Source organism: Baekduia sp. Peel2402 (assembly GCF_052567285.1).
Map to the genome: position 1 here is coordinate 171,657 of NZ_CP199582.1, position 109,063 is coordinate 280,719.

Annotated in this window: 115 protein-coding genes (2 of these 115 only partly in view); 62 read left to right on the top strand and 53 right to left on the bottom strand. The window is 71.6% G+C overall.

Going from position 1 to position 109,063, the window contains the following annotated elements:
• A protein-coding gene (locus tag ACT01A_RS00845) for a WS/DGAT/MGAT family O-acyltransferase (RefSeq protein ID WP_445150343.1) crosses the window boundary here: on the top strand, positions 1-1,090 show its 3' portion. The gene continues 443 nt to the left of window position 1, outside the view; 1,090 of the gene's 1,533 nt are visible here — the last part of the coding sequence; its start codon lies off the left edge, out of view; the stop codon is at positions 1,088-1,090.
• Here the strand turns inward: ACT01A_RS00845 and ACT01A_RS00850 are convergent.
• Both ACT01A_RS00850 and ACT01A_RS00855 read right to left on the bottom strand, forming a co-directional pair.
• Positions 1,047-2,549 (bottom strand): long-chain-fatty-acid--CoA ligase, encoded by a 1,503-nt coding sequence (locus tag ACT01A_RS00850; protein WP_445150344.1) that lies wholly within the window; start codon positions 2,547-2,549, stop codon positions 1,047-1,049. The genes ACT01A_RS00845 and ACT01A_RS00850 overlap by 44 nt on opposite strands.
• Entirely contained in the window at positions 2,549-3,355 is an 807-nt protein-coding gene (locus tag ACT01A_RS00855; protein ID WP_445150345.1) for a spermidine synthase, read from the bottom strand. Before ACT01A_RS00855 ends, ACT01A_RS00850 begins: the two co-directional genes overlap by 1 nt.
• 68 nt (positions 3,356-3,423) lie before the next feature.
• Here ACT01A_RS00855 and ACT01A_RS00860 point away from each other — a divergent pair, with 68 nt between their 5' ends.
• Positions 3,424-5,382, top strand: coding sequence for an acyl-CoA dehydrogenase family protein (locus tag ACT01A_RS00860; RefSeq protein ID WP_445150346.1), 1,959 nt, complete (start codon positions 3,424-3,426; stop codon positions 5,380-5,382).
• 523 nt (positions 5,383-5,905) lie between these two features.
• Here ACT01A_RS00860 and ACT01A_RS00865 read toward each other — a convergent pair.
• The 3 genes from ACT01A_RS00865 to ACT01A_RS00875 all read right to left on the bottom strand — a co-directional run bounded on the left by ACT01A_RS00865 (position 5,906) and on the right by ACT01A_RS00875 (position 7,779).
• Positions 5,906-6,304, bottom strand: a complete 399-nt coding sequence (locus ACT01A_RS00865) for a hypothetical protein (RefSeq protein WP_445150347.1) — start codon at positions 6,302-6,304, stop codon at positions 5,906-5,908.
• Positions 6,305-6,409: 105 nt separating this feature from the next.
• Positions 6,410-7,402, bottom strand: coding sequence for a lysylphosphatidylglycerol synthase transmembrane domain-containing protein (locus ACT01A_RS00870; protein ID WP_445150348.1), 993 nt, complete (start codon positions 7,400-7,402; stop codon positions 6,410-6,412).
• Between the two features lie 32 nt (positions 7,403-7,434).
• Entirely contained in the window at positions 7,435-7,779 is a 345-nt protein-coding gene (locus ACT01A_RS00875) for a hypothetical protein (RefSeq protein WP_445150349.1), read from the bottom strand.
• 38 nt (positions 7,780-7,817) lie between these two features.
• On the opposite strand from ACT01A_RS00875, the gene ACT01A_RS00880 reads away from it, so the two are divergent.
• Entirely contained in the window at positions 7,818-8,477 is a 660-nt protein-coding gene (locus tag ACT01A_RS00880; RefSeq protein ID WP_445150350.1) for a hypothetical protein, read from the top strand.
• Here ACT01A_RS00880 and ACT01A_RS00885 read toward each other — a convergent pair.
• Positions 8,408-8,968 carry a GNAT family N-acetyltransferase gene (locus ACT01A_RS00885; protein ID WP_445150351.1) on the bottom strand — a complete coding sequence of 187 codons (561 nt, stop codon included), beginning with the start codon at positions 8,966-8,968 and terminating at the stop codon, positions 8,408-8,410. The genes ACT01A_RS00880 and ACT01A_RS00885 overlap by 70 nt on opposite strands.
• 104 nt (positions 8,969-9,072) lie before the next feature.
• Positions 9,073-9,927, bottom strand: coding sequence for a calcium-binding protein (locus ACT01A_RS00890; RefSeq protein ID WP_445150352.1), 855 nt, complete (start codon positions 9,925-9,927; stop codon positions 9,073-9,075).
• 129 nt (positions 9,928-10,056) lie between these two features.
• Here ACT01A_RS00890 and ACT01A_RS00895 point away from each other — a divergent pair, with 129 nt between their 5' ends.
• From ACT01A_RS00895 to ACT01A_RS00905, 3 genes are read left to right on the top strand one after another with little or no spacing between them, the layout of a single operon-like run.
• Positions 10,057-10,524, top strand: coding sequence for a calcium-binding protein (locus ACT01A_RS00895; protein ID WP_445150353.1), 468 nt, complete (start codon positions 10,057-10,059; stop codon positions 10,522-10,524).
• Positions 10,517-11,224, top strand: a complete 708-nt coding sequence (locus tag ACT01A_RS00900) for a response regulator transcription factor (protein WP_445150354.1) — start codon at positions 10,517-10,519, stop codon at positions 11,222-11,224. The genes ACT01A_RS00895 and ACT01A_RS00900 overlap by 8 nt, the downstream gene beginning before the upstream one ends.
• Positions 11,225-11,230: 6 nt before the next feature.
• A complete protein-coding gene (locus ACT01A_RS00905) occupies positions 11,231-12,556 on the top strand; it encodes a HAMP domain-containing sensor histidine kinase (protein ID WP_445150355.1) in 1,326 nt (441 codons plus the stop codon).
• Here ACT01A_RS00905 and ACT01A_RS00910 read toward each other — a convergent pair.
• Positions 12,553-13,374, bottom strand: a complete 822-nt coding sequence (locus ACT01A_RS00910) for an adenylate/guanylate cyclase domain-containing protein (protein WP_445152782.1) — start codon at positions 13,372-13,374, stop codon at positions 12,553-12,555. The two genes, ACT01A_RS00905 and ACT01A_RS00910, sit on opposite strands and share 4 nt — an antisense overlap.
• Positions 13,375-14,140: 766 nt before the next feature.
• Here ACT01A_RS00910 and ACT01A_RS00915 point away from each other — a divergent pair.
• The 3 genes from ACT01A_RS00915 to ACT01A_RS00925 all read left to right on the top strand — a co-directional run bounded on the left by ACT01A_RS00915 (position 14,141) and on the right by ACT01A_RS00925 (position 17,137).
• Positions 14,141-14,938, top strand: a complete 798-nt coding sequence (locus ACT01A_RS00915; protein ID WP_445150356.1) for a helix-turn-helix domain-containing protein — start codon at positions 14,141-14,143, stop codon at positions 14,936-14,938.
• A gap of 10 nt (positions 14,939-14,948) precedes the next feature.
• Positions 14,949-15,323: a VOC family protein gene (locus ACT01A_RS00920; protein ID WP_445150357.1), complete on the top strand. Its 375-nt coding sequence runs from the start codon at positions 14,949-14,951 to the stop codon at positions 15,321-15,323.
• Positions 15,324-15,517: 194 nt separating this feature from the next.
• Complete coding sequence (locus ACT01A_RS00925; protein WP_445150358.1) at positions 15,518-17,137, top strand: ABC-F family ATP-binding cassette domain-containing protein; 1,620 nt, start codon at positions 15,518-15,520, stop codon at positions 17,135-17,137.
• Here ACT01A_RS00925 and ACT01A_RS00930 read toward each other — a convergent pair.
• Positions 17,134-17,619, bottom strand: a complete 486-nt coding sequence (locus tag ACT01A_RS00930) for a universal stress protein (RefSeq protein WP_445150359.1) — start codon at positions 17,617-17,619, stop codon at positions 17,134-17,136. The two genes, ACT01A_RS00925 and ACT01A_RS00930, sit on opposite strands and share 4 nt — an antisense overlap.
• Positions 17,620-17,624: 5 nt before the next feature.
• Positions 17,625-19,061, bottom strand: coding sequence for an MFS transporter (locus ACT01A_RS00935; RefSeq protein WP_445150360.1), 1,437 nt, complete (start codon positions 19,059-19,061; stop codon positions 17,625-17,627).
• Between the two features lie 64 nt (positions 19,062-19,125).
• Between ACT01A_RS00935 and ACT01A_RS00940 the strand changes: the two genes are divergently transcribed.
• Together ACT01A_RS00940 and ACT01A_RS00945 are read left to right on the top strand one after the other, a co-directional pair.
• Positions 19,126-19,788, top strand: a complete 663-nt coding sequence (locus ACT01A_RS00940; RefSeq protein WP_445150361.1) for a TetR/AcrR family transcriptional regulator — start codon at positions 19,126-19,128, stop codon at positions 19,786-19,788.
• Positions 19,785-20,765 carry a cation diffusion facilitator family transporter gene (locus ACT01A_RS00945; RefSeq protein WP_445150362.1) on the top strand — a complete coding sequence of 327 codons (981 nt, stop codon included), beginning with the start codon at positions 19,785-19,787 and terminating at the stop codon, positions 20,763-20,765. Before ACT01A_RS00940 ends, ACT01A_RS00945 begins: the two co-directional genes overlap by 4 nt.
• Here the strand turns inward: ACT01A_RS00945 and ACT01A_RS00950 are convergent.
• Both ACT01A_RS00950 and ACT01A_RS00955 read right to left on the bottom strand, forming a co-directional pair.
• Positions 20,729-21,865 (bottom strand): serine hydrolase domain-containing protein, encoded by a 1,137-nt coding sequence (locus ACT01A_RS00950; protein WP_445150363.1) that lies wholly within the window; start codon positions 21,863-21,865, stop codon positions 20,729-20,731. The two genes, ACT01A_RS00945 and ACT01A_RS00950, sit on opposite strands and share 37 nt — an antisense overlap.
• 64 nt (positions 21,866-21,929) lie before the next feature.
• On the bottom strand, positions 21,930-22,748 hold the full coding sequence (locus tag ACT01A_RS00955) for an alpha/beta fold hydrolase (protein WP_445150364.1): 819 nt from the start codon (positions 22,746-22,748) through the stop codon (positions 21,930-21,932).
• 34 nt (positions 22,749-22,782) lie between these two features.
• Between ACT01A_RS00955 and ACT01A_RS00960 the strand changes: the two genes are divergently transcribed.
• Both ACT01A_RS00960 and ACT01A_RS00965 read left to right on the top strand, forming a co-directional pair.
• Positions 22,783-23,412, top strand: coding sequence for a TetR/AcrR family transcriptional regulator (locus ACT01A_RS00960; RefSeq protein ID WP_445150365.1), 630 nt, complete (start codon positions 22,783-22,785; stop codon positions 23,410-23,412).
• Positions 23,409-23,825 carry a YunG family protein gene (locus ACT01A_RS00965; RefSeq protein ID WP_445150366.1) on the top strand — a complete coding sequence of 139 codons (417 nt, stop codon included), beginning with the start codon at positions 23,409-23,411 and terminating at the stop codon, positions 23,823-23,825. Before ACT01A_RS00960 ends, ACT01A_RS00965 begins: the two co-directional genes overlap by 4 nt.
• Here the strand turns inward: ACT01A_RS00965 and ACT01A_RS00970 are convergent.
• Positions 23,791-24,519, bottom strand: a complete 729-nt coding sequence (locus tag ACT01A_RS00970) for an SDR family NAD(P)-dependent oxidoreductase (protein WP_445150367.1) — start codon at positions 24,517-24,519, stop codon at positions 23,791-23,793. The genes ACT01A_RS00965 and ACT01A_RS00970 overlap by 35 nt on opposite strands.
• A 48-nt stretch (positions 24,520-24,567) precedes the next feature.
• Here ACT01A_RS00970 and ACT01A_RS00975 point away from each other — a divergent pair, with 48 nt between their 5' ends.
• Entirely contained in the window at positions 24,568-26,076 is a 1,509-nt protein-coding gene (locus ACT01A_RS00975; protein ID WP_445150368.1) for a hypothetical protein, read from the top strand.
• A 78-nt stretch (positions 26,077-26,154) separates the two neighbouring features.
• Positions 26,155-27,501 carry a glycosyltransferase gene (locus ACT01A_RS00980; RefSeq protein ID WP_445150369.1) on the top strand — a complete coding sequence of 449 codons (1,347 nt, stop codon included), beginning with the start codon at positions 26,155-26,157 and terminating at the stop codon, positions 27,499-27,501.
• Here the strand turns inward: ACT01A_RS00980 and ACT01A_RS00985 are convergent.
• Positions 27,447-28,940: a flavin-containing monooxygenase gene (locus tag ACT01A_RS00985; RefSeq protein ID WP_445150370.1), complete on the bottom strand. Its 1,494-nt coding sequence runs from the start codon at positions 28,938-28,940 to the stop codon at positions 27,447-27,449. The two genes, ACT01A_RS00980 and ACT01A_RS00985, sit on opposite strands and share 55 nt — an antisense overlap.
• 61 nt (positions 28,941-29,001) lie before the next feature.
• Between ACT01A_RS00985 and ACT01A_RS00990 the strand changes: the two genes are divergently transcribed.
• The 3 genes from ACT01A_RS00990 to ACT01A_RS01000 are packed head-to-tail and all read left to right on the top strand — an operon-like array spanning position 29,002 to position 31,497.
• Positions 29,002-29,685, top strand: a complete 684-nt coding sequence (locus tag ACT01A_RS00990; RefSeq protein ID WP_445150371.1) for a TetR/AcrR family transcriptional regulator — start codon at positions 29,002-29,004, stop codon at positions 29,683-29,685.
• A gap of 9 nt (positions 29,686-29,694) precedes the next feature.
• Positions 29,695-30,288, top strand: coding sequence for a QsdR family transcriptional regulator (locus ACT01A_RS00995; RefSeq protein WP_445150372.1), 594 nt, complete (start codon positions 29,695-29,697; stop codon positions 30,286-30,288).
• A 36-nt stretch (positions 30,289-30,324) separates the two neighbouring features.
• The gene (locus ACT01A_RS01000) at positions 30,325-31,497 is read left to right on the top strand and encodes a hydroxymethylglutaryl-CoA reductase (RefSeq protein WP_445150373.1); all 1,173 of its coding nucleotides are present in this window, start codon (positions 30,325-30,327) and stop codon (positions 31,495-31,497) included.
• Positions 31,498-31,512: 15 nt separating this feature from the next.
• On the opposite strand, the gene ACT01A_RS01005 is transcribed toward ACT01A_RS01000, so the two are convergent.
• From ACT01A_RS01005 to ACT01A_RS01030, 6 genes are all read right to left on the bottom strand, one after another.
• Positions 31,513-32,001 carry a nitroreductase family deazaflavin-dependent oxidoreductase gene (locus ACT01A_RS01005; protein ID WP_445150374.1) on the bottom strand — a complete coding sequence of 163 codons (489 nt, stop codon included), beginning with the start codon at positions 31,999-32,001 and terminating at the stop codon, positions 31,513-31,515.
• Between the two features lie 196 nt (positions 32,002-32,197).
• Complete coding sequence (locus tag ACT01A_RS01010) at positions 32,198-33,739, bottom strand: calcium-binding protein (protein WP_445150375.1); 1,542 nt, start codon at positions 33,737-33,739, stop codon at positions 32,198-32,200.
• 70 nt (positions 33,740-33,809) lie between these two features.
• Positions 33,810-34,721: a dihydrodipicolinate synthase family protein gene (locus ACT01A_RS01015; RefSeq protein ID WP_445150376.1), complete on the bottom strand. Its 912-nt coding sequence runs from the start codon at positions 34,719-34,721 to the stop codon at positions 33,810-33,812.
• A 10-nt stretch (positions 34,722-34,731) separates the two neighbouring features.
• Positions 34,732-35,112, bottom strand: a complete 381-nt coding sequence (locus ACT01A_RS01020) for a hypothetical protein (protein ID WP_445150377.1) — start codon at positions 35,110-35,112, stop codon at positions 34,732-34,734.
• Entirely contained in the window at positions 35,109-35,807 is a 699-nt protein-coding gene (locus ACT01A_RS01025; protein ID WP_445150378.1) for a hypothetical protein, read from the bottom strand. Before ACT01A_RS01025 ends, ACT01A_RS01020 begins: the two co-directional genes overlap by 4 nt.
• The gene (locus ACT01A_RS01030) at positions 35,804-36,379 is read right to left on the bottom strand and encodes an RNA polymerase sigma factor (protein ID WP_445150379.1); all 576 of its coding nucleotides are present in this window, start codon (positions 36,377-36,379) and stop codon (positions 35,804-35,806) included. The genes ACT01A_RS01025 and ACT01A_RS01030 overlap by 4 nt, the downstream gene beginning before the upstream one ends.
• A 187-nt stretch (positions 36,380-36,566) precedes the next feature.
• Here ACT01A_RS01030 and ACT01A_RS01035 point away from each other — a divergent pair, with 187 nt between their 5' ends.
• Together ACT01A_RS01035 and ACT01A_RS01040 are read left to right on the top strand one after the other, a co-directional pair.
• Positions 36,567-36,827 carry a hypothetical protein gene (locus ACT01A_RS01035; RefSeq protein ID WP_445150380.1) on the top strand — a complete coding sequence of 87 codons (261 nt, stop codon included), beginning with the start codon at positions 36,567-36,569 and terminating at the stop codon, positions 36,825-36,827.
• The gene (locus ACT01A_RS01040) at positions 36,827-37,492 is read left to right on the top strand and encodes a hypothetical protein (protein ID WP_445150381.1); all 666 of its coding nucleotides are present in this window, start codon (positions 36,827-36,829) and stop codon (positions 37,490-37,492) included. Before ACT01A_RS01035 ends, ACT01A_RS01040 begins: the two co-directional genes overlap by 1 nt.
• Before the next feature lie 6 nt (positions 37,493-37,498).
• Here ACT01A_RS01040 and ACT01A_RS01045 read toward each other — a convergent pair whose 3' ends face one another.
• On the bottom strand, positions 37,499-38,218 hold the full coding sequence (locus tag ACT01A_RS01045) for a TetR/AcrR family transcriptional regulator (protein ID WP_445150382.1): 720 nt from the start codon (positions 38,216-38,218) through the stop codon (positions 37,499-37,501).
• A 42-nt stretch (positions 38,219-38,260) separates the two neighbouring features.
• Positions 38,261-38,965: a TetR/AcrR family transcriptional regulator gene (locus ACT01A_RS01050; protein ID WP_445150383.1), complete on the bottom strand. Its 705-nt coding sequence runs from the start codon at positions 38,963-38,965 to the stop codon at positions 38,261-38,263.
• Positions 38,966-39,368: 403 nt separating this feature from the next.
• Here ACT01A_RS01050 and ACT01A_RS01055 point away from each other — a divergent pair, with 403 nt between their 5' ends.
• Positions 39,369-39,797, top strand: a complete 429-nt coding sequence (locus tag ACT01A_RS01055; protein WP_445150384.1) for a hypothetical protein — start codon at positions 39,369-39,371, stop codon at positions 39,795-39,797.
• A gap of 54 nt (positions 39,798-39,851) precedes the next feature.
• Here ACT01A_RS01055 and ACT01A_RS01060 read toward each other — a convergent pair whose 3' ends face one another.
• Both ACT01A_RS01060 and ACT01A_RS01065 read right to left on the bottom strand, forming a co-directional pair.
• Positions 39,852-40,490 carry a TetR/AcrR family transcriptional regulator gene (locus ACT01A_RS01060; RefSeq protein WP_445150385.1) on the bottom strand — a complete coding sequence of 213 codons (639 nt, stop codon included), beginning with the start codon at positions 40,488-40,490 and terminating at the stop codon, positions 39,852-39,854.
• Positions 40,491-40,601: 111 nt separating this feature from the next.
• Positions 40,602-41,330 (bottom strand): hypothetical protein, encoded by a 729-nt coding sequence (locus tag ACT01A_RS01065; RefSeq protein ID WP_445150386.1) that lies wholly within the window; start codon positions 41,328-41,330, stop codon positions 40,602-40,604.
• Positions 41,331-41,584: 254 nt separating this feature from the next.
• On the opposite strand from ACT01A_RS01065, the gene ACT01A_RS01070 reads away from it, so the two are divergent.
• The 6 genes from ACT01A_RS01070 to ACT01A_RS01095 are packed head-to-tail and all read left to right on the top strand — an operon-like array spanning position 41,585 to position 50,016.
• Complete coding sequence (locus ACT01A_RS01070) at positions 41,585-42,895, top strand: MlaD family protein (RefSeq protein WP_445150387.1); 1,311 nt, start codon at positions 41,585-41,587, stop codon at positions 42,893-42,895.
• Positions 42,892-44,241 (top strand): MlaD family protein, encoded by a 1,350-nt coding sequence (locus ACT01A_RS01075; protein ID WP_445150388.1) that lies wholly within the window; start codon positions 42,892-42,894, stop codon positions 44,239-44,241. Before ACT01A_RS01070 ends, ACT01A_RS01075 begins: the two co-directional genes overlap by 4 nt.
• Entirely contained in the window at positions 44,238-45,683 is a 1,446-nt protein-coding gene (locus tag ACT01A_RS01080; RefSeq protein WP_445150389.1) for an MlaD family protein, read from the top strand. The genes ACT01A_RS01075 and ACT01A_RS01080 overlap by 4 nt, the downstream gene beginning before the upstream one ends.
• The gene (locus tag ACT01A_RS01085; RefSeq protein ID WP_445150390.1) at positions 45,680-47,188 is read left to right on the top strand and encodes an MlaD family protein; all 1,509 of its coding nucleotides are present in this window, start codon (positions 45,680-45,682) and stop codon (positions 47,186-47,188) included. The genes ACT01A_RS01080 and ACT01A_RS01085 overlap by 4 nt, the downstream gene beginning before the upstream one ends.
• A complete protein-coding gene (locus ACT01A_RS01090; protein WP_445150391.1) occupies positions 47,189-48,535 on the top strand; it encodes an MlaD family protein in 1,347 nt (448 codons plus the stop codon). It abuts the gene before it with no gap.
• Entirely contained in the window at positions 48,532-50,016 is a 1,485-nt protein-coding gene (locus ACT01A_RS01095; protein ID WP_445150392.1) for an MlaD family protein, read from the top strand. Before ACT01A_RS01090 ends, ACT01A_RS01095 begins: the two co-directional genes overlap by 4 nt.
• Positions 50,017-50,299: 283 nt before the next feature.
• Here ACT01A_RS01095 and ACT01A_RS01100 read toward each other — a convergent pair whose 3' ends face one another.
• Positions 50,300-50,875 carry an NADPH-dependent FMN reductase gene (locus ACT01A_RS01100; protein ID WP_445150393.1) on the bottom strand — a complete coding sequence of 192 codons (576 nt, stop codon included), beginning with the start codon at positions 50,873-50,875 and terminating at the stop codon, positions 50,300-50,302.
• A 92-nt stretch (positions 50,876-50,967) separates the two neighbouring features.
• Here ACT01A_RS01100 and ACT01A_RS01105 point away from each other — a divergent pair, with 92 nt between their 5' ends.
• The 5 genes from ACT01A_RS01105 to ACT01A_RS01125 all read left to right on the top strand — a co-directional run bounded on the left by ACT01A_RS01105 (position 50,968) and on the right by ACT01A_RS01125 (position 56,684).
• Positions 50,968-51,849 carry a flavin reductase gene (locus ACT01A_RS01105; RefSeq protein WP_445150394.1) on the top strand — a complete coding sequence of 294 codons (882 nt, stop codon included), beginning with the start codon at positions 50,968-50,970 and terminating at the stop codon, positions 51,847-51,849.
• Between the two features lie 118 nt (positions 51,850-51,967).
• Positions 51,968-53,185, top strand: a complete 1,218-nt coding sequence (locus ACT01A_RS01110) for an acyl-CoA dehydrogenase family protein (RefSeq protein ID WP_445150395.1) — start codon at positions 51,968-51,970, stop codon at positions 53,183-53,185.
• Positions 53,186-53,207: 22 nt separating this feature from the next.
• Positions 53,208-54,341, top strand: coding sequence for an LLM class flavin-dependent oxidoreductase (locus ACT01A_RS01115; protein ID WP_445150396.1), 1,134 nt, complete (start codon positions 53,208-53,210; stop codon positions 54,339-54,341).
• Complete coding sequence (gene sfnG, locus ACT01A_RS01120) at positions 54,334-55,449, top strand: dimethylsulfone monooxygenase SfnG (RefSeq protein WP_445150397.1); 1,116 nt, start codon at positions 54,334-54,336, stop codon at positions 55,447-55,449. Before ACT01A_RS01115 ends, sfnG begins: the two co-directional genes overlap by 8 nt.
• 26 nt (positions 55,450-55,475) lie before the next feature.
• The gene (locus ACT01A_RS01125) at positions 55,476-56,684 is read left to right on the top strand and encodes an acyl-CoA dehydrogenase family protein (RefSeq protein WP_445150398.1); all 1,209 of its coding nucleotides are present in this window, start codon (positions 55,476-55,478) and stop codon (positions 56,682-56,684) included.
• A 2-nt stretch (positions 56,685-56,686) separates the two neighbouring features.
• On the opposite strand, the gene ACT01A_RS01130 is transcribed toward ACT01A_RS01125, so the two are convergent.
• Genes ACT01A_RS01130 through ACT01A_RS01145 form a run of 4 tightly spaced genes read right to left on the bottom strand, consistent with a single transcriptional unit; the run spans position 56,687 to position 58,590 of the window.
• Positions 56,687-57,343 (bottom strand): RES domain-containing protein, encoded by a 657-nt coding sequence (locus tag ACT01A_RS01130; protein ID WP_445152783.1) that lies wholly within the window; start codon positions 57,341-57,343, stop codon positions 56,687-56,689.
• Positions 57,340-57,723, bottom strand: a complete 384-nt coding sequence (locus tag ACT01A_RS01135; protein WP_445150399.1) for an XRE family transcriptional regulator — start codon at positions 57,721-57,723, stop codon at positions 57,340-57,342. The genes ACT01A_RS01130 and ACT01A_RS01135 overlap by 4 nt, the downstream gene beginning before the upstream one ends.
• 42 nt (positions 57,724-57,765) lie before the next feature.
• Positions 57,766-58,137: a TOBE domain-containing protein gene (locus ACT01A_RS01140; protein WP_445150400.1), complete on the bottom strand. Its 372-nt coding sequence runs from the start codon at positions 58,135-58,137 to the stop codon at positions 57,766-57,768.
• A gap of 9 nt (positions 58,138-58,146) precedes the next feature.
• Positions 58,147-58,590, bottom strand: a complete 444-nt coding sequence (locus tag ACT01A_RS01145; protein ID WP_445150401.1) for a hypothetical protein — start codon at positions 58,588-58,590, stop codon at positions 58,147-58,149.
• 21 nt (positions 58,591-58,611) lie between these two features.
• Here ACT01A_RS01145 and ACT01A_RS01150 point away from each other — a divergent pair, with 21 nt between their 5' ends.
• Genes ACT01A_RS01150 through ACT01A_RS01180 form a run of 7 tightly spaced genes read left to right on the top strand, consistent with a single transcriptional unit; the run spans position 58,612 to position 63,342 of the window.
• On the top strand, positions 58,612-59,184 hold the full coding sequence (locus tag ACT01A_RS01150; RefSeq protein WP_445150402.1) for a hypothetical protein: 573 nt from the start codon (positions 58,612-58,614) through the stop codon (positions 59,182-59,184).
• Positions 59,184-59,912, top strand: a complete 729-nt coding sequence (modA, locus tag ACT01A_RS01155; protein WP_445150403.1) for a molybdate ABC transporter substrate-binding protein — start codon at positions 59,184-59,186, stop codon at positions 59,910-59,912. The genes ACT01A_RS01150 and modA overlap by 1 nt, the downstream gene beginning before the upstream one ends.
• A gap of 12 nt (positions 59,913-59,924) precedes the next feature.
• A complete protein-coding gene (locus ACT01A_RS01160; RefSeq protein WP_445150404.1) occupies positions 59,925-60,758 on the top strand; it encodes an ABC transporter permease in 834 nt (277 codons plus the stop codon).
• Positions 60,695-61,624 carry an ABC transporter ATP-binding protein gene (locus ACT01A_RS01165; protein ID WP_445150405.1) on the top strand — a complete coding sequence of 310 codons (930 nt, stop codon included), beginning with the start codon at positions 60,695-60,697 and terminating at the stop codon, positions 61,622-61,624. Before ACT01A_RS01160 ends, ACT01A_RS01165 begins: the two co-directional genes overlap by 64 nt.
• Before the next feature lie 37 nt (positions 61,625-61,661).
• A complete protein-coding gene (locus ACT01A_RS01170; protein WP_445150406.1) occupies positions 61,662-62,111 on the top strand; it encodes a plastocyanin/azurin family copper-binding protein in 450 nt (149 codons plus the stop codon).
• Positions 62,108-62,698 (top strand): RNA polymerase sigma factor, encoded by a 591-nt coding sequence (locus ACT01A_RS01175; RefSeq protein WP_445150407.1) that lies wholly within the window; start codon positions 62,108-62,110, stop codon positions 62,696-62,698. The genes ACT01A_RS01170 and ACT01A_RS01175 overlap by 4 nt, the downstream gene beginning before the upstream one ends.
• Positions 62,695-63,342, top strand: coding sequence for a hypothetical protein (locus ACT01A_RS01180; RefSeq protein WP_445150408.1), 648 nt, complete (start codon positions 62,695-62,697; stop codon positions 63,340-63,342). Before ACT01A_RS01175 ends, ACT01A_RS01180 begins: the two co-directional genes overlap by 4 nt.
• A gap of 22 nt (positions 63,343-63,364) precedes the next feature.
• Here ACT01A_RS01180 and ACT01A_RS01185 read toward each other — a convergent pair whose 3' ends face one another.
• The 3 genes from ACT01A_RS01185 to ACT01A_RS01195 are packed head-to-tail and all read right to left on the bottom strand — an operon-like array spanning position 63,365 to position 64,676.
• Positions 63,365-63,724, bottom strand: coding sequence for a response regulator (locus ACT01A_RS01185; protein WP_445150409.1), 360 nt, complete (start codon positions 63,722-63,724; stop codon positions 63,365-63,367).
• Positions 63,725-63,771: 47 nt separating this feature from the next.
• Positions 63,772-63,984: a hypothetical protein gene (locus ACT01A_RS01190; RefSeq protein WP_445150410.1), complete on the bottom strand. Its 213-nt coding sequence runs from the start codon at positions 63,982-63,984 to the stop codon at positions 63,772-63,774.
• 20 nt (positions 63,985-64,004) lie between these two features.
• A complete protein-coding gene (locus ACT01A_RS01195; RefSeq protein ID WP_445150411.1) occupies positions 64,005-64,676 on the bottom strand; it encodes a phosphoribosyltransferase in 672 nt (223 codons plus the stop codon).
• Between the two features lie 58 nt (positions 64,677-64,734).
• On the opposite strand from ACT01A_RS01195, the gene ACT01A_RS01200 reads away from it, so the two are divergent.
• From ACT01A_RS01200 to ACT01A_RS01210, 3 genes are all read left to right on the top strand, one after another.
• The gene (locus tag ACT01A_RS01200) at positions 64,735-65,646 is read left to right on the top strand and encodes a pseudouridine-5'-phosphate glycosidase (RefSeq protein WP_445150412.1); all 912 of its coding nucleotides are present in this window, start codon (positions 64,735-64,737) and stop codon (positions 65,644-65,646) included.
• Positions 65,643-66,521: a carbohydrate kinase family protein gene (locus ACT01A_RS01205; RefSeq protein WP_445150413.1), complete on the top strand. Its 879-nt coding sequence runs from the start codon at positions 65,643-65,645 to the stop codon at positions 66,519-66,521. Before ACT01A_RS01200 ends, ACT01A_RS01205 begins: the two co-directional genes overlap by 4 nt.
• 95 nt (positions 66,522-66,616) lie before the next feature.
• Positions 66,617-67,597 carry a hypothetical protein gene (locus tag ACT01A_RS01210; RefSeq protein ID WP_445150414.1) on the top strand — a complete coding sequence of 327 codons (981 nt, stop codon included), beginning with the start codon at positions 66,617-66,619 and terminating at the stop codon, positions 67,595-67,597.
• On the opposite strand, the gene ACT01A_RS01215 is transcribed toward ACT01A_RS01210, so the two are convergent.
• The gene (locus ACT01A_RS01215) at positions 67,594-67,929 is read right to left on the bottom strand and encodes a co-chaperone GroES (protein WP_445150415.1); all 336 of its coding nucleotides are present in this window, start codon (positions 67,927-67,929) and stop codon (positions 67,594-67,596) included. The genes ACT01A_RS01210 and ACT01A_RS01215 overlap by 4 nt on opposite strands.
• 46 nt (positions 67,930-67,975) lie before the next feature.
• Here ACT01A_RS01215 and ACT01A_RS01220 point away from each other — a divergent pair, with 46 nt between their 5' ends.
• Positions 67,976-68,485, top strand: coding sequence for a methyltransferase family protein (locus ACT01A_RS01220; RefSeq protein ID WP_445150416.1), 510 nt, complete (start codon positions 67,976-67,978; stop codon positions 68,483-68,485).
• Here the strand turns inward: ACT01A_RS01220 and ACT01A_RS01225 are convergent.
• Both ACT01A_RS01225 and hrpA read right to left on the bottom strand, forming a co-directional pair.
• Complete coding sequence (locus tag ACT01A_RS01225; protein WP_445150417.1) at positions 68,442-68,819, bottom strand: nuclear transport factor 2 family protein; 378 nt, start codon at positions 68,817-68,819, stop codon at positions 68,442-68,444. The genes ACT01A_RS01220 and ACT01A_RS01225 overlap by 44 nt on opposite strands.
• A 48-nt stretch (positions 68,820-68,867) precedes the next feature.
• On the bottom strand, positions 68,868-72,692 hold the full coding sequence (gene hrpA / locus ACT01A_RS01230; RefSeq protein WP_445150418.1) for an ATP-dependent RNA helicase HrpA: 3,825 nt from the start codon (positions 72,690-72,692) through the stop codon (positions 68,868-68,870).
• A gap of 267 nt (positions 72,693-72,959) precedes the next feature.
• On the opposite strand from hrpA, the gene ACT01A_RS01235 reads away from it, so the two are divergent.
• Entirely contained in the window at positions 72,960-74,090 is a 1,131-nt protein-coding gene (locus tag ACT01A_RS01235; RefSeq protein ID WP_445150419.1) for a winged helix DNA-binding domain-containing protein, read from the top strand.
• Here ACT01A_RS01235 and ACT01A_RS01240 read toward each other — a convergent pair.
• Entirely contained in the window at positions 74,074-75,495 is a 1,422-nt protein-coding gene (locus ACT01A_RS01240; protein WP_445150420.1) for a cytochrome P450, read from the bottom strand. The genes ACT01A_RS01235 and ACT01A_RS01240 overlap by 17 nt on opposite strands.
• Positions 75,496-75,658: 163 nt before the next feature.
• Here ACT01A_RS01240 and ACT01A_RS01245 point away from each other — a divergent pair, with 163 nt between their 5' ends.
• Genes ACT01A_RS01245 through ACT01A_RS01255 form a run of 3 tightly spaced genes read left to right on the top strand, consistent with a single transcriptional unit; the run spans position 75,659 to position 78,575 of the window.
• Positions 75,659-76,711 carry a PspC domain-containing protein gene (locus ACT01A_RS01245; RefSeq protein WP_445150421.1) on the top strand — a complete coding sequence of 351 codons (1,053 nt, stop codon included), beginning with the start codon at positions 75,659-75,661 and terminating at the stop codon, positions 76,709-76,711.
• A complete protein-coding gene (locus ACT01A_RS01250) occupies positions 76,708-77,874 on the top strand; it encodes a sensor histidine kinase (protein ID WP_445150422.1) in 1,167 nt (388 codons plus the stop codon). Before ACT01A_RS01245 ends, ACT01A_RS01250 begins: the two co-directional genes overlap by 4 nt.
• Positions 77,871-78,575 carry a response regulator gene (locus ACT01A_RS01255; RefSeq protein ID WP_445150423.1) on the top strand — a complete coding sequence of 235 codons (705 nt, stop codon included), beginning with the start codon at positions 77,871-77,873 and terminating at the stop codon, positions 78,573-78,575. The genes ACT01A_RS01250 and ACT01A_RS01255 overlap by 4 nt, the downstream gene beginning before the upstream one ends.
• Here ACT01A_RS01255 and ACT01A_RS01260 read toward each other — a convergent pair.
• Positions 78,572-79,618, bottom strand: a complete 1,047-nt coding sequence (locus ACT01A_RS01260; RefSeq protein WP_445150424.1) for an ABC transporter substrate-binding protein — start codon at positions 79,616-79,618, stop codon at positions 78,572-78,574. The genes ACT01A_RS01255 and ACT01A_RS01260 overlap by 4 nt on opposite strands.
• Positions 79,619-79,672: 54 nt before the next feature.
• Between ACT01A_RS01260 and ACT01A_RS01265 the strand changes: the two genes are divergently transcribed.
• Entirely contained in the window at positions 79,673-80,923 is a 1,251-nt protein-coding gene (locus ACT01A_RS01265) for a winged helix-turn-helix domain-containing protein (protein ID WP_445150425.1), read from the top strand.
• Positions 80,924-80,968: 45 nt separating this feature from the next.
• Here ACT01A_RS01265 and ACT01A_RS01270 read toward each other — a convergent pair whose 3' ends face one another.
• From ACT01A_RS01270 to ACT01A_RS01280, 3 genes are read right to left on the bottom strand one after another with little or no spacing between them, the layout of a single operon-like run.
• Positions 80,969-81,808, bottom strand: a complete 840-nt coding sequence (locus tag ACT01A_RS01270) for a TIGR03560 family F420-dependent LLM class oxidoreductase (protein ID WP_445150426.1) — start codon at positions 81,806-81,808, stop codon at positions 80,969-80,971.
• A gap of 37 nt (positions 81,809-81,845) precedes the next feature.
• Positions 81,846-82,163, bottom strand: a complete 318-nt coding sequence (locus ACT01A_RS01275; protein WP_445150427.1) for a hypothetical protein — start codon at positions 82,161-82,163, stop codon at positions 81,846-81,848.
• Between the two features lie 42 nt (positions 82,164-82,205).
• Positions 82,206-82,394 carry a hypothetical protein gene (locus ACT01A_RS01280; RefSeq protein WP_445150428.1) on the bottom strand — a complete coding sequence of 63 codons (189 nt, stop codon included), beginning with the start codon at positions 82,392-82,394 and terminating at the stop codon, positions 82,206-82,208.
• Between the two features lie 90 nt (positions 82,395-82,484).
• On the opposite strand from ACT01A_RS01280, the gene ACT01A_RS01285 reads away from it, so the two are divergent.
• From ACT01A_RS01285 to ACT01A_RS01310, 6 genes are all read left to right on the top strand, one after another.
• Positions 82,485-86,756 carry an nSTAND1 domain-containing NTPase gene (locus tag ACT01A_RS01285; protein ID WP_445150429.1) on the top strand — a complete coding sequence of 1,424 codons (4,272 nt, stop codon included), beginning with the start codon at positions 82,485-82,487 and terminating at the stop codon, positions 86,754-86,756.
• Between the two features lie 35 nt (positions 86,757-86,791).
• On the top strand, positions 86,792-87,115 hold the full coding sequence (locus tag ACT01A_RS01290) for a CU044_2847 family protein (RefSeq protein ID WP_445150430.1): 324 nt from the start codon (positions 86,792-86,794) through the stop codon (positions 87,113-87,115).
• Positions 87,116-87,355: 240 nt separating this feature from the next.
• Positions 87,356-88,771 carry a hypothetical protein gene (locus ACT01A_RS01295; RefSeq protein ID WP_445150431.1) on the top strand — a complete coding sequence of 472 codons (1,416 nt, stop codon included), beginning with the start codon at positions 87,356-87,358 and terminating at the stop codon, positions 88,769-88,771.
• Between the two features lie 36 nt (positions 88,772-88,807).
• Positions 88,808-89,071 carry a nickel-binding protein gene (locus tag ACT01A_RS01300; RefSeq protein WP_445150432.1) on the top strand — a complete coding sequence of 88 codons (264 nt, stop codon included), beginning with the start codon at positions 88,808-88,810 and terminating at the stop codon, positions 89,069-89,071.
• A gap of 41 nt (positions 89,072-89,112) precedes the next feature.
• Positions 89,113-89,958, top strand: coding sequence for a tyrosine-protein phosphatase (locus ACT01A_RS01305; protein WP_445150433.1), 846 nt, complete (start codon positions 89,113-89,115; stop codon positions 89,956-89,958).
• A gap of 5 nt (positions 89,959-89,963) precedes the next feature.
• Positions 89,964-90,281 carry an antibiotic biosynthesis monooxygenase family protein gene (locus tag ACT01A_RS01310; RefSeq protein WP_445150434.1) on the top strand — a complete coding sequence of 106 codons (318 nt, stop codon included), beginning with the start codon at positions 89,964-89,966 and terminating at the stop codon, positions 90,279-90,281.
• A 54-nt stretch (positions 90,282-90,335) separates the two neighbouring features.
• On the opposite strand, the gene ACT01A_RS01315 is transcribed toward ACT01A_RS01310, so the two are convergent.
• The gene (locus ACT01A_RS01315; RefSeq protein ID WP_445150435.1) at positions 90,336-91,733 is read right to left on the bottom strand and encodes an amidase; all 1,398 of its coding nucleotides are present in this window, start codon (positions 91,731-91,733) and stop codon (positions 90,336-90,338) included.
• 83 nt (positions 91,734-91,816) lie between these two features.
• Here ACT01A_RS01315 and ACT01A_RS01320 point away from each other — a divergent pair, with 83 nt between their 5' ends.
• Positions 91,817-92,500, top strand: a complete 684-nt coding sequence (locus ACT01A_RS01320) for a glycerophosphodiester phosphodiesterase (RefSeq protein WP_445150436.1) — start codon at positions 91,817-91,819, stop codon at positions 92,498-92,500.
• Here ACT01A_RS01320 and ACT01A_RS01325 read toward each other — a convergent pair.
• The gene (locus ACT01A_RS01325) at positions 92,497-93,387 is read right to left on the bottom strand and encodes a crotonase/enoyl-CoA hydratase family protein (RefSeq protein ID WP_445150437.1); all 891 of its coding nucleotides are present in this window, start codon (positions 93,385-93,387) and stop codon (positions 92,497-92,499) included. The genes ACT01A_RS01320 and ACT01A_RS01325 overlap by 4 nt on opposite strands.
• A 72-nt stretch (positions 93,388-93,459) precedes the next feature.
• Between ACT01A_RS01325 and ACT01A_RS01330 the strand changes: the two genes are divergently transcribed.
• Positions 93,460-94,155 (top strand): TIM barrel protein, encoded by a 696-nt coding sequence (locus ACT01A_RS01330; RefSeq protein WP_445150438.1) that lies wholly within the window; start codon positions 93,460-93,462, stop codon positions 94,153-94,155.
• Entirely contained in the window at positions 94,155-95,258 is a 1,104-nt protein-coding gene (locus tag ACT01A_RS01335) for a hypothetical protein (RefSeq protein WP_445150439.1), read from the top strand. Before ACT01A_RS01330 ends, ACT01A_RS01335 begins: the two co-directional genes overlap by 1 nt.
• Before the next feature lie 15 nt (positions 95,259-95,273).
• Here the strand turns inward: ACT01A_RS01335 and ACT01A_RS01340 are convergent, their stop codons facing one another.
• Complete coding sequence (locus ACT01A_RS01340) at positions 95,274-96,266, bottom strand: SDR family NAD(P)-dependent oxidoreductase (protein ID WP_445150440.1); 993 nt, start codon at positions 96,264-96,266, stop codon at positions 95,274-95,276.
• Positions 96,267-96,324: 58 nt separating this feature from the next.
• Between ACT01A_RS01340 and ACT01A_RS01345 the strand changes: the two genes are divergently transcribed.
• Together ACT01A_RS01345 and ACT01A_RS01350 are read left to right on the top strand one after the other, a co-directional pair.
• Positions 96,325-96,873: an HhH-GPD-type base excision DNA repair protein gene (locus tag ACT01A_RS01345; RefSeq protein WP_445150441.1), complete on the top strand. Its 549-nt coding sequence runs from the start codon at positions 96,325-96,327 to the stop codon at positions 96,871-96,873.
• Positions 96,870-97,772, top strand: coding sequence for an MYG1 family protein (locus tag ACT01A_RS01350; protein WP_445150442.1), 903 nt, complete (start codon positions 96,870-96,872; stop codon positions 97,770-97,772). Before ACT01A_RS01345 ends, ACT01A_RS01350 begins: the two co-directional genes overlap by 4 nt.
• On the opposite strand, the gene ACT01A_RS01355 is transcribed toward ACT01A_RS01350, so the two are convergent.
• The 4 genes from ACT01A_RS01355 to ACT01A_RS01370 all read right to left on the bottom strand — a co-directional run bounded on the left by ACT01A_RS01355 (position 97,769) and on the right by ACT01A_RS01370 (position 101,194).
• Positions 97,769-99,253 (bottom strand): MFS transporter, encoded by a 1,485-nt coding sequence (locus tag ACT01A_RS01355; protein WP_445150443.1) that lies wholly within the window; start codon positions 99,251-99,253, stop codon positions 97,769-97,771. The two genes, ACT01A_RS01350 and ACT01A_RS01355, sit on opposite strands and share 4 nt — an antisense overlap.
• Positions 99,254-99,297: 44 nt before the next feature.
• Entirely contained in the window at positions 99,298-100,191 is an 894-nt protein-coding gene (locus ACT01A_RS01360) for an NAD-dependent epimerase/dehydratase family protein (RefSeq protein WP_445150444.1), read from the bottom strand.
• Positions 100,192-100,422: 231 nt separating this feature from the next.
• On the bottom strand, positions 100,423-100,965 hold the full coding sequence (locus tag ACT01A_RS01365; protein ID WP_445150445.1) for a cysteine hydrolase family protein: 543 nt from the start codon (positions 100,963-100,965) through the stop codon (positions 100,423-100,425).
• A gap of 7 nt (positions 100,966-100,972) precedes the next feature.
• Complete coding sequence (locus tag ACT01A_RS01370; RefSeq protein ID WP_445150446.1) at positions 100,973-101,194, bottom strand: hypothetical protein; 222 nt, start codon at positions 101,192-101,194, stop codon at positions 100,973-100,975.
• Positions 101,195-101,238: 44 nt separating this feature from the next.
• Between ACT01A_RS01370 and ACT01A_RS01375 the strand changes: the two genes are divergently transcribed.
• Positions 101,239-101,907: a trimeric intracellular cation channel family protein gene (locus tag ACT01A_RS01375; RefSeq protein ID WP_445150447.1), complete on the top strand. Its 669-nt coding sequence runs from the start codon at positions 101,239-101,241 to the stop codon at positions 101,905-101,907.
• On the opposite strand, the gene ACT01A_RS01380 is transcribed toward ACT01A_RS01375, so the two are convergent.
• Both ACT01A_RS01380 and ACT01A_RS01385 read right to left on the bottom strand, forming a co-directional pair.
• Complete coding sequence (locus tag ACT01A_RS01380) at positions 101,885-102,550, bottom strand: response regulator transcription factor (RefSeq protein WP_445150448.1); 666 nt, start codon at positions 102,548-102,550, stop codon at positions 101,885-101,887. The genes ACT01A_RS01375 and ACT01A_RS01380 overlap by 23 nt on opposite strands.
• Complete coding sequence (locus tag ACT01A_RS01385) at positions 102,538-103,662, bottom strand: ATP-binding protein (RefSeq protein ID WP_445150449.1); 1,125 nt, start codon at positions 103,660-103,662, stop codon at positions 102,538-102,540. The genes ACT01A_RS01380 and ACT01A_RS01385 overlap by 13 nt, the downstream gene beginning before the upstream one ends.
• 84 nt (positions 103,663-103,746) lie before the next feature.
• Between ACT01A_RS01385 and ACT01A_RS01390 the strand changes: the two genes are divergently transcribed.
• The gene (locus tag ACT01A_RS01390) at positions 103,747-105,183 is read left to right on the top strand and encodes an NAD(P)/FAD-dependent oxidoreductase (protein ID WP_445150450.1); all 1,437 of its coding nucleotides are present in this window, start codon (positions 103,747-103,749) and stop codon (positions 105,181-105,183) included.
• 8 nt (positions 105,184-105,191) lie between these two features.
• Here ACT01A_RS01390 and ACT01A_RS01395 read toward each other — a convergent pair whose 3' ends face one another.
• On the bottom strand, positions 105,192-106,013 hold the full coding sequence (locus ACT01A_RS01395; protein WP_445150451.1) for a helix-turn-helix domain-containing protein: 822 nt from the start codon (positions 106,011-106,013) through the stop codon (positions 105,192-105,194).
• 653 nt (positions 106,014-106,666) lie between these two features.
• Positions 106,667-107,203 (bottom strand): ribonuclease H family protein, encoded by a 537-nt coding sequence (locus tag ACT01A_RS01400; RefSeq protein WP_445150452.1) that lies wholly within the window; start codon positions 107,201-107,203, stop codon positions 106,667-106,669.
• Between the two features lie 77 nt (positions 107,204-107,280).
• Between ACT01A_RS01400 and ACT01A_RS01405 the strand changes: the two genes are divergently transcribed.
• The gene (locus tag ACT01A_RS01405) at positions 107,281-107,787 is read left to right on the top strand and encodes a cupin domain-containing protein (protein ID WP_445150453.1); all 507 of its coding nucleotides are present in this window, start codon (positions 107,281-107,283) and stop codon (positions 107,785-107,787) included.
• 232 nt (positions 107,788-108,019) lie between these two features.
• Here ACT01A_RS01405 and ACT01A_RS01410 read toward each other — a convergent pair whose 3' ends face one another.
• Together ACT01A_RS01410 and ACT01A_RS01415 are read right to left on the bottom strand one after the other, a co-directional pair.
• The gene (locus tag ACT01A_RS01410; RefSeq protein ID WP_324910849.1) at positions 108,020-108,223 is read right to left on the bottom strand and encodes a cold-shock protein; all 204 of its coding nucleotides are present in this window, start codon (positions 108,221-108,223) and stop codon (positions 108,020-108,022) included.
• A gap of 410 nt (positions 108,224-108,633) precedes the next feature.
• Positions 108,634-109,063, bottom strand: the 3' portion of a protein-coding gene (locus ACT01A_RS01415; protein ID WP_445150454.1) for a sigma-70 family RNA polymerase sigma factor. The gene runs 629 nt beyond the window's last position; 430 of the gene's 1,059 nt are visible here — the last part of the coding sequence; its start codon lies off the right edge, out of view — the gene reads right to left on this strand; the stop codon is at positions 108,634-108,636.

Here is a 109,063-nt window from a genome sequence, read left to right on the forward strand (position 1 = left end):
CAACGAGATCCTCTCCGTCCTGCTCGACCCGTCGCCTGAGGGCAAGGAGATCCCGCCCGACGAGCGGCGCGACAAGCACGGCGAACGCGTCCCGTCCGACGCCGAGATGCTCGCCCGCGGCGTCGCAGGTCTACCGTTCCAGCCGCTGAAGGCCCTTAAGGCGCTCCCGACCACGCTGCCCGCGCTCACCGAGGTCCCCGGCGCCAACGCGTTCCCGGTCGTGCCCGCGCTCTCCAAGGGCCTCTCCAAGCTCCGCGGCCTCGCCGGCGCGCCGACCTCGCCCGAGATCCTGGAGATCACCTCCGCCCGCGCGCCCAAGACCTCGTTCAACGGCCGCATCTCGCCGCACCGCGCCTTCGCGTTCGGCTCGCTTTCGCTCGACACCGTCAAGGACATCAAGAACGAGCTGGGCATCACGGTCAACGACGTCGTCGTCACGCTCTGCGCCTCCGCCGTGCGGCAGTGGCTGATCGACCGCGACGAGCTGCCGCGCACGCCGCTGGTCGCGATGGTCCCCGTCTCCGTCCGCGCGCCTCACGAGAAGGGCACCTATGGCAACCGGATCTCCGCGCTGATCGTCCCGATCCCGACCGACGTCGCCCACCCGCGCGAACGCCTTGTCCGCGCCCATGAGCTGCTGGCCTCCGCGAAGGCCAACCACGCCGCGCTCCCGGCGAGCCTCCTCACCGACGCGACCGCGTTCATCCCGCCCGCCGTCGCCGCGCTCGCCGCCCGTACGACGATCGACCTCTTGTCGCGCACGCGGCCGCCGCTGAACCTGGTGATCTCGAACGTCCCCGGCCCGCGCGAGTCGCTGTTCTGCGCGGGCGCCAAGCTGGAGCAGATGTTCCCGGTCAGCGTGGTGGTCGACGGCGTCGGCCTCAACATCACCGTGATGTCCTACCGCGACCACCTCGACTTCGGGATCGTCACCGACCAGGGCCAGATCCCGGACGCGTGGCCGTTCATCGACCACCTGCACACGGCGCTGGACGAGCTGCAGTCCGTGCTCCAGGACCCGCTCCGACGCGCCGGGCGGACCGGCGTCAGGCAGCGTCCGCAGAGAAGCGGTCGCGCAGCTCCCGCTTGAGCACCTTGCGCGACGGCCCGAGCGGCAGCTCGTCGACGAACCGCACGACGCGTGGGCGCTTGTGGCGCGCCACGCGCTCGCTGGCCCATTCCAAGATGTCGTCCTCGGTAACGTCCTTCGCGTCGGCGTCCTCGCGCAGCACCACGACCGCCAGGACCTCCTCGCCGTGCGTCTCGTGCGGCACGCCGACGACCGCCGCCTCGGCGATTGCGGGATGGCGTACAAGAACCTCCTCGACCTCGCGCGGGTAGACGTTGTAGCCGCCGCGCAAGATGAGGTCCTTCTTGCGATCCACGATCCGGATGAAGCCGCGCTCGTCGCGCGTGCCGAGGTCGCCGGACCGGAACCACCCGTCGATGATCGCGGCCGCCGTCGCCTCATCGCGCCCGTGGTAGCCGGCGAACACGTTGTGCCCGCGGATGACGATCTCGCCGACCTCGCCGTCGTCCTTCAACACGATGGCATCGTCAACGTCGGGGTCGGCGATCGCGACCTCCACGCCCCAGATCGGATGCCCGATCGACCCGGCCTCGACGCCGAACTCGAGTTGGTTGACGGTCGCTGTAGGGGAGGTCTCGCTCAGCCCGTAGCCCTCCTGGATCGTGACGCTGAAGTGGTCGTTGAACTCCTCCAGCACCCGCACCGGCAGCGGCGCGCCGCCCGACACGCAGAGCCGCAGCCGCGGCAGCGGGCCGCCGTCGTTGGCTTTCGCCGCCGCGAGCAACGCGATGTACATGGTCGGGACGCCGAGGAACGCGGTGACGCCGTGCTCGACCATCAGCGACAGCGCGGCCGCCGGCTCGAAGCGCTCTTGGAGGATCAGCGTCCCGCCGACCAGGAACGTCCCGTTCAGCGCGACCGTCTGCCCGAAGGTGTGGAACAACGGCAGGCACCCGAACATGACGTCGTCCGAGACGATGTGGTTGGCCGTGAAGGCATTGGTGAACGCGTTCATCACCAGGTTGAGCTGCGTGAGGACCGCGCCCTTCGGTCGCCCGGTCGTGCCGCTCGTGTAGAAGAGCACGGCCGGGTCGAGCGGCTCGCGGGCCTCGCGGCGCGGCTCGGCTTGCTCCGCGAACGCATCGGAGAAGCGCAGGACCTCGACGGAGGACTCGGAGAGGATCGGCGCCAGGTCGTCGGCCACCAGCGCCACCTTCGCCCCGCTGTCCTGCACCAGGAACGCGACCTCTTCGGGCACCAGCATCGGCGCCACCGGCACGACCACCGCGCCGCGCGCGAGGATCCCGTAGTAGGCCGTCACGAAGTCGATGGTGTTGAGGCCGAGCAGCGCGACGCGGTCGCCCGGCTGCACACCGGCGGCGCGCAGCGCGCCGGCCCGTCTCAGCGCGGCGTCCCACAGCTCGGCGTAGGTCGCGGAGCAATCGCCTCCGACCACCGCCACCTTGTCAGGGCGCCGCAGCGCCGACTCCTCCAACACGGACGCGAGCGAGAGATGCATCACGCTCCATCCTGCCACGGCGGGACCCCGCGACAGAGCAGCGCGACCTCTTCGGGCACCGCGAGCTGCGCCGGCGAGCGCCCGTCCGCCGCGCCGCGCACCCGCAGGCGCTCCAGCGGCAACGGCCCGTGCCCGGCGACCAGGACGACGTTGCCCTGCCGCTTGGCGCGCAGCACCGGCCCGGCGGCCAGCGCGGTCACCACCGCGAAGGACTCGCGCAACCCGGACGCGATCGCGCGCACGTCGTCCATCGGCGGCGAGTCCACCACGTTGATGGCGACGACGCCGCCCGGTGCGACCGCCCGCGCGTAATCGCGTAAAGCCTCCACCGTGGCGAGATGGCGCGGCACCCGCGCGCCCACGAACGCGTCGACCAACAGCGCGTCGATCGACCCGTCGTGGCGCCCCGCGACCCACGCCCGCCCGTCCGCGATCCGCACCTTCAGCCCGGGCGCGCGCCGCAGCCCGAGGTGCTCGCGGGCCACCTCGACGACCGCCTCGTCGACCTCGACCACGTCCTGACGCCGCACGCCCTCGCGGTCGGTCGCGTGCAGCGTTCGCGCCAGCGCGCAGCCCGCGCCGCCGACGTGCACGATCCGCCGCGCGCGCAGCGCCTCCACGACGTCGCGCATCCGGCGCAGGTAGTCGAACTCCAGGTGCCGCGGATCGGCGAGGTCGATGTAGGACGCGTCCATCTCGCCCTGGCGCAGCAGGCGCCCCGACGGCCGGTCCGGATCGCGTTGCACGATCAGCCCGTCGTGCTCGGCGAGGATCTCGGGTCCGGATCGGCGTTGGCGAGGCGACATCGTCGCCGTGCAACGTATTCGCTGCCCGTTGCACATGGTTCCGGTGCGGACAGGGAATGGTGTGCCGCATGGCCGCGACCACGTCTCCCGTCCCAGAGACAGCACCGCCCGCCGACCTCGCGCAGCTCCGCACGCTGCTCGACGGCGAGCACGCTGAGATCCGCAACCTCTGCCGCGCCTGGCTCAGCCTGCCTGAGAACGCGCCGCGGCCCGACCTGCCGCTCGAGGAGCACCGCGCGCAGGTTCTGAAGTGGGCCCGCGAGCTGGCCGACGCGGGGGAGACCGCCCGTGGCTTCCCGTCGGAGTTCGGCGGCCGCGACCAGGTCGGCGGCTCGGTCGCGGGCTTCGAGACGCTCGCCTTTGGCGACCTCAGCCTGCTCGTCAAGTGCGGCGTCCAGTTCGGGCTGTTCGGTGGCGCGGTCCTGCATCTTGGGACGCGCAAGCACCACGAGCGGTACCTGAGCGACATCACGTCGCTGCGCCTGCCTGGCTGCTTCGCGATGACCGAGACCGGCCATGGCTCCAACGTCCAGCAGCTCGGCACGACCGCGACCTACGACGACGCGACCGGCGAGTTCATCATCAACACGCCCGACGACGCCGCGCGCAAGGACTACATCGGCAACGCCGCGCGCGACGGCCGCATGGCCGCGGTCTTCGCCCAGCTGAGCGTCGGCGGCGAGGAGCGCGGCGTGCACGCGTTGTTGGTGCCCTTGCGCGACGAGGACGGCAACGCGCTGCCGGGCGTCCGGATCGAGGACTGCGGCGCGAAGCTGGGATTGGACGGCGTCGACAACGGCCGCCTCTGGTTCGACCAGGTCCGCGTCCCGCGCGACAACCTGCTCGACCGCTACGCGACGGTCGACGAGCACGGCGTCTACACGTCGCCGATCGAGTCCTCCACCAAGCGCTTCTTCACCATGTTGGGCACGTTGATCATGGGCCGCGTGAGCGTGTGTGGCGCATCGATCAGCGCGACCAAGGTCGCGCAGGCGATCGCGATCCGCCACGCCGAATCACGCCGCCAGTTCGGCCCGCCCGGCGAGGAGGAAGTGGTGTTGATGGACTACCGCACCCATCAGCGCCGTCTCCTGATCCCGCTGGCCAAGACCTACGCCTTGCACTTCGCCCAGGAGGAGCTGGTCGCGCGGTTGCATCGGGTGTTCACCTCCGACGACGACCTGGAGCGCGAGCGGCGCGAGCTCGAGACGCTGGCCGCCGGCCTGAAGGCGGTCGCGACCTGGCACGCGACCGACACCATCCAGGAGTGCCGCGAGGCCTGCGGCGGCATGGGTTACCTGAAGGGCAACCGCTTCGCTGCGCTGAAGGCCGACACCGACGTGTTCACCACGTTCGAGGGCGACAACACCGTGTTGCTCCAGCTCGCGGCCAAGAACCTGCTGACCGACTTCCGCGACCAGCTCGGGGAACTGGATCCGCTCGGCACCGCGACGTTCTTCGCGCGCCAGGGTTACGAGGTCGTCGCCGAGAAGTCCGCGATGCGCGAGATCCTCACGCGCTTGGCTGACGACCTGCTGCCGGGGCGCGATGACCAGGAGGATCTGAGCACCCGCGCGGTTCAGCTGGAGCTGCTGCGCTGGCGGGCGGATCACATCAAGGCGGGCGTCGCCCGTCGGCTGAAGGGCGGCATCGACGCCGGCCGCGACCCGTTCGCCGTGCTGCTCGATGTGCAGGATCATCTCATCGCGGCCTCCCGCGCCTACGTCGACTGCGTGGTGCTGGAGCAGTTCGCGGCGGCGGTGGAACGCTGCGCGGATCCGGGGTCGCGGTGGCTGCTGGATCGGTTGTGCGACTTGTATGCCTTGAGCACGATCGAGGCGGAGCGCGGGTGGTTCCAGGAGCATGGCCGCTTGTCGTCGACGCGCTCGAAGGCCACCATCAAGGCCGTGAACGCGTTGTGCGGTGTGTTGCGGCCGCATGCCGAAGGGCTGGTCGAGGCGTTTGGCGTGCCCGAGACGGCGCTGGGCGATGCGGAGCCGGTGGCGGAGGCTCGGCCGGCTGGGTAGGGCGCGGGGCGCCGGGGTTTGGCGGCGAAGGGCGTGAGGCTGTTGAGGCGTGGCGACCGCTAGCGGTGTGGATTGTCGTTGGGGGCACTGCCGGCGGCGGGGATTTACAGCCGCATCAAGACATCAGACTCGGCCTCCCGGGCGGTCCCTCAGCCGGCGGGGTTCGAGGGATCAGGGTTTCGGAGATCCGGGTCGCTGAGAGCTGCATATGCCAGCTCGGAGCGACCCGCACCTCGAAATCGAGGTCCGGGTCGAGTTAGCGTCGATATACGACGCTCAAACGACCCGGATCCCCGTTCGAGCGCCCTTCGGGCCCGAACCCTCAAACCCCGAGGTCGACGGACGCCACTTGAGGCCCAGATTCATGTCTTGATGCAAAAGCCAGCCCGGCCGGCGCCAGCCGAGGCGACGATCCACACCCCAAGCGGTCGCCACGCCCCAACAGCCTCACGCCCTTCGCCGCCAAACCCCCAGCGCCCGGCACCCGGCACAACCCACCGAGCGAACCGAACCCGCAGGAGAACTAGGCAGCGACCAACGCGCCGCGGCGCTCGTCGCGCCGCCGCGCCTCGTGCTCAACATGCTCGCGGAGCACGACGAACTCCATCGTCGGCAACTCGTGGAACGCAAGGGTCGCCGCACCATCAGCCTCGACATCGGCCTCAGCGGCGAACCGCACCACCAACCCCACCGCCGCCAAGCAAATCGCCAGCGACGCCACGTTGCCCAGCGCCAGCGGCGTCGCGTGGTAGCCCACGAAGTTGACGTAGGCCATCAGCGTGTTGACGGTCGCACCGAGCATCCAGCCGAGCGCCGATTGGCCCGCAGCGGAGCGGGCACGCACCATGGCGTACAACTGCGGCAGGGCGGCGGCGAGGCCGATGACGATGGCGGCGGAGGAGAAGAGGGGAAGCAGCGACATGACAGCGTTCGGTTCAGCGAGTCGGACACGCTAGGCCGTTGCTTGAGCAACCGGATGGTGATCTCGGTCACACGACGCCGCTCCGCTCCCCCGTGCGGGTGATCCTCAGGTCGCTGCGGAGACCGAAAGCCGCCGGCGGTGCACGATCCACGCGATCAGGCCGGCCGGGAGCATGAGCCAGTAGCTGACCAACCGGTAGGCCAACACGGCCACCGCCGCGTCGCCGCCGCGGACGCCGGCCAAGGCCAAGGTCGCGGTCAGGCCGGCCTCGACGACGCCGATCCCGCCGGGCGTGATCGGGATCTGCGCGAGCAGCTGCGCCGTGACGTAGGCGAGCAGGACCAGGGAGAAGCGCGGGGTCGCGCCGACGGCCTGGATCGCGGTGGCCAAAGCGAGCAGGTCGAAGACCCAGCGTCCGACGGCTGCCGCGCACGCGCGCACGAAGCGGTCGCCGAGGCGCTCGACGACCTCGTCGCGCTGGACGACCAACCGCTCCGGGAACTCCGGCGCCAGCGTGCGGTCGCCGGGCAGTCGCGCCGACACGCGCACCGCGAAGCGGCCAACGCCCTTGAGCGTCCCCTCGCTCCGGGCCACGCCGATCCCGAGGCCGAGCATCGCGATGAACAACCCGAGCGCGAGGATCGCGGTCTCCAGCAGCGTCTCGGGGACCGTGAACCCGAACAGCAGCACGGGCAGCGCCACGGCAGGCAGCACACACAGCGCCGCGATCTGCAGGACGGTCGCCGCCGCCAGGCCCGTGGCGATCGCCGCACGGGGCACGTCCGCCGTGGTCAGCATGTTGTACTGCGTGGCCGCCGCGGTGGCCGCGCCGCCCGGGATCACGCGCCCCAACGCGCCGCCCGCCAACTGCGACGTCGCCACCGCGGTCGTGTCGCGCGTCCCGATCGACAGCGCCTGAAGCTCCCACAGGCACCAGCACGACGCCGCCTCGAAGAGCAGCATCCCGGCCAACCACCAGGGCTTGAGGTCGGCGACCTTCGGCCAGGCGCCCAGAACCTCGACGATCGCGGGAGCGACGCCGTAAAGGACCAAGGCCGTGAGGCCGAGGGCTACCGCACGCCGGGCGAGGGACGGCATCGTGGCGCGGAGGCTATCGGCGACGGCGGGCGTCAGACCGCCATCGCAGGCTGCCACCCGGCCGCGCCGGGCAAGCGCGGCACGAGCGTGCACTCGAACGCGCCGCAATCCAGGAGCACCTCGGCGCCGAACGCCAGGCCGCTGGTCTGCCACGCGCGCTCAGGCCGCAGCGGGTGCAGGCCCAGCTGGGCGTGTCCGCGCCGAGACGCCGCGGTGCAGAGCGCGCGCTCAGCGTGCTCTTGGGTCAGCCGCCAGCCCGCGGCGACCATGTGCGCACCCAGCCAGAGCTCCCACCGCCAGCGCCGGAGTCCGACGCGGTTGGGCGGCAGAGGGTGGAGTGCGTAGGCGAACTGTGGGCCGTCGACCGTCAGCGGCACTCCTCCAAGCTAGCGCGCCGGCGGTCGATACACGAAGTATGGGGACCAACTCGCGGACCTGGATGGTGCCGCTCGTCATCGTCGGCCTGTTCGCCGCAGCGCTGTACCTACGCGCCCACCCGCAGGCCAAGGCCGGCGCCCAAAGCCGCCAGGTCGGCGAGATCAGCGCCGCCGAGCGCGGGGCGACGTTCACCTTCGCTCCTGGGACCGCGGAGGCCGACAAGGCCGCCATCCAACAGGCGATCGTTGACGCCCGTCCCGAGGCCCAGCAGCTGATCGCCGCCGTCGACGGCCTCGCCACGATCGTCGTCGCCGGCACCGCTGAGGGCGTCGTCGGCACGACCGAGTCGACCACCGGCGACCGCTACCAGGTCACGCTCAACCTCGGCCTCGCCTCGCGCATCCACGGCCAGCGCGGCATCGACCGCCTGGTGCTGCACGAGCTCGGCCACGTCGTGGACTTCGCGCTGGTGCCGTCGGCGCTGAACACGCAGCTCGACGCCGAGATCCCGCGCGGTTACGGCTGCGAAGAGGGCCAGACCGGCGCCTGCGCGATCCCAGACGAGCGCTTCGCCGAGAGCTTCGCGAAGTGGGCGCTGCGCGACATCGGCGTCGGCGTCAACATCGGCTACAAGATCCCGCCGCCGGACGACTTGGAGTCCTGGGGCGCCCCGCTGGCCGCGCTGCTGAAGGCGTAGGTCATCAGGTCGCCGCGGCGGCCGGGGCGCAGCTCGGCGTCGTGCTCGACGCCTTCGAAGACGTAGCCGGAGCGCTCGGCGACCGTGCGGGAGCCCACGTTCTCGGCGTCGATCAGCAGCACCAGCCGCGTGAGCCCCTCGTCCAGCGCCCAGCGCGTGAGCAGACGCACCGCCGCCGTCCCGATGCCGCGCCCGCGGGCGCTCGGCGCCACGAGGTAGCCCAGCTCGACGACGCCCTCGACGCGGTCCATCTCCACGGCCAGCGCGACGCCGAGCAGCTCGTCGCCGGGCGGTGGTCCGACCATCGCGAACAGCTCCCGCGTCCCGGTCGCGCGCCCTACCTCATAGCGCGCCAGCCACTCCTGCGGGAACGTGTCCTCCGGCGGATCCGGGAAGCGCGTGTAACGCAGGACATCGGGATCGTGGGTCATCGGCTCAAACGCGTCCAGGTGCGCGGCCGAGAACGGGACGAGGCGGACGGCGGGCTCCACGGCCCGATCTTCTCACGGCGACGGGGGAGGCGACCCATGCCGTGGGTCGCCTCCCCGCCGCCGAATGTCCCTCCCGATGAAGGACTAGGAGAACTTCAGGCCCGTTAGGACTGCTTCTGCGCGTCCGCCGGGTTGGACTGCGCGTCCTCGGACTTCGTCTCGGCCGGCTTGGGGTCCTTGCGGACGACCTTCTCGCAGGAGCCGTTGGGGTTCTCGGCCGTGGCGTCGGTGATCACGTCGACGTTGTCGAGCAAGGCGATGTCCTTGCCTTCGCCGCAGGTGATGCGGTCGACCTCGCCGTCGCGGGTGTGGAACTTGTCATTGCCATTGCCACCGTTGAGCGTGTCGCCGACCTGGTCGTTGGGACCGCTGACGTCGCCGCGGGCCAAGGCCCAAAGGTCGTCGTTGCCGTCGCCGCCGTTGGAGGTGTCGACGCCGAGGTTGGCGTAGATGCGGTCGTTGCCCGCCCCGCCGTCCTGGGTGTCGTCGCCCGAGCCACCGGCCATCACGTCGTTGCCGTTCTCGCCGACCGAGTTGTCGTTGCCGCTGCCGCCGTAGATGCGGTCGCGCGAGTCGCCGCCCTTGAGCGTGTCGTTGCCCGAACCGCCGAAGATGCGGTCAAACGACGTGCGGTCGCCGGTGTCGTTGGCGTCGCCCGAGATGGTGTCGTCGCCCGCGCCGCCGTTGAGCCAGTCGTTGCCCTGGACGCCGGCGATCGTGTCGTTGCCCGCGCCGCCGAAGATGCGGTCGTTGCCAAGGCCACCGACGAGCTGGTCGTCGCCGCCCCGGCCCCAGATGCGGTCGTTGCCGGCGTTGCCGTCGATCGCGTCGGCGACGTTGGTGCCCCGGAGGCGCTCGTTGCCCGGGCCACCGGTGATCGTGGCGGCCAGTGCCGAGCTGCTCGGGACCATGGCGAGCGCCGCGGTGGCGCCGATGAAGATCTTGCGCTTGGAGGTCATGCCCACAGCGTCACCGGTTCGGGAGGGGTTCTCAGCGGTCTCTCACCTACTCCTCACGCTCCGTGAGAGATTCGTGAGGACCGCCAGGAATAGGCCGCGCGACGGGCAAATGGCGCCATGATCATGTCGATGTCCTTCCGGTACGTGTTCCCCGTCGTCCTCGTCTCGCTGCTCCTCGGCCTGGCGGCCAGCGTGGTCCACGCGCAGACGCTGGCGGGCACGCCGAAGGCGGATGAGATCACCGGGACCTCCAGCGCCGACGTCATCAACGGGCGCGGGGGCAACGACAAGATCTATGGCGGCGGCGGCAACGACAAGCTCAGCGGCGGGCGCGGCAACGACCTGGTCGCGGGCGACGCCGGCAACGACCGCATCAACGGCGGTCCGGGCGACGACACGCTGCTCGGCGGTGCGGGCAGCGATCGCATCACGGGTGGCGCAGGGGCCGACCAGGTGTTCGGCGGCGCCGGGAATGACATCATCAACGTCCGTGATGGAGAGATCGACACCGTGCATTGCGGCGGGGGCAGGGATCGCGTGATCGCCGACGCCGCCGACGTCGTGGGCAAGGACTGCGAGAGCGTCTCACGTGGGTGAGGCCACGTCCGCGGGTCCCGTCGTCCTGCTGATCGACGACGACCCCGCGATCCGGCGCGCGGTGAGCGCCGGGCTGGAGTTGGAGGGGTTCTCGGTCGTGCCCGCGTCCGGCGGGCGCGCCGGGCTGGAAGCGGCCGCGCGCGTGCACCCGGCGGTGGTCCTGCTCGACCTCTCGATGCCGGACCTTGACGGCTTGGAGGTGCTGGAGCGCCTGCGGGCGTCCGGCGACCAGGTGCCGGTGTGCGTGCTGTCGGCGCGTGACGAGGTCGACGACCGCGTCGCCGGCCTGCAGGCGGGGGCTGACGACTACGTGGTCAAGCCGTTCGCGCTGGAGGAGGTCGTCGCGCGGCTGCACGCGCTGCTGCGCCGCCGTCCCGCGGGCGCCGACGAGACGCTCGTGGTCGGCGACATCCGGCTGGACCCGCGAGCGCGCACCGCCTCACGCGGCGAGCGCGTCCTGGACCTCACGCGCCGCGAGTTCGACCTGCTCGCGTTGTTCCTGCGCAATCCGAACGAGATCCTCGACCGCGCGCGCCTGCACGAAGAAGTCTGGGGCTACACGTTCGACCCGGGGACCAACGTGGCGGACGTGTTCGTCGGCTACGTGCGCCGCAAGCTCGAGCAGGACGGCGAGCCGCGCGTGCTCCACACCGTGCGCGGCGTCGGCTTCGTCTTGCGTCCCGAGCATCTGCCAGGCTGAGCGCTCGTGCGCAGCCTCCGCGGTCGCCTGACGCTCGGCGTCCTGCTCGTCCTGGCCGCGGTGATGGTCGCCGCGGGCGCTGCCGCGTTCCATGAGATCGACCGGTCCGAGCGCGAGGCGCTGGACGATCGGCTCAAGCGCACCGCGGAGCTGACCCGGCCGGCCGCGGTCGCCGCAGTGCAGGACGAGGTCCCCGCCGACGACCAGCGGCTCAACGCGGTTCTGCGCGCGACCGGTTCGTCGCTGCGGGTGCGGCTCGGGAAGGCGTCGCTGGTCGACGCGGGCGCGAACCCGCCGCGCCACGGCGCACTGCCGGGCGGCCTGTCGACGTTCACCAGCGACGGGCGCCGCTACCGCGCCTACGTGACGACGCTCGACGACCCGGACCTCGGCGGCACCGCTCGGCTTGAGGTCGTCTCCGGCCTCGGCGGGCTGGAGAACCGCATCAGCGACCTGGAGCGTCGGGTCGCGCTGATCGGGCTCGGCGGGCTGGTGCTCGTCGGGTTGTTGGTGTGGTTGACGGCGCTGGTGTTGTTGAGGCCATTGCGTCGCCTGCGCGCGGTCACCGCGGAGATCGCGCAGGACGAGGACTTGGACCGGCGCGTGCCTGACGACCGCGGGCCGTCCGAGCTGCGATCGGTGGCGCGGTCGTTCAACGCGATGCTCGCGCGGCTGGGGCGCAGCGCGGCGGACCGCGAGCGCGCGCTGGCGGCGACGCGGCGCTTCGCGGCCGACGCCGGCCACGAGCTGCGCACGCCGCTGACGTCGGTGCAGACGACGCTCTCCGCGCTGCGCCGGCATCCTGATCTCGACGCTGAGCGTCGCACCGCCATGCTCGGCGACGCGCTCGACCAGCAGCGGCGCCTGGTCGCCCTGCTCGACGGCCTACAGGCACTGGCGCGCGGCGAGACCGGCCCGCTGGCGCACGCGCCGGTCGACCTGACCGAGCTGGTCGACGAGGTCGTCACGCGCGCCGGCGCCGGCGTCAGCGCGACGCTGCCCGACGAGCCGGTCGTCGTCGACGGATGGGAGCCCGGGCTGCGGTTGGTGGTGGAGAACCTCGTCACCAACGCGGTGCGCCACGGCGGTTCGCAGGTCGCGGTCACGGTGCAGGCCGACGGGCCGGCGCTGATCGTGGACGATGACGGCGCCGGCGTCCCGAACGCCGATCGCGACCGCATCTTCGAACCGTTCGCACGCCTCGACGACACCACCGCGCCCGGCTCCGGCCTCGGCCTCGCGCTGGTCGCCCAGCAGGCCGGGCACCACCAGGCGAGCGTCGCCGTCGAGGCCTCGCCGCTCGGCGGCGCGCGCTTCGTCGTGCGCTTCTAGGACTCCGACGACGACGGCGCCGTCGCCCGCGGTGCCGCCAGCCGCGTCGGCTCCGCCCGGCCGCGCAGCGTCTCCTCGCCGGCGCCCGCCCAGCGCTCGCGCTCCGCGTCGTCGCCCGCGCGATCCATCGCCGCGTGCGACGCGAGCACGCGGCCGTCGTGCTGCTTGGCCAGCTCGGTCAGGCGCGAGGCCTCGTTGACCGGGTCGCCGATCACGGTGTACTCGAAGCGCTGCTGGGCGCCGATGTTCCCGGCGACCGCGGTCCCGGCGGAGACGCCGATGCCGATGTCCAGGTGCGGGACCGCTTCGGCGAGGCGCTCGCGCAGCGTGCGGGCGGCGGCCAGCGCGGCGCCCGCGGCGTCGTCGTGGGGCAGGGGTGCGCCGAAGACGACGAGCGCCGCGTCCCCGATGAACTTGTTGACGGTGCCGCCGTGCTCGTCGACCACGTCGATCACGACGCCGAAGAAGTCGTTCAACAACTCGACGACCTCGGCCGGCGGGCGCTTGTGGGCCAGCTCGGTCGACCCGACCAGGTCGATGAACAACACGGCGACGTCGAGCTCCTCGCCGCCGAGCGTGATCCCGCGCTCCAGCGCCTGGCGCGCGACGTCCTCGCCGACTTGGCGGCCAAACAGGTCGCGCAGCTCCTCGCGCTCGCGCAGGCCCGACACCATGCGGTTAAAACCCGCCTGGAGGAGGCCGACCTCTGAGCCGTCGTAGACGTCGACCTCGACGTCCTGCTCGCCGTCCTGCACCTGGCGCACCGCGCGGCGCACCGTGTCCAGCGGGTCGGCGAGCGAGCGCGCGGTCAGCGCCATCACCGCGACGCCGACGATCAGCCCGACGCCGCCCAGCACGACGCCGGTGATCGCGACGCGGTCGGCCGACGCGTCGATCGTGCCGTGCAGCTCGGCGGCGCCGACCAGCGTGATGCCGAGGACCGGGACGCCGGTCCCCAGCGCCCAGGTCAGCAGCAGGCGCGTGGTGATGCCCGGTAGCGCAGGGTCGTCCGGCACGGTGTCGGCCAGCGCGCGGGCGGCAACGGGGCGCAGCACGCGTTGGGCGAGCAGGTAGGCCACCGAGCAGGTCGCTCCCGCCGCCAGGCCGACGGTGATCGCGACCAGCAGCGCCAGCTCGCCGTTGTAGTGGGCGGTGATGATCGTGAACAGGACCGCGCCGAGCGCCCAAAGCACGCCGTGGACGACAATCTCGCGCGCGGGGGTCAGCAGCACGATCCGCTGCTCCTCGGCCGTCGGCGGGCGGTCGGAGCGCAGCCACCCGAGCACGGGGCGCAACAACCACAGCACCCACAGGACGCCGGCGGGCACGGCGAAGACGAGGTAGCCGACCAGCCACACGACCGTGACGCGCTGCACGTGGTCGGGCTCGTCGATGTCCGGCAGCGGCAGCACCCAGCGGATCAGCGCGAAGACGATCGCGACGCCGACGACGTTGGCGCCGATCATCAGGACCGCGTACGGGACGGCCAGCCTGCGCTCCAGGTCCGACAGCGATCCGAGCATCGGCCAGGAACCTACTTCCTGGCGCGCCCGGATCGCTGCGCCGGGGCGTAGGCTCAGCCCCATGACCACCGCGTGGCTGACGACCCGCGCGCCGCACCCGGCCCTGCGACCGCTGGTCGCGCGCGGCTACGTCGGCTACCACGAGCGGACCGGCGCGCCGCTGGCGCGGGTCGAGACGCCGCACCCGGCGATCGTGGTGATCGTCAACCTCGGCCCGGCGCTGCGGGTCGACGGGACCGCGTTCGGGTCGTTCGCCGCCGGGCTGACCGACGTCCCGGTCCTGACCGAGCACGCGGGCGAGCAGGCGGGGATCCAGCTCGACCTGACGCCTCAAGGCGCGCGGCGGCTGCTCGGCGTGCCGCTGCGCGAGGTGGCACGCAAGGTGGTGGAGCTGGACCGGCTGCTGGATCCGGCACCGCTCGCGCGGCTGCGGTCGGCCGACACGTGGGACGAGCGCTTCGCGCTGCTGGACGCGGCGCTGCTCGCGCGTCTCGCGCAGACCCCGGACGGCCGCCCCGACGTCGCCTACGCGTGGTCGCGACTGATTGAGACGCGCGGCGCGGTGAGCGTCGCGCGCCTGTGTGCCGAGCTCGGGTGCTCGCGGCGGCACCTCAGCGCGCGCTTTGGCGACGAGGTCGGGCTCGGGCCCAAGGCGGTCGGGCGGATCCTGCGCTTCCAGGCGGCGAGCGCGATGCTCGCGGACGGCGGCACGCCCAGCGCGGTGGCCGCCGCGTGTGGCTTCGCCGACCAGCCGCACCTCACGCGCGAGTTCCGCGCCATGGCCGGCGTCACACCGCGCGCGTCGTCACCGCCGTCGCCGTTCCCAAACCTTCAAGACGCGGGCGCGGTGCGGGCGTAAGGTCCGCGCCATGCCGACGATCATCCCGACGTTCCGCTACGACGACGCCCGCGCCGCGATCACGCTCCTCTGCGAAGCGTTCGGCTTCGAGGAGCACGCGGTCCACGAGGACGGCGGCGTCATCGCCCACGCGGAGCTGAAGCTCGGCGACGCCTACATCATGCTCGGCCAGACGCGCGACGAGAACCGCGAGCGCGTCCCGGCCGGCCCGTCGTCGGTCTACGTCGTGGTCGAGGACGTCGACGCGCTGCACGCCCGCGCGGTCGCGGCCGGGGCGGAGATCATGGAGGGCCTCACCGAGCGGGACTACGGATCGCGCGAGTTCGCGGCGCGTGACCCCGCCGGCAACGTGTGGTGGTTCGGGACGTACGCGCCGCAGGACTGACCGCTTGCGCGCGTCCACCCAAGTGCGGTACCTTGGATAGCGGCCCTCACGGGCCAGCCTATGCGCGAACTGATCTGACGACAGCTTCCCCGCTTCCCCGGCGCCTGGATGAGCCCTTGCTCTCCGGCCGGGTGTGAGCCGCTGCCGTCGCACCGCATCGTTCGTGTCCGCCTTCCCTCATAGGAGCTCCCCATATGCCGTCGACCCTTCTCGACGCCCAGAAGATCACCCGCCATCACGGCGACCGCACGGTCCTCGCCGACGTCGACGTCCGCGTGGACTCCGGCACGCGCCTGGCCGTCATCGGACCCAACGGGTCCGGCAAGTCCACGTTGTTGCGCGCGCTGGCCGGCCTCGAGACGCCGGACGGCGGAACCGTCCAGCGCCTCGGCACGGTCGGCTACCTGCCGCAGATGGCCGACACCGACGCCTCCGACGGCGCTTCGGTGCGCGCGACGATGCTCGAGCGCCTTGGCGTGGCGGGCGCCGCGCGCGAGGTCGACCGGTTTGAAGCGCGCCTGGCCGCGGGCGACCTCGATGCGGTCACGCCGCACGCCGCCGCGCTCGAGCGCTGGCTGGCGCTCGGCGGCGCCGACGCCGAGGCGCGTGTCGCTGCCGCGGCCGCCGAGCTCGGGCTGGACGGCGCGCTGCTTGACCGACCGCTGGCGTCGCTGTCCGGCGGTCAGGCGGCGCGGGCTGGTCTCGCGGTCCTGCGCGCTGCGCGCTTTGACGTGGTGTTGCTCGACGAGCCGACCAACCACCTCGACGCCGACGGCCTGGAGCGGCTGTCGGCGCTGCTGGCGCAGCGCTCCGGCGGCGTCGTCCTGGTCTCCCACGACCGCGCGCTGCTGGAGGTCGCGGCTGACACGCTGCTGGAGCTGGACGGCCGCACCGGCGAGGCGACGCACTACGCCGGCGGATGGGAGGCCTACGAGCACGAGCGCGAGAGCGCCCACGCGCGTGCGGTCGCCGAGCACGACCAGGCGCTGGCCAAGCGGGCGGCGCTGACCGACGCGATCCGCGAGACCCGCTCGCGAGCGCAGTCCTCGATCGGCCGCGCCAAGCACCTCGCCCACGACGGCGACAAGCACTCCGCGGAGTTCGTGCGCTCGCGGGCGCAGGGCATGCAGTCGCGGGCGCGCAAGGTCGAGTCGCGGCTGACGCGGATCGAGGTCCCCGACAAGCCGTGGGAGGACCGGGCGCTGCGCCTGGAGCTGACCGCGGCCGAGCGGCGCGGTGGGCCGGTCGTCGCGCTGGAGGGCGCGGTGATCGAGCGGTCGCCCGCGTTCCGGGTCGGCCCGATCGACCTGGCGCTGTCCTACGGCGACCGGATCCTGCTGCGCGGGCCGAACGGGTCGGGCAAGTCCACCATCATCGCCGCGCTGCTGGGTGAGCTGCCATTGACGGCCGGCACGCGGCGGGCGGCGCCAGGCGCGGTGATCGCGCGGCTGGGTCAGGCGCGCGACGCGCTCGCCTCCGACGCGCCGCTCGACGAGTCGGTGCGGGCGCTGACCGGGCTGGACGAGTCCGAGGCCCGCACCGCGTTGGCGTCCTACGGCCTGGGCGCCGACCGCGTGGGGCGACCGGCCTCGACGCTCTCGCCCGGTGAGCGGACGCGCGGTGAGCTGGCGGTCCTCGCGCACCGTCGCGCCGCGTGCCTGCTGCTGGACGAGCCGACCAACCACCTCGACGTCGCGTCGCTGGAGATCCTCGAGCGCGCCCTGGACGGGTGGCCGGGCGCGCTCGTCGTCGCCACGCACGACGCGCGGCTGCGCGACGCGCTGGCGATCACCGAGGTGGTGGACTTGGGCTAGCTGCCGTCGCCGGTCGCGTCGGCCTTGGCGTCCTCGGGCAGGTGCGCGACGAACACCGCGCACTTGGAGTGGTGCAGGACGTGCTGGCTGACCGAGCCGAACATCGAGCCGATGCGCCCGACGCCGCGTGCGCCGAGCAGGACGACGTCGTGGTCGCCGGCCTTGACCTGGGCGACGATCTCCGGGCCGGCGTGGCCGCGGCGCTGGACGCTCTCGACCGGCTGGTCGTCCGGGATCTCTTCGAGGGCCGCGCGGATGATCTTCTCGGCGGCGCGGTCGGCGTCGCCCTGCATCGCGACCGGGTCGACGCCGGCGCCATAGGCCATGGCGGCGGACTCGGTCACGTTGGGGATGACGGTCATGACCGTGAGGCGGGCGTGGTCGCGCTCGGCGATCGCCAGCGCGGACGCGAGCGCGAGGTCGGCGTGACGGGAGCCGTCGACGGCGACGAGGATGCGATGAAATGTGGGACGCGATGCCATGCCCATCAGTGTGCCGCACCGGCGGTCGCGGTCACGCTGGAGGGTTCGTGCGCGCGGCTTCGCGACGGCACCGCCAGGCCGATCAGCACCGCCGCGCCCATCGCCGCCGCCGTCACCCAGAAGACGACCGTGAACGCGTGCTCGGTCGGCACCGCGGTGCCGGCGATCGTGTGCGCGGCAAGGATCGAGGCGGGGATCGAGGCGCCGAACGCGCCGCCGACGGTCCGCATGATGGTGTTGATCGCGGTCGCGGCGCCGGTCTGGCTGTGCGGGACGGCCTCGACGATCAGGTTGGCCAGCGAGGCGAACGCGAGGCCGATGCCCAGGCCCTGGAGGACGAGGCCCGCGACGACCTCGGCGTGCGTCGTGTGGGCGACCGCGAGCAAGGCGTAGGCCAGGCCGGTCAGCGCGGTGCCCAACAGCGCCGGCAGCTTGGCGCCGTGGGTGTGGGCCAGGTGCGCGGCGAAGGGGCCGACGAGCAGCATGGCAAGGGCATTGGGAACGATGTAGAGGCCGGCGGTGAGGACCGAGTCGCCGAAGCCGTAGCCGGTGGTGGCGGGCATCTCCAGGAGAGCGGGGACCAGGACGATGCCCGCGAACATCCCGAAGCCGATGAAGAGCGTGACCGCGTTGGTGGTCCAGACGCCGCGCTGGGCCATGACCTTCATGTCGACCAGCGGGACCCGCGCGCGGACCTCGGCGGCGATGTAGGCGCCCAGGATCGCCAGGCCGGCGAGGACGAAGCCGACGTTCTTGGCCGAGCCCCAGCCCCACGAGTTGGCCTGCGTGATCCCGAGCAGGAGCGTGACGAGGCCGGCGGCGAGGAGGGCCGCGCTGCCCCAGTTGACGGTGGAGTCGACCCGCACCGGTGACTCGGGCACGAAGCGCCACGCGGCGACGGTTGCAACGGTGGTGACCGCCAGCGGGATCCAGAACAGCCAGTGGTAGGACAGGTCCTCGACGATCACGCCCGCGACGACCAGCCCGACCGCGCCACCGATGCCGAGCATCGCGCTCAGCAGCGCGATCGCGCCGGGCACTTTCGGCCGCGGCAGCTCGTCGCGCACGATCGCGAACGCCAGCGGGAAGACGCCGCCGCCTGCGCCCTGCAAGACCCGGCCGACGAGCATCGTGTTGAGGTTGGTCGCGACCGCGCTGATCAGCGTGCCGAGCGAGAGCAGGCCGAGCGCGACGACCAGCAGGCGGTGCTTGCCGTACAGGTCGCCGAGTCGGCCGAAGACGGGGGTGAGGACCGACGCGCTGAGCAGGAACGCGGTGAGGATCCACGTCGCGTTGGTCGACGACGTCCCGAGGTCCTGCGCCAGCGTGGGCAGGGCGGGCGCGACGATCGACTGCAGGACGGAGTAGGCCAGCGCGCCGAGCGCCAGCACGACGAGGACGAGACCGGGCCGTGGCTCGTCACGCAAAGCGGAATCATTCATTCCGGACACGGTACGGAATGACTCATTCCGCTTCTGCGCCGCTCGTCACACTAGGCTTCGTGGTGTGACGCCCGCCACAGGACGCGCTCCGCGGAGGGATGCCCAGCGAAACCGGGAGCGGATCCTGGCGGCTGCGCGGGAGGTCGTCGCCGAGCGCGGCGTCGCGGCCAAGATGGAGGACGTGGCCGCGCGGGCCGGCGTCGGGATCGGAACGCTCTACCGGTTCGTGCCGACCAAGGACGCCTTGTTCGGGGTCATCCTGCGCGAGGAGGCCGATCGGCTGGCGGTGATGGCGTCCGACGCGCTGGCGCTGCCACCGGGCGAGTCGGCGTTCCACACGTGGATGGAGACCGCGGCCGCGTGGCAGGGCGCCAACCGCGCGTTCATCAACGTGCTCGCCGCGCGTGACCCGGAGGTTCCGGTGCCGCAGCTGCTGTCGCGGCGACTGCGCACGCACCTGCGGGATCTCGTCAAGCGCGGGCAGGCCGACGGCGACCTGCGCGAGGACGTCAGCGCCAGTGACGTGTTGATGGTCTTGCTGGCGGTCGGGCGGATCGGCGAGGGCACGGACGGCACGAGCCCGGGTTACGCCAAGCGCTTCCTCGCGCTACAGCTCGATGCGCTCGCGCCCGGCGGCGCGCCGCTGCCCGGCAAGGCGCTGACCGAGCGTCAGCTCGAGCTGACGCTCGACGCGCTCGCCCACAACCGCCGCGGGAGCCGCGGGTGAGCGACGCGACGGACGTCGGAGGCGACGACGTCGACGACGGGCGCGACGCCAGCCTCACCAGCGTCTTCGCCGCGCTGGCCGCGAACACCACGATCGCCATCGCCAAGGGCGTCGCCGCCGCGTTGACGGGCTCAGCCGCGCTCTTCGCCGAGACGCTGCACACCGTCGCCGACGCCGGCAACGAGGTCTTCCTCTACATCGCGATCCGCCGCTCCGAGAAGCCGCCGGACGACAGCCACCCGCTCGGCTACGGCCCCGAGCGCTGGTACTGGGCGCTGCTGGCCGCGATCGGGATGTTCGTCGTCGGCGGGGCGGTGTCGATCTGGGAGGGCGTCAACGCGCTCTTCCATCCGCACGAGCTGGAGGCGTTCTGGGTCGGCGTCGCGATCCTCGTCGTCGCGATCGTCCTGGACGGGATATCGCGGACGATCGCGATCCGCGAGCTGCGGGGGAGAGCCTCCCGCGCCGGCATGCCGCTGCGCCGGTACATCAGCGAGTCGAGCGACCCGACGGTCACCACGGTGTACTTGGAGGACACGATCGACGTCCTCGGCGCCTCGCTCGCCCTCACCGCGTTGGTGCTGCACAAGGTCACCGGCATCGAGATCTTCGACCCGCTCGCCACGTTGATCATCGGCGGCCTGTTGACCTACGTGGCGATCAAGCTGACCGGCCGCAACCGCGCGCTGCTGACCAACCAGTCCGTCGCGCCGCACTACCTCGACAAGCTGCGCGCCGACGTCGAGGCCATGCCCGGCATCGTCGCCGTCCACTCGATCGAGGCCGTCCACCTCGGACCCACCTCGGCGATGGTCGCCGCGGAGGTGGTCCTCCGCGACGGCCTCACCGCCGACGACGTCGCGACGACGTTGCAGGTCACCCGCGACACGCTGTGCAGCACGGTCCCGGCGATCGCGCGGCTCTATCTCACGCCGGTCTCTCAGGCGGCCAGCGACGCCTCGACCGCTCGGACGTAGGCCTCGGAGCGCTCCGAGCCGATGATCCCCGGCGCCATCTTGTTCATCATGTAGGAGATGGTCAGGCGGCGGTCGAGGTCGGCGATGATCAGCGACCCGCCCCAGCCGCCCCAGTAACAGGCCTTGCCCTGCGGCGCGTAGGGGACGGTCTCGGTCTCCGGCAGCGCGAAGCCGATCCCGAAGCGCAGCGGGACGGCGAGCACGAGGTCGGGGCCGTGGCTCTGCTCGTCGAAGATCACGTCGATGGTCTCGGGCGAGAGCAGGCCCGCGCCGCCGAGCGACAGCACGCGCAGCAGCCGCGCGACCGACCGCGCGTTGCCATGGCCGTTGAGCGCACCGAGCTCGGCGGCGCGCCACGCGGGCGTGTTGGCGTTGTTGGCATCGGCGACCGGGCCGGTGAACGTCTTGAACATCGGGCTCTCGGGATCCAAGGCGGACATGTCGATCGGCAGCGGCGGCGGCGCGATCACGGGCGCGATCCGATCCCACGCCGCGGGCGGCGTGCCGATCGTGAAGTCGGCCTCCAGCGGGCCGGCCAGCTCCTGGGCGACGAACTCCGTCAGCGACCGCCCGGACACGCGGCGCACCAGCTCGCCGATGAGATGGCCCTGGTTCTGGGCGTGGTAGCCCGAGGCGGTGCCGGGCTCCCACCACGGCGCCTGCGCGGCCAGCGCGGCGGTGGCGGCCTCGGTGTCGTACATCTGCTGCGCCGTGAACGGCGCCTCCCAGCCCGACACGCCCGACGTGTGCGACAGCAGGTGGCGGACCTCGATCGCCTCCTTGCCGTTGGCCGCGAACTCCGGCCAGTACTTCGCCACCGGCGCGTAGGGATCCAGCAGCCCGCGGTCGACCAGCACCAGCGCGGCGAGCGCGGTCACGGTCTTGGTCGTCGACCACACGTTGACGATCGTGTCCTGCGTCCACGGGACCGAGCGCTCGGCGTCGCGCCAGCCGCCCCAGACGTCGACGACGGTCGCGCCGTCGAGGTCGACGACGATCGACGCGCCCAGCTCCTCGCCGGATGCGAGCTGCTCGGCGAGCGCGTCGCGCACGGGCGCGAAGCGCGTGTCGCAGTGGCCCGAGACCTCGGCCGTGATCATGGTCTTTCTCCTCCTCCGCGGTGGGGACAGTAAGCGCTTGCTTACCCGACGCGGCGTGCGCGTGTCAAGCGGCGATCCGCGCGAGGATCGCGTCAGCGGTCACGTCCGGCGCCTCGTCCGGGATCCAGTGGCTGACGCCCGGCAGCTCGACGTAGGCAAACGGGCCGTCGCAGTGGGCCGGGCAGCCCTCAGCGGCCGCGCGGCCGATCGCGTGGTCGCCGTCGCTCCACACGAACGTCGTCGGGACCGTGATCCGCCCGGCCGCGGCCGGATCGGTCAGCGGCGCGGCGGCGTACCAGCGCAACGCGGCGCGCAACGCGTCCGGCGCTTGCAGCGGCGCGACGTAGCGCTCGGGATGGGGGAGGCCGCCGAAGCTCGCGCGCAGGCCGGCGGCGCCGTCGGCCAGCAGTTCGGCGGCGGCGGTGTCGACGTCGCGGAAGGCGTACATGTACTGGGATCGCTCGCGCTGGTCGGCATCTCCGCGGACCGCGGCGGCGAAGGCCAGCGGATGCGGGACCGAGAAGGCGGTCAGCGTCGCGACGCGCTCGGGGTGGCGGCCGGCGAGGAACCACGCGACGGTCGCGCCCCAGTCGTGGCCGACGACGTGCGCGCGCTCGATCCCCAGCGCGTCGAGGATCCCGACGGCGTCGGCGGTCAGCTCCAGCGCGGCGTAGGCCGCCGTGTCGTCCGGGCGCGCGCCCGGTGAGTAGCCGCGCTGGTCGGGGACGATCGTCCGCAGCCCGGCGGCGTGCAGGCGCGGGAGGACCGCGTCCCACTCGCGCCCGTTCTGCGGGAAGCCATGGAGGAGCAGCACCGCGGGCCCGTCGGTCGGGCCTTCCACGGCGACGTTGAACGTGAGATCTCGGACGGTGAGTGCCGACATAAGCGGGCGCTTAGTTATGACAGACTCCGCGGACATGGCGACCGCCACACCGCCCTACGCCGCGGGGATCCTGACCGCCGCCGACGCCGCCTGCGACGGTCCGCCCAAGGCCCGTGAGCTGTTCGTCGCCGGGGTCGAGGCGTTCGCGGCGCGCGGCTACCACGCGACGACGACGCGCGACATCGCCTCGCGCGCCGGCCTCAGCCCGGCCGGGATGTACGTGCACTATCGCTCCAAGGACGAGCTGTTGGCCGCGATCTGCCGCTTCGGCCATGGCCGCGTGCTCGAGCTGATGGCCGCGGCCGCCAAGATCCGCGACCCCGCCGAGCGGATCGCGGCGATGGCGCGCGATTCGGCGATCTTCCACGCCGAGCACCACACGGTCGCCCGCGTCAACCAGAACGAGTACCGCGCGCTTTCGGACGGGCCGCGCGCCGAGGTCGTCGCCATGCGCCGCGAGATCAGCGCGCTGCACCTCAAGGCGATGCGCGCTGGCGTGCGCAAGCGCGCCTTCCGCGTGGCCGACGTCGACGGCACCTCGGTGGCGCTGCTGACGATGTGCCACGACGTCGCCCGCTGGTTCCCGACCCGGGAGGTCGACGACCCCCGGCGCGTTGGCGACCTCTACGCCGAGCTGGCGTTGCGTATGGTGGGCGCCGCATGAGCTACACCTTGAGCTCGATCGAAGCGACCGTTCGCGCGTCCTGGTCGCTGGAGAGCTGCGACCCCGTCGACGTCCCGGACTGGTCGCCCCAGAACCCGTCGCGTGGCCAGTGCGGCGTCACGTCGCTGGTCCTCCAGGACTGGCTCGGCGGCGAGATGATGATCTGCGACATGGTCCACGCCGACGGTTCGCCGCAGGGCGTCCACTACTGGAACCGCTTCGAGAACGGCCTGGAGGTCGATCTCACCTGGGAGCAGTTCCGCGATGGCGAGCGGATCGTCGCCGGCAGCGAGCGCAGCGTCGGCCATCCCGAACGCCGCGACGACGACCGCATCATCGACCAGTACCGGACGCTCTCGGCGCGGGTCGCCGAAGCGCTCAGCGCGGGTGCATCCCGCCGTCCAAGGCAATGACCTTGGACGTCAGGTAGGCGTTGCGGAGCATGGCGATGGCCATGTCTGCGACCTCGCTGGGCTGACCGAGGCGGCCGACCGGGATGGTGCGCTGGAGGTAGCCGGGGTCGCCCGGGAGCATGTCGGTGTGCTCGATGAGGGCGGGGGCGAGGGCGTTGACGGTGATGCCGGCCTCGGCGACGCGGGAGGCCAGGAAGTGGGTGAGGCCGTGGAGGCCGGCCTTGGAGGCGGCGTAGTGCGGTCCGACGATGCCGCCGGTGAAGCCCGCCACCGACGAGACGAACAGGATCCGGCCGAAGCCGCGGTCCTTCATGCCGGGGATGACGCGCTGGGCGAGCAGGAACGGCGCGCGGAGGTTGATGGCCAACGTCTCGTCCCAGGCGCCGACGTCGACCTCGTCGAACGACGCCCGGTGGGCGTGGCCGTGGTTGGAGACCAGGACGTCGACCGGCCCGAGCGCGGACTCGACGGCGTCGACCAGCAGCTCCGACGCGCGCGGCACCAGCAGGTCGGCTGGGAACGACGCGGCGCGGCCGCCGGCGTCCTCGATCTCCTGGACGATCGACCCCGCCAGCTCGGAGCGGTCGCGATAGCCAACCGCGACGATCGCGCCCTCTGCGGCCAGCGCGCGGCACAGCGCCGCGCCGATCCCGCCGCTGCCGCCGGTCACCAGGGCCACCCGTCCGCTCAGCATCCCGCCCGAACCTATCGCGCGGATCGCGTTTCTGAGATGGTCGAACGCATGTCCCGGGTCGTGTTGGCGTGTTTGGTCGTGTTGTGCGGGTTGGTCGGGGCGAGCGCGGCGAGCGCGGCGAGCGCCGCCGATGGCTCCTGGGACGGCGTGAACGGCGTCCAGCACCTGCACTTCGAGACCGGCCCGATCACGGTCAAGCCCGGCCAGAACTCGATCGACAACGTCTTCGTCCCCGACGCCCAGAAGCCCAAGGTCGACGGCTACATCGTCCGCGCCCGGCCAGACCTGACCTACCTCGACGGCAAGGTCCCGCCGGTCGACGTCATCCACCTGCACCACGGCGTCTGGCTCAACGCCTCCGGCACGTCGCCCGCCTCGCCGGCCGGCCAGGTCCAGCCGATCTTCTTCGGCGGCGAGGAGAAGACGGTCTTCCGCATCCCGCGCGGTTACGGCTACGCCTACAAGAAATCCGACAAGTGGATCTTGAACGAGATGATCCACAACAACACGCCCAACCGCGAGAAGGTCCGTCTCGTCTGGGACCTCGACTTCATCCCGGCGACCTCGCCGCTGGCCAAGTCGATCACGCCGGTCATCCCGTTCTGGCTCGACGTGCGGCGCGGCTGGGGCTACCCGGTCTTCGACGTCGCTCAGCGCACCGGCGGCGCCGACGGCCAGTTTACGTTCCCGGACGAGGTGCCGACCGACCCCTACGCCAACGGGCCGAAGCAGAACGAGTTCTCGATGCCCTACGACGCGACGCTCGTCTCCGCCGTCGGCCACCTGCACCCAGGAGGCCTCAGGGACGACGTGCGGCTCACGCGTGGCGGGAGCTCGAAGCTCATCTTCCGCTCCCAGGCCAAGTACTACGACCCGGCGGGACCCGTGTCGTGGGACGTCAGCCTGACCGCCTCCAAGACCAAGTGGCGCGCCGGTGTCAAGGCCGGCGACGTCCTCTCGATCCACTCCACCTACGACGCCCGCCAGTCTTCGTGGTACGAGAACATGGGCATCGTGCTGGTCTTCGTCGCGCCGCACGACACGTCAGGACCGGACCCGTTCGCGACGCCCGTGAGCCCCGAGGGCGAGCTGACCCACGGCCACCTGGCCGAGAACAACCACCACGGCGGCAAGGCGGTGGTCTACCCCGACGCGCGTCGCGCCGCCGGGAAGGCCGGGGCGACGACCGTGAAGATCAAGGACTACCAGTTCCGTCCTGGCGACCTCGGCCTCTTGTACAACAAGAAGGCCAAGGTCCCGGTCGTCGCAAAGGGCCAGTCGCTGACGTTCGTCAACCAGGACGACGCATCGTACGAGTGGCACTCGATCACCACCTGCCGCGCGCCGTGCAACCGCCAGACCGGGATCTCCTACCCGCTGGCCAACGGCTTGGCCGGCACGCAGTTCGACTCCGGCCAGCTCGGCTACGGCCTCGCGGGCGCCACGCCCGCCGCCAACCGCGTCACGTGGAAGACGCCGAGCACGCTCTCGCAGGGCACCTACACCTACTTCTGCCGCATCCACCCGTTCATGCGCGGTGCGTTCCGCGTGCAGTAGTACGGGCAACCGCACCCGCAGCGAGGACTAGGGTGGCCCCCGATGCCGCGCGCGCCCCCGCGCGGGATCGTGCCCAGCATGCCCCGCTTCCTCATCGCCACGCTCCCCGCGGACGGTCACCTCTCCCCGCTGCTGCCTCTTGCCCGCGAGCTGACCGCCCGCGGCCACGACGTCTTCTGGATGACCGGCCCGACCCGGCGCGCCCGCGTGGAGGCCACCGGCGCCGCGTTCCTGCCGTTCATTGACGCCTGGGACCTCGACTTCGGCGGCCTCGACGAGCGCTTCCCGGCGCGCGCCGAGGCCAAGGGCGTCGCGCGCTTCAAGCACGACATGCGCGAGATCTTCATCAAGATGGTTCCCGACCAGATCGCCGACCTCCAGCGCCACGTCGCCAACGCCCAGCCCGACCTGCTGATCGTCGAGCCGAGCTTCGGCGCCGCCGCGGCCGCGATCGAGGAGCAGACCGGCCTGGCGTGGGCGACGTTCGGGATCGGCGCGTTGATGATGCCCTCGCCCGACGCGCCGCCGTTCGGCCTGGGCCTGCGGCCGCTGCGGCACGGCGTGCTGAACCGCGCCCGCAACACCGTCCTCAACACGCTCATCGACCGCACGCTGTTTCGCAGCATCGAGGGCGACTACCGCGCGATGTGCGCCGGCGTGAGCATCACGCCCAACCCGGGCGGCCTCTTCGCCACCGCGCTCTCGCCGCACCTCTACCTGCACCCGTCGGTGCCGTCGTTCGAGTTCCCGCGCGGCAACCTCCCGGCGCAGGTCTGCCACGTCGGCCCGCACCTGCCGGCGGCGCCGGCGAACGTCGAGCTCCCGCAGTGGTGGGGCGAGATGGTCGCCGACGAGCGCCCGGTCGTCCTGGTCACCCAGGGCACGGTCGCGACCGATCCGGCCGAGCTGCTGCTCCCGACGCTGAACGCGCTCGCCCACGAGCCGGTCCAGGTGATCGCCGTGACCGGCGGGCCGGACCCGTCGTCGCTGCCGTCCGCGCCCGCCAACGCGCGCGTCGAGCGCTACATTCCGTTCGCCGCGCTGATGCCGCACGCCGACGTCTACGTGACCAACGGCGGCTACGGCGGGCTGCACTTCGCGATGAGCCACGGCGTCCCGATCCTGAGCGCGGGGTCGACCGAGGACAAGGCCGACCTCGCCGCGCGCGTGGACTGGTCGGGCGTCGGGATCGGCATGCGCGCGCAGTACGCGCAGCCGGCGAAGGTCCGCGCCGCCGTCCGCCGTCTGCTCGACGAGGACGCCTTCCGCGCGCGGGCCACGCAGATCGCCGACGAGATGGCGGCCTACGACGGCCCGGCGCGGGCGTCGGAGCTGGTGGAAGCGCTGGCGCAGCGGCGCGGGCCGGGCGCCTACGCGGCGGCGGGAGCTGGCGCCGCCGGGGCCTTCGCGGGCGCCAGCTCGTAGGCGGGCGCGTCGAACTCTCGCGTCTGCTTCCAGAAGCGGAACGTGAAGTCGGGCCAGATGGTGGTGTTGCGGCCCTCGGCGTCGATGTACCAGGACGCGCAGCCGCCGGTGTTCCACACCGTCTGGCCCATCTTGGCCTGGATGTGTGCGTTGTAGGCGCGCTGGGCGTCGGCCTTGACCTCGATCCGGCCGGCGCCCGCGGCGCGCATCGCGTCCAGCGCGCCGAGCAGGTACTGGAGCTGGGCCTCGATCATGAACACGATCGAGTTGTGCCCCAACCCGGTGTTGGGGCCGACCAGGAAGAACAGGTTCGGGAACCCGGCGATCGCGGTGCCGCGGTAGGCCTGCGGTGAGCGGTGCCAGTGGGCGGCCAGCGTGCGGCCGTCGGTGCCGGTGACCACTCCGGCCAGCGGGATGTCGGTGACGTAGAAGCCGGTCGCGAAGATGATGGTGTCGGCCTCGTGCTCGACGCCGTCGGCCGTGACGTAGCCGGTCGGCGTCATCCGCGCGATCCCGGACGTGACCAAGTCCACGTTGTCGCGCCCCAGTGCCGGATACCACTTGTTGGACGGCAGGATCCGCTTGCAGCCGATCGTGTACTGCGGCGTGACCTTCGCACGCAGCTCCGGGTCCGGCACCTGGTCGGCGATGTGCTTGCGAGCGACCTTCTCAACCACCTTGAGAAGCTTGGGTCGGTAGACCAGGCCGGGGACGAGCAGCTCGCGGCTGAAGTAGACGCCGGCACGGACCGCGCGCTGTAGCGGCGGGAACGTCTTGTACAAGAACCGCTCGACGCGGGTGATCGGCCGGTCGCGGTGGGGGACGATCCACGGCGGCGTGCGCTGGACGACGTCCAGGTGCGCGGCCTGCTCGGCGATCTCGGGCACGGCCTGGATCGCCGACGCGCCGGTGCCGACGACCGCGACGCGCTTGCCGCGCAGGTCGTGGTCGTGGTTCCAGGTCGCGGTGTGGAAGACCGTGCCGGTGTACTCGTCCATCCCGGGGAGGTCCGGGATCGACGGCGCGCTTAGCGGGCCGGGCGCGGCGACGAGCACGTCGGCGGTGTACGAGCCCTGCGAGGTCTTGATCTTCCAGACGCCTGCCTCTTCGTCCCAGGCCGCGCCCGTGACCTCGGTGTTGAACCGCACGCGCTCGAAGACGCCGAACTTCTCGGCCGTCGCGCGCAGGTAATCGCGCAGCTCGGGCTGCTTGGGATAGGTCCGCGTCCAGTTCGGGTTGGGCGCGAAGGAGAAGGAGTACAGGTGCGACGGGATGTCGCACTGGCAGCCGGGGTAGGTGTTGGCCCACCAGGTGCCGCCGACGCCGTCGGAGCGCTCCAGCACCAGGAAGTCGTCGCCGCGCTGGGCGAGCTTGATCGCGGTGCCGAGGCCGCCGAAGCCCGCTCCGAGGATGGCGATGTGGGTGTGGGTCGTCGTCATTCGGGCTGCTCCGGAGTTGCTCGAAGGAACACTTCTGTCTCAAGTGTACAATGTTGTCTCCATGAGCGTCCACCGCGAACCGACGGACGTCCTGCGCGTCCTGCCCCGTGGCCGTCACGCGGCCCCGCGCGAGGTCGTTGCCGAGTCCCAGCGCGAACGCATGCTGGTCGCGATGGCCGAGGCCTGCGCGGCCAAGGGCTACGCCAACGTGGCGGTCGCCGACGTGATCGAGCGGGCGCGCGTCTCACGCCGGTCGTTCTACGAGCACTTCTCCAACAAGGAGGAGTGCTTCCTCGCTGCCTATGACGCCGGCGTCGGCGGCTTGCTGGACGAGGTCGCAGACGCGGAGGAGGCCGCCCGCAGCGCCGCCGGGCCGACCGCCGGCCTGCTCGTCGCCGCGCGCGCCGGGACCGAGACCTACCTGCACCTGCTGGCCGACAACCCGGCCTTCGCGCGCACGTTCCTGATCGAGGTGCTCGGCGCGGGCCCGGAGGCGCTGGCCCGCCGCGACGCGGTCCACCAGCGCTTCGCCGACCGCCTCGCCGAGGCGCACGCGGCGATCCGGGCGTCCGCCGCGGCCGCGCTGCCTGCGCCGGCGCCCTACGTCTTCCGCGCCGCGGTCGGCGCGATCCACGAGCTCGTCACCCAGAAGCTCCTCTCCGACGGCCCCGAGGCGCTGCCCGAGCTGCTGGACGCGGTCCTCGAGGTCGAGCTGCGGATGCTGGGCGCGCCGCCGCAGCGGTAGGTTGGCGGGGTGGCGACCGAGGCCATCACCCCGTTGCGTCGCCAGCTCGCGGGCGAGGCGGTTGGCCGGCAGCCCTCGGCGCTGGACGCGTTCCTGGCCGCGCGGCGGCGGTTTGTCGCGGGTGAGCGCGTCGACATGACCGCGTTGGCCGTGCAGGTGGGCGTCAACCGCGTGACGCTCTACCGCTGGGTCGGCTCGCGCGAGCAGCTGCTGGTCGAGGTGGTGTGGTCGCTGGCGCGGCGCACGCTCGACGACCTGGAGGCGAAGAATCGGAAGCCCACCCACCCGCAGCGCGCCGTGAAGATCCTCACCGAGTTCCTGGGGGCGACGATCGCTCACCCGGGCATGCAGCGCTGGCTGGCCGAGGAGGGCGAGTCGGCGATGAAGCTGCTGACCCGCCACGACACCGACTTCCAGCCGCGGCTGATCGCGGCCGTCGAGGCGCTGATCGACCCGGCCGATCCCGACCGCCACGAGGTCGCCTACGCACTGGTGCGCGTGATCGAGTCCTACACCTACCTGGACCTGATCACGGGCGAGACGCCGGACGCGGGGCGCGCGCGGCCGATCTTCGCGCGTCTGCTACAAACCAGCGGCTTGTAGCGCCGTCTGTCCCTGTCCGAGGAGGAGCCCCGACCGATGTCCCGCACCCCGGTCCCGCGCGACCGCGCCAACGACTACACCCGCGACGCGGCCACGCTGCGGCGTGACTTCCTGACCGAGCGGACCGGTGCGTCGCTGGAGCACCTCGGCACCTACTCGCAGGACCCGGCCATGCTGCCGGGCAACATCGAGCACTTCACCGGCGTCGCGCAGGTGCCGCTCGGCGTCGCGGGCCCGCTGCTGGTCAACGGCGAGCACGCCCAGGGCGAGTTCTACGTGCCGATGGCGACCGCGGAGGGGACGCTCGTGGCCTCCTACAACCGCGGCATGAAGCTGCTCTACGAGGCGGGCGGGGTCACGACGACGATCGTCGAGGACCACATGCAGCGCGCGCCGTCGTTCATCTTCCCGTCGGCGCGCGAGGCGCGGGCGTTCAGCGAGTGGCTGGTCGAGCGCTTCGACGACGTCGCCGCCGCGGCTGAGGCGACGACGTCGACCGGCAAGCTGAAGGACATCGAGCAGTACTCCGCCTCGCGGATCATCTACACGCGCTTCAACTACACGACGGGCGACGCGGCCGGCCAGAACCTGACCGGCAAGGCGACGCAGGCGGCGTGCGAGTGGATCAAGGCCAACTACCCCGGGATCGAGCAGTACTTCCTGGAGTCGAACTTCGCCACCGACAAGAAGACCTCGCAGGTCAACATGTTGCACACGCGTGGCAAGCGCGTGATCGCCGAGGCGACGATCCCCGACGCGCTGCTGCGCTCGGTGATGAACTCGTCGTCGGAGCTGATGTTCCGCGCGCGCCAGGTGAGCAACCTCGGCGGGTTCATGAGCGGCGTGAACAACAACGGCGCGCACTCGGCCAACGGGATCACCGCGATGTTCATCGCCACCGGGCAGGACGTCGCCAACGTCGCCGAGTCCAGCGCGGCGTTCGTGTTCGCCGAGCTGCGCGACAACGGCGACTACTACTACTCGATCACGATCCCGTCGCTGATCGTCGCGACCTACGGCGGCGGCACCGGCCTGGCGACGCAGCGCGAGTGCCTAGAGATGCTCGGCTGCTACGGCGACGGCAAGGTCCGCAAGCTGGCGGAGATCGTGGCGGCGACGGTGTTGTGCGGTGAGTTGTCGCTGGGGTCGGCGATCGTGGCGGAGGAGTGGGTCAAGGCCCACGACGCCTACGGGCGCAACCGCCCGTAGGCCCGGCGGCGTGGTCTAGCGCCGCTTGAGCACGACCAGCGGGATCTCGCGGCCGCCGGTGCGCGCCTGGTAGTCGTTGAAGGCGGGGTACATGCCGGTGACCTGCGGCCACAGCCGCGAGCGCTCTTCCGGCGTCGCGACATGGGCGAGGACCGGGCGGTGCTCGCGGCCGACCTCGATGACCGTCTCGGGCGAGGCCTTGAGGTTGTGAAACCACGCCGGGTGCTTGGGCGCACCGCCGTAGGAGGCGACGACCACGAGGTCGTCGCCATCGTGCAGGTAGATGACCGGCGCGACGCGCTTCTCACCGCTCTTGCGCCCGACGTGGTGCAGGAGCAGCACCGGCGCGGAGTCGAACGTGCCGCCGAGCTTGCCGCCGCTGCGGCGGTAGATCCAGGCGTTGAAGCCGGTGATCGCGCTCCACGCCTTGAACATCGGCGTGCCCGGCTTCGGCGGTTTGGATCGCGAGGTGATCTGGCCCCAGAGGCCCTTGGAGTGCGCCATTGACCGGACACTAACCCTTCAGACATCCGTCCACGCGCCGATCACCCTGTGCATGCGACACATCTGCAACCGCTGCCTGCGCCTGTGGCATCCCCGGCGCAACGAGCAGCGCTCGACCTGCCGCCACTGCGGCGGAGTCCTGCGACCGCACTAGCGGCCCCCGGACCCCCGCCGCTCCCGGCGGTGCGCGTCCGTCCTACTTCTTCAGCGTCAGGGCCTTGGTCAGCTTCACCGGTTTGCCCGAGGCCCCGGCGACCGAAGCGGTCAGCGTCACCTTCAGCGTCTTCGCGCGCTTCAGCGACCGCTTTGCCTTCTTTGCGACCGTCAGCTTCACCTTCGCGGTCCCGGCCTCCAACAGCGTGGCCTTGCCGGTGGCGATCGTCTTGCCCTTCGCCGTGGCCGTCACCGTGATCCGGCACGCCGCGGCGCATGGGACGGCGACCTTCAGCTTGCCGTTGAGGAGCTGCTTGATCTTCGCCGCGCCGACGAGCGAGATGGTGGCCTTCTTGCCGCCGTCCTTGCCGCCGTTGGCGCCCGGGCCGTTGCCGCCGCTGGCGGCGCCCTTGTTCACCGTCTCGCAGTTGGCCACCACGTCGATCGCGTCGACGTTGGCGACGTCGGTTCCCGGGCCGCAGTCGATGTTGTCGGCCTCGCCGTCGACCGCGTTGATGGTGTCGTTGCCCCACGGCGTCTTGCACGAGCCGTAGTAGCCGATCACGTAGCAGCCGCCGGCCGTCGCGTCGCCGACGATCTGGTCCTTGCCCGGGCCGCCGGTGATCGTGTCGTTGCCGTTGCCGCCGTTGAGGTCATCGTCGCCAGCGCCGCCGTCGATCGCGTCGGGCGAGTCGCCGCCCTTGAGGACGTCGTTGCCGCCAAGGCCGATGATCGACGACGCGCCCTCGGAGACGTTGAGGACCGAGACGATGTCGGCGGCGTCGGTGCCGGTGAACGTCGCATTGACGTGGAAGTCGAACTTCTCGACGCCGGTGACGTTGTCAGCCTCGCCGGGACGGCCGTCGTTGGCGGCGCCGTCGAGCGACACCGTCGGCTGCGGGTGCGTCGGGGCGTCCGGGATGTTCCAGTCGTCGATCTGGTCGTAGCCGGGGCCGCCGTCGATGACGTCGTTGCCGGGCGTCTTGTAGTTGTCGCCGTTGACGACGTCGTCGCCGTTGCCGCCGCGGACCGTGTCGTTGCCCGCGTTGCCGTTGACGGTGTCGTTGCCGTCGCCGCCGTCAAGCGTGTCGTCGCCGTCGTAGCCCTCGATCGTGTCGTTGCCGGCGCCGCCGGAGATGAAGCGCCCGGCCGGGTCGTTGGCGGCGTCCTTGAGCAGGTCGTCGCCACCACGGCCGTCGATCGTGATCGGGTAGCTGGAGGGCAGGTCAGGCGCGTGGTCGACGATCGAGATGTTGTCCTTGAGATCCGTACCGATCAGCGCGACCGGGACGCCCGGGTTGTAGGTGCACAGCACCTTGTCGATGTAGTACTGGTCGGTGTGGCAGACCGAGTTGTCGACGTTCACGCTCGCGGCGCCGGACGTGCCGATCACGAGGTACTTCTCGTTGTCGATCGTGGTCGTCGTCCCAAGGGTCAGGAAGAGGCCGCCGTCGGAGGCCTCGCCACGCGCGGTGAGCGTGCCGTTCTCCATGCCGACGGTCATCGCCTGGGCGCCCGCGGGGACGAGCGCGCACGCCGCGACCGTGGCGGCGAGCAGCTTGGGGAGGGTGGGGAGGAAAGGCATGGCCGCCAATCTCCTCGCCCGCGCCCCCGCGCACATCCGGGGGTTCCCTAGGCGACCCGCAGGTGTGTGGTTATCCGCCCACGGGCGCGCGTGCTGCCTCGACGGCAGCGATGGCCGCCTCCACCGCGCCCGGCGTCGCGTTGCCCAGCGGCAGCCGGACGTCCGGCGTCGGGATCAGACCTTCGCGGTGCAGCACCGCCTTGATGACCGCCGGGTTGGGCTCGGCGAAGAGCGCGAAGGTGAGCGGGAGCAGCGCCTCGGCGTGCGGGCGGGAGGTGGCGACGTCGCCCACGGCGCCGGCGGCGAGCATCGCGGCGAAGCGGTCGGTGCAGAGGTTGGCCGCGGCGGCGATCGCGCCCGCGCCGCCCATCAGGACCGTCGGCAGCAGGTAGGCGTCGTCGCCGCCCAAGACCGCGAAGCCGTCGGGCGCGCCGGCCAGCAGCGCGAGCGTGTCGGCGTCCAGCGCGCCTACGGCCTGCTTGAGGCCGGCGACGTTCGGCGTGGCGGCGAGCTCCAGCAGCGCGTCGGCGCCGAGCCCGCGGCCCGTGCGATACGGGACGTTGTAGAGGACCAACGGCACCGGCGAGCGCTCGGCGACCGCCTGGAAGTGCGCGACGATCGCGGACTCCAACGGGCGCACGTAGTAGGGCACGACCGCCAACGACGCGCTCACTGCCGGGATCGCGCCCAGCGCCTCGTGGCGGGCGATCGTCTCACGCGTGTCGTTGGTGCCCGCGCCGACGATCAGGCCCGCGCCGCGGTCGCCGCAGACGTCGGCCAGCGTCTGAACCGTCGCCGCCCGCTCGTCCGCGGTCAGCGCGGTCGGCTCGCCGGTCGTCGATAGCCCGACCAGGCCCGCGGCGCCCGCGTCCAGCGCCTTGACCGCCAGGCCCTCGAGCGCGTCGAGGTCGACGCGGTCGTCGCCGTCAAACGGCGTGACGACTGGCACGAAGAGGCCGGAGGGGCGGTACTCGGAGGGCATGCGCCCAATCCTATGCGGGGTGCGTGAAGCGCAGGACGGGGCCGACCCGGCGGCCCTCGTAGATCCAACGCACCGCGTAGCGTCCGCGGCGGGCGTGCGGGAAGTGCTTGGTGAAGCGGACCGACGATGCGTAGGCGCCGCCGGAGTTGCGGACCATCTTGAACGACTTGCAGCGTTCAGCGGCGCCGGGCGGCGTGACGCAGACGCGGTAGGCGCCCTTCATGTCGAAGCCCCCGATGTCCAGGAACCGGCGGCCGTGCTTCATGAACGCGCCGACGCACCAGCGGTTGTCGGACGCGCACTTGAACGGGTCGGCGGCCCGGGCGGGCGCCGGCGCGGCGATGAGGGCGAGCGTCGTGGCCAGCAGCGCGGCCGCGAGGACGCGTCTCACCCGCCCACCTTGCCGAGGGTGCCGACCTCCGTCCCGTCGGCGCCGAAGGCTTCGATCACCGGCGGCTGGGCGACGCTGCTGAACCCGCGCGGGAAGAGCGCCACATAGATCCGCGTCACGCCGGTCAGGCGGCTGCGGCGGAGGTTCTCGGGCGGGATCGCCACGGTGTCGACGCGCACCGCGTCCCCGGTCGGGGGCGTGACGCGCACGCTGGCCGCGGCGTCGGAGGTCGTGCCAGCGATGACGGCGAGCGCGTTCGGGGCGATCGGCATCGCCGTGAGCGCGGCCGCGCCGCGCGGCGTGCTGCAGCCGGTCGAGGTTAACGGCCGGTCGTCCCCGCGCCAGACCTCGGTGCGCAGGCATACGCGGCCGTTGGAATTCCAGCCGCCGACCCGCCAGAAGACGTCGCCCGCGTGCCCCTCGGCGAGGCGGACCGACGGCGTCGACGGGTTCTCCTGCAGCGTGACGGGCGCGACGGGGTCGTCCCAGATCGAGCGGGTCGCGACGACCGCACCAGGAACGGCTAGGACGCCGATCGCCGCCAGCGCCGGGATCGCGCGTCGCCGCCAGCGGCGACGCCGCCGGTCGGCGCGATCCTGCTCTGCGCGCATCGTTGCGTCGAGGAGCGAGTCGCCCCAGTCGATGAGGCCGGGCAGTTCGTGGTCGTTGTCGGGGACCGCGGGCCGCTCCGTCACATGAGCTCCCGGATCTCGCCGCCGTCGCCGCGCAGGCGCTCGGCGAGCGTGCGCATGCCGCGCGACACACGGGCGCGCACAGCCTGCTCGTTGATCCCTAGATGCTCAGCCATCTCTTCGTAGGACTGCTCCTCCAGGACCCGGAGACGCAGCGCTTCTTGCTGTTCGTGGGACAAGTCGCTCAAATGTGACGCAACTCGGCGCCTTAGATCGTTGATCCCGGCCAGCTCTTCGAGCCGTTCGAGCTCCACATCACTGAGGTGAGGACGCTGAATGCCTAGGCGCTCCAATGCCCGCGCCTCCGCGCGGTCGCGGCGCACGAAGTGGCTGACCTGGTGGCGCGCGATCCCGTAGAGCCAGCCGATCGCCTCCTCGCGCGTGTGGCCGCGGAACTGGCCGCGGTTGGTGAACGCCTGGGCAAACGTCTCGGCGGTCAGGTCGGCGGCGATCCCAGCGTCCATCGTCTTGCGCGCGATGTACACCGCCATGCCCGGAGCATGTGAGCGGTACAAGGCGTCGAGCGTTTCGCTCGAAATCGCAAAGCGCTGAGATTCTGTGCGACGCCGGAGCAAGGGAGGAGGGGGAACTACGTCACAAGGGAGACAACAATGGCTCTTATTGGGTGCCACCCAACTCACGGAGGAGTCTCGCATGGATCGTCTCGCGCATCGAGCGGCCTTAGCCGCTGCGTGCGCTGTGCTCGGGGTGCTTGGAGTGTTTCCGGGCGCCGCAGCGGCCACGAACAACAGCTATTGCGGGGTGCTCATCAGCAACGGGACATGGTGCGGTGACGGCACCGATCACTTCTACACCTCGAACTCCGCCACCTATCCCGGCACCGGGGACGTCTGGGTCTGCGAGCGCCTGCTGATCGCCAACACGTCCACCCAGCGCGAGAGCCCGGTCTGCGCCTACAACTACGTCTCGCAGACGTTCGGCTCCTACGTCTGGCAGACCGAGGCCGAGGTCACGCATTACACCGGGGTCAACCACACCGTCAACGGGCTGGGGGTCTACTGATGGCATCGCTGCTGCGCTCGCTTGGAAAGCTGACGGCGCTGGGCGCGACCGCCGCGGCGCTCGGCGGCATCGCCGGCGCATCGGAGGCCGCGGCGCCGGGCGCGCCGCCCGCACCGCCGCCCGCGTTCCCGGCCGACCACGCGGCGACGCCGATCGGCGCCGTTGACCGCGATCAGCTCGCGCTGCTGGGCGTCCTGCGGCGCGACGCGCGCGACACCGACGCGGTGCCGGATCGCACGCGCGAGCACGTGGCGCAGGCGCTGGGGCCGGACGTCGGCGCCAACGCCGACCTGGCGCGCCGCGCGCTGCACACGGCGCTGGGCGAGGACATCTACGTCGTCCCGGGCCGCGGGTGGGTGTGCCTGGCGTCGTCGGTCGGCGCCGCACAGTGCGCGCCGACGGGCCGGATCGTGTCGGGCAACGCGGTCGGGTTGCAGCGGATCCCGTCCGGCGTGCGGATCGGCGGGCTGGTGCCCGACGGCGTCGCGCGCGTCGAGGTTCGCGGCCCGAACGGGGAGACGGCTTTCGCGACGGCCGAGGGCAACGCCTGGCGCGTAGACGTCGCCTTCGATCCCTCCACGGTCGCGTGGACGCGCGAGGACGGAAGCGGCGAGGTGTCGGTACCGGTCTCGGTGCCGCCGGTCGCGCCGACGGCGGAGCCCTAAAAGCCCTTAGCCCTCGGCCTGCTTGCCGGCTTTGGGCTTGGAGCGGCGGCGCTCGTTCTTGAGCAGCGACGTCGCCGTCTCCTGGCCCACGTAGGGCAGGACGACCGAGAACAGCAGGTCGGGCAACAGGTCGGGCAGCTCGGCGCCACGCCCCTGCAAGACGCGCGAGTAGACGACCTCGTAGATGCCGCCGACGAGCGTCTCGGCGGTCAGCGCCGGCGGGAGCTTGGCCTTCGGCAGCTCCTCGGCGGCGGCCTTCTCGATCATCTGCGAGAAGGCTTCCATCGTCCGGTTGCGGCGCTCGATCGCGATCGGGCCCGCCGCCATCACCTCGACGATGCACATGTCGGCGAAGGCGGGCTCCTCGGCCACGAACGTCAGGAAGGCGTTGAGGCTGTCGCGGACGCGCGCGACGAGGCCGTCAGCAGCCTCGTAGGAGGCGTAGACGCGCGTCAGAAGCTGCTTGGTGACCTCGTCGTAGGCCGCGAGGTAGACGTCTTCCTTGCCGCGGAAGTTGTCGTAGAACGTCCGGCGCGAGACGCCGGAGGTGACGACGATGTCCTCCACGCTCATCGCCACGTAACCCGCGGACGAGCAGACGTCGGCGACCGCGGCCAGGATGCGCTGACGCTGGTTCTCGACGACGAACGAGCGAGGCAGGCCGTGACGGCCGGCCGGCAACTGGTGCGGCTCGCGTTGCCGCTTCTTGCGGGGCGATTCAGGCAAGGCGGACGGAAACATACATGTCTCGTCGGCCGCCCTCCACGCTCAGGGTGTGGGGAGGGCTCTCTGGGCTGCCGAGAGCGTGGTTCGCTGGTACTCGGCCTCGGCCACTTCGGCGCCGACGAACGGCAGCAGCGCGCTGTGGAGGAGGCTCGGGAGGAGCGCGGGCAGCTCGTGCGTGCGTTGTGATGTCACGCGCGAGTAGATGACTTCGTAGATGCCGCCGACGATCGCCTCGATGGCGACCGGCGGGGCGTAGGCCGTGACCAGATCGTCGTCAGGCGGCGGCTCGAGCAGCGACTGGAAGGCCTGCATCGCCGCGGTTCGGCGCGCCAGTGCTCGCGGGCCGGCCGCGAGCGCCTCGACGACGCAGACCTGGGCGAGCACCGGCTCGGAGGCCAGCAGGTTGAGGAACGCGGCGAGGCCGCGGCGGACGCGAGACGGCCAGGTCTCCCCGGAGGCGAAGGCGGAGGTGACCCCGGACAGCAGCTGGTCGAGGACCAGCTCGTAGGCCGCCAGGAACGCCTCTTCCTTGTTGGCGAAGTGGTCGTAGAACGTGCGCCGGGACACGCCCGCGATCGCGATGACGTCCTCGATCCGCATTGCGGCATAGCCGGAACGGCTGGCCGCTTGGAGCACGGCGTCGAGGATGCGCTCGCGCTGGTTGGAGACCACAAACGCGCGCGGGAGACCGTGCCGACCAGCCGGAAGCTGGTGCGGCGCGCGGTTGTGCGACGTCCGGTGCTCCACGAGTCAAAACATACTGCTGTTTCTCACCTTGCGCCAGTGCTGAGGCCCGACCCGAACACCCGGTCGGGGGACGAGCAGGCGGACGTCAGTGATCGGACCGACCGGTAAAGACGCGTCACAACGGTGCATGATGTGGCTCTTAGGCTCTGTGTGGGTCGATCCGGCGGCTCGGAGCGCCGCCGGCAAGCGAATTTGGGGGAATGAGCTAATGCTGAGCGAGGTCCTGTCCGGGGCGCAGACGTGCTCGCCGGACTGCGTCATCTGTAGGCGCCTGCGTGCCGCGGCTGCGCCTGCGGTGTTGCTGGCGGGGAGAGAGTCGGTGTCGTTGTCGCACTTGGCGACGGCGGCCGGCGTCTCGTTGTCCGTGGCAGCGGGGCACTGCCCCGAGGGTGCGTCGTCGGCTGTGGCCGATGCCTACCGTCGCGCGGCCGACGAGCTGTTCGTCGAGTACGCCGCGTCGTTCCGGCTGGCACAGTCCTGGCCGGACAAGCTGAGCACTGGCCTGGAGCGCCTGCTGCAGCGCCTGGCCGCGGAGCCTGCGGTCGCGCACCTGTGCTTCGTCGCGCCGATGGCCGGCGACGAGGAGCTGTGCGAGCTCCGGGAGGCATTCCGGGCACGCCACGTCGAGCTGCTGGCGGTCGAGCAGGACCGCCACCTCGACGATGAAGAGGAGCTGCTGCCCGAGCTGGCGCTGGAGATGATGGTCGGCGCGGTCTTCCGCACGATCACGTCGCTGGTCGCCGAGGGCCGGGCGCCGGAGCTTCCGGCGCTGATGGAGGACGTGACGTTCTCGGCCGCGGTCTTCGAGCCCCGGGTGGCGCTGGCGGCGTGATCGTTCAGGCGGGTGGTCGGCGCTCCGGAGACGGAGCGCCGGCCGGCCGCTGCCCTACGGCGTCACCGCGGCGCGCCGTTCTGCGGCGAGCAGCGTGCAGATGGCCGGCGCGAGGCGCGGCAGCGAGGCGTGACGGCCGTCGATCAGACGGCGTTGGATGATCCGGTGAACGGCACCGAGGACCGCGTGCGCGACGTCGTCGCGACGCAACGCGCCGGGAGCGCGACGCTCCTGCGGGTCCTGGTAGCGAACGATCGCGGCGGCGAGCTGCGCCATCGTGGCCTCGTGGCGCGCCAGCCCTTCGGGGCCGACGGCGAGGATGTCGATGCACAGCACGCGCGCATGCGCGGGCCAGGCGGCGAAGTAGCGCAGCAGCGCCGTCAGGGACGGCTCCAGCGCGGGGCCGGCCTCTTCGACGATCCGCATCGCGTCGTCGCGGATCGCGTCGTAGGCGGCGTACATGCACTCCTCGCGGTTGGAGAAGTGCTCGTAGAACGTGCGCCGCGAGGCGCGGGCGGCGACGATCACGTCGTCGACCGTGACGTCCAGAAAGCCTGTGATGGCGGCTCGCTGCGCCATGGCGGCGAGGAGCCGGCTCTTGGCGACGGGCGGCCAGCTGCTCGGAACGGCAGCGGCCCCATCGCGAAGGACGACGGGGCGGGTGAGCTCAGCAAGCGCGGTGGCGGTGGGCACGATCGACCTTCCCTGATCTGTGAGCAATTCGCGGCTCCGGGGACCGAGCTGGCTCGGTCCCCGGAGCTCCGCGCTACGTCCGGCCCTATTGGGGCGGACGGACTGCTACTGCTACTTCCTGCACTTGACGGAGTCCGTGTAGGACGCCGTCGCGCCCGTGCTGAGCTTGGTGTCGACCTGGAACGGCCACTTGTTGCCGGCGCCACACGACGTCGTGGCGAGGATGTCCCTGGCGGCCTTCGTGTAGCCGGCGGTGAGCGTCGCGTTGTTGAGCGTGATCGGGATGCCCGCGACGACCTGCAGCGACTGCGGGATCGAGAAGCTGACCTTGTAGGCCCACTTCCCGCTCTGCGGGGTCAGCTTGGCCGGGACGACGGCGCGCACGCGCGCGGGGCGCTGGAGCGTGACGTAGCCCAGGAGCAGGTTCTTGCCGCCGTTGACGATGACGACCTTCGGGCCGGCCTCGACCGTGTCGGCGTTCGCGGAGCCGGAGCCCTTGCCGATGATCGACTTCGCCGGGCAGGCGTCGGGGCCACCACGGGCCAGCGTGGCCGAGGCGCACTTCGTGTACTTCTCGCCCTGGTACTTCGCGCCCTTGGGGACGTAGATCACGCCGCTCTGGACGATCGGGTGGTCGACGTCGCCGGTCGTCGTGACCGTGACCTTCGTGGTGAGCTTGTGGCCCTGCGGCTTGGCCTTGGACCCGCCGTTGTTCGGCGTGGCGGTGGCCTTCACGGAGATCTTCGTCGGACCCTCGTCCTGAGCGATCGTCGTGGCGACCTCGACCACGCCGACGGCCAGGACAGCGGCCACGGTGGTCGGGATCAAGAACTTGCGCATCGGTGCTCTCCTCATTGTTTCTGCGACGTCGGGCACCGTAACGGCTTCGCCGGACGTACGCAAACAGACGTGTCTGCAATATCAACTCGATTCCGGCGCGGAAGTTGCGCAGGATCGTGAAGCGCCGGAGGGGGGTGCGACGGTTCACTTTTGCCCCCGAAAACGACGGCGTGTACATTGCCGCCATCTCAACCGCGGTCCGCCATCCGTCTCGGGCGCCGCGTGGGGTCGCCATTGTTGCTCTCCTGCTCATCGTGGGAGTGGTCGCGTGGCTGCTCCTACGCAGCAATCCCCACGAGTACCGACTCATCTTCCCCAGCGCGGGTCAGCTGGTGAAGGGCGATGTCGTGCGCGTGGGCGGAACCGGCGTGGGCTCGGTCACGAAGGTCGGCCTCAGCGAGGACGACCAGGCGCAGATCGACATCAAGATCAAGGACTCCTACGGGCCGCTGCACCAGGGCACGTCGGCGACGATCCGTGCCGAAGGGCTCACCGGCGTGGCATCGCGCTACGTCGACATCAACCCGGCGCCGGAGTTCAAGCCGGTGATCGACGACCACGCGATCATCAAGGGCGACAAGACGACGTCGATCGTCGAGATCGACCAGCTCTTCAACACGCTGGACGGCAAGACCCGTAAGGGCCTGGCGGACTTCATCAAGGGCTCGGCGGCCTGGTACGACGGACACGCGACCGCAGCCAACGTGTCGGCCGAGGAGTTCCCGAAGACGCTGGCGACGCTCAACGCCGTCGCCGACGAGCTCACGCGCGACAGCGGCGCGTTCGAGGAGCTCATCGTCAAGGCCAGCCAGGCGACGAGCGCGCTCGCCGAGCATCGCGACGCGGTCACCGGCCTGGTGTCCAACACGCGCGAGACCGCCGCGGCGCTGGCCTCCGACACCGCGTCGCTGACGCAGGCGCTCGACGACCTGCCCGGCGCGCTGGACAAGGGCTCGGACACGTTCGTGACCCTCCGCCAGGCGCTGCCCGACCTCAAGAAGCTGAGCGACTCGACCAAGGTCAACGCGAAGGACCTGGCGCCGCTGCTGCACGACCTGACCCCGGTGCTGCAGGAGACCGGGCCGACGTTCGCGCAGCTGCGCAAGATGTTCTCGCAGCCCGGGGCCTACAACGACTTGCTCGACACACTGCGCGAACTGCCCGAGACCGCGCGGCTGTCGGACAGCGCGTTCCCCAGCGGTCGCAAGGCGCTGAAGGACTCCCAGCCGATCTTCTCCTTCGCGCGCCCGTACATCCCGGACGCGGTGGGGTGGCTCACCGGTTACGACCGCGCGGCCGCGACCTACGACGCCAACGGCCACTACATCCGCTCGGTGCCGGTCTTCAACGCCTACACGTTCAACGACGACGGCAGCGGCGGCACGCTGACGCCGCGCCCGGCCGCCGAGCGCGGGACCAACCCGGCGCTGTCGTTCGGCAACACGAACCGCTGCCCGGGCACGTCGGTGTTCGCGCCGTCCGACCGGTCGGCCCCGTTCGTGGACGACGGCCCGCTGGCCAACCCCGACTGCGACACGACCCAGACCGTGAGGGCAAGCGGATGAGCGCCACGCTTCGCCGTCGGATCGTCATCAGCGTCGCGGTCTTCGTCGCGGCCGTCTGCGTCGGCGCAGCGCTCGGCGCGGGTGGCGACGGGGACGGCAAGGGCAAGTACCTGGTCCGCGCGACCTTCGACAACGCCTCGTTCATCATCCCGGGCGAGGACGTCAAGGTCGCGGGCGTGGTCGTCGGCTCAATCGACGCGCTCGACGTCGACGCTCAGAACCGCGCGGTCGTCGTGCTGCGGATCGACGACCCCGCCTTCAAGCCGTTCCGCAAGGACGCAACCTGTCGCGTCGGGCTTCAGTCGCTGATCGGCGAGCAGTTCGTGGAGTGCGACCCGACCAAGGAGCGCGGCGCGGGGAAGGCGCTGGCACCGGAGCTGACGACGATCAAGGACGGCGACCCGGGCGCGGGCCAGCACCCGCTGCCCCTGGGCCAGACCTCGAGCCCGGTCGGCGTCGACCTGCTGCAGAACATCATGCGCGTGCCCCAGCGCCAGCGGCTGCCGCTGATCCTCAACGAGCTTGGCGCCGGCGTGTCGGGCAACGGCGAGGAGCTCAACCAGGCGATCAAGCGCGCGAGCCCGGTGCTACAGAAGGCCGACGAGCTGGTCGCGACGCTCGCGAGCCAGGACAAGATGCTCGGCAAGCTCACCGACGACTCGGACGAGATCCTCGCGTCGTTGTCGGACCGCCGCACGGACATCGGGAAGTTCATCAAGAACGCAGGCGACGCCGGGACCGCGACGGCCCGCCACGGCGACGCGCTCGAGGCGAACTTCGCCAAGCTGCCGGCGTTCCTGAAGGAATTGGGCCCGGCGACCGACCGGCTGGGCGCGTTCTCAGACCAGGCGTCGGCGGCGATCGACGGCTTCGCGTCGGAGGCCGCGTCGGTCAACGAGGCGACGGAGCTGCTGGGTCCCGCGCTGAAGCAGGGGACGCCGACGCTCACGTCGCTGGGCAAGGTCGCCGACCAGGGCCGCAATACATTCCCGGCGTTGCTGAAGGACGCCCAGCAGATCAACAAGCTCGGCACGTCGCTGGAGCCGGTCGGCGAGAACCTCGCGAAGCTGTCGACGAGCCTCGACCAGACCGGCAGCATCGAGAGCCTGATGCGGTTGATCTACTTCTACGTGGGGGCGATCAACGGCGAGGACTCGTCGGGGCATTACACGCGGACGGCGCTCGGGTTCAACTCGTGCGTGGACCGCTCCCCGGCCTTTGAGGACCTCGGCGCCTGCAGCATGCAGTTCATCCCGCCGGAGGAAGGCTCCGAGGACGACGCCTCGGCCGCCCGCGCCAAGACCTCCTCCGCGCTGCTCGGCTACCTGATGGGCGACGGCAAGTGAACCGCCGGCGCAACAACTCGATCGCCGCGAACCCGATCCTGATCGGTGGCGTCACCGTGCTGGTGACGATCGTCGCGGTCTTCTTGTCCTACAACGCCAACCACGGGCTGCCGTTCGTGCCGACCTACTCGGTCGACGTGGTGGTGCCCAACTCGGCGGGCCTGATCGCGGGCAACGAGGTCCGGATCGGCGGCGATCGCGTCGGCATGGTCCGCAAGATCACCGGCTTCGCCCGCGCCGACGGCACGACGGGCGCGCGCATGGAGCTGGCGCTGGAGGACAAGTCCGACCACCTGCCGGTCGACAGCACGGTCGCCATCCGCCCGAAGTCGCCGCTGGGCCTGAAGTACCTCGTGATCAACCGCGGCAAGGCGACGCGGACGATCCCGCAGGGCGGCACGATCACGGCGCCGCGAGAGCCGGTCCGCCCGGTCGACATCGACGACTGGTTCAACACCTACGACGAGCCCACGCGCGAGGGCTCGGCCGACAACCTGCTCGAGTACGGCACGGCGTTTGCCGGGCGCGGCGGCGACATCAACAGCGCCCTGCGCGACCTCAACCCGGCGTTGGAGCACGCCGGCCCGGCGCTGGAGAACCTCAACGCGACCGCGACCAAGTTGGACAAGCTGTTCCCGGCGCTCGCGCAGTCGGCCGCCGAGGTCGCCCCGATCGCCGGCATCCAGGGCCAGCTATTCACCAACCTGGCGCAGACGTTCAAGGCCTTCTCCGACAACACCTCGGCGTTGGAGGCGGCGATCGCCGGCGGTCCAGTCGCGCTCGACACCGCCACGCGCGAGCTGCCGGCGCAGGCGGAGTTCACCGACGAGACCACCGAGCTGTTCCGCCGACTGAAGCGCCCGCTGCGCTCGTTCGCCAACGCCTCGGTCGACCTCGCCCCGGCGCTGCGGGCCGGCGTCCCGGCCCTGCGCAACTCGCCGCAGCTCAACGAGCGGTTGGTCGACACGCTGAACGTGGTCGACGGCTTCGTCAACGACGAGCGCGTCCTGCCGCTGCTCACGCGCCTGACGCGCACCTCCGACCTGCTCGACCCGCTCGTCTCCTATGTGACGCCCGCGCAGACGACCTGCAACTACGTCTCCCTGCTGCTGCGCAACGTCGGCAGCATGCTCTCGGAGAGCGACGTCGTCGGATCGATGCTGCGCGCCACGCCGATGCTGAACCCGCAGGTCGCGGGCAGCGAGGTCGGGCCGTCGGACGTCCCTGCCAATAGCCCGCCCGACCTTAAGGACCAAGCAGGGAAGGGCGACTCGATCCTGCGCAGCAACCCGTACCCGAACACGGCCTCGCCCGGTCAGACGCGCGAGTGCGAGGCGGGCAACGAGATCCTCAACTACCCGAAGGGCCTGTCGATCGGCAACGTGCCCGGTGACCAGGGCACCGTGGTCGACAAGACGACGCGACCGGAGAACGTCAAGTGAGGCGCAACCACAACCTCGGCATGTCGCCGGTACGCGCCGGGCTGCTGACGCTGTTCCTCGCCGCGATCCTGACGTACTTCGGGTTCACGAAGGCGATCCCGCTGCGCCATCACTTCGAGATCCAGGCCGTCGTCAAGAGCTCCAACCTGCTGCGCCCGAAGTCGCCGGTGCGAATCGCCGGCGTCCAGGTCGGCGAGGTCGTGAAGATGGGCCGCTACAAGAAGACCGACCTCGCGGTCGTCACGCTGCGGATCAACGACAACGGCCAGCCGATCCATCGCGACGCGACGGTCAAGATCCGGCCGCGGCTGTTCCTCGAGGGCAACTTCTACGTCGACCTGCAGCCGGGCACGCCAGGGACCGGCAAGCTCGACGACCGCGGGCTGATCCCGATCTCGCAGACGGCGACCCCGACCCAGTTGGACCAAGTGCTCACCGCGCTGCAGTCCGACTCGCGCGCATCGCTGCAGGACACGCTCCAGGGTCTCGGCGACACGTTCAACGCCAAGCCGACGGCCGCAGAGGACGCGGTCCAGGATCCGGCGGTGCGCGGCATGAGCGGCGGCCAGGCGCTCAACGAGGCGCTGAAGACCAGCCCGCGCTCGCTGAAGCAGAGCGCGCAGGTCTTCGGTGCCCTGCAGGGTCCGCATCCGCACGACCTGTCCAAGACGGTCAAGAACGTGACGAAGGCGTTCACCGCCTTGGCCGACGAGCAGGATGACCTCGCGGACTTCGTCGTGGACTTCAACAAGACGCTCGGCGTAACCGCCGCCCATTCCGCCGAGCTGCGGACGGTCGTCCAGCAGCTGGGGCCGACCGTGAAGCACGCGTCACAGGCCTTCACGACGCTCAACGCGGGGCTGCCGTCCCTGCGCAAGTACTCCCGAGAGCTCGCCGTCACGCTGAACGAGGTGCCCGCGACGGTCACGGCGGCCGAGCCCTGGATCGCCCAGGCCAAGCCGCTGCTGAGCGACGAGGAGCTGGGCGGCCTGCTCGACGAGTTGCAGCCCGCCACCTCGAACCTCGCCAAGCTCGGGCACGCCACGCGCGAGTGGCTGCCGAGCATCGACCTGGTCAACCGCTGCGCGACCGACGTGCTGATCCCGACGGGCAACCTGAAGGTCGACGACGGCGCGCTCTCGACGGGCCAGGAGAACTACAAGGAGTTCTTCCACTCCTTGGTCGGCATGGCCGCTGAGGGCGGGGGCTTCGACGGCAACGGCGGGTTCTTGCGGTTGCAGGCGTCCGGAGGCGAGAAGACGATCCGGACGGGCAAGACCAACTTCACCGGGTTGCCCTACATCGGCAAGCCGACGCTGGAGCCGTTGATGACGCGCCCGGCGTACGGCAACAAGCTGCCGCCGTATAACCGCTCGGTGGCGTGCAAGGACAACCCGGTCCCGACGATCAACGACGCCGCCTCCAAGGGCCCCGCCGATGGTCAGGCCGCCAACGCGGCCGCTCCCGATCCGGACGCCGTCGAGAACGGCGGCGGGGGCAACTAGATGCGCGGCGTCCGCAAGCAGCTGCCGAACTTCCTCTGGCTCGTCGGAATGGTCGCCGTCGGCCTGGCGGTCGGCGCATACCTGCTCTCCCACCAGCGCATCCCGTGGCCGGCGTGGGTCCCGGGGTTGGGTCAGGAGTACTTCTACGTCAACGCCGAGTTCGAGACCGCGGCTGGCGTGCTGCCTGGGCAGGGCAACGCGGTGACGATCGCCGGCGTGAAGGTCGGCGAGATCGCCGGGGCGAAGCTCAAGAACGGCAGGGCGGTCCTCAAGCTCAGGCTCGAGGCCGATCACGGGCACGTCCATCCGGACGCGACGCTGCTGCTGCGTCCCAAGACCGGGTTGAAGGACATGATCGCCGAGCTGGACCCCGGCAAGAAGGGGCCCGAGCTGAAGGACGGCGACACGCTCGGCATCGGGAGCACCAACCCGGACGTCAACCTCGACCAGATCCTCGCGGGGCTCGACCTCGACACGCGCGATGCTTTGGTCGGGCTGCTGGCGAACGCCGGTGTGGCGCTGAAGGATGGCAACGGCCGCAACCTGGCGGCGACGCTGAAGCGCCTGGAGCCGCTGTCGCGCCACTCCGAGCAGGCCAGCCGCTACGTCTCGAAGCGCCGCGTGAAGCTGCGGCGGCTGATGGGCAACCTGTCGCTGATCGCCCAGGAGCTCGGCGATCGCGACCAGGACCTGCGGCAGTTCACCAACAGCAGCGCCGCGGTCTTCCGCCGTTTCGCCGCCCAGAACGACAACCTTGGTGAGACGCTGGAGCTGCTGCCGGCCACGCTGAAGAAGGCCGACAGCGCGCTGACCAAGTTGGACAAGCTCGGGACGTCGATGAACACGGGCCTGACCGCGCTCCAGCCGGCCGCCAAGTCGCTCGGGCCGTCGCTGAAGCAGAGCCAGACGTTCTTCAAGAAGACGACGCCGGTCATCGAGAAGCAGATCCGCCCGTTCACCCGCGAGGCGCAGCCGACGGCGAAGGAGCTCGTGCCGGCGGCGGGCAAGTTCGGCAAGGCGATCCCGCATCTCGACACGACGACCGACATGCTCAACAACCTGCTCAACGAGCTGGCGCATGACCCGCCGGGCGACGGGGTGCACGGGAAGAGCTACCTGTATTACCTGCCGTGGGCCGCGCACAACACCAACTCGGTGATGGCGTCCCAGGACGGCATCGGTCCGGTGCGCCACACGTTGGTGCTCATCAACTGCGACGGGCTGAACTTCGTCGAGAGCATCTTGACCGGCAAGAAGCAGCGCAACGACACGCTGACCGGCGTCCTGCAGCTGCTCGGGGCACCGCGGGTCAATGACGTCTGCAGCAAGGACGAGATCGTCGGATGATCAAGACCGCTCCCACCCTCGGTCGCATCGCGGTGATGGCGCTCTTCGCGCTGTCGAGCTTCGCCGCGTGCCTCTACCTGTGGATGGCCTTCGGCGGCTCGTCGCCGCTGAAGCCGCGGGGCTACCAGCTCCACATCGCGTTCCCCGAGGCGACGCAGCTGGCCAGCCAGTCCGACGTGCGCATCGCGGGCGTCAACATCGGCAAGGTCATCAAGTTGGATCCGTCTGAGAACCGGACGGACGCGACGCTGGAGATCAAGCGCGAGTTCGCGCCGCTGCCCGTCGACTCGCGGGCGATCCTGCGCGTGAAGTCGCTGCTGGGGGAGACCTACGTCGAGCTCACGCCGGGCAACCGCAAGGGCAAGATGGTCGCCGACGGCGGCACGCTGGACCCGGGCCACGTGGCGCCGACGGTCGAACTGGACGAGATCCTGTCGACGTTCGACGCCAAGACGCGCAAGGCGTTCCAGACGTGGATGCAGGCCGGCTCACAGGCGGTCGACGGCCGCGGCGCGGACATCAACGCGATCTTCGGCGAGCTGCCGGGGGTGGTCGACAAGCTCGACCAGCTGACGACGGTGCTCGACGATCAGAAGGCCGCGACCTCGAAGGCCGTCGCGCAGACCGGCGAGATCTTCGACGCGCTGAGCCAGCGCGAGGGTGAGCTGCGCGGGCTGGTGTCCGATTCGCAGCAGCTGTTCGCGATCACGGACGCCCGCAACGAGAAGCTCGGGGCGGTCCTGCGCGAGCTGCCGCGCTTTGAGCGCGAGAGCACCGCGCTGCTGCCGAAGTTCACCGCCTTCGGCAAGGACGCGCTGCCGGCGATCAAGATGTTGCAGAACGTGGCGACCGAGGCCGATCCGGCGTTCTCCGCGCTGGAGGACTCGGCGCCGGAGTTCCGCGGCCTGTTCACCCAGCTCCAGCCGGTCATCGACGCCTCCGAGAAGGGGCTGCCGGCGCTGAATCGGATCCTGAAGAACCTGCCGCCGGTCTTCGGCGACTTCTCGCCGTTCCTGCAGAACCTGAACCCGATCGTGGATTACGTCGGGGAGAACAAGCGCGAGGTCACGGGCTTCCTCGGGAACATGACCGCGGTCACCCAGGGCTACGACATCGGCGGCCAGACGCTGCCTCAGGGCAAGGGCTTCGTCCACTACCTCAAGGCGTCCCAGACGCTCAACCCCGAGTCGCTCACCTACTACCCGCGTCAGATCGGCACGACCCGCGACAACCCGTACCCGGCGCCCGGTTCGCTGGTCGAAGGCCTGAAGTCCGGTGCCAGCATCTTCGGGGACGGTCCGTGCCCGGTCGGCAACCCCGACATCCCGACGACGGCAGACCCCGCAGCGTTCGCGCCGCTCATCCAGCCGATCATCTTCCGGACCGCTGATCGCAACGCCGTCAAGGCTCCCTCCTGCAAGATTCAGGGCAACTACGCGGGCCACTCCACGGCCTTCCCGCAGCTTCGCGCTGAGCCGTAGAAACCGATCGAAATCGGTTGACACGGACCCCCGGGTCTGGTGTCATATCGATCGAGAGACGGGATCGTGTCTGGACCGGCACGAGACTCCCTCGCAGCAGACCTTCCGCTCGTCCGGCCACACATAGGCGCGTGGGGCGCCACTCGGTTCGGGCAGCGCGGAAGGGGGACATCACCGGGAGGCCTGCCCACCCCCGAGGGCAGGCTTCCTGGTTTTGTCGCGTCCTCGACCGCTGCGCCGCTCGCGCGAGCGCGCTGAGCAAAGAGCGACGCTCGCTGCTGGATCAGCCGCGGCCGGCGCCGATGGGTGGCGGGCCGAAGGGCTCGTCGCCGAGCGTGGCGAGCCGGAGGACGGCGTCGATGAGGGCGTCCAGGCGCGAGACGGCGTCGTCGCCCGGTACGCCGTCGGTGAAGTCGCGGGAGGTGAGGTAGGCCGACGTCGGCGTGACGAGGGCGCCGAAGAAGGTGAGGATGTCGCGCAGGTGGCGGTCGGCGCCGAGGAAGTGGTGGTCGGAGGCGCCCATGGTCGCGAGCGCGGTGGGGGTGTCGCGCAGGGCGGGGACCGGGATGTGGTCGATGAGGTTCTTCAACGAACCGGTCAGCGAGCCACGGTAGATCGGCGTCGCGAGGAGGACGGCGGAGGCGGTGCTCACCGTCTCGATCACGCGGGCGGTGTCGCCGGTGGGCGGCGCCCCGTCGGCGTAGGGGATCTCGAGTTCGGCGAGGTCGAAGGTGGTGACGACAAGGCCGGCGTGGCGCTCCGCGGCGCGGTCGGTCGCGGTGGAGATCGCGCGGTGCAGGCGGCCCGGAGGCGTGACGCTGCCGAGGAGCACGGTCAAGGTCGATGGCGTGGTGGGCATACGTGCTAATGTCTATCAAGCTTATGGGGAATGTGGACCAGCTCGAGCGGGTCGCACCGCGGTTCGTCCGGTCGGACGACCTGCGGAATGCTATGGGGCATTTCGCGACGGGTGTCTCGATCGTCACCGCCGCAGACGTGAGCGGACGGCCGTTCGGGACGACGGCGAACGCGATCTCCTCGGTCTCGCTGGATCCACCGCTGGTCCTCGCCTGCCTGCGTCGGGAGTCCGAGACGCTGGAAGCGCTGCGCCAGACCGGGAAGTTCACCATCAACCTGCTCGGCGCGGACCAGCGCGAGCTCTCGGACCGCTTTGCGAAGAAGGCGCGGCCGGAGACGTGGGACGGCGTCGGGCACCGCCTGCCGGACGGCGTGCCCGTGCTCGACGCGTCGCTGGCGACGGTCGAGTGCGTCACCCACGAGCTGGCCGAGGGCGGCGACCACGTCATCGTCATCGGCCGCGTCGTCGCGGTGTCGCATCCCGACGAGCACGAGGAGCCGCTGCTGTTCTACCGCGGTCGATACGCCACGCTCGGTGAGGATGCGGCGACGGTGGAGCCGTCCGAGGTCGCGGCGGAGTCCGTCGAGATCGCCCTGCCGTCGGCGCTGGGCGCCTTCCGCATGGTCGCGCTGGACGACGGCGGGACGGTCGAGGCGAGCGTCGCCGTCGTGATCGGCGCGGCGCATCGCAGCGTCAACGCGTTGTTGTACGTCCACCGCGGCTGCCTGCTCGGCGACGCCCTCGGCAGCCAGGTCTGCAAGGGCCGGGAGCGGCTGCACGCCGCGGTACGCGACATCGAAGGCTCCGGCCGCCCGGGCGTGATCGTCTACCACCGCGACAGCGCCCTGGGCTTTGGCAAGTGCTGCATGGGCGGGACCGAGCCGCCGCCGACCGAGTCCGAGCGCGCCGCGGTACGCGAGGCCGTCGCGCGGCTGGGGCTGCGCGATCCCGAGCTGTTGGAGGCGGTGGCATGAGGCGCTGTACCGCGGGGCGCCGTCCCCGCGCGCTCCGGCGGCGCGGGCCGGCGTCCCTCAAGGACGGACGAACGACGAGCAACGCAATCACCACCACTTCCTTAGGAGACCCATCCGCATGTCCATCACCACGACCACCGCTGCGCCGGCGAAGACCGGCGCGCTCTACGACTCGCTCCTGGCCACCGCCGATCGCCTCGCCATCCAATTGCGCGCCACCGCCGCCGAGCGCGACCGCGCCAACGAGACTCCCCGCAGCGAGATCGAGCTGTTGCGCGAGAACGACCTGCTCCAGGTCCAGGAGCCGATCGCCTACGGCGGCTCGGACCTCAACTACGCCGAGGCCGCCCAACTCGTGCGCCGGATCGCCCGCGGCGACACCTCGATCGCCCACCTGCTCGGTTACCACTACGCCCAGACCCGGGTCGCGCGGCTCTTCGGCACCCCGGAGCAGGCCGACGCCCAGTCGCGCCGCAACGGCGAGCAGCGGCTCTTCTGGGGCGGGATCCAGAACCCGCGCGGCGGCAGCGCGATCACGTTGAGCGAGGCGCCCGACGGCTCGTTCCGGCTGAACGGCCGGCGGACGTTCGCGTCCGGCGCGTCGCTGGGCGACGTGCTCTCGGTCACCGCCGACTACGACGGTGAGCTGGCGTTCGTGTCCCTACCGGGCTCCCGCGAGGGCTTCACGGCGCTCAGGGACTGGGACAACATCGGCCAGCGCCTCACCGACTCCGGCGGCGTCGAGCTGCTCGACGTGCGCGTCGAGCGCGACGAGATCCTCGGCGCGGACCCGATCAAGGGCCGCACGCTGACGCCGTACCAGACGCTCGTCACGCCGCACTGGCAGCTGGCGTTCGTGAACTTCTACATCGGCACCGCCGAGGGTGCGATCGCCGAGGCGCTGGAGTGGACCCGCGCGAACGCCGCCCCGTGGGAGACCTCGGGCGTCGAGCGTGCCACCGACGACCCCTACATCCTGGAGACGGTCGGGGAGATCACGGCGAGCGTCCGCGCCGCCGCGCTGCTGGCCGACCGCGCTGGCGACGCGCTGCAGAGCGCGCTGGACGTCGGGCCCGCCCTCACGGAGGACGAGCGCGCCGAAGCCGCCGTCGCCGTCTACGAGGCGAAGGTCGTCACGACGAAGACCGCCCTCGACGCGACGAGCCGCCTGTTCGAGATCCAGGGCTCCCGCGCCACCACCGCCGCCTACGGCTTCGACCGCCACTGGCGCAACGTCCGCACCCACACCGTCCACGACCCCGTCGCCTACAAGGCGCGCGAGGTCGGCGACTGGGCGCTCAACCATCGCGCGCCCGAGTTCTCGCTCTATCGATAAGCCCCGACAGAAGGCCTACACCTTGCCCGTCGTCCTCCACTGGTTCCTGCCCACCAACGGCGATTCGCGCGCCGACCTGTCGCTCGGCAACGCCGTCGGCGTGTCCGGCTCGCGCGTCACCGACACGGGCGGAGTGGAGCGGGCCCCGGACATCGGCTACATCGGGCAGATCGCCCGGTCGGCCGAGCAGCTCGGGTTCCGCGCCGCGCTGACCCCCACCAGTAGCTGGTGCGAGGACGGATGGGTGCTCACCGCCGGGCTGACGCAGGTCACGGAGCGCTTCCAGTTCCTGGTGGCCTTCCGCCCGGGCTTGCAGTCCCCGACGTTGAGCGCGCAGCAGGCGGCCACCTACCAGCGGATCTCCGGTGGTCGCCTGCTGCTGAACGTCGTCACCGGCGGCGACGACGCCGAGCAGCAGCGCTTCGGCGACCACGCCGGCAAGAGTGAGCGCTACGCCCGCGCCGGCGAGTTCTTGGACATCGTGCGCCGCCTCTGGACCGGCGAGACCGTCGACTACGAAGGCAAGTACTACGACATCCGCGGCGCCAAGCTGGTGTCCCCGCCCCAATGGCCGGACATCTACCTGGGCGGCTCGTCCCCGGAGGCGATCGACGTGGCCGCGCGCTACGCCGACGTCTACCTGACGTGGGGCGAGCCGCCTGCCCAGGTCGCCGAGAAGCTTGCTCGGGTGCGGGAGGCGGCAGCACGCGAAGGTCGCGAGCTGCGCTTCGGCATCCGCTTGCACGCGATCACGCGCGACACGTCGGAGGAGGCGTGGGCGGAGGCCCATCGGCTGCTCGCCGGGCTCGATCCGGAGGACATCGCGCGGGCCCAGGAGGTCCAGCGCGCATCTCAATCTGAAGGACAACGGCGCATGACCGCGCTGCACGACGGGCGCACCGACGCGCTCGAGATCGCACCCAACCTGTGGGCGGGCGTCGGCCTGGTCCGCGGGGGCGCTGGGACGGCGCTGGTCGGGAGCCACCAGCAGGTCGCCGACCGCATCGAGGAGTACCACGACCTCGGCATCGACGAGTTCATCTTGTCGGGCTATCCGCACCTGGAGGAGGCCTATCGCGTCGGCGAGGGCGTCATCCCGGAGCTGCGCCGCCGAGGACTGATCGACGACGAAGCAAGGACCCCAACACATGTCTGATGAAGCGCTGAAGTTCGCCTACTGGGTGCCCAACGTCAGCGGCGGCCTGGTGACCTCCACGATCGAGCAGCGCACCGACTGGAGCTATGAGTACAACAAGGAGCTGGCGCTGATCGCCGAGCGCGCGGGCTTCGAGTACGCGCTCTCGCAGGTCCGCTACACGGCGTCCTACGGCGCGGAGTTCCAGCACGAGTCGACGTCGTTCAGCCTCGCGCTGCTGTTGGCGACCACCAAGTTGAAGCTGATCGCCGCCGTGCACCCGGGCTTCTGGCAGCCGGGCGTGCTGGCCAAGTGGCTGGCGACCGCCGATCACCTCAGCAACGGCCGTGTTGCGGTCAACGTGGTCAGCGGCTGGTTCAAGGACGAGTTCCGCCAGCTCGGCGAGCCGTGGCTGGAGCACGACGAGCGCTACCGGCGTTCTGCCGAGTTCATCCAGGTGTTGAAGGAGATCTGGACGGCCGACGAGAGCGTCGGCGCGCAGTTCGCCGGCGACTTCTACCGGATCCGCGACTTCGTGCTGAAGCCCAAGCCGCTGGAGTGGGAGGGGAGGCCCCACCCGGAGATCTTCCAGGGCGGGAACTCCTCCGCCGCGCGCGAGAACGGCGGCCGCTACAGCGACTGGTACTTCTCCAACGGCAAGGACTTCGACGGCGTCCGCGAGCAGCTCGCCGACCTGCGCCGGATCGCCGCCGACAGCGGTCGCGCCGACGGCGGCCCGAAGTTCGGGCTCAACGGCTTCATCATCGTCCGCGACACCGAGGCCGAGGCGCGCGAGCAGCTGCGCGAGATCATCGCCAACGCGCACGTCGAGGCGGTCCACGGGTTCCGTGACGCCGTCCAGCAGGCGGGCGCGTCGACGAGCGACAAGAAGGGCATGTGGAGCGACAGCAGCTTCGAGGATCTCGTCCAGTACAACGACGGCTTTCGCACGCAGCTGATCGGCACGCCCGAGCAGGTCGCCGAGCGGATCGTCGCCTACCGCGAGCTCGGCGTCGACCTGATCCTCGGCGGCTTCCTGCACTACCACGAGGAGGTCGAGCGCTTCGGCCGCGACGTGCTGCCGATCGTGCGCGAGCTGGAGCGCGAAAAGCTCGGGGTCGCCGCCTGACTGGACCGGCCGGGCGCGCCGGTGCGATGCTGCCCGGCGTGTCCGCCCCGCCCGTCCTGACGTCTCACGAGGAGGCCGTCGCCGCCGCGCACGCCGTGGCGGAGGCCATCGCGCCCGGCGTGATCGAACGCGACCGCGCGGGCGCGGCGACGGTTCCGCACGCGGCGCTCGCGGCGCTCGACGGCTCCGGGCTGCTGAGCATCACGGTGCCGCGCGACGACGGTGGCCCTGGCCTCGGCCCGCGCACGCTGGCGGAGGTCACGCGGATCGTCGCCGCGGTCGATCCGGCGATCGCGCAGGTCCCGCAGGCGCACTTCCTGTTCGTGGACGTGCTCGCGGTATGGGGGACGGACGCGCAGCGCGAGCGGATCTTTGGTGACGTGTTGAACGGCGCACGCTTGGGCAACGCGCTCGCCGAGCGCGGCGGTACCCACGCGCAGGACCTCAAGACGCGCGTCGACGCCGACGGCGTTCTTAATGGCATCAAGTACTACTGCACCGGTGCGCTGACCTCGCGCTGGATCGCGGTCAGCGCGCTGGACGCGAGCGATCGCCTCGTCGCCGCGTTCGTCGCGCGCGACGCGCCCGGCGTCAGCGTCGACACCGACTGGGACGTCATCGGCCAGCGCGCGACGATCAGCGGCACCGCGCGGTTCGAGGACGTCGCCGTCGATCCGGAGCTGTTGGTGGACTACGCGCGCGCCTTCGAGGTCCCGCAGCAGCTCGGCGCGCGCGCCCAGCTCACGCACGCGGCGATCGAGGCCGGGATCGCCGGCGGCGCGCTGCGCGACGCGACGAGCTACCTGCGCGAGAAGGCGCGGCCGTCGATGGAGGCCGCCAAGGCGGTCGGCGCGACGGCGGCGGCCGACGACCCGCACGTCCTACACCGCTACGGCCGTGCGGCGACGCGCGTGCAGGCGGCCGAGGCGCTGCTGGAGCAGGCGGCGCTCACGCTCGAAGAGGTCGGGCTGGTGCCGCAGGACGCCGCGGCAGCCGCGCGCGGCTCGCTGGCCGTGGCCGCTGCCAAGGCGTTCGCGTCCGAGGTCGCGGTGGAGGTCTCCAGCGAGCTGTTCCAGCTGGCCGGGACGTCGTCCACCGCCGCGAAGTACGACCTCGACCGCCACTGGCGTAACGCGCGCACCCACTCGGTCCACGATCCGCTGGACTGGAAGTACCACCACATCGCGGCGCACGCGCTGGCCGACGTGCCGCCGCCCAACCACGGGCAGTTGTAGGTCTAGATCCGCAGGCCGTACTCGGCGCAGACCGTGACGAGGTCCGGCAGGTCCGTCGCCAGCGCGACGGGGTCGCCGGCCGCGACGAGGCGGCCGCGCGCCTCGAAGACCGCGTAGCACGGACGGTCGTCGAGGTTTGACCCGAACGTGATCGCGGAGGCGCCGCGCTCGTAGAGCGTGCGGGCGATCCGCTGCGTGACGACGCGCGTGCGCGAGCGGATCTCTGAGAGGTCGAGGTGGCGCAGGCCGTGCTCGGCGAGCATCGCGGCGTGCTCGCGCTCCAGGTCGGCGCGAACCGCCGGCTCGTCGATGTCGACCAGGCCGCCGCCGGTGCCGTCGGCGCCGCCATCAAGCACGAGCGTCGCGGGGGCGAGCACGCGCTCGCGTAGGAACGCGTCGGTCACAAGGCCGGCGGCGGCCTCCAGCCGCTGGTCGGGACCGAACAGCGCGCGGATCTCCGCGAGCGTCTCGGTGTCCGGCCGCAGGTCGGCGAGGACCTCGCGCAGGCAGGTGACCGCGTCGCGGGCGGCGTAGAGCGTGCGGAACGCGCGCCGCGGATCGTCCCAACGGTTCTGCCAGCCGCAGAGCTGCAGCGGGATGAAGTCCAGTGGCGCGTCGCGGTGGCCGAGTCGCCAGACCGCGGGCGCGGGGACGCTCAGGCCGGGCCCCCGGCGAACGCGCGAGCGGCGGGGGCGACGAAGCGCGCGGCCTCGGGGTCTTCGGCCTTGCGCAGGACGGCAGCCGGCGCGTGGTCGTCCAGCCGCGTGTTCGTGCCGACCCACCAGGCTTTCGCGGTGGTCGCGTCGTAGGCCTCGACGAGCATCCTGGTGGCCTTGTAGGCCTCGCGCAGGCGGAGGTTGGCGGCGGCGCGCGGCTGCACGCGACCGAGCGCCCAACGGCCGACCATCTTGGGGTCGTTGACGCCCGCGATGTAGGCGGTGAGCTTCTGCCCGAGCGCGGCCTGGAGGTAGGCCGACACCTTCATGATGTCGAGCGCGACCGCTTCGTGGGTGATGAGCTCAGGGTCGAGAAGCGTCATAGTTGCCCGGTTAGTCTACCAGGAAAGCCACCGGATGGCGCGTTAGCGCTCAACGATGACGTTGGTGGCCTTGATTACCGCGGTCGCGGTCATGCCGGGGCGCAGGTCGAGGTCATCCACCGCCTCGCGCGACATCAGCGACACGATCCGGAACGGCCCGCAGGCGAGGTCGACCTGGGCCATGACGCCGTCGCGCTGCACGGCGACCACGACGCCGGTCATCCGGTTACGGGCCGAGGTGTGCTCATGGGTCGAGCGCTCGCGCAGCAGGCGCGCGAGGTCGTCGGCGCGCAGGTACCGCTGGCCGCCATGGCGCTCGAACGCGAGGCGGCCGTCGCGCTCCCAGCGGCGCAGCGTGTCGACGCTCAGGCCGAGCGCCGCGGCCGCGGCGCCGATGCGGACCATGTTGTCCATGGGCCCACGCTATCCCGCGGTGGGTGAGAAGCGAAGCACGTACGGGAAGTCGCCGAACGAGACGTTCACGACGTAGCGGCCGTGCACAGTGATGGTCTTGGTTCCGGTAGGACGGGCGGCCCGGAAGAGACGCGCTGCGACGCGTCCGGAGGGCGTCTCGAGATCGGCGACGAACGCGGTCTGGCCGGCGAAGTCGAGGGCCGGGTCCTCGGGCGCGTATTGCTCGAAGCGCACGGTGTAACGGCCGTCGAGCGTGATCGGGCCGTGGGTCTGCGGCGAGGCGCTGGCGCGCAGGACGATCTCGCCGGCCTGCCTAGGCGCCTTGGCGAGCGTGGGGTCGCCCTTCAGCGCGGCGTCGCCGCGCGGCGCGCCGCTTGACGCAGCGTCGTCTCCGCAGCCCGCGGCGACGAGGGCAGCAGGGAGGAGCAGGGTGACGAGGAGCTTCCGGCGCATCGGCGGGATAGGATGCCGCACGTGAGCGTTCCTAGGCAATGCATAGGTTCCGGAGTCACCCGCGGCGCGCTGCTGCGCGGTGGCGCGGCGGCAGCGCTGGGCGCGGCGATCGCGCCGGGCGCGGCCCGTGCGGCGCTGCCTGCCCCGCAGCCACAGGGCGACGACGTGGGCTCCCTCCAGTTCGCGCTGCTGGCCGAGCAGGTTTCGGCGGCGTACTACACCGCTGCGGGCGACAAGACGACGGCCAAGCGCAAGGCGCAGCACGTCGCGAAGCTGATCGCCGGGCTCGGCGCCGACGCGCCCGCAGCCGACGACTTCGCGGTCCGGTTGCCGGCGAAGGTGACGCCGGCGCTGGGCGTGCGGATCGAGACGCTGCTCGTCCGGTCCTACACGACCGCTCTGGCCTCGACGACCGACGGCTCCACGCGCCTGCTGCTCGCTCGGCTGCTGGCGGTCGACAGCCAGCTGCTCACGGTCGCCCGCGCGGCGGCCAAGCTCCCGCCGGTGACCGGCCTGCCGGTCCCGATCGACCTCGAGCAGGCCGGCGAAGAGCTCGACGCCCTGTTGTCCGTCCCCAACTACCCGACCACCTAATGCGCATCAAGCTCGCCCTCGCGGCCTCCGTTGCCGTCCTGGCTTGGCCCGCCGCCGCGCAGGCCGCCCCGACCGTCTACGCCGCCGCCTCGTTGAACAACGCCTTCCCCGCGCTGGATGGCGCGCCGAAGTACAACTTCGCCGGCTCCAACACGTTGCAGACCCAGATCGAGCGTGGCGCGCCCGCCGACGTGTTCGCGTCCGCCAGCCCGACCGAGGCCGAGGCCCTCTTCAACAAGGGGCTCTGCACCCGCCCGGTGACGTTCGCGACCAACATCCTGGTGTTGGTCGTGCCGAAGGACAACCCGGCCGGCGTCAAGTCGGTGTACTCGCTGCGCGGCAGCGGCAAGCGTCTGGCGGTCGGCACCGCGGGCGTCCCGATCGGCAACTACACCAGGTTGCTCCTGCGCCGCCTGCACCTGACGTCGATCTTGTCCACCAACACGGTCAGCCAGGAGAAGGACGTGACCTCGGTGCTGACGAAGGTCGCGCTCGGCTCCGCCGACGCCGGGTTCGTCTACCACACCGACGCGCTCTCGACCCGTGGGCGCACGCGCGAGATCCGGGTGCCGAAGTGGGCGCAGCCCGCGGTCCGCTACCAGATCTGCGCGGTCAAGCGGCCGGGCGCGAACACCGCTGAGGCCGAGGCCTACATCAAGAAGGTCGTCGGCGGGGCGGGGCGGACGATCCTCAAGCGCTACGGCTTCGGCCTGCCGCCGCGGGGCTAGCGGGCGTCGCTCGTGCGCGGCCGCGCCTTCGACATCGTCACGGTCGCGGCCGCCGCGCTGGCGCTCGCGTTCCTGACGCTGCCGCTGATCGCGCTCTTCACGCAGGTCCCACTCACCGATGTCCCGGATCTGCTCGGCGACCCGGTCGTCAAGGACGCGATCACGGTGACGTTGAAAACCAACCTGATCGCCGACGCGCTGATCCTCCTGCTCGGCACGCCCACCGCGTTCCTGCTCGCCCGCCGGTCGTTCCGCGGCAAGGCCCTCGTCGTCACCCTCGTCGAGCTCCCGCTGGTGCTGCCGCCGGCGGTGGCGGGGATCGCGCTGCTGGCCGCCTTCGGCCGCGGCGGGCTCTTCGGCGACGGGTTGGCGGATGCCGGGATCGTCCTGCCGTTCACCGAGTGGGCGGTCGTGCTGGCGGTCGCGTTCGTCGCCGCGCCGTTCTACGTGCGCCAGGCGATCGCGGCGTTCGGCGCGGTCGACCCGCAGCTGCCGGCCGCCGCCCGGACGCTCGGCGCGTCGCCGTGGCGGACGTTCCGCCGCATCGACCTGCCGCTGGCCGCGTCCGGCCTGGCCGCCGGCGCGGTGCTCGCGTTCGCGCGCGGGGTGGGGGAGTTCGGCGCGACGATCGTCTTCGCTGGCAGCGTGCGCGGCGAGACCCAGACGCTGACGCTCGGGATCTACGATCAGCTCGAGTCGAACTTCGACGCGGCGATCGCGATCGGCATCCTGCTGGTGGCGCTGAGCGGCGCGGTGCTCCTGGGCGTCAAGATCCTGGCCTCATGGCGCAGCTCGACCTCGACATCGGCGTTGCCCTTCGGGCCTACGCGCTCCGCGTCGGCCTAGCGGTCGGCACGGCCGAAACGGTCGCGCTCGTCGGGCCGTCGGGTGCGGGCAAGTCCACCGTGTTGCGCGCGGTGGCGGGGCTGCTGCATCCGGACGACGGGCGGATCGCGCTCGGGGATGACGTCTGGTTCGACGCGGCGCGGGGCGTGCGGCTGGCGCCGGAGCGACGCAGCGTCGGCCTCGTCTTCCAGGACCACGCGCTGTTCCCGCACCTGACCGTCCTGCAGAACGTCGCGTTCGGCGGTACCGAGCCGGCGGCGCGCGAGCTCCTGGAGCGCTTCGGGATCGCGCCGCTGGCGAACGAGAAGCCGGGACGGCTGAGCGGCGGCGAGCGCCAGCGGGTCGCGCTGGCCCGCGCGCTGGCGCGGGACCCCGGCGTGCTGCTGCTCGACGAGCCGCTCTCGGCGCTGGACGCCCACACGCGCGCGGTCGTGCGCGCCGAGCTGGCGGGGCTGCTGCGCACGCTGGCGATCCCGGCGCTGCTCGTGACCCACGACCACCGTGACGCGATCGCGCTGGCCGACCGGATCGGCGTGATCGTCGACGGCGAGCTGCGCCAGGTCGGCACGCCGGGCGAGCTGCTGCGCGCGCCTGCGGACCCGTTCGTGGCGACGTTCACGGGCGCCAACGTGGTCGGGGGGCTGGCGGTGCAGCCGTGGGACGTGCGGGTGGCGACCGAGGCGCCGGACGATGACGCGCTCGTGGTGGTCGAAGGCCTGGTGGAAGCGATCGAGGACGAGGGCCCGCGGGCGCGGGTCCGCGTCGGCGGCGTGGTCGCCGAGGTCCCGGCGCCGGAGGCCGCGCGCCTGGCGGTCGGCGCGCGGGCGTGGGCGACGTTCGCGCGCTCGGACGCCCATCAGATGTAGCCGGGAAGGAACCGCCGCGGACGGGGTCTTGCCTGCCATGACCCGCCTCTTGCACTCCCTCGCCGTGCTCGCCGCCGCGGGCGCCCTCCTGGCCGGATGCGGCGACGACAACAACAGCGACGATTCCGCCGCGCCCGCGGCCTCCGACACCACCGCCACGGAGGCGTCGACGGGGTCGTCGGCGTCCAGCGGCACCGCGTCGGACCTGAGGCTTGCCGCCAGCGAGGACGGTGGGCTCAGCTTCGACAAGAAGACGCTGTCGGCCAAGGCCGGCACGGTGACCATCACCATGGACAACCCGTCCGGCGACCAGATGCCGCACGCGATCGCGATCGACGGCAACGGCGTCGACAAGGACGGCGAGGTCGTCCAGCCGGGCGGCAAGTCCACCGTGTCGGTCGACCTCAAGCCGGGCAAGTACACGTTCTACTGCCCGGTCGGCCAGCACCGTCAGAACGGCATGGAAGGAACGCTCACCGTCCAGTGACCGCCTCGACGCGGGGCGCGCTCGCGGTTACCGTCGGCGTCGTGGACGCCGGCTCCGACCCTTCCGCTGCCGCCCGGCCCCTGGACCCGCAGCGCCTCGGTGATCACGTCGATCGCCTGTACCGCGCTGCCCTGGCGCTGTGCGGCGGGCACCGGCACGACGCCGAGGACCTGGTCCAGGAGACCTACGCGCGCGTGCTCGCCCGCCCGCGGTTCCTGCGTCACGACGAGGACCTCGCCTACCTGCTGCGCGTCTTGCGCAACACGTTCTACAACCGCGTCCGCAGCGACCGGCGCCGCCCCGCGCCGGTGGAGTTAGACGCCGAGCGCGACGCCATGCCGCGCGCGACCGACCCGCGCCATCCCGAGGCCGCGCTGGAGGTCGCCGAGCTGCTGACCGCGATCGCCGCGCTGCCCGACGATCAGCGCGACGCGATCGTCGCGATCGACGTCGCCGGGCTGAGCTACCGCGAGGCCGCCCGCGCGCTGCAGACCAAGGAGGCGACGATCACCACCCGCCTGCACCGTGGTCGCGCCCGCCTCGCCGACACCCTTTCCGCCACCCGCGTCCCCACGAAGAGCCGATGACCGACCGTCCCGAGCACGAGGCCTTCGCCGAGCAGATCCGCGCGTTGACCGGCGCCATCGAGGCGCCGCCGTCGCTGCGCGAGGGCATCGAGGAGCAGCGGCGAGGCACGCGGTCACGGGTGCCGCGCGGGCGGCGCTGGATCGCGCTTCCGATCGGCGGCCTGGTCGCCGCGGCGGCGGTCGCCGTCGCGCTGCTGGTCGGCGGCGGCGCGGCGGGACCGACGGTCGACGAGGCCGCGGCGCTCGCCCTCCAGCAGCCGAACCTGCCCGCGCCCAAGATCGACACCACCAACATCCACCTCGTCAAGGTCAAGATCGACGACCTGCAGTTCCCCAACTACGGCTACGAGTGGTCGCGCTGGAAGGCGATCGGCCACCGCATCGGCACGGTCGCCGGCCGCGACGCGAAGACCGTCACCTACCGCGGCCCACTCGGCGACGTCGGCTACGCGATCGTCGCGGGCGACCCGCTGCCTGAGCCCAAGGACGCGCGCTACGTGACCGCCGGCGGCCAGCGCTTCGCGGTCGTGCGCCACGGCGACGCCGTCGTCGTGACCTGGCGGCGCGGCGGCCACACCTGCGTCCTGGCGGGACGCGGGCCGGGCATGGAGGAGCGGCTGGTCTCGTTCGCGGCGTGGGCGTGACGCGAACGAGGAGCGGTGCTGCTTAAGCGACGACCTTCTCGATCGCCGACAGCACGCGCTGGGCCTGGAACGGCTTGGCGATGAAGTCCTTCGCGCCGGCCTTGACGGCCTCCAGCACCTTGGACTCCTGCGCGAGCGCGGAGCACATGACGACCTTGGCGCCCGGGTCGATCGCGATGAGCTCCTTCAGCGCGGTCAGGCCGTCCTTCTCGGGCATGGTGATGTCGAGCGTCATCACGTCGGGACGAAGCTCCTGGTACCGCTGGAGCGCCTCGTTGCCGTTCGCCGCTTCGCCGATGACCTCGTGCCCTCCACCCTGGAGGACGTCGATCACCATGCGACGCATGAAGGCGGCGTCGTCCACTACGAGAATGCGGGCCATATCCCCCCGGATGGTCGGCCGGGAAGTTCAGACCTGAAACTTCGCTGTCAGGCGATGACGTCGATCAGCGACTGCTGGGTGTCCTCGTCGGCGTGGACCGCGACGACGTTGGCGTTGATCGCGACCGTCGCGGAGGCGAGGTTGGCCACCTGCTCGGCCAGATCGGTCGGCGCGGCGGCGAAGTTCGCGGTCTGCGCGGCCGTGCGGTCGAGCAGCATGGCGGCGGACTGCATGCCGGTCAGGGAAGCGATCGTGGACACCGCAGGTGGGTCGGCGCTGATCACGGCTCGGCTTGAGCGACCGACGCCAACGCTCGACGAACGTCGTCGTCGCTCGTCTGCTCGAAGTCCGCGTACCAGGCGCCGACCGCGCCGAAGGTCTTCGGGACCAGCGGGCAGATGAGCGCGTCAGCCGCCTCGGCCACCAGCGCGCACGCCTCGTCGCTGCCGACCGGCGCGGCCGCGATGACCCGCGCGGCCTGGAGCTCGCGCAGCGCCATGACCGCGGCGCGCATCGTCGCCCCGGTCGCCAGGCCGTCGTCGACGACGACCGCGGTGCGACCGCGGACGGACGGCGGCGGTCGCGCGGCGCCGCGGTAGATGCGCTCGCGCCGTGCCAGCTCCCGCGCCTCGGCCTCCACCACCGCGGCGATCGCGCGCTCGTCCAGCGCGGCAGTCGCGAGCACGTCCGGGTTCAGCACGCGCACGCCGCCGGAGGCGATCGCGCCGAACGCCAACTCCGGGTGCTCGGGCACGCCGAGCTTGCGGACGAGCAGCAGGTCGAGCGGGAGCTGGAGCGCGCTGGCGACCGCGGCGGCGACCGGCACGCCGCCGCGTGGGAGGCCGAGGACGATGGACGGCAGTTGCGGCGTCTGCGCGGGCGCGCCGAGGGCGTCGGCGACCGGGCGCGCCAGGCGTCGCCCCGCCTCGGCCCGGTCGGCGTAGCCGTCCATGGAAGGCTGATGCCCGGCGCCGAGACCGGTGAACCGCGAGGCGCTACGTTCGGAGGCGATGATCAACGTCGCACCCGAAGTCGCTGAAGCGCTGCAAGCCGGAGAGGCCGTCGTGGCCTTGGAGTCCACGATCGTCAGCCACGGGCTGCCGCGCCCGCAGAACGCGGAGATCGCGCGGCAGATCGAGGCGGCGGTGCGCGAGGGTGGCGCGGTCCCGGCGACGATCGCGCTGGTCGACGGCGTGGTGCGGGTCGGGCTCGACGACGCGGCGCTGGAGGCGATCGCCACGCGCGACGACGTCGTCAAGTGCTCCTCGCGCGATCTGCCGATCGCGGCGGCGCGCGGCGCGACGGGCGCGACGACGGTCGCCGCCACCGCGCACCTGGCCGCGCAGGCCGGGATCGGGCTGTTCGCCACCGGCGGCCTGGGCGGCGTGCACCGCGAGGCGGCCGACACGTGGGACGAGTCCGCCGACCTGGTGGCCTTGGCTCGCACGCGGATCTGCGTGGTCTGCGCGGGCGTGAAGTCGATCCTCGACATCCCCGCGACGCTGGAGCGCCTGGAGACGCTCGGGATCGGCGTGGCCGGCTACCGCACCGAGCAGTTCCCCGCCTTCTACCTGACCGACTCCGGGCACTCGCTGCCGTGGCGGCTGGACTCGCCGCAGGAGATCGCGGACGTGCTGGCGCAGCGCGAGGCGCTCGGGCTGGAGGGCAGCGCGCTGGTGATCGCCAACCCGCTGCCGGAGGACCGACAGCTCGACCCGGCGCTGCACGAGCGCGTGCTCAGCGAGTCGCTTGCCGCCGCGGCGGCCGAGGGCGTGCGCGGGCGTGACGTGACGCCGTTCCTGTTGGGGCGCTTCCACGAGGGCACGGCTGGCGAGTCGCTGCGGGCCAACGTCGAGTTGGTGTTGTCCAATGCGCGGCTGGCCGGAGAGATCGCGGCAGCCGAAGCATCCGCGCGCGGATGACGATCGTCGCCGTCGGCGACCTGATGGTCGACGTCGTCGCGGCCGCGGCGGAGCCGCTGGCGCACGCGTCTGACACCGAAGCGCGCGTGCGCTGGACGGGCGGAGGCGCGGCGGCGAACGTGGCGGCGTGGCTGGCTGATCAAGGCGTGGACATTGCCTTGGTCGCACGGGCGGGCGATGACCTGGCGGGCCGCGGCGCGGTCGAGGAGCTGCGGGCGGCGGGCGTGGAGACGCACGTCGTCTTGGACCCGGAGCACACGACCGGCACGTGCGTGGTGGTCGTCGGCGCCGACGGCGAGCGGACGATGCTGCCCGACCGGGGCGCGAACCTGGCGTTATCGCCGGGAGACCTGCCGTCCGAGCTGTTCGTGCAAGGCAATCACCTGCACTTGAGCGGCTACGTGCTGCTGCACGACGGTCCGCGCGCGGCGGGACTCGCGGCGCTGGAGCGGGCGCGCGCGGCGGGCATGACGATCTCGGTCGACCCCGCCTCGGCGGCGCCGCTTCAGGCGTGCGGGCCGGAGCAGGTGCTGGAGTGGATCGGTCGCGTCGACGCGCTGCTGCCCAACGCCGACGAGGCGCGCGTCCTGACCGGCGAGGACGACCCGGAGGCCGCCGGCCGTGCGTTGGCGCGGCACGTCGGGGAGGTCGTCGTCACGCTCGGCGCGGGCGGCGCGCTGTGGACCGACGGCCACGATGTCGTCTTCGCCGACGCGCCGGGCGATGTGCGGGTCGTCGACGCCACCGGCGCCGGCGACGCCTTCGCCGCGGGCTGGCTCGCTTCGTGGCGCGCAGGGGCGACGCCCGCCGTCGCGCTCACCGCCGGATGCGCGCTGGGCGCCCGCGCGGTAGCGCGGGCCGGGGCTCGTCCCTGACGCCGAGCGGGGCACCGTCCGTTGTCGGACAGGACGCGTCCAGAGCTGTCGAACGCCATACAGCGGTAGGTCGGCTCCGCCGACTGCACGGAGCGATGAGCAGAACCTGGGTCCTCTGCGCGCTGGCCGCCGTCGGCACCGCGCTTCCGGTGGCCGGCGGCCACGCCGCCTCGGCCGAAGGGTCGAAGGCGCCTGCGCCGTCCGCGACCACGTCGGACAAGGGCAAGTCGGACAAGGACGACAAGAAGGACGAAGGCGGGAAGCAGGGCAAGGACCCCGCTCCGCCGGCTCCCGCTCCGCCCACGGCCGCCGTGCCCGCGCCCGCCCCGGCTCCTGCGCCCGACGACCACCCCGGCACGAAGAAGGACAAGAACAAGGGGAAGGGCAAGGACGACGGCAAGAGCGGCGCGAGCACCACCGCGCCCGCGCCGACGGCCGCCCCGGTGCCGCCGCCTGCGCCTGCGCCCGCGCCCGCGGCCCCCGGCGCTTCTGCCACGCCGACCGTCGCGCTCGACACCGCCACGCTGACCCCGACGCTCGGCCAGAGCGTCGGCGTCGTCGCGGCGAAGGGCACCGTCAAGGTCCGCACCGCCGACGGCCGCGACGTCGTCGCGCTCAGCGCCGCCTCGGCGATCCCCACCGGTGCCCGGATCGACGCCCGGGCGGGCACCGTCGAGCTCACCACCGCGGTCGCTCCCGGCGCCCCGGTCCAGACCGCGACCTTCAGCGGCGCGGTCTTCGCGGTCAAGCAGGACGCCGCGACCGGCCTGACGCGGATCGCGCTCAAGGGCGGCGACTTCTCCCGCTGTCGCAGCACCCGGCGCGTCGGCGTGCACGCCGCGGCCGCCAAGCGCCGCAAGCCGGTGCGCAGCCTCTGGGGCAAGGACGACAACGGGCGCTTCGAGACCCGCGGCAAGGGCGCGGTCGGCACGGTGCGCGGCACGCGCTGGCTGACCCAGGACTTCTGCGACGGCACGCTCACGCGGGTCGTCGAGGGGACGGTCGCCGTCCGCGACCTCCGCACGCACCGGACGATCGTCGTGCGCGCGGGCCACTCGTACTTCGCGCGCTACTAGTCGACGACCCTACCCGGCTCGGGGCCGTCGGGGATCTCCTCCATGACCCCCAACAACTCGGCGACGCGGCAGACGAGCAGGCGCTCCTCGTCGACCTCGACCCACGCGCCCGCCGACGCCGGGAAGACCACGTGGTCGCCCGGCTGGATCGGCATCCGGAAGCCGACGTGCTCCCACCAGTCCTGGCCCTGACCGACGGCGAGCACGATCCCGTGCTGGGGCGGTGGCTCGTTGGAGCCGGCGGGCACGAGCAGCCCGGACCGGCGGAACCGCTCCGGCTCGAGCTCCTTGATCACGACGCGGTCGAAGAGCGGGCGCAGGAAGTGCTTCATCCCCGCGCAGCGTATGGGACCCGCGGTGCGGCAAGATCCGCTCCGGATGCGCACCGCCGTGGGGAACCTGGCCTTCGCGATCGCCGGCCCGGGGCTGGAGGCGGTCGTGGGCCCGTACCTGCTGGTGCTCGTCGCCGGCAGCGATGGCCTCGACTGGCCCGTGTGCCTGCGGGTGATCGGCGCGCTGCTGATCGCGGGCGGCGTCGCGGTGCTGGTCGACGTCTTCGCCCGATTCGTCCGTGAGGGCCGCGGGACGCCATCACCCGCAGCGCCGGCCAGCGCGCTGATGCGCGGCGGGTCCTTCGGCCTGGTGCGCCACCCGATGTACGTCGCGACCGCGACGATCATCATGGGGGAGGCGCTGGCCTTCGCGCAGCCGATCCTGTTCCTCGCGGCCGCGGCGTACGTCGCGGCGATGGCCACGTTGAGCGCGCGCGTGGAGGAGCCTCGGCTCGCCCGCCGGTTCGGCGCCGCGTACGACGCCTACCGGCAGGACGTGCCGGGCTGGGTCCCTAGGCGGCTTCCGGGACCTCCACGAAGCCCACGACATCCTTGAGGCGGCCGTCGGGCGTGACCGACGCGTAGTCATGGCCGATCAAGGCCACCGTGTCGGTTCCCGCCGGGCGCAGGTGCCAGCTGAATCGCACGTGCGTGTTGTGGTGGTCGGGCGCGCCCGCCAGGATCAGCTCGACGCCCGGGTGCTCGTCCTGGGCGGCGCCGATCATCGCGTCGATGCCGTCAGCGCCCGTGCCCGTACGGGCCGGGTCGACGTAGGTGGCGTCGTCGGCGAAGACCTCGGCGACCAGCGCGCGGCGGCGCTCCGGCACGCGCTCGTTCCAGGCGGCGAGGTAGGCGTCGACGGTGTTGGTGATGTTCTCGGTGGCGATCATGGACCCCATCTTGCGCGCCGCACCGCGCGGGGTCGATGACCTCCGAGGTCAAGCCGTCGCGAGCAGCTTGCGGATCCGCTTGGCCGACGGCTGGCCCTTGACGCCGAGCACCTGCGCGAACTGCGCGACGCGCAGCTCCTGGAGCATCCACCACGCGTCGCGAGCGGCCGCGGGCTTCGCGCGGACCTCCGCCTCCAGCTCGTGGATCGCGGCCATGCGGTCGCGGTCGACGGGGATGACGTCGGGCAGCTTCTCCAGCCGGCGGTCGGCGGCGCGCAGGTAGCGGACGACGTCGGGCAGCCGCGCCGCGCCGGTCGCGGCGACGAAGCCGGGGTAGACGAGCGAGCCGAGCTGCTGGGCGACGTCCTGGCGCGCATCGCGCAGCGGCGGCGCGATCATCGTCTCCATGCGGCGATGCAGGTCGGCGCGCGCGGCGAGGACCTCGACGACGTCGCGCATGACCGCCAGCGTCCGCTCGGCCAGCGAGCCCGCGACGTGGTCGCGCAGCTTGGCGAACGCCGCGGAGGTCCAGACCGGGCCGCCGGCCTCACCCATCAGCGCGTCGGCAGCGGCGTTGGCCGCATCGTCGACCACCGCGGCCAGCGACCCGTGCGGCGCGGAGGCCAGCGTCAGCTGCGCCTTGTTGTCCAACTTGCCGATCACCCACTTCGCGGGTGAGGGAATGCTGAGCCGCAGCAGGCGACGGGTGCCGGTGCGCATCGCGGCGTCCTGGGCGGCGCGCGACTCCAACATGCGGACGTCGACGTGGTCGCCGCGGTCGATCAGCGCCGGGAACGCGCGGCCCGCCTCGCCGGCCGACGGCAGCTTGATCTCGCGCGGCAGGACGTCGATCGACCACGAGGTCAGGCCGGTGTGCTCGAACTGCGCGGTGGCCGCGGAGAGCGCCTCGCGCAGTCGCGGGCGGACCTGGTCGCGGACCTGCTGGAGGTCGGTGCCGTGGGCGACGACCGCGCCGGTCTCGTCCTCGATCGAGAACGACATCTTGAGGTGGTCGGGCAATGACGTCGGGTCGAACGCGGCCGCGGGGACCAGCGTGCCCCGCAGCGCGCTGACCTCGCGGGCGAGGACCTCGGTCAGCGGGCCCGAGCGCGGCTTCATCCGCTCGACGGCCAGCCGCGCGGTCTCGGGCACCGGGACGAGCGGGCGGCGCAGCTCCTTCGGCAGGCCGCGCAGCAGCGCCGTGACCAGCTCCTCGCGGAACGCGGGGACGAGCCAGTCGAAGCCGACATCACGCACCTGGGCCAGCGTGGCGAGCGGGATGTGGACGGTGACGCCGTCGTGCTCGGAGCCCGGCACGAAGGCGTAGGTCAACTCGAAGGTGTGGTCGCCCTGGCGCCAGGCCGGCGGGCGGCCGGCGCCGGCGAGCGCGTCGCGCGCCTCGGGCCGGACGAGCAGCTCCAAGCTGTAGGTGAGCAGCTCGGGGTCCGTGCGGCGCGCGTCCTTCCACCAGCGGTCGAAGTGGCGGGCCGAGACGACCTTCTCGGGGATCCGCGCGTCGAAGAAGTCGTAGAGCGTCTGGTCGTCGACGAGCAGGTCGCGGCGGCGCTCGCGCTGCTCCAGCGCGTCGACCTCCTCCAGCGCGCGGGCGTTGTCGGCGAAGAAGCGGTGACGCGTGTCCCAGTCGCGCTCGACCAGCGCGCGGCGGATGAACAGGTCGCGGCTCAGCTCCGGGTCGATCGACGTGTAGGCGATCTTGCGCCCGGCGACGATCGGCAACCCGTACAACGTGACGCGCTCGGTCGCGACGACCGCGCCCCGACGGCGCTCCCAGCGCGGCTCGGAATAGGTGCGCTTGACGAGGTGCTCGGCGAGCGGCTCGACCATGGCCGGCTCGATCTTGGCGGCGGTCCGGCCGAAGAGGCGGGCGGTCTCGACCAGCTCGGCGACCATCACCCACGACGGCTGCTTGCGGGCCAGGGTCGAGCCGGGGAAGATCGAGAAGCGCGCGCCGCGGGCGCCCACATATTCACGCTTGGCCACGTCGCGGACGCCGATGTGCGACAACAGACCGCTCAAGAGGGCGGTGTGAATTTGGGTTGGCTCGGCCGGCTGTTGGTTGCGCGTGACGCCGAGCTCCTTGCTGGCCTGGCGCAGCTGGCCGACGAGGTCCTGCCACTCGCGCACGCGCAAGAAGTGCAGGAACTCGCTCTTCAACCGCTTGCGAAACTGGTTGCCGGTCAGCTCGCGCTGCTGCTCGCGGACGTAGTTCCACAGGTTGAGGTAGGCGATGAAGTCCGAGGCCTCGTCCTTGAAGCGCGCGTGCTGCTGGTCGGCCTGGGCCTGGAGCTCCTGCGGGCGCTCGCGCGGGTCCTGGATCGACAGCGCGGCGGCGATGACGATGACCTCGTCCACGCACGACAGGCGGTCGGCCTCCAGGATCATGCGCGCCATCCGCGGGTCGACGGGCAGGCGCGCGAGCTTGCGGCCGATCTGCGTGAGGCGCTTGCCGGGCGGCGCGTCGGGGTCCAGCGCGCCGAGCTCGTGCAGGAGGTTGACGCCGTCGCGGACCTGGCGCGCGTCGGGCGGGTCGAGGAACGGGAAGTCGGAGACCGCGCCGAGGTCCAGCGCGGCCATCTGGAGGATCACCGACGCGAGGTTCGTGCGCAGGATCTCGGGGTCGGTGAAGCGCGGGCGCTCGCTGAAGTCCTCCTCGGAGTAGAGGCGGATGCAGATGCCGTCGCTCGTGCGGCCGCAACGGCCCTTGCGCTGGTCGGCGCTCGCTTGCGAGATCGGCTCGATCGGCAGGCGCTGGACCTTCAGCCGCGCGCTGTAGCGGGACATGCGCGCGAAGCCGGGGTCGACCACGTACTTGATGCCCGGGACGGTGAGCGACGTTTCGGCGACGTTGGTGGCCAGGACGACGCGGCGGCCGCGATGTGATTGGAAGACGCGCTGCTGCTCGGCGGTGGAGAGGCGCGCGAACAGCGGCAGGACCTCGACGCTGTCGCCGAGCCGGCCGCGCAGGACATCGGCGGTGTCGCGGATCTCGCGCTCGCCGCTCAAGAACACCAGCACGTCGCCGTCGCGCGACTCGGCGAGCAGCTCGTCGACCGCGTCGCCGATCGCGTCGGGCTGGTCCTGCTCGGGCGCGTCGTCGTGGTAGCGGACCTCGACGGGGAACGTGCGACCGCTGACCTCCACGATCGGCGCGTCGGAGAAGTGCGAGGCGAACTGGCCGGGGTCGATCGTGGCCGAGGTGATGATCAGCTTCAGGTCCGGCCGCTTGGGCAGCAGCTGGTGCAGGAAGCCGAGCAGGAAGTCGATGTTCAACGAGCGCTCGTGGGCCTCGTCGATGATGATGGTGTCGTAGCGGCGCAGCAGCCGGTCGTGCTGGATCTCGGCCAGCAGCAGGCCGTCGGTCATCAGCCGCACGAGCGTGTCCTGGCCGGTGCGGTCGTTGAAGCGCACCGCGTAGCCGACGGCGTCGCCGATCGACACCTCCAACTCGCTCGCGATCCGCTCGGCGACCGTGCGCGCGGCCAGGCGTCGCGGCTGGGTGTGGGCGATCGTCCCGCGGATCCCGCGGCCGAGCTCCAGGCAGATCTTGGGGATCTGCGTGGTCTTGCCCGAGCCGGTCTCACCGGCGACGACGACAACTTGGTTGTCGCGGATCGCGGCGAGCAGGTCTTCGCGGCGAGCGGAGACCGGGAGCTGCTCGGGGTAGGTGATCTTCGGGACCGCGGCCCGGCGGCGCTCGATCCGCTGCGCGGCGGTGGCGAAGTCCCGGTCTAGGCGGGCCAATGCCTTCTCGTCGTCGGGATGACGGCGTGCGCGATCGAGCCGCCGCTTGAGGCGGTGGGCGTCGAGCAGCGTCAGCTCATCGAGGCGATCGTGAAGGTCGGCGAGGACCACACCTGTTCAGGATATGCGGCGCTAGGCCGACAGCTGGCCCGGGTCGACCAGCGGGCCGCTCGGATGCAGCTCCTCCTGGTCGTAGAGGCGGTACCACTCGCGGATGCGACCGCCCTCGACGCGGATCGCGCCACCGGTCGTGTGGCCGGCCGCGCCGTGGCAGTCGCCGCCCGTGCGCTCGACGAGCCGGGGTGGTGGTCGCGTTGACGTCCTCCATGCCCGTCAAGTCGACCACGAGCCATCGCGGAGCCGTAGGGTCGGGGTGGTATGGCCGGCGCCGTCCTTGACCTCCGCGCGCTCAACCGGGCGCTGCTCGCGCGGCAGTGGCTGCTCGACCCGCCGCGTGCCACGACCGCGCTGGAGGCGATCGAGCATCTTGGTGGCCTTCAGGCCCAGGACGTCAAGGCGCCGTACTTCCAGCTCTGGTCGCGTCTGGCCGACTTCGAGCCGGCCGAGCTCAGCGGCTTGCTGGAGCGTCGGGATGCGGTGCGGATCGTCGCCATGCGCGGGACGATCCATCTCGTCTCCGCCCGCGACGCGCCGCTGCTGCGCGCGCTGGCTCAGCCGGCGTTGAGCGGGCAGACGAACTCCAACCATCGGGTGCCGGAGGACGTCGACCGCGTGGCGCTCGCCGATGCGGGCCGTGCGTTGGTCGACGCCGAACCGCGCACGTTCGCGCAGCTGGCCGCCGAGCTCGGCGAGCGCTGGCCGCACGCGGATGGGCCGGCGCTGGCGCAGCAGGTCCGGGCCCGGGTCCCGCTCGTGCAGGTCCCGCCGCGTGGGCTATGGGGACGGAGCGGCCCGGCCGCGCACACCTCGCTGGCGAACTGGACCGGCGACGAGCCGCCGCCGCACGAGGACCTAAACCTCGCGCCCTTCGTCCTGCGCTACCTCGCCGCCTTTGGACCGGCGCGCCCTGCGGACTTCCAGAAGTGGTCGGGCCGCACCGGCGCCGCGCACGCCTTCGAGCGGCTGCGCAGTGACCACGAGTTAGTGGTGTTCGAGGACGAGCAAGGCCGCGAGCTCTTCGACCTGCCGGACGCGCCGCGCCCCGCCGGCGACACACCCGCGCCGCCACGCCTCACCGGCCCCTTCGACAACCTGATCCTGTCCCACGTCGACACGTCCCGCGTCCTGCCGCCGGCCCACAAGCCGCTCGTCATGACCCAGAACGGCCTGATCGCCGGGCTCGTCCTGCTCGACGGCTTCGTCGCGGGCAACTGGCGGATCAAGGCCACCAAGAAGCTCGCGACCGTCACGATCACCCAGTTCGGGAAGACCTACAACAAGCGCGACGCCGCCGCCGTCGCGCGCGAAGCCCACCGCCTGCTCGACGTCGTCGCGCCCACCGCGGCCGACCGCGACGTCGCGTTCGCCGCGCCTACGCCCGCTTGCTGACGATCCGCACCGTCGCGCCGCCCGACGGGATCATCGTCACGTTGCGGTGCACCGCGCGCTCAGGCTCTGGCGTCTCGTAGGTGATGTCCAGCCGGCGCGCCATCGTCTCCAGCACGACGCGCATCTCGGCCATCGCCAGCGCCGCGCCCAGGCAGCGCCGGATGCCGCCGCCGAAGGGGATCCACGTGTAGGTGCCGGGCTTGTTGCCCTCCCAGCGCTCCGGCCGGAACGCGAACGGGTCGGGGTAGACGTCCTCGCGGTGGTGCAGCAGCAGGATCGACATCGTCACCGGCGTGTCGGCCGGCACCGCGTAGTCGCCCAACCGCCACGGCAGCTTCACGCGCCGCCCGATGATCGGGATGACCGGCCGCGACCGCATCGCCTCCTGGATCGTCTGCTCGACGACCTTGGCGGACTCCGCGTCATCCCCGCCACGGACCGCGTCCCGGAGCCGGTCGTGCGCGTCCGGCGTGCGCACCAGCCGCTCCCACGTCCACGACAGCGAGTTGGCCGTCGTCTCGTGGCCGGCCAACACGAGCGTGAGCAGCTCGTCGCGGAGCTCCTGGTCGCTGAGCGCCTCGCCCTCCTCGGTCCGAGCCTGGAGCAGCAACGACAGGATGTCGCGGCGCTCTTCGAGGTCGCTGGCCTGGCGGCGTTCCGCGATGACCTGGTAGGTCGGCCGGTCCAGGAAGCCGAGCGCGTACTTCGTGATGCCAACCGGCTCATCGCGGCCGATGTTCATCAGCTCGGCGAGCTGCGCGGTCTTCCACGTCGATGCCTCGACCAGGCCGCGAACCGCGCGGCGCAGCGCGTGCTCGGGCGTGCCGCGCTCCGGCTTGCCCTCGATGCCGAAGATCCCCGACATGATCACGTCGAGCGTGATCGCCTGCATCCGCGGCGCGAGCGCGATCGTCTCGCCGACCGGCCACTTGTCGATCTCGCGATCGGCGGCGTCGGCGATCATCTCCATGTACTTGGCGATCGCCTCGCCGTGGAAGGACGGCAGCAGCAGCTTGCGCTGGCGCATGTGGCGCGGGCCGATCGCGGTCAGCACGGAGTTCGGCCCGACGATCGGCCGCAGCGGCGACTCGCCGGTGAGCGAGGGCGCCTGTTCGGGCTTGGCGGTGAACAGCGACTGCACGTGGTCGGGGTGCGACGTGATCACCGGGTCGCCGTCGACGATCCCGGCAAAGCGGAACGTCTCGCCCAGGCGACGGCGCCCGCCGAAGACGAAGTCGATCTGGCGCTGGTTGAAGCGCAGCGTCTGGAGCACGCGCGGGAGCTCGACCATCGGCGGCACCGGGTATCGCGCGGCCTCGGCGGCGTCGATCGGGCCCGCGGGAGACGGCGGGGCCGTCCCGATCAGGCTGGACGCGGGGATGGGGGCTTCGGGCGCAAGCGTCATGACACGAGCGAGTGTTCCATCAATCGGTGTAAAGAATGTGTGCGGTTCCGCACGCAAGCTGACCACGCGGTCAGGAGCGGTACCCCTCCGGGAGATTCCGGAGGCGGCGATGCGGGGACTTCCGACTACCGGCGGCGCGCCTGGAGCACCATGATCTGCAGCTATGGAGACCACGCCGCCACTGACCCGTCCGCGTGACGGCCGCGTGCTCGGCGGCGTCTGCGCCGGGCTTGCCGCGGCGTGCGGGCTGCCAGTCGGCGCGGTCCGGGTCGCGTTCGTCGCGGCGACCTTGGCCTTCGGGATCGGCGTCGTCGCCTACGTCGCATGCTGGCTGATCGTCCCCGGCGAGGACGAGCGCGGCGGACGCACGATCGTCGCGCTCGTCCTGGCCGGGGCAGGCGCGCTCGGCTTGGCGACCCTGGCCGCGCTGGGCGCCGCCGCGACGATCTTCGGCTTCGGCTGGGCGGTCGTGGCGATCGCGGCGGTCGCGCTCGTCGCGGGGCTGGCGTCCTGGCGGCGGCTTGGTCCCGGCTGGGCGCTGCTGCCGGTCGCGGCGCTCGTGCTGCCGTCGGTGGCGGTCGCCGCCGCGGGCGTGCAGGTGGCGCCGCAGACCTCCGACCAGGTCTTCGCGCCCGCCACCGCTGCCGACGTCGCGCCGACCTACCGCTCTGGCCTCGGGTACATGCTCGTCGACCTGCGTCGCACCGCGCTGCCGTCCCACGGCGAGGTCCGGATCCGGATCGCCGGCGGCCTGCGCAGGACGATCGTCGCGCTGCCCCACGACCGCTGCGTCTCGACGAGCGTCGAGTACGACGTGCGCTCGTTCGCCGCGCGCGCGGCGTCCGTCCTGCTCGGGCGGCCCTACCCGCTCTCCGACGACGTGGTGCTCTACGGCCAGACGCTCTACGGTCGGCGCGGCGGCATGGCGATCGGGGACGGCGGCCGCGGGCCGCGGGTCCATCTCGACTTCACCTCGGCCGGAGGCGGCCTCTACGTGCGTGACTACCCCGACGACGTCGATCCCCGGTCCGTCCCGGACTGGCCGCTGGACCCCGGCTACGTGCCATCGATGCCCGACACCACCGGCCTGAGCGCGAAGGCCAAGAAGCGCGTGCGCGCGAAGTGGCTGCCGCGCCACCGGGCGAACGTCGCCGCGCGGGCGACGTACCGGAAGGACCTCGCGGGTCCGTGCCTGGTCGACGGGGCCGGCTCGTGAGCGGCGAGGTCGCGCGCGAGAGCGTCACCGCCGATCCCGCGTGGCGGGCGACGGCGTTGGGCGGCACCGCGATGGTCCTCGGCCTGGCGCTCGCGCTGACCGACGCGGTGTGGCTGCGCGCGTCCGTCGCGGTCGCGCTGGCGGGTGCGGTCGTCGCCGCGTTCGTGCTCGCGCCGCGTGCGCTGGCCGCGGTGCAGCGCAGCCCGTCGCTCGTGATCGTGGCCGCGTTGCTGCTCGCGGGGGCCGCGTGGTTCTTGTTCGGCGCGGTCTGGCCGACGGGATCGCTGTCGCGCGCCGCGGGGGACGTCGCCCGTGCGCGGCTGTGGCCGCTGTTGCTGATGGCCGCGACCGCGACCGGCGGGGTGGTCCTGATCGCCGACGCCCTGCGCGTGCGCCGCGGCTCGCGCTGGCGGGCAATCACCGAGGGCAGCGCCCCGTTCCCGTGGTCGGCGGTCGTCGGCGTCCTGCTGGTCTGCTGGTCGGCGTTCCTCGGGCTAGGGCTCGCCAGGCCCTACATCGGCGATGATCCCGCGCGGTTGTTGATGGTGTTGGTGCTGGCGGGTGTCGGGGTCGCCGTGGTCGTCGGCACGCCGCTGCTGATCGCGAGCTTCGCGCGCGCCCGCGAGGCCGACCGAACGCGCTTTGCCGCGCACCTGCACGACTCGGTCTTGCAGACGCTCGCGCTCGTCCAGCGCCAGGCGAACGACCCGGAGGCCGTGGCGCGGCTGGCGCGCCGGCAGGAGCACGCGCTGCGGGCGTGGATGGCGGGGGAGGCCGAGCTGACGTCGGCGACGCTAGTCGGGGCGCTGCACGAGGTGGTGGACGCGGTCGAGGATGAGGCCGGCGTGGCGATCGAGCTGACCGCGCTCGGCGACCGGCCGCTGGACGCGCGCGGCGAGGCGCTCGTGGCGGCGGCGCGCGAGGCGCTGCGCAACGCGGCGCGCCATGGCGGCGGCGCGCCGGTCGTGGTCTTCGCGCAGATCGACGGCGGTGGGGCGGAGGTCTTCGTGCGCGACTCCGGGCCGGGCTTCGTCGTGGACGACGTGCCGGCTGAGCGCCGCGGGATCCGTGACGCGATCGTCGGGCGGATGGCGGCGGTGGGCGGCCGGGCGACGGTCGAGTCGGTGCCGGGCGAGGGCACCGAGGTGGCGCTGACGCTGTGAGCTCGCTTGCGCCCGCTGATCGTCTGCGCGTCGTCGTAGTTGATGACCATCACTTGTTCCGGGCGGGCGTGCGAGCCGAGCTGGGGGAGGCGTGCGACGTCGTGGGGGAGGCCGCGACGGTCGCCGAGGCGGCGGCGGTGATCGCGGACGCGCGGCCGGACGTCGTGCTGCTCGACGTCCACCTGCCCGACGGCGGGGGAGTCGCGGTGCTGCACGGCCTGGCCGCGGCCGCTGCGCCGCCCGCGGTCCTGGCGCTGTCGGTCTCCGATGCTGCGGAGGACGTCGTGCCGATGATCCGCGCGGGCGCGCTGGGCTACGTCACCAAGACCATCAACACGGACGACCTGATCGCGGCGATCCGCCAGGTGGCCGCGGGCGACGCCTACTTCAGCCCGCGCCTGGCTGCGTTCGTCCTCCAGGCGTTCAGCGCGCCGCCCACCGCGGTCGCCGACGAGGATCCGCTCGAAACGCTGACGCCGCGCGAGCGCGAGGTGCTGCACCACCTCGCGCGCGGCTACGCCTACAAGTCGATCGCCCACCGGCTGGGGATCGGGACGCGCACGGTCGAGTCGCACGTCCGCGCGGTCCTGCGCAAGCTCCAGTTGACCTCGCGCCACGAGGTCAGCCACTGGGCGGCGACGCGCGGGCTGCTCGAGGATGACCCGGGCGACGCCGCCGATCCGGACGCTGGCTCCGCCTAGCTCGCGGCCTTGGCCATCTCCCACGGCGCCTTGCCGGCCACAGCCTCGGCCAGCAGCGGCGTGAGGTGCTGCGCGACGTACTTCAGCGACAGCGGCGTCTCGAAGTACATGGCGCCGCTGAGGATCGGGTCGGTGAAGACCGCGTGATGGCCCTTGACCGCGTCCAGCGGCTTGAACGTCGGGATCTTCAGCAGGTTCTTGACGTCGGCGGGCTTCTCGGTGGCGAAGACCAGCACGTCGGCGTCGATGACGTCGAGGCGCTCGGCGGAGATCTCGGCCTGCGAGCCCGGCTCGGCCAGCGGCTTGATCTTGGGGTTGATCGTGAAGTCGAGCATCTCTAGGAACTCGGTGCCGAGGCCCTCGGGGTAGACGTACAACTTGCCGTCGTAGAACGCGTTCTGGCTGAACGTGACGGTCTTGCCCTTGAAGTCCGGGTGGGCGGCGGCCGCGTCGGCGAACGTCTTCTTGACGTCGGCGATGGCCTTGACGCCGGCGTCGTGCTGGCCCATCGCGTCGGCGATCAACTGGGTCTGGACGTCCCACGGCGAGAAGTACAACGTGCCGCCCTTGGGGCCCGGGATCGTCGGTGCCAGCGCCGACAGCTTCTTGAACATGTTCTTGTCCATGCCCGAGTTGGTGCCGATGATCAGGTCGGGTCGCAGCTTGGCGACGTTCTCGATGTCGATGCCGTCGTCGGCCTTCAAGACGGTGGGCTTGGTCTTCAGCAGCGGGTGCGCCCACGGCCAGGTCGCGTCGGGCTGGCCGCCGTACCATTCGGTGACGCCGACGGGCTGCTGGCCGAGCGCGAGCACGACGTCCTGCTCGGTCGAGCCGACCGTCACGATCCGCTGCGGCGCCTTATCCACCGTCGTCGTGCCGTACCGGTGCTCGACCGTGACGGGGAACGCCGTCTTCTCGGCGTTCGTCGCCGTCGTCTGCACGGCGGCAGAGCTGTTGTTGTCGTCATCGCTGCCGCAGCCGGCGGCGACGAGCAGGGCGAGGAGGAGCAGGACGGTGATGGGGAGGGAGCGAAGCGGACGCATGGTTAGGGGACCCTAACAGTCCGGCGCGTCAGGCAAGATGGTCGTCTCCCCGCAATGTCCCCATCGTCTCCCCGTCCCCGTCGTCGCGAGAAGCTGTCGGCCGCGCAAGCGCGGCGCGTCGCGCTGGCCGCGCAGGGGTTCGCGGAGCCGCCGCTCGAGCGTGAGGTGGATGCGCGGGCGCTGCGGGCGCGGGTGGTCGATCGGGTCGGGCTGATCCAGATCGACTCGGTCAACGTGCTGCAGCGGGCGCATTACCTGCCGGCGTTCGCCCGGCTAGGGGCCTACGACACGAACGCGCTCGACAAGCTCGCGCACTACGCGCCGCGGCGGCTGTTCGAGTATTGGGGCCATGAGGCGTCGCTGATCCCGGTCGAGCTGCACCCGCACCTGCGTTGGCGGATGCGCCGCGCGCATGACGACGCGTGGGGCGGGATGCGGGCGATCGCGCGCGACCGGCCCGAGCTGGTCGCCGCGGTGCTGGAGGACCTGCGTGCGCGCGGGCCGCTGACCGCGGCGCAGCTCGCCCACCACGACGAGCCGCGCGGCAAGAAGGGGCCGTGGTGGGACTGGTCTGACGTCAAGCGCTCGCTGGAGTTCTTGTTCTGGAGCGGCGAGATCACGAGCGCGCGGCGCCGCCGCTTCGAGCGGCTCTACGACGTGCCGGAGCGGGTCATCCCGGCGAAGGTGCTCACGACGCCGACGCCGTCCGACGAGGAGGCTCAGCGCGAGCTGCTGCGCGTGGCCGCCCGGTCTTTGGGCGTGGCGACGGCGACCGACCTGCGCGACTACTTCCGCCTGCCGGCCGCCGAGGCCAAGGACCGGATCGCCGAGCTCGTCGAGTCCGGCGAGCTGCTGCCGGTCGCCGTCGAGGGCTGGGCGCCGGACGCCTACCTCGCGCCGGGCGCGCGGATCCCGCGGCGCGTCGAGGCCCGCGCGCTGGTCGGCCCGTTCGACTCGCTGATCTGGGAGCGCCCGCGCGTCGAGCGCCTCTTCGGCATGCGCTACCGGATCGAGATCTACGTCCCCAAGCCCCAGCGCGTGCACGGCTACTACGTGCTGCCGCTGCTGCTCGGCGACCAGCTCGTGGCGCGGGTGGATCTCAAGGCGGACCGGGCGGCGTCGGCGCTGCTTGTCCAGGCCGCGCACGCCGAGCCGCTGGCCGGCGCCGACGCGCCGCCGCCGGGCGAGATCGCCGAGGCGCTGCTGGCCGAGCTGCGCTCGATGGCCTCCTGGCTCGGGCTCGACGACGTCACCATCGTCGGCGCCGGCGACCTCGCGCCCGCGTTGACCAAGGCGTACGGGTAGCCGCACGCCGAGCGCCCGGCGGGGGTTCCTGTTTAGCCGCTCGGGCTACGCCAGCGCCGGGACCAGCTCGCGGCCGATGCGTTCCACGAGCGCGAGGTCGCGGTGGTCCAAGTGCTGGATGAACGCGCGCGCCACGCCGAGCTGGTTGTAGTCCTTCAGCTGGGCGAGGAGCGCGTCGTAGCCGCCGTCGGGGATCGGTCCCATGGTCGAGAACGGGATCGGCTCCCGGCCGGCGGCGGCGCACGCGGCGTCGATGCGCGCCTTGCGCTCGACGATCTCCTCAGGCGTCGGCATGACCGTGTTGTACTCGTCGGCGTACTGGGCGGCCAGGCGCGCCGCGCGCGGGCCGGCGGCACCGCCAAGGATCAGCGGCGGGTGCGGCGTCTGGACCGGCTTGGGCTGGGCGTCGAGGTCGGCGATCGTGTAGTGCTCGCCGGTGAAGTTGTAGTGGTCGTCGGAGCCCCAGTGGCCGTCGTGGATGACCGCCAGCTGCTCCTCCATGACGTCCATGCGGTCCTTCAGCGGCGTGAACGGGAAGCCGTAGGCCGCGTGCTCGACCTCGTGCCAGCCGGTGCCCAGACCGAGCTCGATCCGGCCGCCGGAGACGTGGTCGGCGGTCGTAGCGAGCTTGGCGAGCACCGACGGATGGCGGAAACTCGCAGGCGAGACGAGCGTGCCGAGGCGCAGCGTCGTGGTCCGGGCTGCGAGCGCGTTGATCGTGCCCCAGGCGTCCAGCGCGCCCCGCTCACGGTGCCCAGAGACCGACACGTAGTGGTCGGACCGGAACAGCGCCTCGATCCCCGACGCCTCGCAGGTCTCGGCCAGCGCCACCCAGTCCTCCCAGGTGACGTCCTCCTGGCCCTCGATCATCAGCGCGATCCGCATGACCTACGTCATAGCGGATCGGCGGCGCGGCGAAGTGCTACTTCCGCGCCGGCTTCTTGTACTGGAAGGCGACCGACCCGGTGCCCTTCTTGCAAAGGTAGATGCCGGAGACGAACGTGCAGCCGAAGCCGTTGGCGCTGTAGCTCTTGCCCTTGGCGCGCTTGGCGACGGCCTTGGCGGTCGTGCACGAGACCTTCGAGGCGCGGATGTACTTCGCCTTGCCACCGTTGCTCGTGGCAACGTTGCCGCACTTCTTGGTGTTCTCCGCGCCCGGTGGAACCTTGGCGGCGAACGCGGTCGTGGAGGCGGCCAGCAGCGCGGCGGCGGCCAGGAGCGGAACGATCCGGGTCGTCATACACAAGACCGTACCTGACTCGCGCCGGCCCGTGTTGAAAATTCAAGCGGTCAAAATCAGCGCCCACAGACAGACGCCGAGCACGCACGCCGCACCGATCCGCACGGCCTGCGTGCGATCGCCTTCGCTGGAAACCGCTTCCTGCACCGCGAGCAAGATTCCGGCCAGCGGAACCACGATCGCGATGACGATTGGCAGCAGCTCTGCCGCGTTGCGCTTGATCCAGTACACGGGGTTGGATGCTGACAGCTCCGACGGCGGCGGTTAGTCTCGCGCCGTGGCAAGGATCAGCCCGACAGGGCAGGCACGCCCGTCAACCGCATGGATCCCGTAGTCCGCTCGACGGCTGGCCGGTCGCCGGCTGAGGGGATCGTGCGGCTGTTGGATGCTGCGGGCAAGACGAAGGGCACCGGGTTCTTCGTCTCGGAGGACGGGCTGATCGTCACGTGCACGCATGTCATCTCCGCGGCGCGCATGCCGGACGACACCGTCTGGATCGTGCCGCACGGGGCACCGGCCTCGACCTCGCCATCACGCGCCGAGGTCGATCGGGATCTGACGCGTGGCGAGGACGGAGAGGACATCGGGTTCCTGCGGCTGCTGGAGCTTCCGCCCGACGGCGTGAGCTGGCTGGCTTTGGCCGACGCCGAGCGGGCGCCGGGGGAGCGGCTGACCACGTTCGGCTTCCCTGGGAGCAAGCCGGTCGACGGGATGCCTGAGGTCGTCGAGGTCGTAGGTGTCACGACCGAGACCGGGTTCCCGGTCGTCCAGGTGCGCAGCAGCGTCGTCTCGCACGGCTTCAGCGGCGCGCCCGTGTGGGACGACCAAGGGTCTGTCGCCGGCGTGATCATCAGCGTCGCGTGCCCGGACGCGCTCGCGCGCCAAGCAGACGTGGCCTTCATGCGGCCGGCCCGGATGGTCGTCGAGATCTGCCCTGCGCTGCGAACCGACGATCCGAACCCCTATCGCGGCCTGGACGTCTTCGATCTCGGCGACGCCGACCTGTACTTCGGTCGTGACGCGGGGATCACCGAGTTGTTGTCGCTCTTGAGTCGCCACTCGATCGTGCCGATCGTCGGCGTCTCGGGCAGCGGCAAGTCGTCGCTGGCGCGCGCCGGGCTCGTGAAGGGCTTGAGGTCGTCGACGGTTCCAGGGCTTGCGGGGCGCGATGTCCGCGTGGTCGTCCCGGGGCCGACGCCCCTGCTCGACCTCGTCACCAGCGCGGTGCCGTCGAGGCTCGAAGGGACGCTCCGCGAGGCTGAGGCCCGGCTTCTCGACCGCTCCGTCGACGAGCTCACAGCGGCGATCCTTGCTCAGCTTGGTGGAACGATCCTGGTCATAGATCAGTTTGAGCGCGTGTTCTATGACCGCACGAGCGCGAAGGTTCGGGACCACATCGTCGCGATCGTGCTCGGCCTGGGCGCGGCCGGAGCTCGCTGCGTGCTGACGCTTCGCGCCGACTACTACGCGATCAGCCTGGCGCGGCCCGGGCTCGATCGCATCATGCAGGAGGCGCAGCTGACGCTGCTGCCGATGACCGACGCGGAGCTCATGGAGGCAATCACCGACCCTGCAGCGCTGCGCCGGCGGTCGTTCGAATCCGGGCTCCCGGAGCGGATCATCGCCGACGTCCGGGGCCGCACCGGCGATCTCCCGCTCCTGGAGTTCGCCCTCACGCGGCTGTGGGAGCTCAACGCCGGTCCTGGACCTCTGACGGTCGAGTCCTACCGACAGCTCGGCTATACCGCCGCGGACGGGCGCCAGTTCCCGGGCATCCAGGGCGCGGTGGCCGCGCGGGCCGAGGCGGTATGGGAGAGCCTTGGCCCCGGCGACCGGGACGCTGCGCGACGTGTCTTCGTCGAGCTGATCTCCGGTGGCAGGTCCCTGGACAGCGGTGACGAGGGCGCAGTGGCCGGGCGTGCCGCCTGGCTGAACGAGCTCGATGAGGCGGCCCAGTCGATCGCCAGGCAGCTCGCCGACGCCCGGCTGCTCACGATCGGGCGCTCGACGTTCGGCGACGAGGCGACCGTCGAGCTGAGCCACGATGCGCTGCTGCGCGCTTGGCCGACGCTGGCCGCGTGGGTGCAGGCGTATCGGCCGTTCACGATCTGGCGCGATCGTGACCTCGATCCGCTCTGGGAGCAGTGGGTGCGATCCGGCCACGATCCCGAGCTGCTCCTGCGGCCCGGGATGCTGTCAGCTGCGTCGCGGTACCTGGACGAGTTCGCCAGCGAGCTCACCGGATCGCGCGAGCAGTACATCCGCGAGAGCCTGGCCGCCGATCAGGCACGGCGTGACGCCGAGGTCGCGTCTGCCCGTCGTCGTGCCCTCCGGGCCGTCGCCGTCGCAGTCGGGTTCGCGGTCATCGCTGCCCTCGCGGTGGGCGGCTTCGCGGTGGCCCGCAACAACGCCCGTACCGCGCGAGAGACCGCGGCGCGGTATGACCGCCAACGCCACGTCGCCATCTCGGAGCGGCTCGCGGCCGCGGCGCTGGAGCAGGTCGGGCAGGACCCGGAGATCGCCTTGCTACTGGCGCGTGAAGCCGCCCGGAACGCCCGCACCAGTGGAGCCGAGAACGCGCTCCGCTCCGCCCTGACCTCGCGGCTGGAGCACACGCTCCCCGGTTCCGGCGACGCCATCAACGGCGTTGCGTTCTCTCCGCGCGGCGATCTCGCGGCAGTCTCGGTGGACGACGTCGTCCGGATCTACGACGTTGAGCGAGCGCGGCTGGTGCACACGATCCGGCCACACGCTGGCGATGGTCTGGCGATCGCGCTGGCGCGGAACACCGACACGCTCCTGATCGCGGGTACCGAGCGGGCCGGCACGTGGAACCTCAGGACCGGAGCGCGCATCGCGTTGGCCAGGGCCAAGACGCCGAGCGGCGACCCGTTCCTCGACGAGATCCACTGCTCGATCACCCCCGACGGCCGGCTGGCGACCTACGTCGGGAAGTCGAAGGCGATCGCCTGGGACACGCGCAGCGGGAGGCCTGTCCGCGTCCCGTGGACGCGGAGCGTGGCGCCGGTCTTCAGTGGCGACGGCTCGACCGTGGCGATCCAGCGTCGCGAACGCGATCTCGTGATCTACGACGCGGTTCACCAGCGGGTCATCCGGACGATCCGCAACGGCGAGCCGTTCTGGGCTCCGGCCTCGTTCGACGACCGCGGCCGGCGGGTGATGACCGAGGGTCACGGGAAGTTGCTCGTTCGCGAGGTTGGCGACGGCCGGGTGGTCTTGCGCCGCCGCGTCAGCCGAGCGGCGACGGCCCTGATCGATCCGTCCGGCCGTACCGTCGTCCTGGGGCCGAAAGGCCGTGGAATAGCCTGGTCCATCGCACTGGACAACGGCCGGCAGACCCGACTTCCCGTCGAGGACGTGGGCTTTCTCACGCTGTCGCCCGACGGCCACAGCGCCGTGGAGGCTCTGGACGATGGATCGCGTGCGTGGGACTTGGCCAGCGGCGTGCGCTTGGCCGACCTGCCGATGCAAGACCCGACGGGCACGGCGTACTTCGACCCTTACCGTCCTGTGATCCTGACCGAGGACAACGACGCGCATCTGCGCGTGTGGCACGTGACGGGCCGCGCGTTCGGGCGGACGCCTCCGACGACGACCGAGGCGATCGCCCTGAGCCCTGGCGGCAAGCTCCTCGCTGCGGTCGAAGGCCGGACGCTCCGGGTGCGCTCGGTGCCCGACGCCCGGTTGGTCAGGACGACCCCGGTGACGACGTACTCGCCGGGATCAGACCACGCGCTCGCCCACGGCTTCCTCTCGTTCGAGAACGGGACGCGGAGTCTACGCGCGGTCCTGGACGACAAGGTTGTCTATGACGTCGACCTGACGAGCGGCAAGGCCAACGCCGCCGCCATCGGGGCTAACGTCGCGACGATGACGACGAAAGGGACGGTCGTCGAGCTCGGGTACGGCGACCGCCGGGCGTGGGCGGACGTGCGCAGGCCAGGTACGAACCACCCCACACCGCGCGTCTACGGGCCCGTGGACAGCAGGGTATACGGCGGCATCGAAGACGCGGCGTCGAGCGACGACGGGCGCCTCTTGGCGATGGTGACGACGAGCGGTGACGCGGAGATCCGCGACTCTGGCACCCAGAAGCTCCTGGGAGCGTTCCGTGGGAAGTCCCTGCAGAAGACGGCCGTCGATCCCTCCGGCTCCAAGGTCGCGTTCGTCAGCGCCACCGGCACCGTGTTCCTCTGGACCCGTGGCAACGGGCGGTTCGTGCCGCTGAAGGACGGCGTGCAGATCCTGTCGTTCCAGAGCGCGTTCGGAGGGATCTCGGATCTGGCGTTCAGCCCCGACGGCGGTCTGCTCATCGCCAGGAACCCGATCCTGTCGGTCGTCGAGGTGCTAAGCGCCGACACCGGGATGCGAATCGCACGGATCGAGCATGCTGAAGACGTCGCGATCAGCCCGGACGGCGCGTACATCGCCGTGGGACGAGAGAAGCATCCAGTGGTCGTCGATCGCTGCGACGCCTGCGGCACATGGAGCCAGCTCGTAGAACGCGCCGATCGTCGGATTCGGCGTGGGTTCAGCGCCGCTGAGCGGGTGCGGTTTCTGCTGCCCGGGTGATGGCTGGAATTATGGAAACGATCAGGAGGATGTAGATGTCGACCCAGATCCTGGAAGTCGAGACGACGGAGGGCATCGCCAAGTTCGAGGTCGAGGACCATCGTCCGCCGGGCCCGGAACGCGTCGCCAGCGACGGGCGGCGTTCGGTCGCAAAGCTGGCGCATTCGCTGGAGGACATCCTGCGGCCGGCTCGGCCTGCGGCCGAAGCGGTCGTGGAGACGTTCCGCGCGATGGCTCCCGACGAGATCGAGGTGGAGTTCGGGCTCGAGGTCGACGCGGAGGCGGGCGTCGTCTTCGCCAAGTCAGGTGCCAAAGCGCACTTCACCGTGTCGCTGAAGTGGACGTCTGCCTCCTCCTAAGCCCCTTCTTCGTGCCCGGTTCACATAACGCTGATTAGCGGGCATTGATGGTGACGAAAGGGCCTGCTCCTCCGCGCTTTCGGGAAGATCCCGCGCATGGTCCGGGCTCGGGTGGTGGCAGTTACGGTGGTGCTGGTCGGAATCGTCTGTGGCGATGCGGTGGCGGCGGTGCGGCTGGTTGGGCCTGGGCATCCGTATGCGAAGCCGTGTGCGGCGATTGCCGCGGCGAGTCCTGGCGATGTGGTTCAGATCGATGCGGCTGGCAACGGCGGTTATGACGGCGATGTCTGCGCGTCGGGTGTCGCGAACCTGACGATCGAAGGTGTCAACGGCCGGGCGCGGATCGATGCGGCTGGACAGAGCAGCGGCGGCAAGGCGATCTGGGTGCTGTCGGGTGCCGGCACGGTCGTGCGCAATGTGGAGTTGAGCGGTGCGAAGGTGCCGGATCGCAACGGCGCTGGGATTCGGCTCGAGGGCGGCTCGCTGACGCTCGTCGGGTCCTCCCTGCACGACAACGAGGACGGGATCCTGGTCGGGAACGTCGGGACGATCGACCTGACGATCGAAGGATCCGAGTTCTCCAACAACGGCTACGGCGACGGGTACTCGCACAACATCTACGTCGGCGCGATCCATCGGTTCACCATGCGCTACAGCGCCTCGCGTGGCGCGAAGGTCGGGCACCTGGTCAAGTCGCGGGCGGCGATCAACGACATCAGCTACAACCGGCTGACCGGCGAGAGCTCGACCGACTCCTATGAGATCGACCTGCCCAACGGCGGGCGCTCGAATCTCGTGGGCAACATAATTGAGCAGGGGCCGAAGAGCGAGAACCCCACCCTGTTGGCCTACGGCCTCGAAGGCGCGTCCAACGCGGACTCGCAGCTGACGGTCGTCAACAACACGTTCGTCAACGACCGGCCCGGGAACGCGACGGCGGTCAACGTCGACGGCAGCGTCACGAGTCCCGCGATCATCGCCAACAACATCGCGGTCGGGACGACGACGGTCGTCACCCAGGGCTCCGCGTCCTTGTCAGGCAACTGCCTGGTCGCCGATCCGGCCTTCGTCGATCGCAATGTCCTTGACTACCACTTGCGCGAGGGTTCGCCGTGCCGTGAGATCGGTGACCCGGCGCCGGCCGGCGGCAGCGGCCTGCCGACCGAGCAGTACGTGTACGACTTGGGCCACGAGCCGCGGGCCACCTACGGCACCGGCCCGGACGCCGGCGCGTTCGAGTGGGCGCCAGCGGGAAGCGGCGGAGGCGGCGCGTTGCCGACGCCCGCGCCCGGCGGCGGGACCACCACGACCAAGTCACCGCTGTCGGTCACCGCTCAGCGCGTGCGCCGTGACGGCAGCCTTCGACTTACCGTAAAGGTCACCGGTGCCGGCCGCGTGTCGGCGACCGCACGCGCCAGGATCGGCGCGACGAAGCGCATCACCTACGCGTCCGGTGCGGCCCGTCGTGCCCGGCGGGCGGGCACGCTCACCCTGACGCTAAAGCCGACGCGCATCGATGCCCGCACGCTGCGCCGCAAGCACCGGCTCACGCTGACCGTGACGACCACGTTCCGACCGACATCAGGCGCCAAGGCAGCGACCCGAACGACGACGCTGAAGCTGCGCCGGACGGCGGCGGCCGTGCGACGCGGTTGATGGCGCGCCCGCCCTCCAGGTGAGAAGATGAGCGGCATGCCGCGGTTCCTGCTGGAGCGCACGCTCGGCGACATCACGAGCGAGGAGCTGGACGCGATGGCGGCCAAGTCCTCGGAGCTCCGTGACGCCCGCTATCCGCAGATCACGTGGGAGCACACGCACGTGGTGCAGACCGACGTGGGTCTGAAGGCGTTCTGCATCTACGCGTCGCTTGATGCCGAGAGCATCGAGGCCCATTCGGCGGAGCTCGGCATGCCGATCGACCGCCTCCACGAGGTCATGGCCGACCTCGCGCCGTGAAACGCGGGCTCCGCGGACACGGGTTCGTAACAGCATCGCGCGTGGAGCTGTCGAAATGGTGGGTGATGACGCGCGTGGATCTCCACCTTCACCTGCTGCCCGGCGTCGACGACGGCGCGCCCGACGAGGCGACGGCGCTGGAGCACGCCGCGCGGATGGCCGCCGATGGCGTGCACGTCGCGACCGTCACGCCGCACGTCGGCTCGCCGTTCTTCGACACGGTCGTCGAGGAGATCGCCGAGCGGACCTCGGCGTTGCAGCGCGCGCTGGACCGCGAAGGGATCGCGTTGCGCGTCGAGGCGGGTGGCGAGATCTACCCGGGCGCGGCGGTGGGATTGAGCGCGCGGCAGCTTGACGTGATCGCTCACGGTCCGTCCAACGCTCGCTGGGTCCTGGCCGAGGTCCCGTTCGCAGGCGTCGACGCCGCGTTCGCTGACAGTCTCGCCGAGATCCGCGCCAAGGGCTTCGGGATCGTCATCGCACACCCCGAGCGCGCCACCGGGCTGCTGACCGACGGCGGCCTGGCCCGGCTGCGGCCGGCGCTCCAGGATGGCGCGGTCTTACAAGTCAATGCCTGCTCGCTGCTGGGCCGCCAGGGTCCGGAAGCCCAGGACGCTGCGCGCCGGCTGATCCGCGCGCGGTTGGCCTACATCATCGCGTCCGACGGCCATCCCGGCACGCGGTCCCACACGCTCGCCGCCGGCGAGCCCGCGGCGCTCCAGGCCGGCGCCTCCTCCGCCCAGGTCGTGCAGCTGACCCAGGCCAACCCGCGCTTCCTGCTGCGCCACGGCCTCCCCCGCGTAGACACGCCCCTCCCCCTCCGCGCTGACGGCCTCCGCCACGCCCGCGCGGCAGCACGTCGCCTGCGCCCTGGCGTGCGAGGATGAGCGGCGTGAGCATCGTCAAGATCAACGCCATCACCGTCCCGCGCGACCGCTTCGACGAGTTCGCGCACCGCTTCGCCACCCGCGCCGGCAAGGTCTCCTCGGCCGAAGGCTTCGAGGGCTTCCAGTTGCTGCGGCCCAACGACGAGCGCGAGACCTGCCTGGTCATCACCCAGTGGGCCTCCGAGGACGCCTTCAACGCCTGGGTCCGCAGCCCCGACTTCGCCGCCGGCCACGCTCAGCACCGCGAGTCCGGCCCGGTCGGCACGAACTCGGAGATCTGGTCTTTCGACGTGCTGGAGACCGAGGTCCCGAGCGCGGGCTGAACGCCACGCTGGCAGCCGAAGCGCAGTCGGCTGGATGAGGCTTCGCGCAGGCGTTCAGACCGGCGGGCGGCGCTCACTCCAGGGCAGGGCGTCCTCGAGTTGGGTGGCGACCCTGAGCAGGACCTCCTCCCCCGGCGCCATCAGCTGGACGCCGACCGGCAGGCCGTCGACGTGGCCGAGCGGCAGCGAGATCGCGGCCCAGCCGGTGACATTGGCCAACGCGGTCCAGCCGGTGGCGGCGGTCTCGACCTCGAAGAAGGCCTCGACGGTGCCGCGCGAGGACGACAGGTCGCCCGGATGCGGCGGCAGGACGTTCAGCGTTGGCGCGAGCAGGACGTCGGCGGTCGTGAACGCGGCGGCCGCTAGGCGGGTCTGAGCGTGCAGCGTGTCGACCGCGTCGGCGTGCTCGATCCCGCTGACGGTCTTGCCCTCGCGGACCATGCCCCACGTCACCGGGTCGAGCTCGTCCGCGCGCGGGCTGCGGCCGAGGTGCTCGGCGACGAACGCGAACGTGCGCGCGTTGTCCACCGCATGGACAACCGAGATCGCGTGGACGACGGCCTCGGCGTCGATCTGCGGGACGTCGGTGACGAGCGTGTGGCCGAGCGCCTCCAGCCCGCGGGCGGCAGCGTCGGCGACGGCCTGCACGCGCGGGTCGACCGTGCCCGGGAACGGCGGGCCGGGCGCGTTCATGACCACCAACTTGCCCGGGTCGGCGCCGACCTCCGAGACGAACGAGGAGAGCGGCCCGCCGACCCCGTACGGATCACCGGGCGCGGCGCCCGCGATGACGTCGAGCAGAACTGCGGTGTCGAGCACGGTGCGGGTCAAAGCGTGCTTGTTGACGAGCCCGTCGAGCGCCTGCCCGGCGCCGGGCGCGAACGACGACCGTCCGCGGCGCGGCTTCAGTCCGACGAGCCCGCAACACGCGGCCGGGACGCGGATCGAGCCGGTGCCGTCGCTGCCGGACGCGGCCGCCACGACGCCCGCCGCCACGCACGCGGCCGAGCCGCCGCTGCTGCCGCCCGGCGAGCGATCCAATGCCCATGGGTTGGCCGTGCCGTCGGTCGCGCAGTGGTTGCCGAACTCCGGCGTGGCGGTCCTCCCCACGACGATCATCCCGGCGTCCTCGTAGCGCTGGACCGACCAGGCGGTCTCGGTCGCGATGTGATCTCGCAGCGCCCGCGAGCCCATCCGTTCCGGCTTGCCCTCCTGCGGCTCACCCAAGTCCTTCAACAAGAACGGCACGCCGGCCAGCGGCCCATCGCCGAGCCGGGCGGTGCGCGCCCGCTCTCGTGCGGCCTCGAAGTCGTCGTGGACGACCGCGTTCAGCCCGCGTGTCGCCTCGATCCGGGCGATCGCCGCGTCGACCAGCTCCAGCGCGCTCACCTGCCGGTCGCGGACCAGCGCCGCCTGTTCGACCGCCGACCGCCACATGAGGTCATCGCTCATGGAGGGCGAGGCTAGGCGCCAAAAGCCGGTCCGTCACTGGCCCGGGGCTTCAAATCACCCGCCAGGGCGTCGATCATGGAGGTATGACCACCACCGTCGCGACGGGGCAGGTGAAGCGAGTCGGCCACAAGGGCGCCGGCCAGCTCGCGCCCGGCAACACGGTGGCGAGCTTCGTGGCCGCGCTGGAGGCCGATGTCGACGTCATCGAGTTCGACGTCCTGCGCCGTCGCGGGCGCCTGGTGCTCGCGCACTCGCCCTTTGACGGGCGCCGCCGCGGCTGCCTGACGCTAGCCGAGGGCCTGGAGTGCCTGACCGACGCGCGCTTTGCCCACGTGACGTTCAACGTCGACCTCAAGCGCCCGGGCTACGAGGCGCAGACCGTCGACATGCTGCGCGCCGCGGGCGTGCTGGACCGCTGCCTGTTCTCCTCGCAGTTCGCGCGCTGCCTGGATCGCGTGCGGCGGATCGAGCCGAGCGCCCGGGTGGGTATCAGCGTCGGCGGCTGGCTGTCGCGCCGGCGCCATCGCTGGAACCGTCGCGTTGTGCCGCGGATCCAGGCCGCGATCGAGTCCGGGCGCTTCGACTGTCTGATGGCCCACCACCGCCTCGTCGACTCCGACCTCGTCGCGCGGATGACCGCGTGCGGTGGCGAGGTCTACGCATGGACGGTCGACACCCAGGTGGCGATGGATCGCCTCCTGCTGCTCGGCGTCGCCGGGATCACCACGAACGACCCGCGGCTCTTCCGCGTCCGCGCCACCATCTAGAACGCGCTGTCGCCGAACGGCGCGTCGCGGGCGTGGACGGCCGCGCGGAAGCCTTCGGCGCCGGCTTGCTGCTGGAACGCGTAGCCCTCCGGCGTGTGACGGGCGATGCCGTCGAAGACCGTGCCGATGAGCTGGGTCGCGGGCAGGCCTTGGGCGACCGTCTGCTGGTTGACCAACAGCTTCATCATGCGCAGCTGGTTGAGCGGCATCTGCGCGATCCGCTCCGCCAGCGCGTCGACGCGGGCGTCCAGCTCCGCCGCCGGCGGCGCCTCGATCGCCAACCCCCACTCCAGCGCCTGCGCGCCCGTGAGGCAGTCGCCGGTGAAGAGCAAGCGCTTGGCGCGTTGCGGGCCAAGGCGTGCGGCCCAGAGCGAGGTCGTCGGCGAACCCCAGACGCGCGCGGGCGGGTAGCCGATCTTGGCGTCCTCGGCGATCACCAACAGGTCGCTGCACAGCGCGAGGTCGGTCCCGCCCGCGACGCAGAAGCCGTGGACCTTGCAGATCACCGGCGTCGTGGCCTCGAAGAGCGACATGAAGGCCTTGACGTTGCGCGACATCATGGCGTGGTCGACCATCGGGTCCCAGGTGCGCGACGGGTCGTGGTTGGCGGCCATGACCGCGGGGTCGAGCGGCGAGCCGGCGGGTGGAGCGTCGCGGCTCGGTCCGCCGCCGAGCCCTTCCGCCGAGTCGACGAGGTCATAGCCGCCGCAGAAGCCCGTGCCGTTGCCGCTCAGCACGATCACGTGCACGTCCGGATCGAGGTCCGCGCGCTCGACGCACGTCGCCAGCTCGTCGATCAGCTGCCGCGTCAGGCCGTTGCCGCGCTGCGGGCGGTCGAGCGTGATCCGGGCGATCCGATCGGCCACCGCGTAGGTCATCGTCTCCATGGACGACTTCTACCGGTGATTGCGGGGAGAGTGCCAAAAGCGTCCGGGGTGTCGCCTAGGCTCCGTCGCCGCATGATGCCCCTGTCCGCGCTCAACGAGACCCGCCCCATGCTCGCCCATCACCCCATCGGCGCATCCACGGGCTTCCTGGTCGAGGACCGTGGAGACTGGCCGGCGCTGGTCGATGCTGCGGCGGCGCTGTCGCCGTTCACGGCCGAGCTGGCCGCGCTCAGCGAGCTCGAGCTGCCGGGCCTGCTGGCCTACCTGCTGGGCGCGGGCGACGAGGTGCCGGCGTTCCGGTATCTGTCCGTGCACGCGCCGTCGAAGGACCTCAAGCTCGCCGAGCCCAAGCTGGTGGACTGCCTCGCGCGCCTGCCCGCCAGCGTGGATGCGATCGTCGTCCACCCCGACATCATCGACAACCCGGGCGAGTACCGCCGCCTCGGCGCGCGGCTGGTGCTCGAGAACATGGACACGCGCAAGAACGTGGGCCGCACGGCCGACGAGCTCGCGCCGCTGTTCGCCGAGCTGCCGGACGCGGGCCTCTGCCTCGACGTCGCCCACGCGCGCGACGTCGACCCGACGATGGCCGGCGCGCACGCGCTGCTGGATCGCTTCGCCGGGCGCCTGCGCCACCTGCACGTCTCCTCGCTGGACGCCGACGGCCATCACGTGCCGCTGACCGACGACGACGAGGCCGCGTTCGGGCCGGTGCTCAAGCGCTGTCGCGACGTTCCCTGGCTGCTGGAAGCGCCGCTGTCGTCCTGATGTCGGGCAGCGGCGACGGCGCGGCGTCGGCGTTGGAGCGCCTGGCCGCGCACCGGCCGGACGGGTTCCCGCACCTGATCGCCGCGCGGGAGCGGACCGACGACGCGCTCGGGGCCCTGCGCGCGCGGTTCGCCGCGGCGCGTGCGAGCGGCGGTGCGGGCGAGGCTGGGCTCGGCGACGTGGAGGGCGGCGAGCTGGCCGTGGGGCGTCTGCCCTACGCATGGGCGGCGGGGGCGCTGCCCAGCGACGCGGCGGTCGTCCTGCTCGGCTCCTGGGGTCGGCAGGAGCTGACGGCCGGCTCTGACGACGATTGGCTGCTGCTCGTCGACGGCCCGCCGCGGGAGGGGCTGGGCGTGGCGGTCGACGCGGTGCGCGAGGTGCTCGGCGGCGAGCGGGCCGGGCCCGGGCCGCAGGGCTCGTTCGGCACCGTCGCCTTCGGGCGCGACCTCGTCCAGCACATCGGCCTCGAGGACGATGACAACCGCAACCTGACGCGGCGGATGCTGCTGATGCTGGAGTCGGTGCCGGTCGTCGGCGACGAGGTCCACCGCGCGGTCTGGGCGCAGGTGCTCGACCGCTACATGTCGGACTCGCGCACCGACCGCCGCGGGCCGCCGCGGCTGTTCCTCAACGACGTCATGCGCTACTGGCGCACGATCGCCGTCGATTTTGCGGGCAAGCACCGCGAGACCGACGAGAAGTGGGGCCTGCGCAACGCCAAGCTGCGCACGTCGCGCAAGATGCTCTTCGCCGGCGGGCTGGTGCCGATCCTGCGCTGCCACGCGCTGCGCCACGCCGACGCCGCCGAGTTCCTGGCCGCCCAGCTGGCGCTACCGGTGACCGATCGCGTCGCCGACGCGTTCCTGGACGCCGGCCAGCCGGACGCGGGCGCGCGCTGCCTGGGCGCTTACGACCGCTGGACCGGCATGCTCGGCGACCCGGCCGTGCGCGACGAGCTCAGCGCGCTGGACCGCGAGACGGCGATGTCCTCCCTCACGTTCCGGGAAGTTCGCCGCCTGGCGGCCGAGCTGCAGAACGGCCTGCTGGCGCTGCTGTTCGAGACGCCGCTGGCGTCGGCCGTGCGCGAGTACGCGATCTTCTAGATGTAGGCCTAGGCGCTACGCCGCGGCCGCGAACGCGTCGACGCCGGTCAGCGCGGCGCTGACCTCCCACAGGCGGCCCGCGTCGTCGCGGTCGTACGCGTGGGCGTCGACGCCCTGGAAGCGGGCGGTGTCGGAGTCCGGGTCGGTCGGCGCGGCGATGTCGCAGTCCTCGCAGTAGACGCCGCCCTTGCCCTCCAACTGCGGCGAGGTGGCCGCCCAGACCGTGGTCGACGCGCCCTGTTCGGGCGTCTTGAAGCGGGTCTCGATCGTGTTGCCGTCGGCGTCGATCCAGCCGAAGTCGATCATCTCCTCCTTGGAGAGGTGGCGCTGCAGCGGCGTGAGGATCCCACCCGGGTGGACGGCGAAGGCGCGCACGCCGGCGTCGGCGCCGAGCGCGTCGAGCTGGACGGCGAAGAGGCTGTTGGCGGTCTTGGCCTGGCCGTAGGCGGCCCACTTCTCATACGGGCGGCGGTCGAACATGATGTCGTCGAAGACGACCGGGGAGCGCTTGTGGCCGGAGGAGGAGAGCGCGACGACGCGCGCGCCGCCGGGTGCGGCGGCCAGCGCGGGCCAGAGCAGGTTGGCCAGCGTGAAGTGCCCGAGGTGGTTGGTCGCGAACTGCGACTCCCAGCCCAGACCCACGCGCGTCTCAGGGTTGGCCATGATCGCGGCGTTGTTGATGAGGAGGTCGACGGGGCGGTCGGTGTCCAGGAACGCGGTCGCGAAGGCGCGGACGCTGTTGAGGTCGGCGAGGTCCAGCGCGGCGACCTCGGCGGTGATGCCGGCCGTCGCGAGCTCCTCCTGCGCATGCTCGGGGCGGCGGGCCGGGACGACGACGGTCGCGCCGGCGCCGGTCAGCGCGCGCGAGGTCTCCAGGCCGAGGCCGGAGTAGCCGCCGGTGACGATCGCGAGCTTGCCGGACAGGTCGATCCCGGCGAGCGCCTCGGCTGCGGTGGTGCGGGCGCCGAAGCCCGAACCGAGGGGCTGCTGGGGAGTGATCGAGGTCATGGTCCAACGGTAGGGGCTGGAGCGCGCTCGAAGTCGAGGGCGGGGTACGATCGCGGTCGTGCCCGACCGCTTGCACTTCACCGCCGATGACGCGGCCAACGTCTTGATCGCGAGCGATCCGTTCGCGCTGCTGATCGGCTTCACGCTCGACCAGCAGGTGACCGTGATGAAGGCGTTCGTGGGGCCGCTGGCGCTGAAGGAGCGCCTCGGCGGCAAGCTCGATCCCGCGACGGTCGCCGACGCCGACCTCGACGCCCTGTTCCGGATCAAGCCCGCGATCCACCGCTTCCCGGGCGCGATGGCCGAGCGCGTCCACGACCTCGCGGTGTTCATCCGCGACAACTACGACGGCAACGCGGCGCGGGTCTGGACCGACGCGACCGACGCTGACGACCTGCGCGCGCGGCTCGCCGAGCTGCCCGGTTTTGGCGAGATGAAGGTGAAGTCGATGAGCGCGGTGCTGGCCAAGCGCTATGGGTTGAAGCTCGCCGAGCCGCTGGTGCCGTGGCATCCGACGCTCGGTGACGTCGACTCGGCGGAGGCGCTGACCGAGTACCAGGCGCAGAAGAAGATCCACAAGGCCGAGTGGTCGAAGGCTCAGGCGTGAGGGTCGCGACGCACCCCGGCGGCTTTCACGCCGACGACGTCTTCGCCGTCGCCGCGCTGCGGCTCGCCCATCCCGCCGAGCACGTGGAGGTCATCCGCACGCGTGACGCCGACGCGCAGGCCGCGGCCGACGTGCGCGTCGACGTCGGCGGCCGCGACGACGCCTCGACCGGCGACTTCGACCACCATCAGAAGGGCGGCGCGGGCGAGCGACCCAATGGCATTCGGTACGCCTCGTTCGGCCTGGTGTGGCGGGCGTTCGGCGCGCACGCGTGCGGCGGCTCGCAGGAGGCGGCCGATGCGATCGACGAGCGCCTCGTCCAGGGCGTCGACGCCAACGACACCGGCCAGACCATCATGGAGTCCTTGGTCGGCGGCGTACGGCCGATGACGGTCAGCGGCGTGATCGGCGCGCTGAACGCGTCCTGGGACGAGGACCTGGACAAGGCCGGCGAGGACGCGCGCTTCGAGGAGGCGGTCGCGCTGGCGCAGGGCATCCTCGCCCGCCAGATCGAGGGCTCCGCGGCGTTCCAGCGTGCGCGGTCGCTCGTGCACTCCGCGATCGCCGCGGCGGTCGCGTCCGGGGATCCTCGCCTGGTCGAGCTGCCATCCAACCTGCCGTGGCGCGAGACGGTCATCAACGAGGCCCCCGACGCGCGCCTGGTCTTCTACCCCAAGTCGGACGGTTGGGGCCTGGTCGCGGTGCCCGTCGCGGCGGGCGGGTTCGACAACCGCATGGACTTGCCTGAAGCGTGGGCCGGCCTGAGCGGCGCCGAGCTGGTGGCGGAGACGGGCGTGGAGGACGCGCTGTTCGCGCACACCGCGCGGTTCTACGCGTCGGCGTCCTCGCGCGAGGGGATCATCGCGCTGGCCCGCCTCGCGCTCGACGACGCGGCCTAGCTGCGCGCGGCCGGCCGCGGCGGCGGCGCCACGGGCGCCGTCTTCGCGAAGCGTCCCGTGCGGTCCGCCTCTCCCCCGTCGCCGCCGAGCAGCGTCGAGGAGCGCTTCTCGCGCACGAAGCAGAACAGCAGCGCGGCCGCGGCGATCAGGCCGGCGTCGAGGAAGATCGCCGCGTTCCAGGAGTCGGTCGCGTCGCGCAGCGCGCCGCTGACGGCCGGCGACAGGACCGCGCCGATCTCGCCGATCAGGTTGTTCATGCCGAACGCCGCGCCGTGCTGCTCGGGCGGTGCGATGTCGGCGAGCATCGCCTGGGCCATCGGCTGCATGGCGTTGAAGAACGTCGAGGCCCCGAAGAGCAGGCCGGCGAGCAGCCAGACCGACGGGTCGCCGGCGACGATCACCAGGCCGAAGGCGATCGTCAGCACGCACTGCATGGCCGTGAACGCGATCACCAATGGCTTGCGGCCGATCCCGGCCTTGACCGCGCGGTCGGCCAGCCAGCCGCCGGCCGGGAAGCCGAGGATGCCGGCGCCCGCGTTGAAGGCGGCGATCAGCGCGGAGCGGCCGAACGACGAGTGCGCGGCGTCGGCGACGATCGACACCGACCAGAACGAGAAGAACCACAGGTTCCACAGCACCGCGATGAACGCGAGGTTGATCAGCCACAGGTCGCGGTTGTGCAGGACCGGGCGCAGCTCCTCGCCCTTGCGCGCGAAGACGACCGCGACGAGCGTCAGCGCGAGCGCCACCTCCAGCACGGCGATCCAGATGTCGGCCAGGCCGGCGGCGTCGCCGACGAAGTACACCGCCATGACCGCGGCGAGGCCGACCGCCGCGTAGGCGCCGAGGTGCGCGGCGGCGCGCAGGTAGGGCAGGTTGCGCTCCTGCGTGCGGAAGTAGGCGATCAGCACCACACCCACCACGAGCGTCACGACACCGAGCAGCAGGAACGGCATCCGCCACGCGCCCTCGGTCCCGAACGCGCTCGTGCCGAGGTCGATCAGGTCGGGCGCGAAGACGGTGGCGATCGTGATGCCGAGCGCCAGGCCGGTGATCACGACGCCCATCCCCAGGCTGCGCTTCTCCGGCGGCGTGCGCTCGGCGACCAGGCTGCGGTCGTTGGAGAAGAACGCGCCCTCCCCCAGCCCGGTCAGGACGCGGATCGCGATGAACATGGTCAGGCCGGTGATGACGCCGCTGAGCATCGTCGCGATGCCCGCCCACACGAGGCTGACGCCGATCATCGTGCGGTGCCCGTACTTGTCGCCGAGGTAGCCACCCGGGAACTGGGTGAGCATGTACCCCGCGAAGAACAGCCCGCCGATGAGTCCTGCCAAGGCATAGGGCTTGTCGGTGTCGGCGAGGAACGCGACCTTGTTGTCGATCATCCACGTGACGACCGGGCCCGTCAGCGCCCGGTCCGCCGCGCTGACCGTCCACCCCAACATCAGGAGGAACCAGAGCGTGCGGTAGTTGCGCATCGCGGATCCTCATACCCGAGCTGTGCACAGCTGACACCAAATTGTCAGATGCTTTTAGAGAGCCACTGCCAGGTGTCACGCACGGTCTCTTCCAGCGGCCGCGGCGACAGGCCGGCGGCGTGCGCCTTCTCGACGCCGATGTCGTGCAGCGCCGCGTACTCGTGGTCGGGCGGCAGCCAGATCGGGACCTCCTCCCATGGCTTGCCCTCGACCTCCTCGGGCGGCGTCCAGACCAGGCGCGCGCCGCCGCCGGTGACGTCGCGCGCGGCCTCCAGCAGCGTGCGCATCGTCGCGTGGCCGCGGCGGGAGACGACGTTGTAAGCGCCGGAGCGGCCGGCGGTGGCGGCGTCGAGCGCGAAGCGCGCCATGTCGCGGGCGTCGATGAGCTGGAGCGGCAGGTCGGGCGGGCCCGGAGCGATGACGTCTCCCCCGGCCGCGAGCTGCGTGAGCCAGAACGGAAGGCGCCCGACGTCCTCGTGTGGGCCGAGCAGCAGCCCGAGGCGCAGGAAGAGCGCCCGGTCGCCGAACGCGGCCTCGACGGCGAGCTCGGAGCCGCGCTTGCGGGCCGCGTACTCGTCGTCGTCCACGTCCACGAGCGGCGCGGTCTCGTCCGCGCCCGGGCGCGGCGGCGGCGTGTAGACCGAGCACGAGGAGACGTAGACGTAACGCTGCCGCACCCGCTCCGCGAGGACGCCCGTGATCGCCGCCGTGGCCGACGGCGCGCCGGACCACGTGTCCACGACCACGTCCCACTCCCCCGCGGCGAGCGGCGCGAAGGTCTCCGGATCGAGGCGGTCGCCGATGATCCGCTCGGCGTCCGGGTGCTTCCAGGCTCCGCGGCCGCGGTTGAAGGTGGTCACGGCCCAGCCGCGCGCGATCGCTTCCTCCACGACGGCGCGGCCGGCGAAGGTGGTCCCTCCGAGTACGAGCAGGCGCATGCCTGCGCACTCTAACGCAACCAGCGAGTTGCATGTCGCTGAGACCGGCGGCGCCCCGTACGCCGCCGGTCACCACGAAGTATCGCAGCGCGATCAGCGATGTTGCTGCGCGCAGTGGTATCGCACCGGGTGAGGAACCGCAAGGTGTCTTTGGCCCTCCTCACCCGACCGGCGGTTCCGATTACCTGCCAAATCGGCAGGATCGTCCGCGTGCCGTCAGGTTGCGGTGCCCTACCGATCGGTCAGCGACTCGGCGTCGACGACCGTCGCGTAGGCGCTGCCCAGGGCGGCCATGAACGCGCCGTGGACGGCCGCGCCCGGGATCGCCTGGCCGCCGAACTCCAGGTTCGGCGCGGCGCACGCGTCGTGCACGAGCTGCACGGTGAAGCCGAGGTCAGAGGCGGCGCGCACGGTCGCGTCGACGCACATCGAGGACATCATCCCGGCGACGACGAGCTCGTCGGTGCCCGACGCGCGCAGCTCGGCCTCGAGCTCGGTGCCGAGGAAGCTGTTGGGCTCCTTCTTCTGCACGATGAGCTCGCCCTCGGCCGGCGCCACCGACGCGTGGATCTCGACACCGGGCGTGCCCGGCACGAAGAACGGATCCTCGGGGCCGGACAGATGCTGGACGTGCACGATCGCCTCGCCGCCGTCGCGGAACGCCTCCAGCACGCGCGCCGCGTTGGCGGCTGCGGCGTCCGGCTCCACGAGCGGGAACGCGCCGCCGGGGAAGTAGTCGTTCTGGATGTCGATGATCAGCAGCGCGCGAGCCATCGGCGAGCTACTTCCCGGAGACCGTCTGGCGGAACAGGATGCCGGACACGATGGCGATCGCCAGGCAGAGCCAGAAGAGGCCCATGACGCCGACGCCCGCGATCGACAGCACCAGCGCGACGACGCCGACGACGGCCGCGCCACCGCCGACGGTGATCAGGCGGAACGCGCGCTGCTCGCGCTTGTTGCGCGTCATGCCCGATCCGGAACGACGGGAGAGGTTGCTCATGACCTACAGGATGCCACGCGGTGCGGCATGCTCTGCCACCACGCATGGCCGCCGCCGTCCACGTCCCGCTCTGGATCGATCTCGCCGCCGTCGCCGTCGGCGCGATGCAGGGCGGCGCCTTCGCCGCGCGCTCGCACGAGCGCAACGAGTTCGACCTCCTCGGCGTCGCGGTCTTCGCGCTGGCGATCGGACTTGGCGGTGGGATCCTGCGCGACGTGCTGCTCGACGTCGTCCCGGCCGCGCTGCGCGACGACCGCTACCTCGTGACCGCGCTGCTCGCCGGCCTGGCCGGGATGCTCGCCGCCGACCACATCCCGCGGTTGGGCCTGGCGTGGGAGGCGCTGGACGCCGTGGTCGTCGGGCTGTTCGTCGTCGTCGGCTGCCTGAAGGCGTCCCAGAGCGCCGACGTCACCGCCGGCGCGACGATCCTGCTCGGCGCGATCACCGGCGTCGGCGGCTCGGTCCTGCGCGACCTGCTCGCCCAGCAGCCGGTGGCGCTCGTGCAGCGCACGACGCCCTATGCCTTGGTCGCGATCCTCGGGGCGGCGATGTTCGTCGCGCTGGACGAGGCGGGCGCGCGCAGCGCGGTCTGCGGCGCCGCCTGCCTGGCGGTCGTCTTCGTCGTGCGGCTGGTCGCCGTGGCGCGGGGCTGGCGGTCGCCCGCGCCGCGCGTCGCCAGCTCGCGCGCGGTCAACTCGCGCGCAGGAAGGTGAGCACCGCCAGCACGCGGCGGTGGTCGTCGTCGGTGGCGCGCAGGTCGAGCTTGTTGAAGATGTTGGTGACGTGCTTCTCGACCGCGCCGGGCGTGACGACCATGTGCCGCGCGATCGCCGCGTTGGTGCGGCCCTCGGCCATCAGCTCCAGGACCTCGCGCTCGCGCGGGGTCAGCGACGCGAGCGCGTCGCCGCCGCCGTCCGCCCCGTTGCCCGCGCGCTGACGCACGAGCTCGGAGACGACCTCGCGGTCCAGGGCGGTGCCGCCGCTGGCGACGCGCTCGACCGCGTCCATGAACGAGCGCACCTCGCCGACGCGCTCCTTGAGCAGGTAGCCGACCCCGCCCTCGCCGGACTCCAGCAGCTCGGCCGTGTAGATCGGCTCGACGTACTGGCTCAAGATGAGGATGTTGAGCGACGGATGCCGGCGCCGCGCCTCGATCGCCGCGCGCAGCCCCTCGTCGGTGAACGTCGGCGGCAGGCGCACGTCGACCACCGCGAGGTCCGGCTTGTGGCCCGCGACGATCCGCAGCAGGCCTTCGCCGTCCTCGGCCTGGGCGACGACGTCGACGTCGTGCTCCCGCAGCAGCGCGACGATGCCCTCGCGCAGCAGCGCGAGGTCCTCGACGATCACCGCCCGCACGGAAGCTCCGCGTGGACCGTGGTCCCCGAGCCGGCGACGCTCGTGACCGTCAGCGTCCCGTCGAGGGCCTCCACGCGGTGGCGCAGCCCGGTGAGCCCGTTCCCGTCGGGATCGGCCCCGCCCGGGCCGTCGTCGGAGATCTCGATCATCAACCGCCAATCCTGCTCGGCCAGCCGGACGTGTGCGGCGGATCCGGGCGCGTGCTTGGCGACGTTGGTCAGCGCCTCGGAGACGACGAAGTAGGCGGCGGTCTCCACCACCGGCAGCGGGCGCTCGAACAGCTCCTCGGCGTCGACGGTGACCGGCGTCGCGGCGCGGCGGCCAAGCGCCTCGACCGCGGCGGTCAGGCCGCGGTCGGCCAGGACCGGTGGCGCGATCCCGCGGGCGAGGTCGCGCAGCTCGCCGATCGCGGCGGAGGCCTCCGAGCGCGCCTGGCGCACCAGCTGAGCCTCTTCGGGGCGGTCGGCAAGGCGCTCCTCGGTGCGTCCGAGCAGCAGCGAGAGCGCCACGAGCCGCGCCTGCGCGCCGTCGTGCAGGTCGCGCTCGATCCGGCGCAGCTCGGCGGCCTGCACGTCCAGCGCGCCCCGGCGCGTGCGGGTCAGCTCGCCGACGCGCTCGGCCAGCTGCGCCTCGCGGCGGCCGCCGGGGAGGCGGTCGGCGTAGATCACGAGCATGTGGATCGCGAGCGCGACGCCGAGCACCAGCACCGGCCAAAGCGGCCAGAAGTCGTTCGGGCCGTCGGTCGTCAAGCCCCAGATGACGATGAGGATCGCCGAGATCAGCCCGGTGACCATGGCGTGCAGGTCGAACCCGTGGCGGGCGCTGACGGGGGCGCTGAGCCCGAAGCGGATGATCCCGTGGATCGCGACCGGGATCGCGACGCCGAGCCAGACCCAGGCAGGCCAGTAGTAGCCGCCGCCGGTGACCGCCCAGATGATCGAGGTGACCAGGCCGGCCAGCGCCGACAGCGCGACGTGCAGCGGCAGCGCGTTGGCCTCGGGCGGCGGCCCGGGTGGCGGTGCGTCGTGCGGCGGCAGCGCCGCCTCGGAGGGCGGCGGTGGGAGCGGGAGCGGGCTGGTGGCGGTATCGGCGTCCACGATGCGTCCCGCCATGATCGCAGCCTTGCGGACGTGGACAACCCGCGACGCCGCGGTTTCGCCAGTCCGGGCGGGGTCATCGCGCTACGGTCCGCGCGCATGCCGCGCCCCTGGCCCACCACCCCGCCGACCGCCGACGACCGCGCCGCCTACGCGGACGCCGCCAACGTCCCGTTCTGGCTCGACGATCTGCCGGAGCGCGCGGCTGACGCGCCGCTGGAGGGGGCGGTCGAGGCGGACCTGTGCATCGTCGGCGGCGGCTTCACCGGTTTGTGGGCGGCGCTGCACGCCAAGGCGGACGACCCGTCGCGTGACGTCGTCGTGTTGGAGGCCGATCGCGTCGGCGGTGGCGCGTCGGGGCGCAACGGCGGGTTCCTGATCGCGTCGCTGACGCACGGCTTGGGCAACGGGCTGGCGCGTTTCCCGGATGAGATGCGGGTGCTGGAGCGGCTGGCGTTCGAGAACTACGACGGGCTGAAGGCTGATCTGGCCGCCCACGGGATCGACGCGCAGTTCGAGGAAACCGGCGCGCTCGACGCGCTGCTGGAGCCGCACGAGGTCGCGGGCGCTGAAGAAGAGGCGGCGCACGCGCGGGAGTACGGGCACGTGATCGACGTCCTCGACGCTGAGGCGATGCGCGCTGAGGTCAATTCGCCGACGTACCTCGGTGGCGTGTGGTCGCGCAGCGGCAGCGCGTTGGTCCACCCCGCGCGGCTGGCCGAGGGACTGCGGGCGGCGGCGCTGGCGCTCGGCGTCCGGATCCACGAGGGCTCGGCGGCGATCGCGATGGCGCGCACGAGCGGCGGCGACGGCGTGACGGTGGCTGTGGACGGCGGTGCCGAGGTGCGTGCGCGGCGCGTGCTGTTGGCGACCAGCGCCTACCCGCCGCTGCTGGCGCGGCTTAAGGCCTTCATCGTGCCGGTGTACGACTACGCCTTGATGACCGAGCCGTTGTCCGCCGCGCAGAAGGACGCGATCGGCTGGCGCAACCGCCAGGGCATCGGCGACGCGGGCAACCAGTTCCACTACTACCGGCTGAGCGCCGATGACCGGATCCTGTGGGGCGGCTACGACGCTGTCTACCGCCGTGGCGGCCCGGTCGGGCCGCAGTACGACGACCACGATGAGACCTTCGGCAAGTTGTCGCAGAACTTCTTCACGACGTTCCCGCAGTTGGAGGGGTTGAAGTTCTCGCACCGCTGGGGCGGCGCGATCGACACCTGCTCGCGCTTCAGCGTGTTCTTCGGGACGGCGCTGGGCGGCCGTGCGTCCTACGCGATGGGCTACACCGGCCTGGGCGTGGCAGCAACGCGCTTCGGCGCGCGCGTGGCGTTGGATCTGGTCGACGGCCGCGAGACCGAGGCCACCAGGTTGAAGTACGTGCGCCGCAAGCCGGTGCCGTTCCCGCCGGAGCCGGTGCGCTCGGGCGTGATTGCGCTGACCCAGCGCGAGCTGGCGCGGGCCGACGAGCGCGAAGGGCGGCGTGGCCCGTGGCTGCGGACGCTCGACCGCCTCGGGCTCGGGTTCGACTCGTAGTCCTAGTCCTAGGACAACGTCGCGCGCAGCACCTGCGCGGTGTGGGCGTCGGCCGGGAAGAACGCCTCGATCGACAGCTCGGAGACCGTGATGTCCAAGGGCGTGCCGAAGGTCGTGATAGTCGACATGAAGGTCAACTCGCCGGCGTCGTCGGTGCGCAGCCGGAGCGGGACGACGATCTCGCCGTGGCGCGGGAGGTGCGCCACGGTTGCGCTGTCGTCCCCGGCCGGGTACTCCGACAGCTCGGCGAGCAAGGCCTTCAACTGCGGATCCTGCGTCGCCGTGACCTCGCGGCGCAGGCGGCCGAGGACGTGCGTGCGCCACTCGGCGAGGTTGGCGATCCGCGGCGCCATGCCCTCTGGGTGCAGGCTGAGGCGTAGGGCGTTGACCGGCGGCTCGAGCAGATGCGCGGCCGCGCCCGCCGTAATCAGCGCAACGCCGGCGTTGCCGTCGACCAGCTCCCAGCGCCGGTCCACCGCCACGGCCGGGAACGGCTCGTGGGCGACCAGCAGCTGCCGAACCGCCTCACGGACCTGGCTGAGCTCGCTGTCCTCCAGCGAGGACTCCGGGTAGGCGGGCGCGTAGCCGGCGGCGAGGAGCAGCTGGTTGCGCTCACGCAGCGGCACGTCGAGGTGCTCGGCGAGCTTGACCACCATCTCGCGGCTGGGCTTGGACCGGCCGGTCTCGACGAAGCTGAGGTGCCGGGTCGAGACATCAGCCTCGAGCGCGAGCTCCATCTGGCTCAAGCGTCGCTGGTCACGCCAACGGCGCAGGAGCGCGCCGATGTCGAGCGGCGTGGACGGGGAGAGCGTTGCGGCGGAGGTGCTCATCGTCCGGGACGCTACGCGGCGGCGCGCGGTGTGGCTATGACCTCGGAGGTAATGGGCGGTGCGCGGCGTTGGGGTTTGGCGGCGAAGGGCGTGAGGCTGTTGGGGCGTGGCGACCGTCGTCGGTGTGGATCGTCGCTTCGGTTTGCGCCGGCCGGGCTGGCTTTGGCATCAAGACATCAATCCGGGCCTCAAGGGGCGTCCGTTGGCCTCGGGGTTTGAGGGTTCGGGCCCGAAGGTCGTGCGTTTGGGGGTCCGGGTCGTTTTAGCGTCGTATATCGACGCTAACTCGACCCGGACCTCGGTTTCGAGGTGCGGGTCGCTTGGAGCTGGCATGTGCAGCTCTCAGCGACCCGGATCCCGGATTTCGAGGTGCGGGTCGCTTGAGCCGGACATATTCCGGTTGCAGCGACCCGGATCTCCGAAACCCCTGGTCCCTCGAACCCGGGCGGTCGAGGGACCAACCCTGGAGGCCGAGTCTGATGTCTTGATGCGCTGTAAATCCCCGCCGCCGGCAACGCCAACCACGACGATCCACACCCCAAACGGTCGCCACGCCACAACAGCCTCACGCCCTCGCTGCCCTCAACGCCGGCGTCGCCTAATCGGCCAGCGGCAGAGCAAACGACGCCGACGCTGGCGCCGCGCGCGCCGCCCTACGCGTGCGCCTTCGCCGCCGCGACCGCCAACCGATCCGCGCGGTCGTTCAGCGCCTTGTACGCGTGCTCCGCGCCGGTCTCATGGCCCTTCACCCAGTGCCAGCGCACGTCCGCGTGGCGGGCCATCTCGTCGTCAAGTGCGGTGACGAGGTCCTGGTTCTTCACCGGCTGGCCGGCGGAGGTCTTCCAGCCCTTCTTCTTCCAGCCGTGGATCCACTTGGTCATCGAGTCCAACAACAACGTCGAGTCGGTGACGATGCAGATCGTCGAGCCTGCCGGTAGCGATCGCATGCCCTCCAGCGCCGCGGTGTACTCCATGCGGTTGTTGGTGGTGTGCGACTCGCCGCCCGACAGCTCGATTGGCTCCGCGCCGTCCGGCCCGACGACGATCGCTGCCCAGCCGCCCGGGCCCGGGTTGCCGCTACAGGCACCGTCGGTCCAGATCAGGGCCTCGCCGGTGCGGGCCTCGACGGGCGTCTCGGGGGGACGCGAGGACTTCGCGCGACGACGGTAAGCGGGTGCGGAGGAAGGCATGCGGGGTGTGACTTTATGGGGACGGGTGGACGGCGAGATCGTGCGGCGATCGACGCACTCGCGGGTACGTTCCGCGCATGCCTGAACCGACCGAGCCCTGGCACGTCCTGAACGCCACCGAGCAGCCGTGGCACGCCGCCCCCGGGTGGGGCCGCTACGTCGACGTCGACATGCCCGAACGGCGCTTCGCCGACTACGGGATCAACATCCACGTGTTGGAACCCGGCGAGGTGAGCACGCGCTACCACGCCGAGGGCGGCCAGGAGGGCTTCCTGGTGTTGTCGGGCACCCCGACGCTGATCGTCGAGGGCGAGGAGCGAGTCCTGAAGCCGTGGGACTACTTCCACTGCCCCGCGTGGACACGCCACGCGTTCGCCAACGCGAGCGACGAGCCTGCGGCGATCCTGATGACCGGCGCGCGCAGCGACGGCAAGACGCCGGACTGCGTCTACCCGGTCGATCCGGTCGCGGCCCGTCACGGGACGAGCGTCGCGGAGGAGACCTGGGACTCCGAGGAGGCGTACGCCGGCACGCCCGAGACCGTCAAGGAGTCCTACAAGAAGGGAACCCTGCCCGGGGCGTGAAACCTCGACGCCCCGGGCTCTGTGGATTCCTAGTGCAACCGCAGCGCGCCGCCGCAATGGGGGCAGGTGCTGCGATGGCCATGGAGCTGCGCGTCCCAAAGACGCAGGCAGCTGCCGCAGATCAGTCGGATCATGGTCGATCCTTCCTGGTCGGCGCGATCAACGCGCCTTGTGCGGAGGCGAGCGCAATGCGCGCTCGCCGTCCGCAGTGCCGCGGGTCTGGCTTAAGGGCCTAGACCGGCGAGACGTTGACCGCGTTCGGACCCTTCGGCCCGCTCTCAGCCTCGTAGGAGACCTTCGCGCCCTCGGCGAGCGTACGGAAGCCGTCGCTGTTGATCGCCGTGTGGTGCACGAAGAGGTCCTTGCCCCCGTCGTCGGGGGTGATGAAGCCAAAGCCCTTCTCGTCGCTGAACCACTTCACGGTTCCGGTAGCCATCGAAATACCTCCACGTTGGTGCTCTGGTGCTGCGCGGAGGATGCTTCTAGGCAACGACTGCGGACACACGGGCACTGCTTCGCCGAGGTCTCTCCTCGGCCTGTACATCAACAACTGTAGCAGCGTCCGCCGATCGGTCTAGTCCGATCGGGTCAGCTTCCTGGTCTCGCTAGGATCTGTCGTCCGGCGGGCCGCCCACTGGACCGGGGTCTTCGGACCCAAACCTTGGCAACGCGCCGATCCTCGGATCGGCGGTCAGTCCGGGTGGTCTGGAGTGTGACGCCGCCCAGGCATACACACTCGTCCTGGGATGTTAGAAAACAGCGGTGGCCTATGACCGGGCGGAGGCGCTCGGACCCACGTTGGTCCGAGCGCCGTAATCCGCTTCAGGCTCCAGGCCGAGCGGCGGCCTAAGCCGCGTCTTTGAGCGCTTCGATCTCGCGGACCGTGGAGAGGTGCTCGAGCGCCCGGCGCTCGAGCGTTCGCACCTCGTTCTGGCGCAGGCCCATGCGCCGGGAGATCTCCTGGACGCCGACCGGCGCCTCTTCGCCGTCGAGCCCGTAGCGCAGCTCGACCACGGTTCGCTCGCGCTCGGGCAGCGACGCCAGCGCGTGGCGGACCGCCGTCTCGCGCAGCGACACCGTCACCTCTTCCTCGGGCGCAGGCGCGTCGGACGGCAGCAGGTCCCCGAACGCCGCCTCGCCGCCCTCGCCCACCGGCCGGTCCAGCGACGTCACGGTGCGCGCCATGTCCTTCAGCGCCTCGACGTCGCGCAGTGCCAGCTCGGCGCGCTCGGCGATCTCTTCAGCCGTCGGCTTACGACCAAGCTCGCTGGTCAGC

Excerpts from the sequence above, each read along its gene's own strand:
- ACT01A_RS00850 (WP_445150344.1), bottom strand. The coding sequence starts at position 2,549 with ATGCATCTCTCGCTCGCGTCCGTGTTGGAGGAGTCGGCGCTGCGGCGC.
- ACT01A_RS00855 (WP_445150345.1), bottom strand. The coding sequence starts at position 3,355 with ATGTCGCCTCGCCAACGCCGATCCGGACCCGAGATCCTCGCCGAGCAC.
- ACT01A_RS00860 (WP_445150346.1), top strand. The coding sequence starts at position 3,424 with ATGGCCGCGACCACGTCTCCCGTCCCAGAGACAGCACCGCCCGCCGAC.
- ACT01A_RS00865 (WP_445150347.1), bottom strand. The coding sequence starts at position 6,304 with ATGTCGCTGCTTCCCCTCTTCTCCTCCGCCGCCATCGTCATCGGCCTC.
- ACT01A_RS00870 (WP_445150348.1), bottom strand. The coding sequence starts at position 7,402 with ATGCCGTCCCTCGCCCGGCGTGCGGTAGCCCTCGGCCTCACGGCCTTG.
- ACT01A_RS00880 (WP_445150350.1), top strand. The coding sequence starts at position 7,818 with ATGGGGACCAACTCGCGGACCTGGATGGTGCCGCTCGTCATCGTCGGC.
- ACT01A_RS00890 (WP_445150352.1), bottom strand. The coding sequence starts at position 9,927 with ATGACCTCCAAGCGCAAGATCTTCATCGGCGCCACCGCGGCGCTCGCC.
- ACT01A_RS00895 (WP_445150353.1), top strand. The coding sequence starts at position 10,057 with ATGTCCTTCCGGTACGTGTTCCCCGTCGTCCTCGTCTCGCTGCTCCTC.
- ACT01A_RS00910 (WP_445152782.1), bottom strand. The coding sequence starts at position 13,374 with ATGGCGCTGACCGCGCGCTCGCTCGCCGACCCGCTGGACACGGTGCGC.
- ACT01A_RS00915 (WP_445150356.1), top strand. The coding sequence starts at position 14,141 with ATGACCACCGCGTGGCTGACGACCCGCGCGCCGCACCCGGCCCTGCGA.
- ACT01A_RS00920 (WP_445150357.1), top strand. The coding sequence starts at position 14,949 with ATGCCGACGATCATCCCGACGTTCCGCTACGACGACGCCCGCGCCGCG.
- ACT01A_RS00925 (WP_445150358.1), top strand. The coding sequence starts at position 15,518 with ATGCCGTCGACCCTTCTCGACGCCCAGAAGATCACCCGCCATCACGGC.
- ACT01A_RS00930 (WP_445150359.1), bottom strand. The coding sequence starts at position 17,619 with ATGGCATCGCGTCCCACATTTCATCGCATCCTCGTCGCCGTCGACGGC.
- ACT01A_RS00935 (WP_445150360.1), bottom strand. The coding sequence starts at position 19,061 with ATGAATGATTCCGCTTTGCGTGACGAGCCACGGCCCGGTCTCGTCCTC.
- ACT01A_RS00950 (WP_445150363.1), bottom strand. The coding sequence starts at position 21,865 with ATGATCACGGCCGAGGTCTCGGGCCACTGCGACACGCGCTTCGCGCCC.
- ACT01A_RS00955 (WP_445150364.1), bottom strand. The coding sequence starts at position 22,748 with ATGTCGGCACTCACCGTCCGAGATCTCACGTTCAACGTCGCCGTGGAA.
- ACT01A_RS00960 (WP_445150365.1), top strand. The coding sequence starts at position 22,783 with ATGGCGACCGCCACACCGCCCTACGCCGCGGGGATCCTGACCGCCGCC.
- ACT01A_RS00965 (WP_445150366.1), top strand. The coding sequence starts at position 23,409 with ATGAGCTACACCTTGAGCTCGATCGAAGCGACCGTTCGCGCGTCCTGG.
- ACT01A_RS00970 (WP_445150367.1), bottom strand. The coding sequence starts at position 24,519 with ATGCTGAGCGGACGGGTGGCCCTGGTGACCGGCGGCAGCGGCGGGATC.
- ACT01A_RS00975 (WP_445150368.1), top strand. The coding sequence starts at position 24,568 with ATGTCCCGGGTCGTGTTGGCGTGTTTGGTCGTGTTGTGCGGGTTGGTC.
- ACT01A_RS00980 (WP_445150369.1), top strand. The coding sequence starts at position 26,155 with ATGCCCCGCTTCCTCATCGCCACGCTCCCCGCGGACGGTCACCTCTCC.
- ACT01A_RS00985 (WP_445150370.1), bottom strand. The coding sequence starts at position 28,940 with ATGACGACGACCCACACCCACATCGCCATCCTCGGAGCGGGCTTCGGC.
- ACT01A_RS00990 (WP_445150371.1), top strand. The coding sequence starts at position 29,002 with ATGAGCGTCCACCGCGAACCGACGGACGTCCTGCGCGTCCTGCCCCGT.
- ACT01A_RS01000 (WP_445150373.1), top strand. The coding sequence starts at position 30,325 with ATGTCCCGCACCCCGGTCCCGCGCGACCGCGCCAACGACTACACCCGC.
- ACT01A_RS01005 (WP_445150374.1), bottom strand. The coding sequence starts at position 32,001 with ATGGCGCACTCCAAGGGCCTCTGGGGCCAGATCACCTCGCGATCCAAA.
- ACT01A_RS01010 (WP_445150375.1), bottom strand. The coding sequence starts at position 33,739 with ATGCCTTTCCTCCCCACCCTCCCCAAGCTGCTCGCCGCCACGGTCGCG.
- ACT01A_RS01015 (WP_445150376.1), bottom strand. The coding sequence starts at position 34,721 with ATGCCCTCCGAGTACCGCCCCTCCGGCCTCTTCGTGCCAGTCGTCACG.
- ACT01A_RS01040 (WP_445150381.1), top strand. The coding sequence starts at position 36,827 with ATGGCATCGCTGCTGCGCTCGCTTGGAAAGCTGACGGCGCTGGGCGCG.
- ACT01A_RS01065 (WP_445150386.1), bottom strand. The coding sequence starts at position 41,330 with ATGCGCAAGTTCTTGATCCCGACCACCGTGGCCGCTGTCCTGGCCGTC.
- ACT01A_RS01075 (WP_445150388.1), top strand. The coding sequence starts at position 42,892 with ATGAGCGCCACGCTTCGCCGTCGGATCGTCATCAGCGTCGCGGTCTTC.
- ACT01A_RS01090 (WP_445150391.1), top strand. The coding sequence starts at position 47,189 with ATGCGCGGCGTCCGCAAGCAGCTGCCGAACTTCCTCTGGCTCGTCGGA.
- ACT01A_RS01095 (WP_445150392.1), top strand. The coding sequence starts at position 48,532 with ATGATCAAGACCGCTCCCACCCTCGGTCGCATCGCGGTGATGGCGCTC.
- ACT01A_RS01100 (WP_445150393.1), bottom strand. The coding sequence starts at position 50,875 with ATGCCCACCACGCCATCGACCTTGACCGTGCTCCTCGGCAGCGTCACG.
- ACT01A_RS01105 (WP_445150394.1), top strand. The coding sequence starts at position 50,968 with ATGGGGCATTTCGCGACGGGTGTCTCGATCGTCACCGCCGCAGACGTG.
- ACT01A_RS01110 (WP_445150395.1), top strand. The coding sequence starts at position 51,968 with ATGTCCATCACCACGACCACCGCTGCGCCGGCGAAGACCGGCGCGCTC.
- sfnG (WP_445150397.1), top strand. The coding sequence starts at position 54,334 with ATGTCTGATGAAGCGCTGAAGTTCGCCTACTGGGTGCCCAACGTCAGC.
- ACT01A_RS01125 (WP_445150398.1), top strand. The coding sequence starts at position 55,476 with ATGCTGCCCGGCGTGTCCGCCCCGCCCGTCCTGACGTCTCACGAGGAG.
- ACT01A_RS01135 (WP_445150399.1), bottom strand. The coding sequence starts at position 57,723 with ATGACGCTTCTCGACCCTGAGCTCATCACCCACGAAGCGGTCGCGCTC.
- ACT01A_RS01140 (WP_445150400.1), bottom strand. The coding sequence starts at position 58,137 with ATGGACAACATGGTCCGCATCGGCGCCGCGGCCGCGGCGCTCGGCCTG.
- ACT01A_RS01145 (WP_445150401.1), bottom strand. The coding sequence starts at position 58,590 with ATGCGCCGGAAGCTCCTCGTCACCCTGCTCCTCCCTGCTGCCCTCGTC.
- modA (WP_445150403.1), top strand. The coding sequence starts at position 59,184 with ATGCGCATCAAGCTCGCCCTCGCGGCCTCCGTTGCCGTCCTGGCTTGG.
- ACT01A_RS01165 (WP_445150405.1), top strand. The coding sequence starts at position 60,695 with ATGGCGCAGCTCGACCTCGACATCGGCGTTGCCCTTCGGGCCTACGCG.
- ACT01A_RS01170 (WP_445150406.1), top strand. The coding sequence starts at position 61,662 with ATGACCCGCCTCTTGCACTCCCTCGCCGTGCTCGCCGCCGCGGGCGCC.
- ACT01A_RS01180 (WP_445150408.1), top strand. The coding sequence starts at position 62,695 with ATGACCGACCGTCCCGAGCACGAGGCCTTCGCCGAGCAGATCCGCGCG.
- ACT01A_RS01185 (WP_445150409.1), bottom strand. The coding sequence starts at position 63,724 with ATGGCCCGCATTCTCGTAGTGGACGACGCCGCCTTCATGCGTCGCATG.
- ACT01A_RS01195 (WP_445150411.1), bottom strand. The coding sequence starts at position 64,676 with ATGGACGGCTACGCCGACCGGGCCGAGGCGGGGCGACGCCTGGCGCGC.
- ACT01A_RS01200 (WP_445150412.1), top strand. The coding sequence starts at position 64,735 with ATGATCAACGTCGCACCCGAAGTCGCTGAAGCGCTGCAAGCCGGAGAG.
- ACT01A_RS01205 (WP_445150413.1), top strand. The coding sequence starts at position 65,643 with ATGACGATCGTCGCCGTCGGCGACCTGATGGTCGACGTCGTCGCGGCC.
- ACT01A_RS01210 (WP_445150414.1), top strand. The coding sequence starts at position 66,617 with ATGAGCAGAACCTGGGTCCTCTGCGCGCTGGCCGCCGTCGGCACCGCG.
- ACT01A_RS01215 (WP_445150415.1), bottom strand. The coding sequence starts at position 67,929 with ATGAAGCACTTCCTGCGCCCGCTCTTCGACCGCGTCGTGATCAAGGAG.
- ACT01A_RS01220 (WP_445150416.1), top strand. The coding sequence starts at position 67,976 with ATGCGCACCGCCGTGGGGAACCTGGCCTTCGCGATCGCCGGCCCGGGG.
- ACT01A_RS01225 (WP_445150417.1), bottom strand. The coding sequence starts at position 68,819 with ATGATCGCCACCGAGAACATCACCAACACCGTCGACGCCTACCTCGCC.
- ACT01A_RS01235 (WP_445150419.1), top strand. The coding sequence starts at position 72,960 with ATGGCCGGCGCCGTCCTTGACCTCCGCGCGCTCAACCGGGCGCTGCTC.
- ACT01A_RS01240 (WP_445150420.1), bottom strand. The coding sequence starts at position 75,495 with ATGACGCTTGCGCCCGAAGCCCCCATCCCCGCGTCCAGCCTGATCGGG.
- ACT01A_RS01245 (WP_445150421.1), top strand. The coding sequence starts at position 75,659 with ATGGAGACCACGCCGCCACTGACCCGTCCGCGTGACGGCCGCGTGCTC.
- ACT01A_RS01260 (WP_445150424.1), bottom strand. The coding sequence starts at position 79,618 with ATGCGTCCGCTTCGCTCCCTCCCCATCACCGTCCTGCTCCTCCTCGCC.
- ACT01A_RS01265 (WP_445150425.1), top strand. The coding sequence starts at position 79,673 with ATGTCCCCATCGTCTCCCCGTCCCCGTCGTCGCGAGAAGCTGTCGGCC.
- ACT01A_RS01270 (WP_445150426.1), bottom strand. The coding sequence starts at position 81,808 with ATGCGGATCGCGCTGATGATCGAGGGCCAGGAGGACGTCACCTGGGAG.
- ACT01A_RS01275 (WP_445150427.1), bottom strand. The coding sequence starts at position 82,163 with ATGACGACCCGGATCGTTCCGCTCCTGGCCGCCGCCGCGCTGCTGGCC.
- ACT01A_RS01285 (WP_445150429.1), top strand. The coding sequence starts at position 82,485 with ATGGATCCCGTAGTCCGCTCGACGGCTGGCCGGTCGCCGGCTGAGGGG.
- ACT01A_RS01290 (WP_445150430.1), top strand. The coding sequence starts at position 86,792 with ATGTCGACCCAGATCCTGGAAGTCGAGACGACGGAGGGCATCGCCAAG.
- ACT01A_RS01300 (WP_445150432.1), top strand. The coding sequence starts at position 88,808 with ATGCCGCGGTTCCTGCTGGAGCGCACGCTCGGCGACATCACGAGCGAG.
- ACT01A_RS01315 (WP_445150435.1), bottom strand. The coding sequence starts at position 91,733 with ATGAGCGATGACCTCATGTGGCGGTCGGCGGTCGAACAGGCGGCGCTG.
- ACT01A_RS01320 (WP_445150436.1), top strand. The coding sequence starts at position 91,817 with ATGACCACCACCGTCGCGACGGGGCAGGTGAAGCGAGTCGGCCACAAG.
- ACT01A_RS01325 (WP_445150437.1), bottom strand. The coding sequence starts at position 93,387 with ATGGAGACGATGACCTACGCGGTGGCCGATCGGATCGCCCGGATCACG.
- ACT01A_RS01330 (WP_445150438.1), top strand. The coding sequence starts at position 93,460 with ATGATGCCCCTGTCCGCGCTCAACGAGACCCGCCCCATGCTCGCCCAT.
- ACT01A_RS01335 (WP_445150439.1), top strand. The coding sequence starts at position 94,155 with ATGTCGGGCAGCGGCGACGGCGCGGCGTCGGCGTTGGAGCGCCTGGCC.
- ACT01A_RS01340 (WP_445150440.1), bottom strand. The coding sequence starts at position 96,266 with ATGACCTCGATCACTCCCCAGCAGCCCCTCGGTTCGGGCTTCGGCGCC.
- ACT01A_RS01355 (WP_445150443.1), bottom strand. The coding sequence starts at position 99,253 with ATGCGCAACTACCGCACGCTCTGGTTCCTCCTGATGTTGGGGTGGACG.
- ACT01A_RS01360 (WP_445150444.1), bottom strand. The coding sequence starts at position 100,191 with ATGCGCCTGCTCGTACTCGGAGGGACCACCTTCGCCGGCCGCGCCGTC.
- ACT01A_RS01365 (WP_445150445.1), bottom strand. The coding sequence starts at position 100,965 with ATGGCTCGCGCGCTGCTGATCATCGACATCCAGAACGACTACTTCCCC.
- ACT01A_RS01370 (WP_445150446.1), bottom strand. The coding sequence starts at position 101,194 with ATGAGCAACCTCTCCCGTCGTTCCGGATCGGGCATGACGCGCAACAAG.
- ACT01A_RS01375 (WP_445150447.1), top strand. The coding sequence starts at position 101,239 with ATGGCCGCCGCCGTCCACGTCCCGCTCTGGATCGATCTCGCCGCCGTC.
- ACT01A_RS01385 (WP_445150449.1), bottom strand. The coding sequence starts at position 103,662 with ATGGCGGGACGCATCGTGGACGCCGATACCGCCACCAGCCCGCTCCCG.
- ACT01A_RS01390 (WP_445150450.1), top strand. The coding sequence starts at position 103,747 with ATGCCGCGCCCCTGGCCCACCACCCCGCCGACCGCCGACGACCGCGCC.
- ACT01A_RS01395 (WP_445150451.1), bottom strand. The coding sequence starts at position 106,013 with ATGAGCACCTCCGCCGCAACGCTCTCCCCGTCCACGCCGCTCGACATC.
- ACT01A_RS01400 (WP_445150452.1), bottom strand. The coding sequence starts at position 107,203 with ATGCCTTCCTCCGCACCCGCTTACCGTCGTCGCGCGAAGTCCTCGCGT.
- ACT01A_RS01405 (WP_445150453.1), top strand. The coding sequence starts at position 107,281 with ATGCCTGAACCGACCGAGCCCTGGCACGTCCTGAACGCCACCGAGCAG.
- ACT01A_RS01410 (WP_324910849.1), bottom strand. The coding sequence starts at position 108,223 with ATGGCTACCGGAACCGTGAAGTGGTTCAGCGACGAGAAGGGCTTTGGC.